Annotated in this window: 117 protein-coding genes, 4 tRNA genes and 3 pseudogenes (1 of these 124 cut by a window edge); 61 read left to right on the top strand and 63 right to left on the bottom strand. The window is 58.1% G+C overall.

Annotated features, from left to right (window positions below; all coding sequences use genetic code 11):
- Positions 1–752, bottom strand: the 5' portion of a protein-coding gene (locus CUR33_RS14060; RefSeq protein ID WP_289240049.1) for a choline sulfate utilization transcriptional regulator. The gene continues 166 nt to the left of window position 1, outside the view; only the first 752 of its 918 coding nucleotides appear in the window; it begins with the start codon at positions 750–752; its stop codon lies off the left edge, out of view.
- Between the two features lie 112 nt (positions 753–864).
- Here CUR33_RS14060 and betC point away from each other — a divergent pair, with 112 nt between their 5' ends.
- The 3 genes from betC to CUR33_RS14045 all read left to right on the top strand — a co-directional run bounded on the left by betC (position 865) and on the right by CUR33_RS14045 (position 4,998).
- Complete coding sequence (gene betC, locus CUR33_RS14055) at positions 865–2,373, top strand: choline-sulfatase (protein WP_289240048.1); 1,509 nt, start codon at positions 865–867, stop codon at positions 2,371–2,373.
- Between the two features lie 54 nt (positions 2,374–2,427).
- Complete coding sequence (choX, locus tag CUR33_RS14050; protein WP_289240047.1) at positions 2,428–3,351, top strand: choline ABC transporter substrate-binding protein; 924 nt, start codon at positions 2,428–2,430, stop codon at positions 3,349–3,351.
- An 81-nt stretch (positions 3,352–3,432) separates the two neighbouring features.
- A complete protein-coding gene (locus tag CUR33_RS14045) occupies positions 3,433–4,998 on the top strand; it encodes a SulP family inorganic anion transporter (RefSeq protein ID WP_289240046.1) in 1,566 nt (521 codons plus the stop codon).
- A gap of 103 nt (positions 4,999–5,101) precedes the next feature.
- On the opposite strand, the gene CUR33_RS14040 is transcribed toward CUR33_RS14045, so the two are convergent.
- Both CUR33_RS14040 and CUR33_RS14035 read right to left on the bottom strand, forming a co-directional pair.
- Positions 5,102–5,914: an OmpA family protein gene (locus tag CUR33_RS14040; RefSeq protein ID WP_170048703.1), complete on the bottom strand. Its 813-nt coding sequence runs from the start codon at positions 5,912–5,914 to the stop codon at positions 5,102–5,104.
- Positions 5,911–6,315 carry a DUF4398 domain-containing protein gene (locus CUR33_RS14035; protein WP_241693772.1) on the bottom strand — a complete coding sequence of 135 codons (405 nt, stop codon included), beginning with the start codon at positions 6,313–6,315 and terminating at the stop codon, positions 5,911–5,913. Before CUR33_RS14035 ends, CUR33_RS14040 begins: the two co-directional genes overlap by 4 nt.
- 497 nt (positions 6,316–6,812) lie before the next feature.
- Here CUR33_RS14035 and CUR33_RS14030 point away from each other — a divergent pair, with 497 nt between their 5' ends.
- A complete protein-coding gene (locus CUR33_RS14030; RefSeq protein ID WP_289240045.1) occupies positions 6,813–7,367 on the top strand; it encodes a hypothetical protein in 555 nt (184 codons plus the stop codon).
- Between the two features lie 10 nt (positions 7,368–7,377).
- Here CUR33_RS14030 and CUR33_RS14025 read toward each other — a convergent pair whose 3' ends face one another.
- The gene (locus CUR33_RS14025; RefSeq protein ID WP_289240044.1) at positions 7,378–8,106 is read right to left on the bottom strand and encodes a S1 family peptidase; all 729 of its coding nucleotides are present in this window, start codon (positions 8,104–8,106) and stop codon (positions 7,378–7,380) included.
- Between the two features lie 253 nt (positions 8,107–8,359).
- Between CUR33_RS14025 and CUR33_RS14020 the strand changes: the two genes are divergently transcribed.
- Positions 8,360–8,575, top strand: a complete 216-nt coding sequence (locus CUR33_RS14020) for a general stress protein CsbD (protein ID WP_090252854.1) — start codon at positions 8,360–8,362, stop codon at positions 8,573–8,575.
- Between the two features lie 33 nt (positions 8,576–8,608).
- On the opposite strand, the gene CUR33_RS14015 is transcribed toward CUR33_RS14020, so the two are convergent.
- Complete coding sequence (locus CUR33_RS14015; protein ID WP_289240043.1) at positions 8,609–9,181, bottom strand: COG3904 family protein; 573 nt, start codon at positions 9,179–9,181, stop codon at positions 8,609–8,611.
- A gap of 173 nt (positions 9,182–9,354) precedes the next feature.
- On the opposite strand from CUR33_RS14015, the gene CUR33_RS14010 reads away from it, so the two are divergent.
- Entirely contained in the window at positions 9,355–9,891 is a 537-nt protein-coding gene (locus CUR33_RS14010) for a DUF3087 domain-containing protein (protein WP_289240372.1), read from the top strand.
- A 287-nt stretch (positions 9,892–10,178) separates the two neighbouring features.
- Here the strand turns inward: CUR33_RS14010 and CUR33_RS14005 are convergent, their stop codons facing one another.
- Positions 10,179–11,873, bottom strand: coding sequence for a DNA cytosine methyltransferase (locus CUR33_RS14005; RefSeq protein WP_289240042.1), 1,695 nt, complete (start codon positions 11,871–11,873; stop codon positions 10,179–10,181).
- Between CUR33_RS14005 and CUR33_RS14000 the strand changes: the two genes are divergently transcribed.
- The 6 genes from CUR33_RS14000 (at position 11,872) to CUR33_RS13975 (ending at position 17,217) form a co-directional block, all read left to right on the top strand.
- Positions 11,872–12,339 (top strand): very short patch repair endonuclease, encoded by a 468-nt coding sequence (locus CUR33_RS14000; RefSeq protein WP_289240041.1) that lies wholly within the window; start codon positions 11,872–11,874, stop codon positions 12,337–12,339. The genes CUR33_RS14005 and CUR33_RS14000 overlap by 2 nt on opposite strands.
- Positions 12,340–12,559: 220 nt before the next feature.
- Positions 12,560–12,781, top strand: a complete 222-nt coding sequence (locus tag CUR33_RS13995) for a hypothetical protein (protein ID WP_289240040.1) — start codon at positions 12,560–12,562, stop codon at positions 12,779–12,781.
- A gap of 39 nt (positions 12,782–12,820) precedes the next feature.
- Positions 12,821–14,794 carry a hypothetical protein gene (locus tag CUR33_RS13990; RefSeq protein ID WP_289240039.1) on the top strand — a complete coding sequence of 658 codons (1,974 nt, stop codon included), beginning with the start codon at positions 12,821–12,823 and terminating at the stop codon, positions 14,792–14,794.
- Positions 14,791–15,570: a hypothetical protein gene (locus CUR33_RS13985; protein ID WP_289240038.1), complete on the top strand. Its 780-nt coding sequence runs from the start codon at positions 14,791–14,793 to the stop codon at positions 15,568–15,570. The genes CUR33_RS13990 and CUR33_RS13985 overlap by 4 nt, the downstream gene beginning before the upstream one ends.
- A gap of 1 nt (position 15,571) precedes the next feature.
- On the top strand, positions 15,572–16,300 hold the full coding sequence (locus tag CUR33_RS13980) for a hypothetical protein (RefSeq protein ID WP_289240037.1): 729 nt from the start codon (positions 15,572–15,574) through the stop codon (positions 16,298–16,300).
- 95 nt (positions 16,301–16,395) lie between these two features.
- Entirely contained in the window at positions 16,396–17,217 is an 822-nt protein-coding gene (locus CUR33_RS13975) for an HNH endonuclease (RefSeq protein WP_289240036.1), read from the top strand.
- A 72-nt stretch (positions 17,218–17,289) separates the two neighbouring features.
- On the opposite strand, the gene CUR33_RS13970 is transcribed toward CUR33_RS13975, so the two are convergent.
- Complete coding sequence (locus CUR33_RS13970) at positions 17,290–18,375, bottom strand: hypothetical protein (RefSeq protein ID WP_289240035.1); 1,086 nt, start codon at positions 18,373–18,375, stop codon at positions 17,290–17,292.
- Between the two features lie 89 nt (positions 18,376–18,464).
- Entirely contained in the window at positions 18,465–18,731 is a 267-nt protein-coding gene (locus CUR33_RS13965) for a DNA-binding protein (RefSeq protein ID WP_289240034.1), read from the bottom strand.
- 132 nt (positions 18,732–18,863) lie between these two features.
- Between CUR33_RS13965 and CUR33_RS13960 the strand changes: the two genes are divergently transcribed.
- The 15 genes from CUR33_RS13960 to CUR33_RS13890 all read left to right on the top strand — a co-directional run bounded on the left by CUR33_RS13960 (position 18,864) and on the right by CUR33_RS13890 (position 27,460).
- A complete protein-coding gene (locus CUR33_RS13960; protein ID WP_090252690.1) occupies positions 18,864–19,079 on the top strand; it encodes a DNA-binding protein in 216 nt (71 codons plus the stop codon).
- Complete coding sequence (locus CUR33_RS13955) at positions 19,076–19,297, top strand: hypothetical protein (protein WP_289240033.1); 222 nt, start codon at positions 19,076–19,078, stop codon at positions 19,295–19,297. The genes CUR33_RS13960 and CUR33_RS13955 overlap by 4 nt, the downstream gene beginning before the upstream one ends.
- Positions 19,294–19,443, top strand: a complete 150-nt coding sequence (locus tag CUR33_RS13950) for a hypothetical protein (RefSeq protein WP_289240032.1) — start codon at positions 19,294–19,296, stop codon at positions 19,441–19,443. Before CUR33_RS13955 ends, CUR33_RS13950 begins: the two co-directional genes overlap by 4 nt.
- Positions 19,440–19,598, top strand: coding sequence for an Arc family DNA-binding protein (locus CUR33_RS13945; RefSeq protein ID WP_289240031.1), 159 nt, complete (start codon positions 19,440–19,442; stop codon positions 19,596–19,598). The genes CUR33_RS13950 and CUR33_RS13945 overlap by 4 nt, the downstream gene beginning before the upstream one ends.
- Positions 19,599–19,637: 39 nt before the next feature.
- Entirely contained in the window at positions 19,638–19,973 is a 336-nt protein-coding gene (gene pflM, locus CUR33_RS13940) for a lysogeny maintenance protein PflM (RefSeq protein WP_289240030.1), read from the top strand.
- Between the two features lie 4 nt (positions 19,974–19,977).
- A complete protein-coding gene (locus CUR33_RS13935) occupies positions 19,978–20,625 on the top strand; it encodes a DNA cytosine methyltransferase (protein ID WP_289240029.1) in 648 nt (215 codons plus the stop codon).
- A complete protein-coding gene (locus CUR33_RS13930) occupies positions 20,622–20,888 on the top strand; it encodes a hypothetical protein (protein ID WP_289240028.1) in 267 nt (88 codons plus the stop codon). The genes CUR33_RS13935 and CUR33_RS13930 overlap by 4 nt, the downstream gene beginning before the upstream one ends.
- Positions 20,889–21,175: 287 nt before the next feature.
- Entirely contained in the window at positions 21,176–21,547 is a 372-nt protein-coding gene (locus CUR33_RS13925) for a hypothetical protein (RefSeq protein WP_289240027.1), read from the top strand.
- 106 nt (positions 21,548–21,653) lie between these two features.
- Positions 21,654–21,866 (top strand): hypothetical protein, encoded by a 213-nt coding sequence (locus CUR33_RS13920; RefSeq protein WP_090247767.1) that lies wholly within the window; start codon positions 21,654–21,656, stop codon positions 21,864–21,866.
- A 13-nt stretch (positions 21,867–21,879) separates the two neighbouring features.
- Positions 21,880–22,089, top strand: coding sequence for a major capsid protein (locus CUR33_RS13915; protein ID WP_090247769.1), 210 nt, complete (start codon positions 21,880–21,882; stop codon positions 22,087–22,089).
- A 132-nt stretch (positions 22,090–22,221) separates the two neighbouring features.
- The gene (locus tag CUR33_RS13910; RefSeq protein ID WP_289240026.1) at positions 22,222–23,478 is read left to right on the top strand and encodes a virulence factor TspB C-terminal domain-related protein; all 1,257 of its coding nucleotides are present in this window, start codon (positions 22,222–22,224) and stop codon (positions 23,476–23,478) included.
- Position 23,479: 1 nt separating this feature from the next.
- On the top strand, positions 23,480–23,809 hold the full coding sequence (locus CUR33_RS13905) for a DUF2523 domain-containing protein (protein ID WP_090247770.1): 330 nt from the start codon (positions 23,480–23,482) through the stop codon (positions 23,807–23,809).
- A gap of 12 nt (positions 23,810–23,821) precedes the next feature.
- The gene (locus CUR33_RS13900) at positions 23,822–25,009 is read left to right on the top strand and encodes a zonular occludens toxin domain-containing protein (RefSeq protein WP_289240025.1); all 1,188 of its coding nucleotides are present in this window, start codon (positions 23,822–23,824) and stop codon (positions 25,007–25,009) included.
- A gap of 142 nt (positions 25,010–25,151) precedes the next feature.
- The gene (locus CUR33_RS13895) at positions 25,152–26,429 is read left to right on the top strand and encodes a hypothetical protein (RefSeq protein WP_289240024.1); all 1,278 of its coding nucleotides are present in this window, start codon (positions 25,152–25,154) and stop codon (positions 26,427–26,429) included.
- Positions 26,429–27,460, top strand: a complete 1,032-nt coding sequence (locus CUR33_RS13890) for a phage integrase (RefSeq protein WP_289240023.1) — start codon at positions 26,429–26,431, stop codon at positions 27,458–27,460. Before CUR33_RS13895 ends, CUR33_RS13890 begins: the two co-directional genes overlap by 1 nt.
- 24 nt (positions 27,461–27,484) lie before the next feature.
- On the opposite strand, the gene CUR33_RS13885 is transcribed toward CUR33_RS13890, so the two are convergent.
- Positions 27,485–27,775, bottom strand: a complete 291-nt coding sequence (locus CUR33_RS13885) for a carboxypeptidase-like regulatory domain-containing protein (RefSeq protein WP_167354453.1) — start codon at positions 27,773–27,775, stop codon at positions 27,485–27,487.
- 192 nt (positions 27,776–27,967) lie between these two features.
- Between CUR33_RS13885 and CUR33_RS13880 the strand changes: the two genes are divergently transcribed.
- Both CUR33_RS13880 and CUR33_RS13875 read left to right on the top strand, forming a co-directional pair.
- Complete coding sequence (locus CUR33_RS13880) at positions 27,968–28,243, top strand: antitoxin of toxin-antitoxin stability system (RefSeq protein WP_289240022.1); 276 nt, start codon at positions 27,968–27,970, stop codon at positions 28,241–28,243.
- The gene (locus CUR33_RS13875; protein WP_289240021.1) at positions 28,243–28,527 is read left to right on the top strand and encodes a type II toxin-antitoxin system RelE/ParE family toxin; all 285 of its coding nucleotides are present in this window, start codon (positions 28,243–28,245) and stop codon (positions 28,525–28,527) included. The genes CUR33_RS13880 and CUR33_RS13875 overlap by 1 nt, the downstream gene beginning before the upstream one ends.
- A 99-nt stretch (positions 28,528–28,626) precedes the next feature.
- Here the strand turns inward: CUR33_RS13875 and CUR33_RS13870 are convergent.
- The 4 genes from CUR33_RS13870 to dapA form a co-directional block, all read right to left on the bottom strand.
- A tRNA-Ser gene (locus CUR33_RS13870) sits at positions 28,627–28,716 on the bottom strand.
- Positions 28,717–28,912: 196 nt separating this feature from the next.
- On the bottom strand, positions 28,913–29,782 hold the full coding sequence (locus CUR33_RS13865; protein WP_289240020.1) for a phosphoribosylaminoimidazolesuccinocarboxamide synthase: 870 nt from the start codon (positions 29,780–29,782) through the stop codon (positions 28,913–28,915).
- Positions 29,783–29,869: 87 nt separating this feature from the next.
- Positions 29,870–30,988 carry an outer membrane protein assembly factor BamC gene (bamC, locus tag CUR33_RS13860; RefSeq protein WP_289240019.1) on the bottom strand — a complete coding sequence of 373 codons (1,119 nt, stop codon included), beginning with the start codon at positions 30,986–30,988 and terminating at the stop codon, positions 29,870–29,872.
- 17 nt (positions 30,989–31,005) lie between these two features.
- Positions 31,006–31,884: a 4-hydroxy-tetrahydrodipicolinate synthase gene (gene dapA, locus CUR33_RS13855; protein ID WP_090252647.1), complete on the bottom strand. Its 879-nt coding sequence runs from the start codon at positions 31,882–31,884 to the stop codon at positions 31,006–31,008.
- Between the two features lie 226 nt (positions 31,885–32,110).
- Between dapA and CUR33_RS13850 the strand changes: the two genes are divergently transcribed.
- Both CUR33_RS13850 and CUR33_RS13845 read left to right on the top strand, forming a co-directional pair.
- Positions 32,111–32,668, top strand: a complete 558-nt coding sequence (locus tag CUR33_RS13850) for a glycine cleavage system protein R (RefSeq protein WP_090252644.1) — start codon at positions 32,111–32,113, stop codon at positions 32,666–32,668.
- Positions 32,669–32,679: 11 nt separating this feature from the next.
- On the top strand, positions 32,680–33,153 hold the full coding sequence (locus tag CUR33_RS13845) for a peroxiredoxin (RefSeq protein ID WP_289240018.1): 474 nt from the start codon (positions 32,680–32,682) through the stop codon (positions 33,151–33,153).
- A gap of 52 nt (positions 33,154–33,205) precedes the next feature.
- Here CUR33_RS13845 and CUR33_RS13840 read toward each other — a convergent pair whose 3' ends face one another.
- Positions 33,206–34,270 carry an AI-2E family transporter gene (locus CUR33_RS13840; RefSeq protein ID WP_090252639.1) on the bottom strand — a complete coding sequence of 355 codons (1,065 nt, stop codon included), beginning with the start codon at positions 34,268–34,270 and terminating at the stop codon, positions 33,206–33,208.
- A 66-nt stretch (positions 34,271–34,336) separates the two neighbouring features.
- On the bottom strand, positions 34,337–34,588 hold the full coding sequence (locus CUR33_RS13835; protein ID WP_090252637.1) for a sulfurtransferase TusA family protein: 252 nt from the start codon (positions 34,586–34,588) through the stop codon (positions 34,337–34,339).
- A 106-nt stretch (positions 34,589–34,694) separates the two neighbouring features.
- Between CUR33_RS13835 and CUR33_RS13830 the strand changes: the two genes are divergently transcribed.
- Positions 34,695–36,128, top strand: a complete 1,434-nt coding sequence (locus CUR33_RS13830) for a M48 family metalloprotease (RefSeq protein ID WP_160087514.1) — start codon at positions 34,695–34,697, stop codon at positions 36,126–36,128.
- A 63-nt stretch (positions 36,129–36,191) separates the two neighbouring features.
- Here CUR33_RS13830 and nadA read toward each other — a convergent pair whose 3' ends face one another.
- From nadA to aspS, 16 genes and pseudogenes are all read right to left on the bottom strand, one after another.
- Positions 36,192–37,250 carry a quinolinate synthase NadA gene (gene nadA, locus CUR33_RS13825; protein WP_160087516.1) on the bottom strand — a complete coding sequence of 353 codons (1,059 nt, stop codon included), beginning with the start codon at positions 37,248–37,250 and terminating at the stop codon, positions 36,192–36,194.
- Positions 37,251–37,416: 166 nt separating this feature from the next.
- A tRNA-Lys gene (locus CUR33_RS13820) sits at positions 37,417–37,492 on the bottom strand.
- A gap of 58 nt (positions 37,493–37,550) precedes the next feature.
- On the bottom strand, positions 37,551–38,225 hold the full coding sequence (queC, locus tag CUR33_RS13815; RefSeq protein ID WP_289240017.1) for a 7-cyano-7-deazaguanine synthase QueC: 675 nt from the start codon (positions 38,223–38,225) through the stop codon (positions 37,551–37,553).
- Position 38,226: 1 nt separating this feature from the next.
- A complete protein-coding gene (queE, locus tag CUR33_RS13810; RefSeq protein ID WP_289240016.1) occupies positions 38,227–38,874 on the bottom strand; it encodes a 7-carboxy-7-deazaguanine synthase QueE in 648 nt (215 codons plus the stop codon).
- Positions 38,875–39,134: 260 nt separating this feature from the next.
- Positions 39,135–39,956: a tol-pal system protein YbgF gene (gene ybgF, locus CUR33_RS13805; protein ID WP_289240015.1), complete on the bottom strand. Its 822-nt coding sequence runs from the start codon at positions 39,954–39,956 to the stop codon at positions 39,135–39,137.
- 6 nt (positions 39,957–39,962) lie between these two features.
- The gene (gene pal, locus CUR33_RS13800) at positions 39,963–40,460 is read right to left on the bottom strand and encodes a peptidoglycan-associated lipoprotein Pal (protein WP_090252626.1); all 498 of its coding nucleotides are present in this window, start codon (positions 40,458–40,460) and stop codon (positions 39,963–39,965) included.
- A 69-nt stretch (positions 40,461–40,529) separates the two neighbouring features.
- Positions 40,530–41,828 carry a Tol-Pal system beta propeller repeat protein TolB gene (gene tolB / locus CUR33_RS13795; protein ID WP_289240014.1) on the bottom strand — a complete coding sequence of 433 codons (1,299 nt, stop codon included), beginning with the start codon at positions 41,826–41,828 and terminating at the stop codon, positions 40,530–40,532.
- Positions 41,825–42,775, bottom strand: coding sequence for a cell envelope integrity protein TolA (gene tolA, locus CUR33_RS13790; protein WP_289240013.1), 951 nt, complete (start codon positions 42,773–42,775; stop codon positions 41,825–41,827). The genes tolB and tolA overlap by 4 nt, the downstream gene beginning before the upstream one ends.
- Entirely contained in the window at positions 42,775–43,227 is a 453-nt protein-coding gene (gene tolR, locus CUR33_RS13785) for a protein TolR (RefSeq protein WP_090252619.1), read from the bottom strand. The genes tolA and tolR overlap by 1 nt, the downstream gene beginning before the upstream one ends.
- Before the next feature lie 33 nt (positions 43,228–43,260).
- Positions 43,261–43,956: a protein TolQ gene (gene tolQ, locus CUR33_RS13780; RefSeq protein WP_090252616.1), complete on the bottom strand. Its 696-nt coding sequence runs from the start codon at positions 43,954–43,956 to the stop codon at positions 43,261–43,263.
- Positions 43,937–44,411: pseudogene (gene ybgC / locus CUR33_RS13775) on the bottom strand (tol-pal system-associated acyl-CoA thioesterase). Before ybgC ends, tolQ begins: the two are co-directional and overlap by 20 nt.
- Positions 44,412–44,463: 52 nt before the next feature.
- Positions 44,464–45,516: a Holliday junction branch migration DNA helicase RuvB gene (ruvB, locus tag CUR33_RS13770; protein WP_289240012.1), complete on the bottom strand. Its 1,053-nt coding sequence runs from the start codon at positions 45,514–45,516 to the stop codon at positions 44,464–44,466.
- Positions 45,516–46,121 (bottom strand): Holliday junction branch migration protein RuvA, encoded by a 606-nt coding sequence (gene ruvA, locus CUR33_RS13765; RefSeq protein ID WP_289240011.1) that lies wholly within the window; start codon positions 46,119–46,121, stop codon positions 45,516–45,518. Before ruvA ends, ruvB begins: the two co-directional genes overlap by 1 nt.
- 23 nt (positions 46,122–46,144) lie before the next feature.
- Positions 46,145–46,669 (bottom strand): crossover junction endodeoxyribonuclease RuvC, encoded by a 525-nt coding sequence (ruvC, locus tag CUR33_RS13760; protein WP_090252604.1) that lies wholly within the window; start codon positions 46,667–46,669, stop codon positions 46,145–46,147.
- Positions 46,670–46,911: 242 nt separating this feature from the next.
- Positions 46,912–47,661 (bottom strand): YebC/PmpR family DNA-binding transcriptional regulator, encoded by a 750-nt coding sequence (locus tag CUR33_RS13755; RefSeq protein ID WP_289240010.1) that lies wholly within the window; start codon positions 47,659–47,661, stop codon positions 46,912–46,914.
- Positions 47,662–47,764: 103 nt separating this feature from the next.
- Positions 47,765–49,540, bottom strand: coding sequence for an aspartate--tRNA ligase (aspS, locus tag CUR33_RS13750; RefSeq protein WP_289240009.1), 1,776 nt, complete (start codon positions 49,538–49,540; stop codon positions 47,765–47,767).
- A gap of 291 nt (positions 49,541–49,831) precedes the next feature.
- Between aspS and CUR33_RS13745 the strand changes: the two genes are divergently transcribed.
- The 5 genes and pseudogenes from CUR33_RS13745 to CUR33_RS20745 all read left to right on the top strand — a co-directional run bounded on the left by CUR33_RS13745 (position 49,832) and on the right by CUR33_RS20745 (position 53,508).
- Positions 49,832–50,950, top strand: coding sequence for an HD domain-containing phosphohydrolase (locus CUR33_RS13745; RefSeq protein ID WP_289240008.1), 1,119 nt, complete (start codon positions 49,832–49,834; stop codon positions 50,948–50,950).
- 148 nt (positions 50,951–51,098) lie between these two features.
- Positions 51,099–51,569 carry a Dps family protein gene (locus CUR33_RS13740; RefSeq protein ID WP_167144942.1) on the top strand — a complete coding sequence of 157 codons (471 nt, stop codon included), beginning with the start codon at positions 51,099–51,101 and terminating at the stop codon, positions 51,567–51,569.
- Between the two features lie 101 nt (positions 51,570–51,670).
- Positions 51,671–52,738 (top strand): GGDEF domain-containing protein, encoded by a 1,068-nt coding sequence (locus tag CUR33_RS13735; protein ID WP_289240007.1) that lies wholly within the window; start codon positions 51,671–51,673, stop codon positions 52,736–52,738.
- Between the two features lie 167 nt (positions 52,739–52,905).
- Positions 52,906–53,226, top strand: a pseudogene (locus CUR33_RS20750) (cold shock domain-containing protein membrane protein); the annotation flags it as partial.
- Positions 53,227–53,283: 57 nt separating this feature from the next.
- Complete coding sequence (locus tag CUR33_RS20745; protein ID WP_374725331.1) at positions 53,284–53,508, top strand: cold-shock protein; 225 nt, start codon at positions 53,284–53,286, stop codon at positions 53,506–53,508.
- 53 nt (positions 53,509–53,561) lie between these two features.
- On the opposite strand, the gene CUR33_RS13725 is transcribed toward CUR33_RS20745, so the two are convergent.
- Positions 53,562–53,768, bottom strand: a complete 207-nt coding sequence (locus tag CUR33_RS13725) for a SlyX family protein (protein ID WP_170050311.1) — start codon at positions 53,766–53,768, stop codon at positions 53,562–53,564.
- Positions 53,769–53,771: 3 nt separating this feature from the next.
- Positions 53,772–54,197, bottom strand: a complete 426-nt coding sequence (locus tag CUR33_RS13720; protein WP_289240005.1) for an HIT family protein — start codon at positions 54,195–54,197, stop codon at positions 53,772–53,774.
- Positions 54,198–54,939: 742 nt separating this feature from the next.
- On the opposite strand from CUR33_RS13720, the gene CUR33_RS13715 reads away from it, so the two are divergent.
- Positions 54,940–56,223 (top strand): OprD family porin, encoded by a 1,284-nt coding sequence (locus CUR33_RS13715; protein WP_289240004.1) that lies wholly within the window; start codon positions 54,940–54,942, stop codon positions 56,221–56,223.
- A 65-nt stretch (positions 56,224–56,288) separates the two neighbouring features.
- On the opposite strand, the gene CUR33_RS13710 is transcribed toward CUR33_RS13715, so the two are convergent.
- Entirely contained in the window at positions 56,289–56,696 is a 408-nt protein-coding gene (locus tag CUR33_RS13710) for a PaaI family thioesterase (protein ID WP_289240371.1), read from the bottom strand.
- A 116-nt stretch (positions 56,697–56,812) separates the two neighbouring features.
- Here CUR33_RS13710 and CUR33_RS13705 point away from each other — a divergent pair, with 116 nt between their 5' ends.
- The 3 genes from CUR33_RS13705 to CUR33_RS13695 are packed head-to-tail and all read left to right on the top strand — an operon-like array spanning position 56,813 to position 60,088.
- Positions 56,813–58,528, top strand: coding sequence for a proline--tRNA ligase (locus tag CUR33_RS13705; RefSeq protein WP_282876261.1), 1,716 nt, complete (start codon positions 56,813–56,815; stop codon positions 58,526–58,528).
- Positions 58,529–58,554: 26 nt separating this feature from the next.
- Positions 58,555–59,508 carry a hypothetical protein gene (locus tag CUR33_RS13700; protein ID WP_289240003.1) on the top strand — a complete coding sequence of 318 codons (954 nt, stop codon included), beginning with the start codon at positions 58,555–58,557 and terminating at the stop codon, positions 59,506–59,508.
- A 7-nt stretch (positions 59,509–59,515) separates the two neighbouring features.
- Positions 59,516–60,088, top strand: a complete 573-nt coding sequence (locus CUR33_RS13695; RefSeq protein ID WP_448703168.1) for a transglycosylase SLT domain-containing protein — start codon at positions 59,516–59,518, stop codon at positions 60,086–60,088.
- A 6-nt stretch (positions 60,089–60,094) separates the two neighbouring features.
- On the opposite strand, the gene CUR33_RS13690 is transcribed toward CUR33_RS13695, so the two are convergent.
- Positions 60,095–60,370 carry an acylphosphatase gene (locus CUR33_RS13690; protein ID WP_289240002.1) on the bottom strand — a complete coding sequence of 92 codons (276 nt, stop codon included), beginning with the start codon at positions 60,368–60,370 and terminating at the stop codon, positions 60,095–60,097.
- Positions 60,371–60,373: 3 nt separating this feature from the next.
- Entirely contained in the window at positions 60,374–60,853 is a 480-nt protein-coding gene (locus tag CUR33_RS13685; protein ID WP_289240001.1) for a TlpA disulfide reductase family protein, read from the bottom strand.
- A 30-nt stretch (positions 60,854–60,883) separates the two neighbouring features.
- On the opposite strand from CUR33_RS13685, the gene CUR33_RS13680 reads away from it, so the two are divergent.
- Together CUR33_RS13680 and CUR33_RS13675 are read left to right on the top strand one after the other, a co-directional pair.
- A complete protein-coding gene (locus CUR33_RS13680) occupies positions 60,884–62,293 on the top strand; it encodes a PilZ domain-containing protein (protein WP_289240000.1) in 1,410 nt (469 codons plus the stop codon).
- 138 nt (positions 62,294–62,431) lie between these two features.
- A complete protein-coding gene (locus CUR33_RS13675) occupies positions 62,432–62,824 on the top strand; it encodes a hypothetical protein (protein ID WP_289239999.1) in 393 nt (130 codons plus the stop codon).
- Between the two features lie 49 nt (positions 62,825–62,873).
- On the opposite strand, the gene CUR33_RS20740 is transcribed toward CUR33_RS13675, so the two are convergent.
- Positions 62,874–63,095 carry a hypothetical protein gene (locus CUR33_RS20740; protein WP_448703167.1) on the bottom strand — a complete coding sequence of 74 codons (222 nt, stop codon included), beginning with the start codon at positions 63,093–63,095 and terminating at the stop codon, positions 62,874–62,876.
- A gap of 167 nt (positions 63,096–63,262) precedes the next feature.
- Entirely contained in the window at positions 63,263–64,492 is a 1,230-nt protein-coding gene (locus tag CUR33_RS13665; RefSeq protein ID WP_090252557.1) for a virulence factor BrkB family protein, read from the bottom strand.
- Between the two features lie 107 nt (positions 64,493–64,599).
- On the opposite strand from CUR33_RS13665, the gene arsC reads away from it, so the two are divergent.
- From arsC to CUR33_RS13650, 3 genes are read left to right on the top strand one after another with little or no spacing between them, the layout of a single operon-like run.
- Positions 64,600–64,953: an arsenate reductase (glutaredoxin) gene (gene arsC / locus CUR33_RS13660; protein WP_289239998.1), complete on the top strand. Its 354-nt coding sequence runs from the start codon at positions 64,600–64,602 to the stop codon at positions 64,951–64,953.
- Positions 64,950–65,555 (top strand): NAD(P)H:quinone oxidoreductase, encoded by a 606-nt coding sequence (gene wrbA / locus CUR33_RS13655; RefSeq protein ID WP_289239997.1) that lies wholly within the window; start codon positions 64,950–64,952, stop codon positions 65,553–65,555. The genes arsC and wrbA overlap by 4 nt, the downstream gene beginning before the upstream one ends.
- On the top strand, positions 65,548–65,958 hold the full coding sequence (locus CUR33_RS13650) for a DUF2069 domain-containing protein (RefSeq protein ID WP_090252548.1): 411 nt from the start codon (positions 65,548–65,550) through the stop codon (positions 65,956–65,958). The genes wrbA and CUR33_RS13650 overlap by 8 nt, the downstream gene beginning before the upstream one ends.
- Before the next feature lie 52 nt (positions 65,959–66,010).
- On the opposite strand, the gene hda is transcribed toward CUR33_RS13650, so the two are convergent.
- The 3 genes from hda to CUR33_RS13635 all read right to left on the bottom strand — a co-directional run bounded on the left by hda (position 66,011) and on the right by CUR33_RS13635 (position 68,974).
- Positions 66,011–66,715 carry a DnaA regulatory inactivator Hda gene (gene hda / locus CUR33_RS13645; RefSeq protein WP_090252546.1) on the bottom strand — a complete coding sequence of 235 codons (705 nt, stop codon included), beginning with the start codon at positions 66,713–66,715 and terminating at the stop codon, positions 66,011–66,013.
- Positions 66,712–67,803: an AI-2E family transporter gene (locus tag CUR33_RS13640; protein ID WP_090252543.1), complete on the bottom strand. Its 1,092-nt coding sequence runs from the start codon at positions 67,801–67,803 to the stop codon at positions 66,712–66,714. Before CUR33_RS13640 ends, hda begins: the two co-directional genes overlap by 4 nt.
- A 121-nt stretch (positions 67,804–67,924) precedes the next feature.
- Positions 67,925–68,974 carry a DUF2066 domain-containing protein gene (locus CUR33_RS13635; RefSeq protein ID WP_289239996.1) on the bottom strand — a complete coding sequence of 350 codons (1,050 nt, stop codon included), beginning with the start codon at positions 68,972–68,974 and terminating at the stop codon, positions 67,925–67,927.
- Between the two features lie 311 nt (positions 68,975–69,285).
- Here CUR33_RS13635 and purM point away from each other — a divergent pair, with 311 nt between their 5' ends.
- Genes purM through CUR33_RS13620 form a run of 3 tightly spaced genes read left to right on the top strand, consistent with a single transcriptional unit; the run spans position 69,286 to position 71,724 of the window.
- Entirely contained in the window at positions 69,286–70,344 is a 1,059-nt protein-coding gene (gene purM, locus CUR33_RS13630; RefSeq protein ID WP_289239995.1) for a phosphoribosylformylglycinamidine cyclo-ligase, read from the top strand.
- Entirely contained in the window at positions 70,344–70,994 is a 651-nt protein-coding gene (purN, locus tag CUR33_RS13625; protein ID WP_289239994.1) for a phosphoribosylglycinamide formyltransferase, read from the top strand. Before purM ends, purN begins: the two co-directional genes overlap by 1 nt.
- A 13-nt stretch (positions 70,995–71,007) precedes the next feature.
- The gene (locus CUR33_RS13620) at positions 71,008–71,724 is read left to right on the top strand and encodes a DUF3108 domain-containing protein (protein WP_289239993.1); all 717 of its coding nucleotides are present in this window, start codon (positions 71,008–71,010) and stop codon (positions 71,722–71,724) included.
- 77 nt (positions 71,725–71,801) lie between these two features.
- Here the strand turns inward: CUR33_RS13620 and CUR33_RS13615 are convergent, their stop codons facing one another.
- The 13 genes from CUR33_RS13615 to CUR33_RS13555 all read right to left on the bottom strand — a co-directional run bounded on the left by CUR33_RS13615 (position 71,802) and on the right by CUR33_RS13555 (position 87,060).
- Positions 71,802–72,341, bottom strand: coding sequence for a DUF2058 domain-containing protein (locus tag CUR33_RS13615; protein ID WP_090252530.1), 540 nt, complete (start codon positions 72,339–72,341; stop codon positions 71,802–71,804).
- A gap of 70 nt (positions 72,342–72,411) precedes the next feature.
- Positions 72,412–73,242, bottom strand: a complete 831-nt coding sequence (gene mazG, locus CUR33_RS13610) for a nucleoside triphosphate pyrophosphohydrolase (protein ID WP_289239992.1) — start codon at positions 73,240–73,242, stop codon at positions 72,412–72,414.
- A 27-nt stretch (positions 73,243–73,269) separates the two neighbouring features.
- The gene (gene relA, locus CUR33_RS13605; RefSeq protein ID WP_160087591.1) at positions 73,270–75,513 is read right to left on the bottom strand and encodes a GTP diphosphokinase; all 2,244 of its coding nucleotides are present in this window, start codon (positions 75,511–75,513) and stop codon (positions 73,270–73,272) included.
- A 129-nt stretch (positions 75,514–75,642) separates the two neighbouring features.
- A complete protein-coding gene (gene rlmD, locus CUR33_RS13600; protein WP_289239991.1) occupies positions 75,643–76,995 on the bottom strand; it encodes a 23S rRNA (uracil(1939)-C(5))-methyltransferase RlmD in 1,353 nt (450 codons plus the stop codon).
- Positions 76,995–77,906, bottom strand: coding sequence for a cysteine synthase CysM (gene cysM / locus CUR33_RS13595; protein ID WP_289239990.1), 912 nt, complete (start codon positions 77,904–77,906; stop codon positions 76,995–76,997). The genes rlmD and cysM overlap by 1 nt, the downstream gene beginning before the upstream one ends.
- Before the next feature lie 94 nt (positions 77,907–78,000).
- Positions 78,001–78,339 carry a DUF3325 domain-containing protein gene (locus tag CUR33_RS13590; RefSeq protein WP_289239989.1) on the bottom strand — a complete coding sequence of 113 codons (339 nt, stop codon included), beginning with the start codon at positions 78,337–78,339 and terminating at the stop codon, positions 78,001–78,003.
- 1 nt (position 78,340) lies between these two features.
- Complete coding sequence (locus tag CUR33_RS13585) at positions 78,341–79,870, bottom strand: PepSY-associated TM helix domain-containing protein (RefSeq protein ID WP_289239988.1); 1,530 nt, start codon at positions 79,868–79,870, stop codon at positions 78,341–78,343.
- Positions 79,867–80,163: an iron transporter gene (locus CUR33_RS13580; RefSeq protein WP_289239987.1), complete on the bottom strand. Its 297-nt coding sequence runs from the start codon at positions 80,161–80,163 to the stop codon at positions 79,867–79,869. Before CUR33_RS13580 ends, CUR33_RS13585 begins: the two co-directional genes overlap by 4 nt.
- Positions 80,156–81,052 (bottom strand): alpha/beta hydrolase, encoded by an 897-nt coding sequence (locus tag CUR33_RS13575; RefSeq protein ID WP_289239986.1) that lies wholly within the window; start codon positions 81,050–81,052, stop codon positions 80,156–80,158. Before CUR33_RS13575 ends, CUR33_RS13580 begins: the two co-directional genes overlap by 8 nt.
- On the bottom strand, positions 81,049–82,539 hold the full coding sequence (locus CUR33_RS13570) for a class I SAM-dependent methyltransferase (protein ID WP_289239985.1): 1,491 nt from the start codon (positions 82,537–82,539) through the stop codon (positions 81,049–81,051). The genes CUR33_RS13575 and CUR33_RS13570 overlap by 4 nt, the downstream gene beginning before the upstream one ends.
- An 89-nt stretch (positions 82,540–82,628) precedes the next feature.
- A complete protein-coding gene (locus tag CUR33_RS13565) occupies positions 82,629–84,869 on the bottom strand; it encodes a TonB-dependent siderophore receptor (RefSeq protein WP_289239984.1) in 2,241 nt (746 codons plus the stop codon).
- Between the two features lie 136 nt (positions 84,870–85,005).
- On the bottom strand, positions 85,006–86,346 hold the full coding sequence (locus tag CUR33_RS13560) for a sensor histidine kinase (protein WP_289239983.1): 1,341 nt from the start codon (positions 86,344–86,346) through the stop codon (positions 85,006–85,008).
- 3 nt (positions 86,347–86,349) lie between these two features.
- Positions 86,350–87,060, bottom strand: a complete 711-nt coding sequence (locus CUR33_RS13555) for a response regulator transcription factor (RefSeq protein WP_289239982.1) — start codon at positions 87,058–87,060, stop codon at positions 86,350–86,352.
- A gap of 117 nt (positions 87,061–87,177) precedes the next feature.
- Here CUR33_RS13555 and CUR33_RS13550 point away from each other — a divergent pair, with 117 nt between their 5' ends.
- The 3 genes from CUR33_RS13550 to CUR33_RS13540 all read left to right on the top strand — a co-directional run bounded on the left by CUR33_RS13550 (position 87,178) and on the right by CUR33_RS13540 (position 90,833).
- Positions 87,178–89,928, top strand: coding sequence for an ATP-binding protein (locus CUR33_RS13550; RefSeq protein WP_289239981.1), 2,751 nt, complete (start codon positions 87,178–87,180; stop codon positions 89,926–89,928).
- A gap of 63 nt (positions 89,929–89,991) precedes the next feature.
- The gene (locus tag CUR33_RS13545) at positions 89,992–90,432 is read left to right on the top strand and encodes a hypothetical protein (RefSeq protein WP_160087615.1); all 441 of its coding nucleotides are present in this window, start codon (positions 89,992–89,994) and stop codon (positions 90,430–90,432) included.
- The gene (locus tag CUR33_RS13540; RefSeq protein WP_289239980.1) at positions 90,429–90,833 is read left to right on the top strand and encodes an META domain-containing protein; all 405 of its coding nucleotides are present in this window, start codon (positions 90,429–90,431) and stop codon (positions 90,831–90,833) included. Before CUR33_RS13545 ends, CUR33_RS13540 begins: the two co-directional genes overlap by 4 nt.
- 186 nt (positions 90,834–91,019) lie before the next feature.
- Here the strand turns inward: CUR33_RS13540 and CUR33_RS13535 are convergent, their stop codons facing one another.
- From CUR33_RS13535 to CUR33_RS13520, 4 genes are all read right to left on the bottom strand, one after another.
- Positions 91,020–91,781 carry an amino acid ABC transporter ATP-binding protein gene (locus CUR33_RS13535; RefSeq protein ID WP_160087619.1) on the bottom strand — a complete coding sequence of 254 codons (762 nt, stop codon included), beginning with the start codon at positions 91,779–91,781 and terminating at the stop codon, positions 91,020–91,022.
- Between the two features lie 9 nt (positions 91,782–91,790).
- Positions 91,791–92,888: an amino acid ABC transporter permease gene (locus CUR33_RS13530; protein ID WP_090252492.1), complete on the bottom strand. Its 1,098-nt coding sequence runs from the start codon at positions 92,886–92,888 to the stop codon at positions 91,791–91,793.
- A 9-nt stretch (positions 92,889–92,897) separates the two neighbouring features.
- Positions 92,898–94,082 carry an amino acid ABC transporter permease gene (locus CUR33_RS13525; protein WP_160087623.1) on the bottom strand — a complete coding sequence of 395 codons (1,185 nt, stop codon included), beginning with the start codon at positions 94,080–94,082 and terminating at the stop codon, positions 92,898–92,900.
- A 101-nt stretch (positions 94,083–94,183) separates the two neighbouring features.
- Positions 94,184–95,212 carry an amino acid ABC transporter substrate-binding protein gene (locus CUR33_RS13520; RefSeq protein ID WP_090252487.1) on the bottom strand — a complete coding sequence of 343 codons (1,029 nt, stop codon included), beginning with the start codon at positions 95,210–95,212 and terminating at the stop codon, positions 94,184–94,186.
- A gap of 478 nt (positions 95,213–95,690) precedes the next feature.
- Between CUR33_RS13520 and CUR33_RS13515 the strand changes: the two genes are divergently transcribed.
- The 5 genes from CUR33_RS13515 (at position 95,691) to rhlB (ending at position 102,238) form a co-directional block, all read left to right on the top strand.
- Positions 95,691–96,350: an alpha/beta hydrolase gene (locus tag CUR33_RS13515; protein WP_167144996.1), complete on the top strand. Its 660-nt coding sequence runs from the start codon at positions 95,691–95,693 to the stop codon at positions 96,348–96,350.
- A gap of 22 nt (positions 96,351–96,372) precedes the next feature.
- Complete coding sequence (locus CUR33_RS13510) at positions 96,373–98,274, top strand: acyl-CoA synthetase (RefSeq protein WP_289239979.1); 1,902 nt, start codon at positions 96,373–96,375, stop codon at positions 98,272–98,274.
- A gap of 194 nt (positions 98,275–98,468) precedes the next feature.
- The gene (locus CUR33_RS13505; protein WP_289239978.1) at positions 98,469–99,407 is read left to right on the top strand and encodes a GGDEF domain-containing protein; all 939 of its coding nucleotides are present in this window, start codon (positions 98,469–98,471) and stop codon (positions 99,405–99,407) included.
- 120 nt (positions 99,408–99,527) lie between these two features.
- Positions 99,528–100,691, top strand: coding sequence for a dipeptidase (locus CUR33_RS13500; RefSeq protein WP_289239977.1), 1,164 nt, complete (start codon positions 99,528–99,530; stop codon positions 100,689–100,691).
- 104 nt (positions 100,692–100,795) lie between these two features.
- Complete coding sequence (rhlB, locus tag CUR33_RS13495; protein ID WP_289239976.1) at positions 100,796–102,238, top strand: ATP-dependent RNA helicase RhlB; 1,443 nt, start codon at positions 100,796–100,798, stop codon at positions 102,236–102,238.
- Between the two features lie 69 nt (positions 102,239–102,307).
- On the opposite strand, the gene dinB is transcribed toward rhlB, so the two are convergent.
- Both dinB and CUR33_RS13485 read right to left on the bottom strand, forming a co-directional pair.
- A complete protein-coding gene (gene dinB / locus CUR33_RS13490) occupies positions 102,308–103,369 on the bottom strand; it encodes a DNA polymerase IV (protein ID WP_289239975.1) in 1,062 nt (353 codons plus the stop codon).
- Positions 103,370–103,391: 22 nt separating this feature from the next.
- Positions 103,392–103,607 carry a zinc ribbon domain-containing protein gene (locus CUR33_RS13485; protein ID WP_289239974.1) on the bottom strand — a complete coding sequence of 72 codons (216 nt, stop codon included), beginning with the start codon at positions 103,605–103,607 and terminating at the stop codon, positions 103,392–103,394.
- A gap of 206 nt (positions 103,608–103,813) precedes the next feature.
- Between CUR33_RS13485 and CUR33_RS13480 the strand changes: the two genes are divergently transcribed.
- The 4 genes from CUR33_RS13480 (at position 103,814) to rimO (ending at position 106,238) form a co-directional block, all read left to right on the top strand.
- Positions 103,814–103,890, top strand: a tRNA-Met gene (locus CUR33_RS13480).
- A 120-nt stretch (positions 103,891–104,010) separates the two neighbouring features.
- A tRNA-Met gene (locus CUR33_RS13475) sits at positions 104,011–104,087 on the top strand.
- 135 nt (positions 104,088–104,222) lie between these two features.
- Complete coding sequence (locus tag CUR33_RS13470) at positions 104,223–104,774, top strand: cytochrome b (protein ID WP_090252465.1); 552 nt, start codon at positions 104,223–104,225, stop codon at positions 104,772–104,774.
- Between the two features lie 141 nt (positions 104,775–104,915).
- Positions 104,916–106,238, top strand: coding sequence for a 30S ribosomal protein S12 methylthiotransferase RimO (gene rimO, locus CUR33_RS13465; protein WP_170050338.1), 1,323 nt, complete (start codon positions 104,916–104,918; stop codon positions 106,236–106,238).
- 75 nt (positions 106,239–106,313) lie between these two features.
- On the opposite strand, the gene CUR33_RS20735 is transcribed toward rimO, so the two are convergent.
- The 3 genes and pseudogenes from CUR33_RS20735 to CUR33_RS13455 all read right to left on the bottom strand — a co-directional run bounded on the left by CUR33_RS20735 (position 106,314) and on the right by CUR33_RS13455 (position 109,489).
- Positions 106,314–107,177: a methyl-accepting chemotaxis protein gene (locus CUR33_RS20735; protein ID WP_372239953.1), complete on the bottom strand. Its 864-nt coding sequence runs from the start codon at positions 107,175–107,177 to the stop codon at positions 106,314–106,316.
- A pseudogene (locus tag CUR33_RS20730) lies at positions 107,169–108,101 on the bottom strand (methyl-accepting chemotaxis protein); the annotation flags it as partial. The pseudogene CUR33_RS20730 and the gene CUR33_RS20735, both read right to left, overlap by 9 nt.
- Before the next feature lie 422 nt (positions 108,102–108,523).
- On the bottom strand, positions 108,524–109,489 hold the full coding sequence (locus CUR33_RS13455; protein WP_289239973.1) for an integron integrase: 966 nt from the start codon (positions 109,487–109,489) through the stop codon (positions 108,524–108,526).
- Between the last annotated feature and the right edge of the window lie 645 nt (positions 109,490–110,134).

The raw sequence follows: 110,134 nt of genomic DNA, 5'->3' as shown, positions 1-110,134 counted from the left end.
ACCAGATGCCGCCAGCCGATGGCCACGCCCTGCCCGGCGATGGCTGCCTGAATCAGCAGTGTGTAGTTATCGAAACGTAGGCTGCCGGGGCTTGGGGTTTGCTGCAGGCCGAAGGCGCGAAACAGCCCGGCCCAATCGAACCAGCGCGAGCGGTTTTCCGGGCGCAGGTGCAGCAGTGGCAGGCTGGCCAGTGCGGCAGCTGGTAAAGGCAATGTCTGCCCCTTGAGCAACTGCGGGCTGCACACCGGGAACACCTCTTCGCGAAACATCAGCTGCGCCTCAGCGTGCTTGAAGCGCCCGTCGCCGAAGTTGATCGCCACATCAATCTCCGCCGGCAACGTGCCCTGATCACGCTCGCTGGTAATCAGGCTGACATCCACCTCCGGGTGCAGCTGATGGAAGCGCTGCAAGCGCGGCATCAGCCAGTACGCGGCAAAAGCAAAGTCAGTCGCCACCTGCAGCACCTCATGCTGCTGTTGCGCAGTCACGGCCAGCAGCCCGGCATCCAGACTCTGCAGGCCATCCTGCACGTAACTCAGCAACAGCTCACCGGCATCGGTCAGGGTAATCCCCCGGTACACCCGGTCGAACAGCCGCGTGGCCAGCTGCTGCTCCAGTCGTTTGATCTGCTGACTGATGGCCGGTTGGCTGGTGCCCAGCTCGCTGGCGGCGGCGGTAAAGCTCAGCTGGCGGGCGGCGGACTCGAACACCCGCAGCACATCCAGCGACACCCCATCGATGCGTTCAAACATAAGCTCAGGTTATCCAATGCATCTGCTGACAGCAGGTTTACCCAGCTTTTGCTAAGCCGGATGATCAAGCCAGCACTGTCGCATAAATCTTTTATATGGAATACCGGCTGCCATGAAACGCCCGAACATCCTCTTTATCATGGCCGATCAGATGGCCGCGCCGATTCTGCCGCTGCACGATGTCGCCTCACCGATCCAGATGCCCAACCTGATGCACCTGGCCGCCGAGGCCGTGGTGTTCGACGCCGCCTACTGCAACAGCCCGCTGTGCGCGCCGTCGCGCTTTACCCTGGTCAGCGGCCAACTGCCCTCGAAGATCGGCGCTTACGACAACGCTGCCGACTTCCCCGCCGATGTACCGACCTACGCCCATTACCTGCGCCGCCTGGGCTATCGCACCGCGCTGTCGGGCAAGATGCATTTCTGCGGCCCGGACCAGTTGCATGGCTATGAAGAGCGCCTGACCAGCGACATCTACCCCGCCGACTACGGCTGGGCGGTGAACTGGGATGAGCCGGATGTGCGCGCCAGTTGGTACCACAACATGTCTTCCGTACTGCAGGCCGGGCCGTGTGTGCGCACCAACCAGCTGGACTTCGATGAAGAGGTGGTGTTCAAGGCCCAGCAGTATCTGTATGACCACGTGCGCAGCGACGGCGATCAGCCTTTCTGCCTGACCGTGTCGATGACCCACCCGCATGATCCCTACACCATCCCGACCGAGTTCTGGGACCTCTACCGCGACGAGGACATCCCACTGCCGCGCCAGCACATCGATCAGGCCGAGCAAGATCCGCACTCGCAACGCCTGATGAAAGTCATCGACCTGTGGGACAAGCCGCTACCTGAACAGAAGATCAAGGACGCGCGCCGCGCCTACTTCGGTGCCTGCAGCTATATCGACAGCAACATCGGCAAGCTGCTGAAAACCCTCAAGGACTGCAACCTGAGCGACAACACCATCATCGTGTTCTCCGGCGATCACGGCGACATGCTGGGTGAGCGCGGCCTCTGGTACAAAATGCACTGGTTTGAAATGGCCGCCCGGGTGCCGCTGCTGGTGCATGCGCCCAAGCAGTTTGCTGCGCGCCGAGTAAGCCAGAACGTCTCGACCATGGACCTACTGCCAACCCTGGTAGAACTCGCTGGTGGCACGCTGCAAGCCGACCTGCCGCTGGATGGCCGCTCGCTGCTGGCACACCTCGAAGGTCGCCAGGGGCATGATGAAGTCATCGGTGAATACATGGCCGAAGGCACCATCAGCCCGCTGATGATGATCCGCCAGGGCGAGTGGAAATTTATCTATTCGGAACACGACCCCCTGCTGCTATTCAACCTGCGCCACGACCCGCAAGAGCGCGAAAACCTGGCAGAGTCCGCCGAGCACCAAAGCCGGCTGGCTGACTTTATCAACCAGGCCCAGGCGCGCTGGGACATGCAGGCGATTCATCAGGCCACCCTGGCCAGCCAGCGTCGCCGGCGTTTTGTTGCCAGCGCCCTGACCCAGGGGCACCTGACCAGCTGGGACCATCAGCCAATGGTCGACGCCAGCCAACAGTACATGCGCAACCACATTGATCTCGACGACCTCGAACGTCGCGCCCGTTTCCCGCAACCCTGATTGCAAGCCACTGCCGCGTTGATCCAAAAACTAATAATTCAAGAGGACATTGCCATGCACACACTTCGCACAGCGCTTATCGGTAGCCTGTTACTGGCCGCCAGCAGCTATACCTTCGCCGAAGACGCCAGTTGCGCCACGGTGAAACTCGGTGATCCGGGTTGGAGTGATATTGCCGTGACCAATGGCATCGCCAGCTTTCTGCTCGACGGCCTGGGCTACAAGGCGCAGCCGCAGACCCTGGCCGTGCCGATCATTTTCGCCGGGCTGCAGAAAGGTCAGGTGGATGTGTTCCTCGGCAACTGGATGCCCGCGCAGCAGAGCAACTACGACAAGTTCGTCAGCAGCGGTGAAGTCGAGCAACTGGTGGAAAACCTCGGCGGCACCGAGTACACCCTGGCCGTGCCCACCTACGCCTATGAGGCTGGGGTGAAAACCTTTGCCGACCTCAACCAGCATGCCGACAAATTCAGCCGCAAGATCTATGGCATCGGTTCCGGCGCACCGGCCAACGAATCCATCCAGAAGATGATCGCCGCCGACGAATTCGGTCTCAAGGACTGGAGCCTGGTCGAATCCAGTGAACAGGCCATGTTGGTGCAGGTTGGCCGCGCAGTGAAGCGCGAGCAATTTGTGGTGTTCCTGGGCTGGACCCCGCACCCGATGAACGTGCAATACGACATGCGCTACCTCAAGGGCGGCGAGAAGTACTTCGGTGCCAGCGGCAGCGTCAACACCCTGGCCCGCAAAGGCTATGCCGCGCAGTGCCCGAATGTCGGCAAGCTGCTGAGCAACCTGAAATTCACCCAGGAAATGGAGAACGCCATCATGGATAAAGTGCTGAGTAAGCAAGCCAGCAACGATGAGGCAATCAAGGCGTGGCTCAAGGCCAATCCAGCGGTGGTTGCCGGTTGGCTTGAGGGCGTAACCAGCCGCACTGGCGGTGATGGTCTGGCGGCAGTTAACGCCAAGCTTTGAATCGGCCGGCTTGATTCCCTAAAGTAGACGAGCCGCTGCTGTGCAGCGGCCTTGTCCATCGCCTGCACAAGAAGCCCACGCATGCCACTGCTCCACCTTCAGACCCTGTTGCCCTTTCTGCGCTGGCTGCCGCTTTGCAGCAAACGTAGCCTCGGTAAAGACCTGCTGGTGGGGCTCAACGGCGCCATTCTCGCGCTGCCGCAATCCATCGCCTACGCTCTGATCGCCGGGCTACCGCCGCAATACGGGTTGTACGCGGCCATCGTGCCGGTGCTGATCGCCTGCCTGTGGGGCTCTTCCAGCTTTTTGATCTGCGGCCCCACCGCCGCGATCTCCATCGTGCTGTTCAGCAGTGTGAGCCCGATGGCGACACCGGGTAGCGACCACTTTATTGCCCTGATTCTGCTGCTGACCCTGTTAGCTGGTGTATGCCAATGGCTGCTCGGCTTGCTGCGCTTCGGCGCGCTGGTGAATTTCGTTTCGCACTCGGTGGTGCTCGGGTTCACCCTGGGCGCCGCCCTGGTGATCGGCATCGGCCAGTTGCCCAACCTGCTCGGCCTGACGGTTACCAGCCAGGCCACCGCGCTCACAAGTCTACTCAGCCTCGGCGAGCACCTGGCCGAGAGTGACTGGCGCACCCTGGTCGTAGCGCTGTTCACCTTGGCCATCAGCCTGTTGTGCAGGCGCTTGTGGCCGCGGGCGCCGGCTTTACTGATCGGGATTGTGGCCGCCAGCCTGCTGGTCATGGCCTGGCCGGGGCAGCTTAGCCACGTTGCACTGGTCAGCCGTTTTGCAGGCAGCCTGCCGCCCTTCGCGCTGCTGGAGTTCAACCTCACCCACATCCTGCAACTGCTGCCCGCGGCCGTGGCCTGCGGTTTGCTCGGGCTGGTCACCAGCCTGTCGATTGCCCGCTCCCTGGCAGATAAATCCCAGCAACTGTTCGATGCCAATCAGGAAGTCCGCGCCCAGGGCCTGTCGAATATCATCGGTCCCTGGTTCGGCGGTTCGCTGTCAGCCGGCTCCTTCACCCGCTCAGCGCTCAACCAGCAAGCCGGCGCCTGCTCGCCCATGGCCGGGGTGTTCGCTGCTCTGCTAGTGGCATTGTTCGCCCTGTATGGCAGTCGCCTGTTTGCCTATGTGCCGATTCCTGCCATGGCGGCGAGCATTCTGCTGATCTGCTGGGGACTGTTCGACCTGACTGCCGTCAAAGCCCTGAAGCGCGTGAGCCGCAGTGAGTTTCTGGTGATGCTGCTGACCGTGCTGGCGACCCTGGTGCTGGAGCTGCAAAGCGCCATCTACGCCGGCGTGCTGGCGTCACTGATTGTCTACCTCAAGCGCACTTCACAGCCGCGCGTGCGCCAGTGGCAGGACGGCGAGCAGGAATGGCTGTGTATCGAAGGTTCGATTTTCTTCGGTGCCTGTCATTACCTGCAGCAACGCCTGCAACGTAGCGGCGCAGCGTGGGTGATGATCGATGCGCGGCATATCAACTTTATCGACTACGCCGGCGTCACCATGCTGCACCAGGAAGCACGCCGCCTGCACAGCCAGCAGCGGCATCTGGTGTTGCACCACGCACGGCCACAAGTGATCGACGAAATTCGCAAGCTGGAAGGCCCGGAGCGCTGCCCGGTGCAGTTCGCCTAATCGCCCGAAAAAGCCGCCAGACAGAGGTGTAAGGCCGTGCAGGTCGGAAGGGCTCCGACCTGCACTTAGCTGACCTACAAAGGCTGCAGGTCAGAACATGGCATCAGCGTTGTGATGCCATGTCATGGCTGATGATGATTTCCACCCGGCGGTTCATCTGCCGACCTGAAGCCGACTCATTACCGGCAACTGGCATGCTCTCGCCCTTGCCCGAAGCACCCAGGCGGCTTGGGGAAACCCCCTGATTGGTCAGGTAATGCATCACCGAGTCGGCGCGACGTTGCGACAGGCTCAGGTTCATTTCTTCGCTGCCGACGTTATCGGTATGCCCTTCAATCAGTACTTGGCGCTCAGGATGCTGGCCGAGAAAAATCGCCAGCTTGCCGAGGTTATTGGCCGTACCCGCACGTAACTCCGAGCGCCCGGTAGCGAATAGCAGATCACCCAGGGTCATGACCAAACCACGTTCGGTTTGCTTGGCATTTAGCTCATCAATCTGTTGCTGCAACTGGCTGTTCTGCAGCTGCGCCTGATCGGCCTCGCGGGTGCGCGAATCCAGACGCGCGCCTTCACGCTGCTGGCTGAGGATTTTGCGCTGATCCTCGTAGAAGCGTGTCTGCGCCAGCGCCGTGGCAATTTCCACTTTGCGGTCAGCCATCACCACCAGATGCTGACCCAAGGCCTGTTCTGCGTCCTGATCCTTACGCGGCTGTTCGGCAACGATCACCGCATCTTCAGCGGCCTTGAGCGCGACAGGCGCGCGAGTATTCAGCTGTGGATCGGCTTGCAAGCGGGTGAGCTTGCCGCGCACATCGGCGGCGCCTTCCGGCATGCTCGGTTTAGCGGCGCAGCCGGCCAGTGCAAGGCTGATTGCGCTGACCAGCAGCAGGTGCTTCGCGTTATGAGCAAGGTTCATTGTTGAGCTCCCGTGTTGCGTTGCATTTCCTGTTTCAGGCTGTTGGTGCTTTTCTGCATTTCGTCATTGACTACCTTGGCTTTGGTCGCCTGTGACTTGGCCAGGGCCAGCTCGGCCTCTACCCGCGACTGGTCTGCCAGGCGCTCGGCGAGCAGCATCTCCTCACGCTGCACAGCCATATTGGCGGCGGTCAGTTTTTCCCGAGCGACACCCAGCTCCGGTGAGGCGTAATCGGCCACACGGGCCTGTTCGGCATTGCTGATCGCCGATTCGGCAGCTTGCAACGCCTGGCTTGGCGGCAGGGGCGGTGAAGCGCAGGCGCTGAGCATCAGCAGCCCGGCGCAAAGGCCGGCAAAACGCAACGCAGCCATGCCATCAACGATGGATGAAGTCCTGTTCATAGGAATGTCCTCAAAAACAATTACGGGTAAGCACGCCACAGCTTTCGCCGCACACGGGCCCAGGTGGGCTAAGCCACAGCGCTCGGTCAGCGCGGCAGACAGCATTCTCGGTCGCCAGATCAATGGCCTATGGCATGGCGCTCTGCGCCAGGCTCATGGCAATCAGTAGACTGCTCACGGCAAGGACGGCATAGGCAATGGCAAACGCCAGCAAGAGCGGGCGGTAGTGGATTTTCATGGCGCATCTCCGACGGTTAATGCACAGGCAACTGCAGGCTAAACGCCACCTTGAAACACGGCATTTACGCCACGGCTGCGGCTCGCCTGGAGCGACAATCGCAGCTCGGCGCAGTCCTGTCGGTACGCTGGCGCGCATAGACCGCACAATCGCGGGTGTCGCGATGCGCCCTGCGTACGCAGGCGCACAGACACGCCCATTTACGCGACTTAAGCTTCCGTTCGGTCGTCGACGACGGCTCACGATCAGGAGCAGCAAGATGGACCTCTATCGCCACCACGTTTCAGGCTTCTTTACCCAACGCAGCACTGCTGAACAGGCGCTTGCCCAGCTGATTCAGCGCGGCATGCACCACGAACAGCTGGAGATCGTTGCAGGCAATGCCGATGCCCCACCCGCTCCTGCACCGCAGGCGAAAAGCAACAAGGTGCTCAAGGACATGCTGGTCGACATCGCTATTGGTACCGGTATTGGTATCGGCATTGGTGCCTTGATCGCGGTGGCGTTGATCGTCAGTGAAGTCAGCCTGTTCCACGCCAGCCCGATCCTTGCGCCCTTCTCCCTGATGGGCATGGGGGGCTTTATCGGCGGTTTTCTCGGCAGTGTGATCGGCGCTTCATCCGGCGCTGGCCAGCATCACGGACGCCTTGCCAAGCTGGTGAGCAAGGCGATTACCCACGGTGATGTGGTGCTAGTGGCACAGACCCACAACGAGCAGGAGACCCGCATGGCACGCGAGGTGATCAGGGCCACATCCGGCCTGGTCAAGGACATCAACATGGCCGCTGCACCCGAGCTGCAGCAGCAACGTTGAGCCCAGGTCCTTACTGAGTCAGGGTCAGCAGAATATCGGCATACCAGGTGCAATTGAGCCCTAGGGCCTCGTCCACCTCTAGATCCCGGCTACCCAGATCAAGCCGCGCCGAATGCACGCCCAGCAGCACCCATGGCAACTCATCTGTCTCGCTGTCCGGTATGCGCATTACCACTGGCGCACCACTAGTGCCGCGGTGTGTGCGGGCATCGGTCAGAAAGTACCCCTGGCCCTGAAAACGCAGGCCGAATGACGACGCCACCACGGCATGCCGCACCACCGCGATATGGTGCAGGGTGTCGTGAAAACCCAGTGGGAAACCCACCACCAGCAAGGATGTGCCAACCTCGACCGGGGTTTGCGGCTGCAGCAGATGCTCCGGAGTAAAGGCGTGATAGACCATGCTCTCTGGCAGCGCCGCGCGCTCGATCTCCAGCACCGCCACATCCACATCACCGGCGCCATCGCAGCCCTGCCGCCAGAGGCTCTGGCCATCGCGATAGAGCAGCATGGAGAAGCCGGTGGTCTGCGCCACATTGTGCAAATCGGTGTGCACTTCGATCTCGACACGATCGGGAAAATGCTGGCTCGGCTCATCAATCATCACGTGCCGACTGGTTACCAAGAACAGACGCTCATCGCGGGCGAAGTAAAAGCCGCTGGCGTTGGTCAGCAACTGCTCCCCGGCAAAGGTACAGACGCGTGCAGCCGTCAGCAGCACAGGTTCGATCATCGACATTGCGGCATATCCTTGAATTGACGGCAGGCATGCCAGAACAGGCCCATGAGGCTCTAAACAGAGCAATTGCCACGCCACTTCACCTACGGCGCGGCAGTCAGGCTATCGGCGCAGCGCCATGGCGTCGGTACGCAAACCCGCATAAGCGCTGTAGCGCACCGACTGGCGACCTCAGCTTTGACAGGCTGGCATCAGCACAATTCCGCTCTGACCGCGCAACCGGCCCAGCGCGGTAACCTCAGGAGCACCACGCATGAGCAGACCCCTTGCCGAAATCATCCAGAAGAACTGGCGCAAACTGGCCGGCCTCGCCCTGATTGTCTGGGACGAGCTGACCCTGGATGAACTGATCAAATCCGAAGGCGATGCGCAGAAACTGACCAACCTGGTGCAGCAGCGCTATGACATGCCCCGCGAGGACGCCAGCAAGCAAGTCATGAGTTTCTTTGAAAGGCACCGCACCAGCTGATAGCGTGCGAACGCTGGCAAGCAAGCGCCCGCCTCACTTCAAGCGATAGCGTGCCAGCTCAGCTGGCGTCAGCACGCGCATGCGCCGCGGCTCGGTGCTGTTGATCGCAGTAAGCAGCTCCGTCGGAATCTGCATTTCTTTGAAGTAAGCTGCCTGAGTCGCCTTGCTCGGCCCAAAGGCAGATGCCGAATGCACCGAATCACTACTCGCATAATACGGCCGGTGAATCCCCACATAACCACGCACGGTTTTAGCGTGGCCCGCCGCCAGCAGGTACACGCAACTGCCCTGACACACTCCGGTGGAAGGCACTAGAGCATCGAAGCCGGTTTCACGCAGCAAACGCCCCATGCGCATGGCCTCGGACACGCTACCGCCGATGCTGTCGAGCATGACGATCTTCTTCGCGTACTTGCCCGGATTGGCTTTGATGCCCTTGAGCAGCGCCTCGTAATCGCCCGGCGCAATATCCTCGGAAACCTTGGCCAGCAAAACCCGCCCGAGCGTCTTGTGTTGCCCGGCCTGCACCTCAACCTTGGCCAACGCGGCGCCCGAACACAGCGCCGCCACGCAGATAATCACAGCCTGAAACACAGTACATCTCATAAACCCGGTAAATCCTTAAGCGATGCGGTCAACGGATGGGCGAAGATACCTGTTGCCGAGCAATCGCGCATAATTTGCAGCATTGAGAGCATGCCTCGACAACCCGGCCTGCCCACCCCAACCCGTAAGCAACGCCGCTACCACCTGCTCAAGTGAGAATTACCGTGGCCCCGATGTTCAAAATCCAGCACCGCACTCCTGAAATCTACCGTCAGCAAACCCGCCGCAGCACCCTGACGATCGCGGCGATCTTCGTCGCCCTGGCCATGCTGCTGTCGAGCAGCGCTGTGCTGCTATTCGGCACCCCAGGCGGCGACAACTTCCGCTGGAACCTTGGTGGGGTTATCGCCGCATTATCGCTGACCGTGGTCCTGGTGCGAGTGGTGCTGTGGCCACAGCCCTTTATGGCCGCTGCCGTATACGGCTGGCGCCTGAAACGCAGCCTGATGCGCGTGACCAACCTGATGCATCACGTCAAAGCCGGCGTCGCCGCCCGCGACCCAGCCGCCATGCAGCTACTGCGCTTCTACCACCTAGGCCTGACCCAAATGCACCAGTTGGATGGCAACTCCAGCGCCCTGAGTGAAGCGGTGGCGGAAATCAACCAACACCAGGAACGCATGGAAGAACTGGGTATGGATATTGACCAACTGCAACTCGATACGGACTGGCTTGAAGCTGTGAAAAAGATCCAGCCCCTGCCCCGCTAACCTGCAAGTAGGCGCTGGCCGATGGGGAACAGCATAAAAAGGACAGGCTTGGAGAATTTTTGGGACTGTATATCTTAAAATCTAAGCCCACAAAAAAGCCCGCTGGAATCTATCAAGACTTCAGCGGGCTTTGCGTACTTCAATATGGCGGGAAGATAGGGATTTGAACCCGTCTGTGAGCGTTTCAGTTCGTGCCAAACCCGCTCAATACGGGGCTTCCGCTTTCCTCGCCTGCTCAATTCGGCTCAATTCGTCGCAGTGTTTTCGACACTTTATCGACACCTAATTCAGGTACAAACCGCCTCTTCCTTCACTTCCGTCGTCTCACCATGCATCGAGTCGTAAGCCTCGACCTTGTCGAAGAGGATCCTGAAAACGACTTTCGCAATTTTAGAAGCCAGTAGCGGAGGCACTGCGTTGCCAACCTGATGGAACTGTTCTGTCCGGTTACCCTGGAAGAAGTAGTTGTCCGGGAAAGTCTGGATACGAGCAGCCTCACGAACAGACAAGCTGCGGCATTGCGAAGGGTCGTAATGAATGAAGTAGTGCCCATCCTTCGAGATATGACTGGTAATCGTAGTTGCAGGCTTATCCTCTGCCTGCACCCTGAAGCGATCACTGAACTTGCCTGTTTCCCAGTTCTTGTGGTCAGGGGCCAGTCCCTCAAGAGAAAAACCTTTGTGTCCTTTGGGCGAAGTTCCATGAATTTTTGCGTAGACCGCGGCAAACAGATACCTGCGTAAATCTGTCGGCATATGCCCACGCACCTCATGGTTCAGCCAGTAATCGAGCTTATCGTCCAAGTACCACTTATCCAGCTCTGCATCGCCAGTGGAACCATCATCTGTTGCCCTACTTACCCGCTTACCACCTGGATTATGAGGTGGGTTGAACTTGTTCAAGATATCCCAGAACTCGCCCCACATTTTTGTATTAACTAGGTCAATCTGGTCGCGAATAAACTCAGCCTGCTCTTTTACAACACGGGTCCAACTCTCCTGGCTATCAGCCATCTTTGTCAGGCTGCTCCGTAGTCGCGGCAGATTCTTCAATACCTGTCCAACGGTGACATCCTGATCGCAGGTATTCAGCATCACCTGTTTCTTCTCAGCAGGAAGGCTGTCTGTGGCAATGCCCAAAAGGATGACACGGTGTCTCGCCTGGGGAATACCGAACTTCTCAGCCCGTATGATGAATGTTCTCGGGTCGATCTTTTCGACCTCATCACCGGGACCAAAAGAGTCACCGGTCACCAGCGAGTAAATACGGTACTTCTTACCCGAGCCGCCCTCGTGAAGCGCCTCACCTGGATCTGACAAGTCTCTCAGGATGTTCGAGAAAATCAGCTCATTGTTGACCTTCGAAGAAATGATGCCCTTCACGTTCTCCATCACGAAGACTGTAGGCTGTCGTTCTCGAATGATTCGCAGGTATTCCTTGTAGAGAAAGTGCCGATGGTCCTCCTCAGCCTTGTAGTTCGCATTGGCCTGATTCCGCGCACGCCCAACAACTGAATAAGCCTGACACGGTGGACCACCGATCAGAACCCAAGGACGGCTCACATCCAGTCCTTCGTCTAGAGCTTCATCTAGGGTCTTGTTGCCCTCTTCACTTCCCAGCGTAATGCACTTGGCTTCCTCGGCGGCCTCTTCCCAAAGCTTCTTAGCCGCATCAGATGAGGGAGAAAAAGTATCTACCGCTGGGTTATTACAAAACGCGTGATACTCGCTAAGCAAATCCGGCTCATGCTTCTTTAGCAACCTATAAAAGGCACGCAGTCGCAAAGTCTGCCAAGCCTTAGGGTCTTTCTCGGCAGAAACCACAATTTCAAAATTTTTGCCTTCGCCAGATGAGCTGAAGCCCTCACCAAGACCACCAGGGCCAGCAAAGAGATCTACGATCTGAATTTGCTTTCGGAGTGTTCCTTTCGGATCACTGCACTCATCGCCTGTAAGTGTAAGGTTCATCTGGTCTTGATTCATGGACATAGTCAGCAAAGAAGTCAGGTCTCGCATGATGGCTGGCATCCGCGGCAGCAATACATCCCCGGAGATGAAAGTCCGGAGGCTGCTGCATCGGCATGGCTTCAGGTATCGCTTGCACCAGCGCGACCTTCCCGGAAGGCCCGACATAGTGCTTGCTCGCTACCACTTGTGCATATTCATCCAGGGATGCTTCTGGCACCGACACCCGGGCTGTCGTTACGCCACAAACCCACGTACGCGAGAAGACTTCTGGCAACGCAAATTTGCACAGAACGTCGCTCGCGACGCCCTCAACCGTAGCCAGTTGCTGGGGCAGAGCTGGCGGGTAATGGAGCTTTGGGAATGCGGGATTCGCGGGCCGGAGTCAGACCTTATGTGGATCCTGGAAGCGGTGCGCGATTGTAATCAAAAATATCGGTCTTGGCCTGACTTATCAGGCTGTCCGCGCGTTCCAGGCTTGTGAAATCGTTACGCCAGGCCTCTGTTTCTGGCCTTCTCACTGCTCATCGAATCCAAAACCGCTCGGCTATCGCCTCTCGCACTCTGCTCCTCAGTCTCTGACTTTGGTCGAATGATGGCCAGTTGCCCTAAAAAAAGCTTGACCAAACCAGCAAACAATTCTTATATATTTACGAAATGTTGAGAAAAAGCACTCATCAAAACGTAAATATTTGGAGAAATTAATGAGCGATAAACGCGAAAAATTCGTCAGGTTAGCCGAGCAACGTGTAAACCGAGCAATGAATGACATCCGTCTGATCGGAAACCTTTCCAACAGGAACGCCTACAGCTTTAACGATGAGGATGTGAAAAAGATCTTCAAGGCGCTACAGAAGGAGCTGGATCAGGCCAAATCACGCTTCAGCGATGCAGACAGTGGATCAACTGGCGACTTCAAGCTTTAAGCCTAACTGACTAAAACATTTGCCTTTGAGAGGTTCAGGATGAGCGTACAACCACAATGGAGCTTCCTGCCATTATCTAGAGGAGCTAAAGCGCGAGATCCTGTGCAGGATGAGTTCTTTCAAGAACAGTCCATTGGAGGGCTCGAACATGCTCTTATTCGCGAGACGATTCAGAACTCTCTCGACGCTCGGGCTGGTAAGGATCCGGTCAGAATTGTTTTTTCTTTAGGCAAACTACCTGCTGATCAGGCTCGTTTCTGGTTCCCTGAGGAGGTTCAAGCTCATTTTTCTGCTAAAGAAATTAGCCTAGCCCGCCTACCGGACTGGAACACGGAGACCTGCTCGTATCTGACTATCGAAGACTTCGGCACAAATGGTCTAGAAGGGAAAGTAAACACGACTGAGCCGAAAGCTGGCGGCAACTTCTATCACTTCTTCAGAGCAGAAGGCCTATCCAACAAAGGCGACGGCGCTCGCGGTAGTTGGGGTGTCGGTAAAATCGTTATTCCACGCACTAGCCGTGTCCGCTCGTTTTTTGCAGTCACCCTCAGAGCATCAGAGCCAGGGTTGCACTTAATGGGTCAGACCATCCTGCGCCATCACAGCATTGCCGAAACGCAATACACGCCTGATGGCTGGTTCAGCCTATATGAGGACGGGCTTCAGGTTCCGTTTACCAGTGACGAAGTCACCAAGAGGCTGAACTCCGATTTTCGGCTCAGTCGCGACAAAGAACCCGGCTTGGGCTTGGTTATTCCTTGGATGTACGAGGAGTACGTAACACTGGAGCGCTTAGCATCTGCAGTCGCTCGGGAATACTTCATCCCTATTCTCGCAGGTAATTTGATTGTCGAAATGAGAGATCACAGCAGCGATTTTTTCCAGCGGTTCGATGCCAAAAGCTTTGAAACTCTTAAGCTAGCAGTCTCTGATAATGACCAATTTCAAGACGCCATCCAGCTCGCTGGCAGCTTGCTAAAGCTTGGTCAAACATCACCTCTAATTGTCGATGTAGTCCACGAATCCGGTTCGACTGACCTTAACTATGATTGGTCGAGCTACAAAACCTCGATCCCCCCCCAAGACATAGAGTCAGCTCTCGACCATGGCCAGATCGTGCACTTCAAAGTCCCTATGGTGATCAAGCCTGCTAAAAGTGCCGCGCAAACTGGACACTTCGATGTTCTTATCAAGAGAAAACCAGGTCGTCACCTTCCTATATACGTCAGAGATGAACTGATAATCCCTAATTTGACTAGCCCCAAGAAGACACCTGACAGCGTTGCTCTCATTCACATCTCAGATAGTGCGATTGCAGGTGCTCTGCGCCGAGCTGAATGCCCCGCGCACACAGACTGGAAAAAAGACAGAGATAAGTTCCAGGAACAGAAATACAGCACAGCACATAGGCTCATTCCGTTTGTGCGAGAAAGCGCACTCAAGCTACTCGACAAGCTGATTACCGAGGAAGGCAAACCGGACCACAACTTGCTGGCAGCTATTCTTCCTCTCCCAGCTAACGACGCACCACCTCAAGCATCAAAGGATAAAGAACTCGTTGAACGCAAAAAAGATTCACACAAGACTTCAGACGTAGACATCCCGCCTATCCCGGCCCCCACGCCACGATGCTGGAAGTTGAAGCAATCAGCAGGTGAGATACACCTGACCGGTAACCCCGAAGGTTTCACCAATAGTGATGGCTACATTCTGAAACTTCGGGCGGCCTACGACCTGCGTGGTCGTAACCCTTTCAAGGCTCATTCCAGATTCGACTTCGACTTACACAAAGCTGCGACCAAAGGCGTTGATGATAAAAGTGATTTCAAAGTTGAAAAAAACGGTGCGGTCTCGGTTGTGAGCGGCACCGATGGCAGCTTGATGCTTCACGTTACTTCCCCGGAGTTTGAAATAACGTTCCTGCCTGCAGATCTGAACCGCGACCTGATAATGAAAGTTGGCTCTACCCCATTCGGAGAGTCCTCGGACGAAGATGAGGAGGTAGAAGAATGAGCCGTCGATTCAATTTTACTGGCCGCGCCAAAATCTTCAGAGAGGATGTGAAGATCATTCTTGAACCGCAGGGTAAAAAGCTGATCTGTAACGTCCAACTCAGGCTCGACGGCTACAATCTCAAACCTGATGCTGAAGTGGTTGTAGAGGCAGAGCGCGGTAGGGTCCTACGTATCCGCCATGCATGGGGGCATGCAGGGAAAGCATTCGCCAAAGATGGCGCAAGTTCCCAGTTCGATATTTCCTCGATGGGCGACCCCGAAGATGTCCGTTATCGAGTACTCGTTGTAGAACCGGGGTCTTGCCGTTTGCTGGCCACAGCTGAAGGCGTAGAAGCTCACAACACGCAGGACGGGCAAACACCACAGCGCTCTTTGCTCCCCATTGTCATGCGTGACCTGCACGGTGGTGTCTGGGAACTCGAGAATATGGGCGAGACTCCGACCCTGGTGCTCGACAGCGCGTTGGGTACCAAGCAAGAGATAAAGTCCAGTCCTATCCTGCTATCCCTTCTTCCTGGTGTGATCCGGTCCATCCTCATCTACCTTGCGCACGACCAACAAGGTACTGACGATGATGAGAGCGATCTAGGTGAAGGCAATACCTCAAACATGTGGTTGGTACAGGGCGAAAAATGGGCAGGCTGCCCTTGCCCAAACACGACTGAACATAGCGAGATAGATGACTGGGCTCAAAAAGCTGTTACAGGCTTCAGCAGGGAGAAAAAGCTGCGCGCTCACCTCGCAAATGCCATGAACATGACCCAGGAGGATTGAAATGGAAATGTTGCAGATGCGAGCACTCAACCAAGATGGCATCAATCAGATGCGTATCTGGTTAGAACAGGCCAGGCAGAATTCATCCACCCCGGTGCCAGAAGAGCTTTTGGGCAGTACGGCATTTACAAAAACATGCGGGGCTCCGGTCCCTGCATCGATTTTCGATCAAGAAGCCTTTGAAACAAAACTGAGTCTTGCAGAGGCGATCGACCAAGCAATTAGCGCCAGTGGACTGGACGAAGAGTCTCTGGAAAATAACCAAGGCTTCTGGAGCTGGCTAACACTCCAATTCGCCAAAAAATTCATCGGTAACAAGGGGGAAATCGGTGAGCACGCATTATGGGTATACGAGCCAGGTAACTGGAAAAAGGTATACCGACAGAAGATGGCCCCCCTGTGGCTTGCTTACCGCGCGCATCGCGATAACCCCGAACGTCTAAAGGCCGCGCTTGGTATCCCGGTAAACAAAACCGGCGAGGTCTTCGAACAGCTGATGGCTCGCAAATGGATTGTTCTCAGCCCTAGCATCATGGCACTTGCTACAAAGCTCTACTTTGATGATGAAAGAAAAAAATTGAGAACAGGGAGTGGGGGCAAAGGCGCGGGGGCATCTAGACGGCTCTCCACCGTCCTCGATCAACTTGGGCTTACCTACGACATTGAAGAACTGGACTGGGAAGCCTTGGCTAGCATGCTTCCTAATGACTTCAAAAGATTCATCATATGAATCTAGGCAGAGAAGCAGACCTGTTTAAAAAACAGGCTGCTTCTCTGCCTAGAGGCTGAAAATATACTCCAGCCAGAAACCTTCTTAGGAACCTCATGCAGCTAAGTAAACCGCAAGACTTGTTATCCATACCTCAAGGCAGCATTGTCACTAAAAGAAATCTTTTTGATCTCATCCAGTATTCAAAAATAAAGTCTTCCTCATACTGGGGCGGCGAAGAATTTTCCATTGGAAATACCCCTCAGCAAGGTATTAACTGGATCGGGCAACTACCTGCCGTACAGGCCGTAGTCATCAAGACCCGCCCAGGATCCTATAAGGATGATGGCTGGTCTGATGACGCGAGGTCTGCATATCACTACTCTTTCAAAGCCAGGAACTCAGTCATATCCTACAAAGAAAAAGCCAACGAAGTTTTAATAAAACAACCTCAACATTTATATCCAATTCTTCACTTCACCGAGTGCAAAGAAGGCTGGAAATTTGAGGGAACTTTCTTCGTTTCTGAAATCCATGAAGCGTTTGTTGTTCTCAGGCAAGGCAATCAACAGACTGCCCAGACCGTTTCAATTCAAGATGAAGAATACTACCAAGAAGGCGAAAGACGTTACGTTACGCATCTAATGGCAGAGAGAAGTAAAGATGCTGTAGCCGCTATAAAAAATAACAAATCATGGCTGTGCGAAATTTGTAACAGCGACTTCAATGAGGAATACGGAATCCCCTACATTGAAGCTCATCATAAAACACCTATTTCAAGCTTCTCTGCCGCGCACACTATCACAATAAATGACCTAGCACTCCTGTGCCCGAACTGCCATAAAGCCACACACATATACATGAAAATTAGCGAACTTGATTATAACGAAATCAAAGAAATAATTTCAGCCAAGGTTTACCACAATCGAAAAAATTAAAAATAATCTGGCACATTACCCAAGCCAGTTTCACCTTACATCCTTACTTTGGAACCTCACTTCACAACAAAACTATCTCTTAACACTAGAAATTTTCAACAAAGCATCTATCAGATTCTTCCTTTCAATATTATCTTGCCTTGCCTCCTCTAAAGACGCAGTTGTCTGCCCTTTCTCTAAAATAAAGTTCCTTTCTGAAGCTGCTAGAGCCCCAGCAGTAGCCCTAAACGAGTCCACATCTCGAGCTTCAACATTTACCATCAATACAGAAATATACTTTAGCTCTATGTTCGATATCTCATTCTGGAAATACTTAATTTCTACCTGAGCACCCTTGTATATTCTCAGAAAAAAATAAGCAAAGACTTCAACCAGTACTACAAAAGAAAATTTTGGAATAAAACCAGCTAGAGAATCAAAGTCAAAATTTACATCAGCAGCCAATTTAACAACCCAGCCCATATATATCAAACCAACGGCCGATATGATTATTCCAATAAATAAATTTACATTAGCACGCCTTCCTAACCCATAAATTTCTTTTTCCAACCTCATGATAAATGCCTTTACAACACCCTCAATTTTCTCCTCCAAAAATTTCTTTTCAGTTAACGCAATTAGTTTATCTCGATACCCTAGAAGAGCGTCGTTCTCAAGGCGCGCTGTGAGCTCTTCAATAAATTTTTCTCTTTCAGATTCTTTAAGTTCCCCCACTCCCAAAGCTTCACCCTTCTCCTTCTTTGAAGCTTCTTCTCTTTTTGCATCTTGAACTCTTGCTAGTTCTTCACGCCCATAGCTCTCTTTAATACTCATGGCCAGAACCTCTTCAAGCTCTGGATCCATTAATGTGCTTGGCTTTTCCACATCAAGATAAGAAAAGAAAGACTTAGCAGTAGCCACAACTACAACTAGACTCATCGCAATCACAACTAATAAATTACTATCTAAAATTTCCGAAAATTTTAAATACGGGATAACCACCAAATCTTTTGAAGAAAAAACAAATAGTGCAATCAGAAAAGACACTGACACTATTACCTTAATATACCTTGTTCTTGCTTCGCGCTCTTTTCTTTTAATTCTTTGATTTTGATAGTCAGTTAATATAGTAAATTGTCCCTTGGCATTTACCCCTCCAACCCTTTCCTTAACAGTCAATTTTCCGTTCCTAGTGTATTTAAGAGTAAAGATTCAAACCTTCATTTTTCGCGTATATAAACGACTTGCTACTTCCGTTGTAACCGCTATCACTCGCTTTGATTAGACAATTTCGAGTCGGCCTCTTCGTTTGCAGGCGAAATCTGCCCCCTTATAAGGTCTACCTCTCCCTTCCATAGCCATAGCTCGTATTCAGGAAATGCTTTCAGCAGCTCCTCCATGTCCTCAATTCTCGCCTTCACCTTCATTTCGGTGGCTACGGTTTGCCACCTGCGACGGTTCTTAATTGTCGTTGCCTGAGCAAGCCTTGCGGGGCCAATGTGGCGAACAAGAGTTCTAAGCCTTTCCTCAATCATTCCAAAAAGCTCTAAAAAGAAATGACAAATAATTTGATAGTCAAATATTTTGTCATTAGGCTTGCTATCGAAGACAAATAATTTGTCACCAGGGCATTTGGTCCTAATGACACGAATAGTGACGGAACGAGCATGGAACTGGAAGAGCTGGAACCTTCGAAGCTGATAGGCCCGCAACAGGACGTTGAAACCGTCGAATCTTGGGCGGATCGCAACGGCCTTACCTACGGCACCGCGCGTGCCTGGGCCATGAAAGGCGTAGTGCCTACTGTAAAGCTTGGCAAGCGCCGCATGGTGAATAGCACCCTGCTGCGCTCCTGGCTGCTGGAACAGGAGTGGACGGCATGAGCAACGGGCCTTGCGTCGTTCAAGTAGCCAGCTACCACGGCAAAACCCGTCAGAAGCGCTGGCACCGTTGCTTCCGTGGCGACTCTCGCCAGGAATGCCACTTCTTTATAGATATGGCTGTAGCTGACGTTGTTGCAGACGATCCGCTGACCTCCCTGCTCGCCCAGGAACAAGCCCGCGAGAACTTCCGCATTTATAAGCTGTGGGGTATGGCATGAGCGCTGACCTCTATAGCAGAGAAGCCTTCGCGGCTCTGGTTGGCGTTCCGGTGGAAGTTGTCGCTCGTTGGATCATGAGCGGCGGTGTCTCCAGCGTAAAAGTCGGCAAAACCCGGTTGGTGCGTTTCGCGGTGGTGAACCCATGAGCCGCACAGACGCGCAATTCAAGCTGCGCATGCCTGCTGCACTGCGCGCCCAGGTCGAGCAAGCCGCCAAAGAGGCGCGCCGCTCTCTGAATGCTGAAATCATCCTTCGTCTTGAGGCGAGCTTTGCCCAGGTAAAGCAGGGGGTTTCCCAGTGATCTACGCCAGCTCCGGTTACCCAGGCGAGGGCATGAGCTATGACGCCATTCAGCTACAGCAACCAGCAGCACGCCGAGAACTGCGACTGCTCTGTCTGCTGGTCAAAGGCCGAGATGGCCAAGCCCGATCCTTGCCCGTCCACACCCTGCGACCAATGCCGCCCCGCGTCTGCCCGACCCGTGCGCGCACTCAAGATGCGCCTCGTCGCTGGTGCCTGGACGCCCTTGCTTTCCCAGTGGGAAATCACCCCGGCCTTTACCTGCGAGAAACACACGCCAAGCGGCCGACCTCCAAAGTATTGGAGCGTTGTGGCCAGCATCGGCAAGCCCGTGCCTTTCGTGCCGCTGCACGAACCGTTTCAGCTTGTGGGGTAGCGCTATGAATCAGCCAACTGCCCTGATCGCCTGCGAATACTCCGGCCGTGTCCGTGATGCCCTGACCGCCATGGGCTTCTATGCCGTGAGCTGTGACCTTCTGCCTTCTGAAACCGAAGGCGAGCACATCCAGGGCGATGTTCTGGACGTGCTCGACTGGGGCTGGGATCTGCTGATTGCTCACCCACCTTGCACCGATCTGGCCACCTCCGGAGCTCGCTGGTTTCCGGCCAAGATCGCTGACGGTCGTCAGGCCCGTGCGCTGAACTTCGTCCGTGTATTGCTGAAAGCACCGATTCGCTTCAAGGCCCTGGAAAACCCTAAGTCGGTTATCTCCAGCCACATCCGCAAGCCTGATCAGATTGTTCAGCCCTGGATGTTCGGCCATGGCGAAACTAAGGAAACCCACTTCTGGCTTGAGAACCTGCCGCCTCTCACGCCTACTGATATTGTCGATGGCCGTTCCCCAGTCGTTCATCACATGGCTCCCGGCCCTGACCGCTGGAAGAACCGCTCCCGCACCTATCAGGGCATTGCCGATGCGATTGCCGATCAGTGGGGCCGTCACGTCATTGAGCAGCTGTCTTCACCATCGCCGCGCCATCGCCCCCATCAACCCCAGCAACTGAGCTTCGGAGGCCTGAGCGCATGAAAGTCTCATTTCGCGTCGGTCGCTATCTGTTGGCTCTGCTCTGGCATTGGTCGCTGCCATTCACGTTCGGCGCCGTATTCGCCTCCGTGCTAGCCATCCAGGGCGTACAGGAAGGTCTCGAGCTGCTCGACGAAGCCTTGGACGCTTCCATCAACCGAGTGGCTGACGCCTGCGCCATCCCGCGCGAACCACCCAACCGAGGATCGCCGCCTGTGTCCGGGGCTGGTTTACCAGTCGCGGGCGCAGGTGGCGAAACGGGATGACAAGGGCGAGGCCCTTGGTGTGGCAGTTTTTAATTAACAGAACTAATTAGGAGGAAATTTGAAAATGTCATTGCGTCACTATTAATTCCATTAAGAATCGTGACTATGACATTTAACTATCCATGATTTATCGCTGTATTTATCGCGTATAAATAACTCAAAGCAACCCCTTGCAGCCGCAGCATACAGGGCAGATGAAGAACTTTAACAGTTCCTCTGCTTGGGACTCTTCGGCCTGCAAAAAGGCAAACCGCGCAATAACGCGCAACTAAGCGAGGAAACAAAATATGGCACGTTCAACTATGGAAGTTGCATTTCTCGGCACTCAACGCTTCGACGGCGAAAACGGCCAGAAGTACATCAAAGTGTTTTATGGCGATGAGCCGGACGGTAAAACCGAGCACGGCCTGTCCATCATCGGCATGGCTGCTGAGGAAGATGCAGCCGAAGAAATCTTCGCTGCCGGCACCCGCTTCGAACCGCTGCAACTGGTGCGCATCACCTTTGACGTTGCCCGTGGTGGCCAGAACAAGGGCAAGAATCTCGCCCTGCACATCGAAGCCGTAGGCCCTAAGCCAACTGCCCGCGCTGCGGCTCCACAACCCCAAGGCCAACAAGCCAAACCAGCGGCCCAGGCTGCTGACCCGGCCAAGTCCTAAGCAGGCCGGCTCCCGTGGTGTGGATGTTCTGCAATCACTGCCGCAATACCTCGCCGGCTGCTAGCTGGCGTGTGATCTGCGCATGTCCGCACTGCCGGAGCCCCCTGTGAACTTTCTGGCCTGCGAGGGCGAATGGGTGGCCGGCCCAGGTGGTGAACCCATCTGCGCCGGTCAACTGCTCAACCTCACAAGCGAGGAAATGCAGGGCCTGTATGGCACTGCACTCAGTTGGGATCAGGTCAGCGAGCTGCAGGGCGAAACCATCGTGCTGTTTGCCCTGGTGTTCGGCTTCCTGGTTCTGAAAAAAGTCCTGAAATAGCGAGGTAACAACCATGAAAAACAAACTGCAAAACCTGAAACGCTCCCTCGGCGCTGCCGCTGCCCTGGGTGTCCTGGCCACTCAACAAGCCTATGCCGCTGTGCCGCCCGAGGCCACCGCCGCACTGGATACCGCTGGCACTGACGTTGGCACCATCGGTTGGGCTGTCTTCGGCGTACTGGTCGCCGCTGCTGCCTTCAAGTACATGCGCCGCGCTCTGTAATCGCTGCGCGCTTCACCCAAGTCCCGCTACGGCGGGACTTACTTTTCAGGGCCACTCAATGAACTACGAACTCTACGTCCTGCTGGTCACCGTGGTGGCGCTGTACCTCGTATTTTTCGGGCGGGTCTGACCATGAAATATCTGCTGCTCATTCTCTCCCTGCTACCGCTCTATGCCGTAGCCAATGAAAAGCCCTTCAAGATCCGTAACCACGACGGCTTTTATAAATCCGTGGAAGCCGCCTGTGCGGGCTTTGACTACTCAACGATTCAACAGCCCATCGTGCTGATCAACCCGACCTATGCGGGTAGTTACACCGCGCTGCAAAACACCAATTCATATCTGTGTAAGTACAACTTTTCCTATCACCCTTACAGCAACCCCGATCAACCCATTCGCCAAGGTGGCCCGTCCTCCGGCGCTGTTGTCGTGGATACCATGCCAGCCTGTGTAGCTGGCACCGAGTCCACATACACCTGGCCCCTCGGTCGGCGTGACTCGACTGCAGAGTTCAACATCGCGCCCGGTACTGCTATCTCCCCGCCGGCCTTTGCCTGCATTGATGGCTGCAAAGCTCAGCATCAATCGGTTTCTTCTTGCTTCAATGAAAGCGAAACCGACGGATCCATTACCTACTGCGACTACAACGCCAAGCTAACCGGCGAGACCTGCACCACATCCGAAAACCAGCCCCCCGAAGTTCCCCAGCCAACTGACCCTGGTGACGGCGGAACTGATCCCGGCGATGGCGGCACCGATCCGGGTGATGGTGGTACTGACCCAGGCGACGGCGGCACCGATCCGGGTGATGGTGGAACCCCAGGCGATGGCGGCACCACCCCCGGCGACGGTGGCACTAATCCAGGTGACGGCGGCACCAACCCTGGCAACGGTGGCACGAACCCAGGTAACGGTGGCACCAATCCAGGCAATGGCGGCACCAACCCAGGTGGCGGCGACAGTGACGGCGGTAGCGCCTCCGGTCTTGCCTGCGACCAGCCCTTGGCCTGCTCCGGCGATGCCATTCAATGCGCCATTCTCGACACGCAAAAGCGCGCCCGTTGCGATGCCCAAGCCGCTGGAAACTTCCCCGCACAAGAAGGCGACATCAGCGGCTTTATCAACGGCAAAGGCGACAGCGCCAAGCTCGACGAAGGCGACGGTGAAATTGATCTGTCCGGCCTGTTCAGCGGCCCGACCGATCCGCGCTTTCTGCCTGCAGCGTGCCCACCGGCCAAGACCTTCACCCTACAAACCCAAGGTGGCCGCACCTTCGAATTTTCCTATGAGCCGCTGTGCCAGTTCGCCACCGATCTTGGCTACCTGATCGTCATAGCCGCCTCGCTTTTCTACGCCATCTACGTTGGCCGCGCCTCAGGAGGTGAGTGATATGCCTGCATTTCTATGGGTTGCCCAGTTCCTTTGGCAGATCGCCAGCCCGCTGGTGATGACCGTTTTTCGCGCCATCGGCTTTGGCTTCGTCACCTACTTCGGCTTTAACGCGCTGATCAATGCCGCCCGCGATTACATGATCACGAACATGGGCAACTCGGGGATCGTCATTCAGCAAATCCTCGGGCTGGCCAAGATCGACATAGCGATAAACATCATGCTTTCCGCCGTGTTCACCCGCTTCATCATCGCGGGCATCAACAAGGCTCAGGATCGCAAACGCAATCAGGTCTGGCGCAAGCCGGGCGGCACTTCCATCGAAGCGTAAGGAGGCGCGCCCATGCTCTATATCCGCACCGGCAAACCCGGCCACGGCAAGACCCTCAACACCATCAAGGAAGTGGATCAGAAGGCCCACGCAGAAGGCCGCACCGTCTACTTCCACAACATCAACGGCCTGCAGCCAGAACAACTCAAAGCGTCCTGGTACAAGTTCGATGATCCCGAAAAATGGTTCGAACTGCCCAACGACTCAATCATTGTCGTGGACGAGGCCCAAGGCTGGTTCGGTGGTCGTGATCCTCGGGCGCGTCCGCCTGAACACATCACCCGCTTCGAAACCATGCGCCATAGCGGCCACGAAGTGCACTTGATCACCCAGGACCCGCGCTATCTGGATGTGCACCTTCGCCGCCTCTGCAATGGTCATATTCACTACTGGCGCGTCTTCAAATCACAGCAACTGCTGCGCTTTGAATCCGACTCTGTGATTGAAAAAGTCGAGGTCAAAAGCAGCTTCAAGGATGCCGAAAAAACCACGGTACGCCTCGATAAGAAGTTTTTCAGCGTCTACACCAGCAGCAATGCACAGCACCACTTTCAGACCAAGCTACCGACCAAGTTCATTCTTGCCGTGCTGGTGATCGCCGGTGCTGTCTTCATGGTCTACCGCGCCTACGAACGCTACGAATCCGGCAAGCAGACCGAACAAGCTGCCGCACACGCCCAGGCCGAAACCAGCACCCCGCCCGGCGTAGTCGATCAGGTGAAAAGCTCTGTCGGCTCACTCATAAACCCGGTCAACAACAAGCCCGGTACAAAGGCACTCAGCCTGGATGAATACCTAGCCGCCCGAGTGCCACGCATACCTGACGTGCCCAGCTCGGCCCCGATCTATGACGAACTGACCAAGCCGCAAAGCTACCCGCGGCTGTCCTGCGTCATGAGTTCGGATGAGGGGTATATCGACCGCAACGCAAAGCGCTACCGAGTCGTCAGAACTCAGGAAAAAGCCTTTATCTGCGAGTGCTTCACCCAGCAAGGCAGCTGGCACAAAACCACCTTTGCCTACTGCAAGAACACGGTAGAGCGCGGCGTATTTGATCCGGCCCGCCCTGACCCCGGCGCGCGCCCCGATCTGCAGCAGGCCAACAACCAACCCCAGCAACAGCCACAACAACCCGAGGAAGCCCCCAAGGGCGTCACCGTGACCCGTATTCCCTACGAGAAAGGCCGATTTCTATGGTGATCACTCAGCGCCTTCGCTTGGCGCATTTGAGCGCATGCGCGAGGTACGAGCGCCGCGCCAAATGCGCGCGCTGACGTCCCTGTAACACGTCAGATAAACAAGTTTGCACAGTGTCGATTCGTCACTATTTGGAGTAGTAAAAATGACCGTAAAAGATCAAATTCGGGTAGACCACCAGTTCAAAGAGTCGGCAACTGGTCGCGTCTTCTTCGACCAGAAAACGGCCAAGATCACCGATCTGACAAAAGTGCGCTTGCTGCGCTGTGGCGTCGATACGGTGCGCCAGTTGTATCGGGGCATGATCCGTCCGGAGATCATGGCGCTGTTTGAGAACCCAGGCACCTTGGTCGACTTCGCGGGTCAGCGCTGGCACTCCGGTCGTGTAGGCCGTGACTCGGGCTACCAGTACAAGCTGCAAAACGCTGACCTGGGCATCATCCTGTTGGTGAAAAACTTCAACGCCAAGCTGGACTGCATCGGTCCACACCTGAAAATCGAAGTGTCACCCCATGCAATCGACAGCCTATCGCCTGAGCGCCTGCAGGCTCGGTTAGATTTCTATGCGTCTGAGGTCATGACCCATGTTGAAATCAATCAGTGCGCCGTCCACCTTGCGTTAGACCTCCAGGGCTGGACACCTCCCACCGATCTGGTGGCTCGCATGCACTGCAAAGCACGTGTGCAGCGTGACATAACCGGCATCAACGAAATTAACTGGGCGACCAAATCCAGCACCTACGGACGTGGCGAAACGTCCATGTTTGGCTCGGCCAACGGTGTTCAGCTCTGTATCTACAACAAGACCGAACAGGCCAAGGCAACTGACAAGCTCGACTACTGGGAAAGCGTCTGGAAACGTCGTGACAGCTTTGACGAAAAAGACCCCGACAACTACAACCCAGACCAAGCCGTATGGCGTGTAGAACTGCGCTATCACCACTCCATCATCCAGCAATTCGCTAGCGGCTCGCTCGATGTGAGAACCGGTGAGGCCATCGACACCAGTTCGTTTGCAGCGTTTGCCGGGCATCTGGACGGCCTTTGGCGCTATGGCCTACGCCAATTCAAGTTGCTCGACCGCCCTGGTTACTTCTCCCCCATCTGGACACTCATTCGCGAGGATGTGCGCGTGGATTTACCTGTTGATTCCCTGCTTGAGGACACTGAATACAAGCGCTACTACAAGACCTCCCGTGGCTTCTCAGGCAAAAACGTCGAACTGTTCCTGGGCAACTTCGTCAGCCTGCTGGCGAGGGAACGGGTGGGCGCAAAAAAGGCGTTTGACCGGCTGCAAACTTGGGAATGCTGGCCGGTTATTCGTGATCACTACGCTGCCAAAGACATGAGTGAATACGACATCTACAAGCACATCAAAACCCTGCTGGAAGAACGCAACGTCAGGTGGGGGCGTGCCGTTTAATGGCTATCGAACAACAACCTGACGGACGCTGGAAGGTCGATGTAGAACCGATCAAGGGCAAACGCTTTCGTAAGACTTTCAAGACCAAAGCTGAGGCCCAACGCTTCGAGGCAACATGCCGTGCCAAAGTCATAGATGCCCCTGCTTGGTCTCCAAAACCTAAGGACAGACGCCGCCTGAGTGACCTGATCGACCGATGGGCAACACTGCATGCGCATACCCTTTCAGATGGTGAGGCTCGCCGCCGTTTGCTTGATACGCTCGCAAAAGACTTGGGCAATCCGATAGCTATCAAACTGACGGGGAATGAGTACGCCGAGTACAGAACCAACGCGCTCAAGGCTGGTGCCAACCCCAAGACCTTAAACAATCGCCTGGGCTACCTGCGCTCTGTATTCAACGTGTTGTTTCAGCTCAGCGACATTGATTATCCAAACCCGCTGGCGCGTGTCCGCCCTCTTCGCCTGCAGGAAAAGGAACTGGCCTACCTGACCGATCAGCAGATCGAAAAACTGTTTGCCACAATCCACAGCTATTGCCGGACGCCTCACGTCGCCATGATCGCGGCAATCTGTTTGGCTACTGGCGCTCGATGGGGAGAGGCTCAGGCACTGACACCTGAAAAGGTACGCAACCAGCTGGTTACGTTCGTGAACACCAAAGGCAAGCGCGTCCGCTCGATTCCGGTCGCACTGGAACTAGAACAGCAGATCCACCGGCACTTCAAACAGCACGGCCAGTTCAGCAACTGCCTCAACAGCTTTGATAAGGCTCTGGCTGAATCTCGCTTACCGGTTCCGGCTGGCCAGTCATCGCACGTCCTGCGGCATACCTTCGCCAGTCACTTCGTCATGAGCGGCGGCAACATCCTCACACTGCAGAAGATCCTGGGCCATACAACCTTGGCAATGACCATGCGTTACACGCATCTGGCACCTGATCATTTGCAGGATGCAATCAAATTAGGGCCTGTATCTGACTATACGAAGCTGCTTGGAGAAGGAGTTGCTATGCATGGTGTGCCAGCTTGAATAGCCAGCACATCCATCAGGCATTCACTGGCGAGGAACAAGCTCGATATCGTGAATCTGCTCTTTACCTACGCTTTTGGTGTAGATGTTGTAGCCGGGAGCATTCACAAAAATTACGTGGCTAGGGATGAACGGCCCTGTCAGGTTATAGGCACCCATGGCATTAGTCGTGGCGCTCACATTGTTAATGGTCACTGACGCCGACGAAATAGGGTTACCTGTTGGCTTGTCTCGCACTACACCACTGATATTCATACATCCGGCAAGCGTAGCGATAAGAGGAAGGGTCAGGAATAGGTGTTTCGGGGACTTCATACAAATCATCCTTGGTTTAAAAAGTGCTGATCATTAGCACTTTGCCATCACATGTCCACACTTAGAAAAGACTTTCGACTTCATACCTCAGCCATAACCGATGACCTGTGCTTTCCTATGCGGCGTGCATTGTTTAGCATGCATACAACGTATATACGTTGTAGATACGAACTGACTTAGAGGTATCGCACCATGGCCAAAGAAGCCGTTTTCAATTTGAAGTTGGAACCCGAGCTACGCGAAGGATTCATGGCAGCAGCGCAAGCCGCACACCTACCGGCCTCGCAAGTGATGCGTGACCTCATGCGCGATTTCATCCGCCAGCAGCAACAAGCCAAAGAGCGTGATGAATTCGTGCAACGTAAGGTTGCTGCAGCCAGGGTATCGGTCGAGGCTGGCCGTGGTCGATCGAATGATGATGTAGAAGCAGAATTCGCCGCTCGCCGTGCTAAGGCTCAAGGGAACTAATGAAGGTTACTTGGACACCCGAGGCTCTGCAGGATCGTCTGGATATCTGGGAATACATCGCCGCTGATAACCCCGCCGCTGCCGTGCACATGGATGAACTATTCAGCGCGGCTGCGTCCACCCTTGCTGACTTTCCGCAAAGAGGGCGACTGGGAACGGTTGTCGGCACCCGCGAGCTGATACCCCACGAGAACTACCGCCTGATCTATCAGACCGAGAGTGACGGTGTCTGGATTCTTGCCCTGGTGCACGTCGCCAGAATGTGGCCTCCGCTCCAAAGCTAACGCCCTACCCCAGCTTTCGACACTTCTTCGACACTTGCCCAGCCTGAAACGAAAAAGCCCCCGAAACTCTAGGAATTTCAGGGGCTTAGACGATCTATATGGCGGGAAGATAGGGATTTGAACCCTAGGTACCATCGCTGATACAACGGATTTCGAATCCGTCCCGTTCGGCCACTCCGGCATCTTCCCGTGGCGGCGCGCATGATAACAGGTGAAGTGCGTTTGGCGAACCCCAGTTTTGAAATTTTTCACATACTTTCAGATGCTTGCGATCAAAGGCTGTGAGCAACTGCGGACCCTGACTGAAGGGAGGCTAAACAGTCGCCCACAAAAAGGGGCGCCGTAGCGCCCCTCTGTGTCGCGCTTACGCGCGTATTGCTGCGGCTTAGACGGTGAGACGCGTCAGGGCTTCGCGGTATTTGTCGGCGGTTTTCTGCGCGACGTCCGCGGGCACTGCTGGGGCTGGTGGCTCTTTGTTCCAGCCGGTGGATTCCAGCCAGTCGCGTACGAACTGCTTGTCGAAGCTTGGCGGGTTCTTGCCTTCTGCATAGCTGTCCGCCGGCCAGAAGCGGCTGGAGTCTGGGGTCAGGGCTTCGTCCATCAGGGTCAGGGTGCCGTCTTCGTCAAGGCCGAATTCGAACTTGGTGTCGGCGATGATGATGCCGCGTGTGGCGGCGTATTCCACCGCTGCGCTGTACAGGGCAATCGAGGTATCGCGCACTTTGGCAGCCAGCTCTGCGCCGATGATCACTTCGCACTGTTCGAAACTGATGTTCTCGTCATGGTCGCCCACGGCGGCCTTGGTCGAGGGGGTGAAGATCGGTTGCGGCAGCTTGGCCGCTTCCTTAAGACCCGCAGGCAGTTGGATGCCGCAAACGGTGCCGCTCTTCTGGTATTCCTTCCAACCGGAGCCAACGATATAGCCGCGCACGATGGCTTCCACCGCGACTGGCTTGAGGCGCTTGGCGACTACTGCGCGGCCTTCCACCAGAGGCAGTTCGGCGGCGGGGACGATGTCTTCAACCTTGTCGCCGGTGAAGTGGTTGGGCACCAAATCCTTGAGCTTGTCGAACCAAAAGTTGGAGATGGCGGTGAGGATCTTGCCCTTTTCCGGGATTGGCTCGTTGAGGATTACGTCGAATGCCGAAAGGCGGTCGGTGGCGACCATCAGCATGCGTTTGTCGTCGATCTCGTAAAGATCACGGACTTTGCCCGAATAGATTTTCTTCAGGCTCAGGGTGGTGGCTGTGCTCATGTCGGAATTTCCGCCTTTGGTAAACAAAACAGGCGAAACCCGCCGGGTTTCGCCTATTGGTATTGCCGGTGCAGCAGTTACCTGCTGTCAGCCAAGGTTTTCCTGGATCAGGTCCAGCACCTTGCGCGCCACGTCGGCTGGGGCAATGGTGTTGAGATCTTTTTCCACGGTGACCTGCACGCTGTCGCCAACGGCGGTCAGGCGTACCTGATAGCGTTCGGCACGGGCGTCGATTTCTTCCTTGCTCGGCGCGCTGCCAAATACGCTACCGAAGAAGCCAGGTTTTTCGTCCGGCTTCTGCGCGCGCTCGGCGAGGTTGATGTAGTACACGCCCAGGCTGCGGTTGATGTCGTCGATGCGTACATCAGCCATTTCCAGGGAGCGGCCCACACCGGACCAGGCGCGATCGAAATCAGCACCCAGGCTCAGCACCGGGTTGCCGTTGCCGTCTTCGGACAGGCTAACGCGGTTCGGTGCATCGTAATCACGAGCAGCCAGCAGGGAGACCGAACCACCCTGCTCGGCGCTGCGCGCCAGGGTCACGAGCATTTCATCGAGCAGCGCAGCATCCAGGCTGGGGTTGCTGCTGCGGTTGGTGAAGGCGACATCGGCAGTGCTGCCAGCTGGACGCTCGGCGCTGACCACGAAGATTTCGCTGGTATTACGCTGCACACCTGGCTCTATACGCACCCGCACGCGGGTTTCGGCATCTGGATTCACGCCGGATACGCGACTGCTCAGACGACGCGCCATGGATTCAGACAGGGCATCAAAACGCTGCCAGGTGGTGCTGAACTCGCCCGTTTGCGGACGCTCTTCTGCAATCTGGAAGCCGTTGTCAGCAAAGAACTGACGCGCTACAGGCCAGACTTCAGCCGGTACGCGCTGCGCTACGACCCAACGCGACTCGCCGCTCTTTTGCAGGCTGAACTCGCTGGCATCCCCGGCCACAGCCAGGGCTTGCGGGCGCGGCACGATAAATTCGCCGGTATCGGTGGTGGTGGCTACCTGCTGCGGCACGGGCAACAGTGGGTCGATACGCTTGGCGTCGACGTTTGGCGGCATTTGCATCGTGGCTGTCTGACGGGCTTCGAGGTAGTCGCTGCCACGGTCACGGAAATAGCCGTTTTCGCCATAGATCCAGCCGCAACCGCTGGTACCAGCGATGATCAGGGCCAGGGCGGAGAGTCCGGTGAGTCGCTTCATGCGTAGTAATTCCTCAATTAAACCAATACGCCGGACTGGCGCAGGGCCTGACGCAGCGGTTCATGACAACGTGGGCTGAGCCAGGTCAGTGGCAGACGGATACCGTCTGGCATCAAACCCATTTCATGCAGAGCCCATTTCACCGGAATCGGGTTGGATTCGATAAACAGCGCCTTGTGCAGCGGCATCAAGCGGTCGTTGATGGCGCGGGCAATGGCAGCTTCACCGCGCATGGCTGCTGCGCACAGATCGCTCATCGCGCGCGGGGCGACGTTGGCGGTTACCGAGATATTGCCCTTGCCGCCCATCAGCATCAGCTCGACGGCGGTGGCGTCATCGCCGGAATAGACCAGGAAGTCCTTGCTCACGCGATCCAGAACTTCCTGGCCGCGCTGCAGGTCGCCGGTGGCTTCCTTGATACCGATGATGTTGTCGATCTTGGCCAGACGCTCAACGGTTTCCGGCAGCATGTCGCAGACCGTACGGCCTGGCACGTTGTAGAGGATCTGCGGGATGGCAACCGATTCGGCGATATGGCGGAAGTGCAGGTACAGGCCTTCCTGAGTCGGCTTGTTGTAATACGGGGTGACCAGCAGGCAGGCGTCGGCGCCTACATCTTTAGCGGCGCGGGTCAGTTCGACCGACTCTCGGGTGGAGTTGCCACCGGTACCGGCGATGACGGGAATACGTCCGGCTACCTGATCGACCACACGACGGATCACTTCTACGTGCTCACCCACGTCAAGCGTGGCGGACTCACCTGTGGTGCCGACCGCGACGATGGCGTTGGTGCCCTCTTGCAGGTGGAAATCCACCAGTTTGCTCAGGCCGTCCCAATCAAGACCACCTTGTGCATCCATGGGCGTAACCAGTGCCACCATACTGCCCGCAATCATGCAACCGCTCCTGCCGGAAAAAGAGAGCGGTAATGGTACTGGGGCCACCTGCCTTGCACAAGCGAAGTACCTCGGCAACGCGTATACAATCTTTCTCAGGCAAACGCGGCACATTCCACATCGCCAAGCCCTGCCGGCATTCCCCTGAGCGGTGCTTTTCGCTACCCTTCCGGCTTTGATCGGTGCTGTATAAACAGCTCGACCGCTTATTGTTTAGGAAGGCTGCATGTCCACCCCCCCAGTTCGCGAACAATTCCTGCTTATCAGCGCCCTCGGCCCCAACGCCATGGAGCTGACCAACGTGCTCTGCCGCACCAGTCACGAGAACCGTTGCGCCGTGGTCAGTACTCGCCTCAGCCGACATGGTGAGTACAGCGCACTGGTCTTGCAGATATCCGGCAGCTGGGATGCCCTGGCTCGCCTGGAGTCAAGCCTGCCGGCGCTGGCGAAGAAGCACAGCTTCTCGGTCAATGTGATTCGCAGCGCCGCCTCGGAAAGCCGCCCACAGGCGCTGCCTTATGTGGCGTATGTCAGCTCGGCCTACCGCCCAGACATCCTCAATGAGCTGTGCCAGTTCTTTCTCGACCATCACGTCGAGCTGGAAAACCTCACCTGCGACACCTACCAGGCGCCGCAGACAGGCGGCACCATGCTCAACGCCACGCTGACCGTGACCCTGCCTGCCGGCACGCAGATCAGCTGGTTGCGCGATCAGTTTCTCGACTTTGCCGATGCGTTGAACCTGGACGCACTGATTGAGCCTTGGCGCCCACAGAATCCATAAAGGAGCAGTTTATGGCCGTAGCACTCGACACCCCTGTTGCCGATTTCCAGGCAGAAGCCACCAGCGGCCAGACCATCCAGCTGTCCGCACTCAAGGGCCAGCAAGTGGTGATCTACTTCTACCCGAAGGACAGCACGCCGGGCTGCACCACCGAGGGCCAGGGTTTTCGCGACCAATACCCGGCGTTTCAGGCAGCTAACACGCTGATCTTCGGCGTATCGCGCGACAGCCTGAAGTCCCACGAGAACTTCAAGTGCAAGCAGGAATTCCCCTTTGAGCTGATCTCTGACAAAGATGAAGCCGTTTGCCAGCTGTTCGATGTGATCAAACTGAAGAAACTCTACGGTAAGGAATACCTGGGCGTGGACCGCAGCACCTTCCTGATCGATAAAGAGGGTGTATTGCGCCAGGAATGGCGTGGCGTGAAAGTACCCGGGCATGTCGATGCGGTACTGGCCGCGGCCCAGGCACTGAATAAAGCCTGAATCGCGCGCGCAAAAAAGCCGGTCAATTGACCGGCTTTTTATTGTCTGCGGATTAATCCGCCGTTATCTGCTCACTGCGTGGCCAGGCATCGATTACAGCTTTGAATAGCGTGGCCAACGGGATGGCGAAGAACACGCCCCAGAAGCCCCACATGCCGCCAAACAGCAGCACCGCGCAGATGATCGCCACCGGGTGCAGATTGACCGCTTCGGAGAACAGCAGCGGCACCAGGACGTTGCCGTCCAGCGCCTGAATGATCCCGTAGACCACCATCAGGTAAATGAACTGATCACCGAGCCCCCACTGGAACAGCCCGATCAGCGCCACCGGCACCGTGACCACCACAGCACCGATATACGGCACCACCACCGACAGGCCAACCAGCAAAGCCAGCAGCGCGGCGTAGTTAAGCCCCAAGTAGGCAAACGCGATGTAGGTGACCACGCCACAGATAATGATTTCGATCACTTTGCCGCGAATGTAGTTGGCAATCTGCTTGTTCATCTCCTCTGCCACTTGAGTGATCAACGCACGTTCACGCGGCAGATAACCACGAAACCACGCACTGATCAGCTCGCGATCCTTGAGGAAGAAGAACACCAGAATCGGCACCAGCACGAGGTAGATCATGATGCTGACCAGCATCGGCAAGCTTGATAAGGAAAATGACAGTGCCCACTGGCCAAACTTGCCAACCTCACCCCGCACGCCCTCAATTAACTGCAGCACCTGCACATCGGTAATCAACGTCGGGTAACGCTCCGGCAGCAGCAGAAACAGCGACTGCCACTCGCCAAGCATCCGCGGCAGTTCATTGAACAAGGTGCTCAACTGTTGCCAAAGCAGTGGCATCAATACCAACAGAAACAGACCCAGCATGCTTAAAAACAGGGTAAATACCAGCCACACTGCCACCACTTGCGGCAAGCGCAGGCGCTCAAAGGCATTCACCAACCCCTGCATCAGAAACGCCAGCACCAAGCCGGTCAGCACTGGAGCCAACATACCGCCTAGGTTCAGGATCGCGGCAAAGCCCAACACCAATAAAACCGCGAGAACCACCGCCTGCTCATCAGAAAAATAGCGATGCAACCAATCCTGAAACACCTTGAACATCGTGACTCCTTACTTGAGCAGCGCCTTCACAGGCATCCCTATGAACCGCACTTGTCGTCGCGGCTGTTAGGCCTTGCGCAGCCAATAGCGATACACACCACTATCGACCTCTTCACGCAACAGACTATGCCCGGCCAGGCTGGCGAAGGCACGGAAATCCCGCTGCGAGCCGGCATCAGTGGCCTCAACCTTGAGCACCGCGCCACTGGCCAGGCGGTTTAGCTCCAGCTTGGCTTTGAGTAAAGGTAGCGGGCAGTTGAGCCCGCAGGCGTCCAGTTGCGCGTCGAAGTCTTCGGCACGCCATTGCATATCAGTCATTGAGCCACTCCAGGAAGGCCGCAAGGATACCCAAGGGCGTACAACCCTGGCCAGCACCGCCGCCAGCCAGCTACAGTAGCGCCTTTGTTCGACACGAGCTTTGTGCATGAGCCTTCTGCGCCCTACCCTGTTGACGCTGGCCTGCCTGCTGGCAGCCCCCGCCACGGCCAGTGACCTGCCCTCCCTTGGCGATGCCAGTTCCGCCATCGTTTCCCCACAGCAAGAGCACCAGCTGGGCCGCGCCTGGCTGAGCCTGGTTCGCGGCCAGGTCAGCCAGCTCGACGATCCACAACTCAAGGACTTCGTCGAAACCAGCGTCTATCGCCTGAGCGAAACAAGCCAACTGCAGGATCGACGCCTCGAGTTCGTTCTGCTCAACAGCCCACAGATCAACGCTTTTGCCGCTCCCGGCGGGATTGTCGGGGTCAACGGCGGCCTGTTTCTGTATGCGCAGACCGAAGCTGAGTACGCCTCGGTTATGGCTCACGAACTGGCGCATTTGTCACAACGCCACTTCGCTCGAGGGCTAGAAGCACAGCAGCGCATGCAGATCCCGGTGATGGCCGGACTGCTCGCTGGTATCGTCGCAGCGGCGGCTGGCGCTGGCGACCTGGGCATCGCCGCCATCGCCTCGACCCAAGCAGCAGCGATGCAGGAACAACGACGCTTCTCTCGACAAAATGAGCAGGAAGCTGACCGCATCGGCCTGGTCAACCTGGAAAAAGCCGGCTTCGATCCGCGCGCCATGCCCAGCATGTTCGAGCGTCTGATGCGCCAGTACCGCTACGATCGCAAGCCGCCAGAGTTCCTCCTCACTCACCCGGTGTCGGAATCGCGCATCGCCGACACCCGCAACCGCGCCGAGCAGTACAACGCGTCAGGGATCACTGACAGCGTGCGCTACCAGCTGATGCGCGCACGCGTGCAGCTGATCTACGAAGAAACCCCAGGTGTCGCCGCCAAACGCTTTCGCAACATGCTCGACGAGAATCCGCAGCTGGAAGCCGCCCGCTATGGCTTGGCGATTGCGCTGATCAAGAGCGGACAGCACAAAGAAGCCCGCGAAGCGTTGCAACCCCTGCTCGCCAAATCCCCCAACGACGTCACCTACAACCTGGCGCACGTTGAACTGGATATGGCAGCCAATCGTCTAGGCGACGCACAAAGTCGGATCACGCGCTTGCTGACCCTTTATCCGAACAATTACCCCGTCAACCAGGCGCATATCGATCTGCTGATGAAGCAGGTGCGCACTCAGGAAGCCGAGCGCGCCCTCGACGACATGCTGAAAAGTCGCGGCAAAGATCCGGATGTCTGGTATCAGGTAGCCGAAGTGCGCGGCCTGAGCGGCAATACCATCGGCCTGCACCAAGCCCGTGGCGAATTCTTCGCCCTGGTCGGTGACTACAACCAGGCCCTTGAACAGCTCGACTTTGCCAAGCGCCGCGCCAGCAATAACTTCCAACTCGCCTCACGCATCGACGCCAGGCAGCGCGAGCTGATGGAAGAACAGCGCATCATCGAGCAGATGCTTCGCTAGCACTGCGCGCCCTAGAAACGAAAAAGCCAGGCAAATGATGCCTGGCTTTTTTATACAGCTCGCTTAAGCGTTGCCGCTCAGCTTGAGCCGCGCAGCCTGGGTAAAATCGAGCATACGCTTGAGCGGCTTGATCGCTTTGGGGATCAATGCCGGGTCGACGAATATCTCGTTACTACCCTCACGCAAGCACTCCAAGGTGCGCTGCAGAGTATTCATAGCCATCCACGGACAATGCGCGCAGCTACGGCAAGCAGCGCCGTTGCCGGCGGTGGGCGCAGCAACAAATTCCTTGTCCGGACACAGCTGCTGCATCTTGTAGAAGATGCCGGCGTCGGTGGCGACGATAAAGGTCTTGTTCGGTAGACGCTGCGCCGCGGCGATCAGCTGACTGGTAGAACCCACTGCATCGGCCAGATCGATCACCGCTGTCGGCGACTCGGGGTGCACCAGCACGGCGGCATCCGGATACAGCGCCTTCATATCTTCCAGCTGCTTGGCTTTGAACTCTTCGTGGACGATGCAGGCGCCGTCCCACAGCAGCATGTCGGCGCCGGTTTTGTTCTGGATATAACGCCCCAGGTGCTGGTCCGGTGCCCAGATGATGCTTTCGCCGTTATCCATCAGGTGCTCAACAATCTCCACTGCGCAACTGGAGGTCACCACCCAATCAGCCCGCGCCTTCACCGCCGCCGAGGTATTGGCATACACCACCACCGTGCGTTGTGGGTGCTGATCGCAGAACGCCGAAAACTCTTCCACCGGACAACCCAGATCAAGCGAGCAGGTCGCCTCAAGCGTCGGCATCAGCACGCGCTTTTCGGGATTAAGGATTTTTGCTGTTTCGCCCATGAATTTAACGCCGGCCACCAACACAGTCTGCGCCGGGTGCTGATTGCCAAAGCGGGCCATCTCCAGCGAGTCGGAAACGCAGCCGCCCGTTTCTTCGGCCAGCGCCTGCAGCACGGGGTCGCAGTAATAGTGTGCGACCAGTACGGCATTTTGCTTTTTCAGCTCTGCGGCGATTTCGCTGCGGTAAAAAGCCTCTTGCTCAGGCGTGAGCGGCTTGGGCTGCTTGGCATCGAGGTGGGCTTGTACCAGCAGGCGTTCGGAAATCTGAGTCATGTCATCAGGCTCTGAATATGCGTTCAGTGCAGCGAGTATACCGCCTGCATGGCACGGCGCAGACAGCTTACGGCCAGACACAGGTAGGAAATTACGGATAAAAAAAAACCTGAAAATTCTTTTATCAGAACTTTCAGGCTTCTTTAACCTTCCGAGGAAGGGAATATGGTGGGTCGTGTGGGATTCGAACCTACGACCAATTGGTTAAAAGCCAACTGCTCTACCAACTGAGCTAACGACCCGACGCGAGGCGCATGATACTGATTTAATTCAGGAATTCAACACTTCGCGGAAAATTTTTTAGAAATAACGAGTGGGATCAACCAACCCGGCGGCAGTAAAGCCCGCTGCACGCAGACGACAGCTGTCACATTTACCGCAGGCACGGCCCTCATCATCAGCCTGGTAGCAAGAGACAGTCAGCGCGTAATCAACGCCCTGCTGAACGCCAGCCTGAACGATCTCGGCCTTGCTCATGGCCTGCAGTGGAGCCTGAATGCGAAAGCCCTGCCCTTCTACACCGGCCTTGGTAGCCAGATTGGCCATACGCTCGAAAGCCTCAACAAACTCCGGACGGCAATCGGGGTAACCGGAATAATCCACCGCGTTTACACCGATAAAAATATCCCGAGCGCCCAACACCTCAGCCCAACCCAACGCAAGCGACAGGAAAACCGTATTGCGCGCTGGCACGTAAGTTACCGGAATGCCTTCGGTCGGGCTTTCCGGCACCTCGATACTGGAATCAGTCAGCGCCGAGCCACCCATGCCATTCAGGTTCAGGCCGATCACCTTGTGCTCAACTACCCCCAACTGCCGCGCCACCTGCTCGGCCGCCTGCAACTCGGAGCGATGCCGCTGGCCGTAATCAAAGCTCATGGTGTAACAGCTGTAGCCATCGGCTTTGGCCAACGCCACCACGGTGGCCGAATCCAGGCCGCCTGACAGCAGAATTACCGCTTTCTTATCGCTCATATCAATGTCCCGGCTCATCATTCCAGAGAATCTTGTGCAGCTGCATTTGCAGGCGAACCGGCAGGTTGTCGGCAATGATCCACTCAGCCAACGAACGCGCATCCAGCTCATGGTGACTCGGCGACATCAGCACTTCGCTAACGCGCTGACCCAGGCGGTACTGGATCAGCTTGCTCACCGCCCAGTCATAGTCCTCTCGGGAGCAGATCACAAACTTGACCTGATCATTCGGCGTCAGCAGGTCAATATTCTCATAGCGGTTACGCGCCACTTCCGCCGAGCCCGGGGTTTTCAGGTCGAGGACCTTGCTTACCCGCGGGTCGACAGCAGAAACATCCAAAGCGCCACTGGTCTCCAGTGACACCTCATAACCGGCATCACACAGACGCTTGAGCAAAGGAATGCAGTTGGGTTGCGCCAGCGGCTCACCACCAGTCACACAGATATAACGCGGCTTGTAGCCGGCCACCTGCAGGGCGATGGCGTCCAGCGACATGATCTCGCCACCACTGAAGGCATAGGCAGTGTCGCAGTATTGGCAACGCAGCGGACAGCCGGTCAGGCGAACGAACACCGTCGGCAAGCCGGCGGTGCGCGTCTCGCCCTGCAGCGAGTAGAAAATCTCGGTAATGCGCAGGGTATCTTGCATATCAGCCACGGGCGTAACAGCTAAACAGGCTGTCCGCCTCCGTTGCGGGAAAAGGGGCGCGGATTGTATACGAAATAGATTAAGGGTGAAATTTTTAACGTCGCGCGGCGACGGACAGAGACTGACCGCCAGGATGGCTGGCCATAAAAATCTGGGAGAACTTTAACGCTACTCAGCAATCACTCCGTGGGGAAAAGCAGTAATGGCTGCCAATAAAAAACCCGCGCTAAGCGCGGGTTTCTTGATCAAGCATTCAGCTCTTAAGGCAAGCGCTGCAAATCACGCTGCGCCAGCTGAGCTGCCGAGCTGCCTGGGTACTGCGCAATTACTTGCTGCAGAATGCCCTTGGCTTTGTCACTGTTGCCCAGACGCTGCTCGACATCAGCCAGTTTGAACAGCGAATCCGGCACTTTGGCGTGGCTCGGGTAAGTCTGACTGACCCGCGCAAAGGCCTGGCCAGCGCCCTGTAAATCACCCTTAGCCAGGTTTACCTCGCCCAGCCAATACTGCGCGTTGCCGGCGTACTGACTGTTGGGGTATTTGCGCAGGAAAGCGGCAAAAGCCTGACTGGCTTTGTCGAAGTCCTTGGCTTTGATCAAATCAAAGGCTGCTTCGTAGAACAGCTTTTCCTTTGCTGGATCGGCCGGCTCATTACTGGCCGGCGTTTGTGCCTGCCCCGCCGCTGGCGGAGTAGGTGTACCACCGGCATTAATTACACCGGCAGTTGAAGAATTCTGGCCGACTGCAGCACCTGCTGCACCACCACTCACACGTCGATCAAGATCCTGATAACGCTCCAGGCTTTCTTGTTTCAGACGCTGAATTTCATTCTGTTGCTCTTCCAGCGTACCGCGCAGCTGCGCTATCTCTTCCTGCATCTGCTGCAACTGGTTGAACAGCATGCCCTGCGCCGTGACAGGGGCAGCAGCCCCTGTCGCGACGGAGGTGCCGGACGTACCGTAACCAGCAGGCGGGTAACTGCTGCCGTAACCGGCATTGTTATCCACCACGGGAACCTCAGCCCACGCGGCAAGCGGCAGGCTGAGCGCCAAAACGGTTAAAGCACGACGGCACGTACGCATATCGAATTACTTACGCAGTTCGACGCGACGGTTTTGAGCCCAGGAGGACTCGTCGTTGCCAGTGGCGATTGCGCGCTCTTCACCGTAGGAAACCAGTTCCAGTTGAGCTGGCGAAACGCCCTGCAGTACCAGGTAACGCTGCACAGCTTTGGCGCGACGCTCGCCCAGAGCCATGTTGTATTCACGAGTACCGCGCTCGTCAGCGTGGCCTTCCAGAACTACGCGAGCGCCATTGCCTTGCAGGTCTTTGGCGTGCACGTCCAGAGCGCGCATGGCCTCTGGCTTCAGGTCGGAGCTGTCGTATTCGAAGTAGAAGGTGGTGATAGCGCGCAGAGCAGCTTCTTCGCTCAGGCTGCCATCAACAGCGCCAGTGTTGGCACCGTAACCAGCGTTTGGATCGGTAGCGCCTTCGCCAGCAGCGTCGCCGCCTTTCGAGGAGCAACCAACTGCAACGGCCAGAGCCAGGCTCAGGGCAGCAAACTTACCAAATTTCAGCATTTCCATCATGTAACTCCTAATGAACCCCAGTGTGTTAAGCAGTATTTCAGACAGCAAAAAAGGTGTAGCACCGCATCAGTTCAGGTAAGGGGACCAAGAAGGCTCTCGAACTTCGCCTTGAGCGGTAGGAAGAGGGAGCCTCACGCGACCATTGGTGGACGCTAATACCAAGACTCCCCGGCCCTGCTGGCGGGTGGCGTAGATTACCATGGTGCCGTTGGGCGCGACAGTAGGCGACTCATCCAGACTGGTATCGGACAGAATACGCAAATTGCCACGCTGCAGGTCTTGTGCCGCCACTTTGAATACGGTGTAGCCGTCCTGGCGATGGATCATCACCAGAGTCTTCTCATCCGCCGACAGCTTCGGGTTGGCGTTGTAGTTACCGATAAAGGTCACACGTTCTGCCGAACCGCCGTTGATATTGGTCTTGTAGATCTGTGGCTTGCCGGAGCGATCCGAGGTGAAGTAAAGGGTCTGACCGTCCTTACCCCAGAATGGTTCGGTATCAATCGATGGCTGATTGGTCACACGACGCAGCTGGCGAGAGCCCATATCCATCACATAGATTTCCGGATTGCCATCACGCGACAACACGAATGCCAGGCGATTGCCGTCCGGCGACCAGGCTGGCGCGCCATTCAGGCCTTCAAAACTGGTGATCTGCTCGCGGCGACCGGTATCGATGTGCTGGACGAAGATACGTGGGCGCTTCTGCTCGAACGAGACGTAAGCAATACGACGACCATCCGGAGCGAACGACGGCGAAAGAATCGGCTCGCGCGATTGCAACAGAGTCACTGCACGGGCGCCGTCATAGTCGGAACGCTGCAGGGTGTAACGGGTGTTGTTAACCGCAAAACGCTCGGCTGTTACATACAGCATACGCGTCGAGAATGCACCCTTAACGCCGGTGAGCTTCTCGAAGGACTGGTCGGCGATATGGTGCGCCATGTCACGCAGCTGATCGACACCGCCACCCACGCTGCCGGTCATGACCTGCTGCTGAGTGGTGACGTTGAACAAGGCGAACTGGATCTGCAGACGGCCAGCGTTCGGCACAATGTTGCCGACCAGTACGTACTGCGCACCCAACGCTTGCCAATCACGGTAGATCACTTCAGCCGCCTGAGTCGGCAGGCTGATCATGTTCTGCCGAGGAATCGGCTCGAATACCCCAGAATTGCGCAGGTCATTGCCGATGATTTCAGCCATATCCTCGGGCAACACACTGCCGCCCTGCCAGCCGAACGGCACTACGGCGATGGGGGTGGCACGGTCAGTACCACTGCTGATCACCAGCGGATCAGCGGCCTGAACAGTACCGACCAACAAGGTCAGACCGAACAGAACAATACGCATCAGGGTATTCACAGACCTAAATCCTCCGGTTTGAAGACAGCGCGACGCTGCCGGTATAGGCGATCAAAAGTGGCTCTGTCCAGTTGCTGCATTTCAGCAATACGGCCCACGTTACGCACCGCCTGTACAGCCGAGTTGTCAAATGGCGAGTCGCCACTGGAGCGCGTCACGCTTGCGTTAGTAATGGTGCCATCAGGCAGCATTTCGATCAGCACTTCTACACTCATGCCATTACGCGCAGATGGCGGACGCCGCCATTGCTGGCTGACCAGCATGACAATCAAATCATCCAGACTGCCAGCGACTTCATCGCCGACCGTGTCAGCGATTGCCTGCTGGCGCCCGACATCCTCAGACAGCAACTCGGCCAGTGCGGCAGCCTTCTTGTCTTCTACAGCTTTACGCTGCGCCGCTTCTGCCGCCTTTTTCTTGGCGTCATCCGCTTTTTTCTTCTTTGCAGCTTCAGCGGCAGCTTTCTTCTTCGTCTCTTCTGCTGCTTTTTTCTTGGCATCTTCAGCGGCTTTTTTCTTCGCCGCCTCATCCGCCGCTTTCTTCTTAGCTACATCAGCGAGCTTCTTCTGCTCAGCAGCCTTTTTGTCAGCCTCGGCTTTTTTGGCCTCTTGGGCTTTCTGAACCTCTTGCGCTTTCTTTTGTTCCGCAGCCTTGGCCGCTACTTTTTCCTGCTCAGCTTTTTTCTGTTCAAGCTGCTCAGTTTCGTACACAGGAGCGGTGGTTTTCTTGGTTTCGCCCGCGATCTTCTGATTGGTCTGAGTGGTGGCCTGGCTTTGTGATTGCAGCTTGTACAAGGTGGCTTGCACCACCGGCTTGGCAGGCGGCAGATCCGGGGCAAAGGCGAAACTGACGAACAACATGGCAAACATGATGACGTGCAGGCCCACAGCCCAGACAACCGGCCAAAACAGACTTTCCGAAGGCGAGCGTTCGCGCTGGTCGTGCATCAGGGGGCCTCAGTGATCAGCCCGACGTTACCCACGTCAGCCTGCTGCAAACCGCCCATGGCCGCCATGATGGTGCCGTAATCAACGGTTTTGTCGCCGCGCACAAACACCTGAACCTGCTTACCGGTGGCCCGGCTCTGGCTGATGATCGCCGTCACAGCCCGGGTCATCTCTTCCAATGTCAGCGCTTTGTCCTGAACGGTGTCGACATCGACTTCAGTGCCCATATTCCAGTAATAGGTCTTGTCGGCCTTGATCGAGATGGTCAACACCTGCGCGTTGTTATCTTGCGGCAGGGCTTCACTGCTGACTTTCGGCAGATCGACCTTGACCCCCTGGTTGAGCATGGGCGCGGTCACCATAAAGATCACCAGCAGTACCAACATCACATCGATGTAAGGCACCACGTTCATCTCGGCGACGGGCTTGCGTCTGTTGCGAATTCTGGCCATGGCTTAAAACCTTTCGTAAAGAGTGCCTAAGGCTTAGTCGTCGCTGGTGTGAACTTTGCGGTGCAGAATCGCCTGGAACTCATCGGCGAAGGTGTAGTAACGACCGATCAGCATTTCGCCACGGGCAGCAAAACGGTTGTAGGCGATAACCGCAGGAATCGCAGCGAACAGACCGATGGCAGTGGCGATCAGCGCCTCGGCAATACCAGGCGCCACAGTGGCCAGGGTTGCTTGCTGCACCTGAGCCAGGCCACGGAAGGAGTTCATGATGCCCCACACGGTACCGAACAGACCGATATAGGGACTGGTCGAGCCAACGGTGGCAAGGAACGGCAGGCTCTGCTCAAGCTTCTCTTCTTCACGCGAAATGGCCACACGCATGGCACGTGCCACCGCGTCCATCACTGCATCCGGATCGACACCGGCCTGCTGACGCAGACGCGAGAACTCTTTAAAACCAGCGCGAAAGATCTGCTCCAGACCTGAGTCCGGGTCCGGGTTGCTGCCCGCTTGGCGGTACAGCTTGGACAGGTCAATACCCGACCAGAAGCGCTCTTCGAAGTTATCCAGGGCGCGCTTGGCTGCCCGCAGCAGCGCGGTGCGCTGAAAGATCATGACCCAGGACATGACCGATGCGGCCACCAGTGTCAGCATTACCAGTTGCACCACCAGACTGGCGTTGCTGATCAGACTCCACATTGACATGTGGTCAACGGCGTTGGCTTCCACGCTTACTCTCCTGCTCTAGATGTACCCGCGCCGCCCTGCCCGGCAAAGGCCGTGTGCAGAGCTTGGGGAATAGCCCGGGGTTTCAAATTGTCGGCGCGCACACAGGCCACCATAAACTGCCCTTCACAAAGCAGCGCATCATCCGTTGCTCGCCTGACCTGTTGACGAAAACGCAGGCTGGCACGGTTCAATTCACTCACTTCAGCACTCACCAGCAACTCATCGTCGAGCTTGGCTGGTGCGTGGTAGCGCGCTTCAGCCGAGTGCACAACGAACAACAGGCCCTCCTCGGCCAACGTAGACTGGAGAAAGCCCAGATCACGCAGGCGCTCGGTGCGAGCCCGTTCCATAAATTTGAGGTAATTGACGTAGTAGACGATGCCGCCTGCATCAGTGTCTTCGAAATAAACCCGACAACGATGGGTGAACGGCGTAACTCCGTTTTGCGCGCGCATACTCTAGTGCCAGCTCCCGATCTTGCCAATCGTCTTCGACAAGTATTTTTTGTTAATCATCATCACGCTCGAACAAGTCAGCCGTGGGCAGTTCACCCATGCGCTTGGGTATGTTCAGGCCAAAGTGCAAGTAGGCATGCCGAGTCACCACCCGGCCGCGCGGGGTGCGCATGATGTAACCCTGCTGAATCAGATAGGGTTCGAGCACGTCCTCAATGGTGTGGCGTTCTTCACTGATAGCAGCCGCGAGGTTATCGATGCCCACCGGCCCGCCGTCAAACTTCTCGATCATGGTCAGCAGTAAACGTCGGTCCTGGTGATCAAAGCCACGCTCGTCAACATCCAGCAGATTCAGCGCCAGGTCGGCGATCTCACGGGTGATATCGCCTTGCGCACGCACCTCAGCGAAGTCGCGAACACGGCGTAGCAGACGGTTGGCAATCCGTGGTGTACCGCGGGCGCGTCGGGCAATCTCAAAGGCGCCGTGGGGCTCGATGGGCAAGCCGAGAATCCCAGCCGAACGCATGACAATAGTGGCAAGGTCTTCGGTGTTGTAGAACTCCAGACGCTGCACAATGCCAAAACGGTCGCGCAGTGGATTGGTCAGCATCCCAGCCCGAGTGGTCGCACCGACCAGGGTAAACGGCGGCAGATCAAGCTTGATCGAGCGCGCAGCCGGGCCTTCACCGATCATAATGTCGAGCTGAAAGTCCTCCATAGCCGGGTACAGCACTTCTTCGACAATCGGCGACAGGCGATGAATTTCATCGATAAACAGCACATCACCCGGCTCCAGGTTGGTCAGCAACGCCGCCAGATCACCCGGCCGCTCCAGCACCGGGCCCGAGGTGCTCTTGATCGAGACATTCATTTCCTGAGCGATGATATTGGCCAGAGTAGTCTTGCCCAGACCGGGCGGACCGAAGATCAGGGTGTGATCGAGCGCTTCGCTGCGCCCACGGGCCGCCAGGATAAATAACTCCATCTGCTCGCGTACACTCGGCTGGCCAATGTATTCGGCCAGTTTCAGCGGGCGAATGGCACGGTCAACTTGCTCATCACGGTCGCGTGGGGCAGCAGTAATCAGGCGATCAGCTTCTAGCACTAGACCATTCCCTTCAGGGCTCGACGAATCATATCTTCACTGCTCAAACCGTCTTCCTTAATAGCTGAGACGGCGCGACTGGCTTCCTGGGGTTTGTAGCCGAGCGAAATAAGTGCGCTGACTGCATCATTCTCCGCGCTTGTGACTGCACTACCGCCGCGAGGTTCCACCACCAGGTGCGACATGCCAGGCACGGCTTCCCAGGCTTTGAAGCGGTCTTTCAGCTCAACCAGCAGACGTTCGGCGGTTTTCTTGCCAACACCCGGGATTTTCACCAGCACCGACGTGTCTTGCGCTTGCACGCAACGCACCAACTCATCCACCTCCAGGCCGGACATCAGCGCCAACGCCAGCTTCGGGCCGACGCCGTTAAGGCGAATCAGCTCGCGAAACAACTCACGCTCGCGCTTCTCAAAAAAGCCATACAGCAGATGCGCATCCTCGCGAACCACCAGATGCGTGTGCAGAGTCAGCGGCTCGCCCACTGCGGGCAAACGGTACAGGGTGGTCATGGGCACTTCCAGCTCATAACCCAAACCATTTATGTCAATAATCACATGCGGCGACTGCTTTTCCGCCAAGGTGCCACGCAAACGTCCGATCACCGCAACTTTCCTTAAAAATGACGTTACAAACGAAGGCGACCAGCGCGCCGCTTGGCACCGACTAGGCCATGGGGAATCAGACTCTGCCGATGGTGGGCATGACACAAGGCAATCGCCAAAGCGTCAGAAGCATCGATCTGTGGCTTCTGCACCAGCTTGAGCAGGTGCATGACCATCATCTGCACCTGCTCCTTATCCGCACCACCGGTACCGGCAATGGCCTGTTTGACCTGAGTCGCGGTGTATTCGGCAATATCCAGCCCCGCCTCAATACCCGCAACGATGGCCACACCGCGCGCCTGACCGAGCTTGAGCGCTGAATCCGGGTTGCGCGCCATAAATACCTGTTCGATGCCCATGGTCACTGGCCCGTAGGTTTCGATCACCTCGCGTACACCGCGAAACACGACCTGCAGACGCTCTGGCATCGAACCATTGCCCGTGCGAATGCAGCCCGAGGCGACATATTCGCAGTTGCGCCCAGTATCACGCACCACACCGTAACCGGTGATACGCGAGCCGGGGTCGATGCCAAGGATCAAGGTCATGCCTTACCGCCCACTCAAGGCGCCTGCCAACTTGGCCGACACACTGTCTATTTATCCAGCTCGCGAGTATAGAGCCCGCCTGAGCCCGCGTCATCCGGCGCAGGTTATAAAAATGACCGCGCATCATTCATATCGGGTCACAGCGGCATGCCGCTTAGCAGCCTGGACAACCAGCCATAAAAAAACCGGAGTGCTCAGGCCAACAACCTGAACACCTCCGGCTCTGCTCTACCCGCAAACACTTAGCCAAGCTGCTCCATGATCTCGTCAGGAATCTCAGCGTTGTGATAGACCTCTTGCACATCATCAAGGTCTTCGAGCATGTCAATCAGCTTGATGACTTTCTGCGCAGTTTCCAGGTCGGTAATCGGCGCACTGATCGACGGGATCATGGCGATTTCCGCCTCAGCCGGCTTGAAGCCAGCCGCACTGAGCGCCTCGTTGACGCCATGGAAATCGGCAAAGCTGGTGGACACCAGCGCCGAGCCGTCTTCGGCCATTTCCACGTCATCGGCACCAGCCTCCAGCGCGGCTTCCATCAAGGCATCTTCGCTCACACCTGCAGCAAAGCTGATTTGCCCCTTGCGATCAAACATATAGGCCACCGAACCATCGGTACCCAGATTGCCACCACACTTAGTGAAGGCATGCCGCACTTCAGCCGCCGTACGATTACGGTTGTCAGTCATGGCCTCGACGATGATCGCTACGCCACCCAGTGCATAGCCTTCGTAACTCAGCTCGACCACGTTATCGGCTTCGTTATTACCGGCACCACGGGCAATGGCACGGTCGATTACATCGCGCGACATGTTGTTGGTCAGCGCCTTGTCCACCGCCAGACGCAGACGCGGGTTGTCCGCCGGGATCGGACCGCCATGTTTGGAAGCGACCGTTAGCTCACGAATCAGCTTGGTGAAGATCTTGCCGCGCTTCGCGTCCTGACGCCCTTTGCGGTGCTTGATGTTGGCCCACTTGGAATGACCAGCCATAACTCACTCCGGTTGTTTCATATTCGATTTCGAGGCGGGAGAGTTCGAGTCTCTCAGGCCGTAATAAAGAAGAAGCCTGGTAAACCAGGCTTCTTGTGACGCTTTATTCCGCTTTCGGCTGCTCGCGCAGGCGAATGTGCAGTTCACGCAGCGACTTGTTGTCGACCTCACCCGGCGCCTGAGTCATCACACAGGCCGCGCTCTGGGTTTTCGGGAAGGCAATCACTTCACGGATCGACTGGGCGCCGGTCATCAGCATCACCAGACGATCCAGGCCGAAAGCCAAACCACCATGGGGTGGTGCGCCGAACTTCAAGGCATCAAGGAGAAAGCCAAACTTCTCATGCTGTTCGTCTTCGCTGATGCCCAACACACGGAACACGGTCTGCTGCATGGACTTGTCGTGGATACGGATCGAACCGCCGCCCAACTCGGTACCGTTGAGCACCATGTCGTAAGCACGCGACAACGCGGCCGCCGGATTGGCTTCCAGCTCAGCCGGGCTGCACTTCGGCGCGGTGAACGGATGATGCATGGCGGTCAGGCTGCCGTCGTCATTCTCTTCGAACATCGGGAAGTCGACGACCCACAGCGGCGCCCACTCGCAGGTCAGCAGGTTGAGGTCATGACCCAGCTTGATGCGCAGCGCGCCCAGGGCCTCGCTGACGATCTTGGCCTTGTCGGCACCGAAGAACACGATGTCGCCATCCACGGCACCGACGCGATCAAGGATCACGTTGATGTTGTCCAGCGGGATGTTCTTGACGATTGGCGACTGCAGCCCTTCTGCACCATTGGCGCGCTCGTTGACCTTGATGTAAGCCAGGCCCTTGGCGCCGTAGATGCCGACAAACTTGGTGTACTCGTCGATCTTGCTGCGCGGCATGCTCGCCCCGCCCGGTACGCGCAGTGCGGTAACGCGGCACTTCGGATCGTTGGCCGGGCCGCTGAACACCTTGAAGTCGACTGCTTGCAGCTGGTCAGCCACGTCCACCAGTTCCAGCGGGTTACGAAGGTCTGGCTTGTCGGAACCAAAGCGGCGCATGGCTTCGGCCAGAGTCATGTGCGGCAGCTCGCCGAACTCGACGTTGAGCACTTCCTTGAACAGCTGGCGAATCATCTTCTCGGTGATGGCCATGATGTCGGCTTCATCGAGGAAACTGGTTTCGATGTCGATCTGGGTGAATTCTGGCTGACGGTCAGCACGCAGGTCTTCGTCGCGGAAGCACTTGGCGATCTGGTAGTAACGGTCAAAGCCGGCGACCATCAGCAGCTGCTTGAACAGCTGCGGCGACTGCGGCAGCGCGAAGAAGCTGCCGGCGTGGGTGCGGCTCGGCACTAGATAATCACGCGCGCCTTCTGGCGTGGCACGGGTGAGGATCGGCGTTTCCACGTCGAGGAAGCCGTTTTCATCCAGGTAACGACGGATGCTGCTGGTGATGCTCGAACGCAGTTTCAGCTTGGCCGCCATTTCCGGGCGACGCAGGTCGATAAAGCGGTAGCGCAGACGGGTTTCTTCGCCGACGTCGGTGTATTCATTGAGCGGGAACGGCGGGGTTTCCGCCTCGTTCAGCACTTCCAGCTCATAACCAAGCACTTCGATAGCGCCGGAGGCCATGTTGGCGTTACAGGCACCGGCCGGACGCAGACGCACCTTACCGGTGATCTTGACCACGTATTCGCTGCGCACCTTGTCGGCGGTGGCGAAGGTCGCCGCGCGATCCGGATCGAATACCACTTGGGCCAGACCTTCACGGTCACGAATGTCGAGGAAAATCACCCCGCCATGGTCACGACGGCGATGTACCCAACCGCAAAGGGTGACTTCCTGGCCGTCCAGGCTCTCGTTCAGTTGGCCGCAATAATGGCTGCGCATCATGGTGGTGGTCGCTTCTCTTGAGTCTTGAATTCGTTGGGCCGCAATGAATGCGACGCTCGTGGGCCGGTCAACCGGCTGGCGCAGGCGCCATTTTCCGCAATTGTGCTGCCTTTAAGGGGCGCGAAACGATCAGCGGCGCATACGCAGCCCGCTGCTCGCCCGACAAAAGCGGCAAAGCGCGGGATTATATATGGTTAAGCCGCCACTTGCAGCCGCCGCCCCACGCGCTTTTGTCAGCCCTTCCTATACTCAGGCATGCAGCTCTTTAACTGTCGATAAGTGGAGAGGCTTATGGCCACACCGAACCTGGCTGAAATACCCAGTGATTTGCTGGCTGACTTTCGCCTGGAATCCAGCGAACAATTCCAGCGTTGCGAGCAATTACTGATCGAGCTTGAGCACACCCCCGATGACCGCGAGCGCCTGCGTGAGCTATTTCGCCTGGTACACACCCTCAAGGGCAACCTGGGCTATATCGGCCTGGATTCGCTGATGAGTGTGCCGCAGGCTATGGAAGATGTGCTGTCGTGCCTGCGCGAAGGCCAGTTGCACTTCGACAGCCTACTCGGCGATATCCTGCTACTGACCCTCGACCACCTGAAAGAACAGATCCGCCATGCACTTGGGGGCCAAGCGCCACAGCTTGGTCCGGCTCAAAGCAAGGCACTCAGCCGCTCTCTCAGCGCACTGGCTATCGCGCCAACAAGCCAACAAATCGGCATCCGCAGCGCACTGCTGCAAGAGCTTGATCCCAGCTCCAAACCTCCTGAGGTTGTTGCTGCAGACAACCCAGCTGCCGCTGACCTACTTAGACGCTACGGCATCGAACCCGACGCTGACCTGCTGTTCTTTGTCGACCTGATGCAAGCCAGCGAACGCCGCTCACACTTCTGGCAAGGCCGCGGCCTGCGCCAGCTTGACCTGGCTTTGGCAATCAACCAAATGGGCGGCAACCCAGAACAACCTGAGCAACTGGCCGCAGCCATTTGCCTGCACGACTTGGGCATGGCTTTTCTGCCACTGGAGATGCTGCACAAGGAAGCCAACTTTAACCGCGAAGAGCGCCGGCAAATGCAATCCCATCCGAGGCTCGCCTACGACCTGCTCAAGCGGATGCCACGCTGGGATGCTGCGGCTGAAATAACGGTGCAGCATCAGGAGCACGCCGACGGCAGCGGTTACCCTAAAGGCCTGAAAGAGATCGAAACCAGCCCCGGCGCCCTGATAATCAATATAGTCGACACCTTTGAAGCCCGCACCCATGAACGCGCACACCAGACTCTGAATAAACGCCCACTCCTGCGCGCCATTTTGGAAATCAACAACCTCGCCGGGCGGCAGTTCAGCGCGCACTGGGTCGAGCTATTCAACCAGACCCTGCAACAGCACCCAGAACTGGCACATCGTTAACCCAAGAAAAATTGAACCCACACCCCTTAATAGCCTCCAATCATCACTCGCATTGATATAAACCACGATAAAGCTCGGCAAAACCCATGGTAGTCTCTGCCCATTGTGCGGGCAGCCAAACCCCGAGCCACCTGAGAGGAGAAATGGTATGGAAATCAATATTGGAATTGCCGAGCAGGACCGCGCAGCCATCGCCGAAGGCCTGTCGCGCTTACTCGCAGACACCTACACCCTGTACCTGAAAACCCACAATTTTCATTGGAACGTCACCGGCCCGATGTTCAACACCCTGCACTTGATGTTTGAGGGCCAGTACACCGAACTGTCGCTGGCCGTCGACCAGATTGCCGAACGTATTCGTGCCCTGGGTTTCCCAGCGCCCGGCACCTACGCTGCTTACGCCCGCCTCTCCTCGATCAAAGAAGAGGAAGGCGTACCAAACGCACAAGATATGATCAAGCAGCTCGTTCAGGGCCAGGAAGCTGTAGTGCGTACAGCCCGTGGCATCTTCCCACTGCTGGACAAAGTCAGCGACGAGCCCACTGCGGACCTGCTGACCCAGCGCATGCAGGTGCATGAAAAAACCGCCTGGATGCTGCGCAGCCTTCTAGCAGCTTAGTAAATCATGCAAAAGGCCCGCATCTGCGGGCCTTTTGCTAGGCGCTTACCCGGCAGCTGTTCTATGCTTTGGTCAATTGCAACTTGGCCACAGTGACGTGCATGAACAAACCCGCTAAAGCTCCCAGCATTCTGGAACTGTACCCCGAGGAAACCCGCGATGCTGCGGCGCTTCTGAAGAAGGCGGTACCGCTCATGATGCGCCATGACATCCCTCCCAACCCTGTGCATTACGCCCTCTGGTACACCTACAGCAAAGGCCTGGAACCCGAACTCAATCGTCGCCTGGAAAAAACCGTCGCCGACTTTGACAGTTTCCCGCCTGAAACCGCAGCCAAGCTGTTCCGCGACTACATCATAAATGGTGAGCTCGAAGAGGCGCGTGCCGGCCAACAACAGGTCATCGAGCTGGTCGACGACATCGAAGGCAATGTATCGCGCAGCATCATCGGCAGCCGCAATTATCAAATCAGTCTCGAGCACGGCCTAGCGGCCCTGCATGAGCCGGTCATTGATGACCTGCCCAATGTTTTGAATGAACTGCAGCAGAGCACGCAGTTAATGCAGGACCAGCAAGACAAATTCCTCTACCGCCTAAATGCCGCCCAGCAAGAGATCAAGAGCCTGCGCAGCCAGCTTGAGCGCGCGCACATCGCCGCGACACTGGACAGCCTGACTCAGGTTTTTAACCGCAACGCCTTTAGCAAACTGCTGGAGCAGACACTGAGTACCGAACACGACGGTGTCGCACTGGTGATGCTCGATATCGATTACTTCAAGCAGTTCAACGACCAATACGGTCACCCCCTGGGTGATCGCGTCCTTCAGCACGTTGGCCAGTTGTTGCGCGACCTACTTCCCGCTCGTGCCATAGCAGCACGTTACGGCGGCGAAGAATTCTGCATCATCCTTCGAGATTGTTTTGATAACACCACGGCCTATGCCTTTGCCGAGCAATTGCGCCTGAAGATCCAGTCTTTACGCATCAAAGTGCGCCGAACAGATGAAGTACTCGACAGCATTACCGCGTCTTTCGGCTTCGCCCTTGCCGAACGCGGTGACACATTGGAAACCTTGCTCACACGTGCCGATGACGCGCTTTATCAAGCCAAGCGTGATGGCCGCAACCAGATAAGCCCCATACCAAGTGAAACAGCGCTTAGTGCTTGATTGAGAACCCCACCTCTTTGCTGTTAAATACGTGCCGTGCTGCTGACCTGCATCCATAGGTCAGCACATAGGCTGGTACCACGCGCTTTTACTACTCCCCTTGCAATGCCCAATACGCGCAGCCAGCCATTTCTGCTGACTCTTTGAATTAAGCGAGCCCATTGAACATGTTGAAAATTGTCCACCTTCTGACGGGCGCCCTCGCCCTGCTGCTTTCTTTTGCTCCCCACTTTGGCGACACGCCCCAACCACTCCTGGAACAACCCAGCGCACTGTGCCTTGCTCTGTTTGGCTTGCTGAACCTGCTGCTTGCCCCACAACTGCCTATCTGGCATGCCGGTCTGCGCCACCAAGCGCAAAACCTGGTTTCCGCATTGCTGGTACTCGGCACGCTGCTGCAAGCCTTGATTCTGCTCGCACCGCTGCCAGTCATTGCCAACCAACCGGCCAGCCTGTTTAGCCTGCTTATTATCGCTGCCGCCGTAGCCGTTCACCTGGCGGCCAACTTGCGCCTTAAATCGCGCAACACCTCAAGCTCGCAAGATCTGGGCGATCGCGAAACAGGTACCGTTAAGTGGTTCAACACCTCGAAGGGTTTCGGCTTTATCTCGCGCGACACGGGCGACGACATTTTCGTGCACTTTCGTGCCATTCGCGGCGAAGGTCACCGCGTACTGGTCGAAGGCCAGCGAGTTGAGTTTGCCGTAATGCAACGTGACAAAGGCTTACAAGCCGAAGATGTCATCGCCGCACTGCCTGCACGGCGCTAAATGCCACAACGCAAAAGGCCCGCTCATTGCGGGCCTTTTGCGTTTATGGACAATCAATAATGGGGCGGCGGCGCCTCATCCTCAGTCATCCCGAACTGCGAACTCACTTCATCCTGACGCTTGATCAACGCAGCCACCTGCAGCTGCAAACGCTCCAAAAGCCGCTGTTGCGCCACCAGCGCATCATTGAGCGCCTGAATAGTGTCGTCCTGAAAGGCCAACCGGCTTTGCAAGTCGTTAATACGCTCGTCTATGTCCACCTGTCAGCTCTCAGCAAAACAAAAATTCCCGGTCAAAACCAGGCGTAAACGGGCTTTCAATACGGCCAATTGCTCAGGCGTGTATGGCTGCGCTGGATGCTTACCCCAAACAGGCGCCGGCCACGCGACATCCCCGCGACGCCGCACGATGACATGCATATGCAGCTGACTCACTACATTGCCCAAGGTCGCGACATTCATTTTATCCGCTGCGAAACAATCCTTGAGTACTTCGGCAAGGTCGTTGGTTTCCTGCCATAGCTGCAGCTGGTCAGCGCCATCCAGCTGGAACAACTCACTGACGTCTTCACGACGTGGCACCAGGATAAACCAGGGGTACTGCGCATCATTCATCAGCAGCAGGCTGCATAACGGGTAATCCCCGACCCAGACTGTATCTTGCTGCAAACGTGAATCCAGAACGAACATAACCATCCACCTATTAGAAAACCCACTGACTCAGTATTGAACGCATTCGAACCCAGCACACAGTGATACTTAGCCAGCGATCTTACTGCCGCCCAGGCAGTAAGTATGGGCCGAGCAGGATACGCCGAAGCTGAAAACGTGGCACCCGCGAACCAGGCCCACCTCAGCGCACCAATAGACAGCACACCCCAATACCACCCCAAACAAGTGCACCAAAACTGTTCCCTTCGGTAATCCTCACAGAACAGCCTCCTGCCGCACCACAAGCGCAAGACAGCAAGCAATTGAAAACAGAACAGAATCAGCCCAGAAAAACGCCTATCAGCCCCATAAAAAACAGATGGAACCGCTGAAAAACCTGACGTAAACCGACGCAACCCCCGAAAATCTTGATGTGAAAGATCGAATCGAAGATAAAAATTCAGATTTTATGGTTTTGTGCACGACTATTGCTAAGCAAACTGTGACGAATCGACCTGCACCGTTTGGCAGCCCATGCGACCAACATTCAGGCGAAAAAATCCGTCAGCTTTGACTGTGATCACGCCCAGTGCATCTACAAAAATGCGACATGACTCATAAGCTTTTGCGACACAGCCGTGAAGAAATCGTAATGAATAGATTGCAACTATCGCCAACATTGGCAGCGTGCTATAAGTTACCGCTGACACAAAAAGAAAGAGTCGTCCATATAACAACCAGCCGGACGGCGCAACTTTTCTAAACCAAAGGAGCAATCACGATGCAAGTGATGAAGTGGAGCGTAATCGCCCTCGCAGTAGCAGCGGGCACCACCCAAATGGCAGTGGCTTCCAGCCAGTCCGAATCCAAGGGCTTTATTGAAGACAGCAGCTTCAATATCTTCAACCGCGCTCTGTACCATAACCGTGACTACAAAAACGGCGCAGACACTACCACCGACAAAGCTTCAAGCGAGCGCAATGGTTACAGCGAAGAGTTCGGTCTGGGCATTCGCTTGATGTATGAGTCTGGCTTCACTCAAGGCACCGTCGGTGTGGGTGTAGACGCTCACTCTCTTAGCAGCATCAAGCTGGACACCGGCAAAGGCCGTGCAGGTATTGGCCAATTTTCTAAGAATGGCGCAGGCGAAGCTGAGGACACTCAGAGTGAAGTCGGTGGTGCAATCAAATTCCGTATCTCTGATACCGTGCTGAAATATGGTAATCAGATTGTCGCCAGCCCTGTTTTCTCTACCGACGATGCCCGCATTCTGCCTGAAGTAGCTACAGGTACTTTGGTAACCAGCAACGAAATCGAAGGCCTGGAACTGACCGCTGGTCGTTTCACAGCCATCAGCCGTCAAACAGCCACAGGCCGTGATGGTCGCGAACTGACTGAAGCCAATATTGTTGGTGCCAGCTACAGTTTCACTGAGAACTTCAGCGGTGCAATTCATGCTTCCGACGTCGAAGATCATCTCAAAAAGAAATACATCAACCTGAACTACAACCTGCCACTCGCAGAAGAACAGGCTCTGAACTTTGATTTCAACGCGTACAAAACTGACGACGACGGCCGCAAACTATCCGGTGAAATCGACAACAAGATTTGGAGCTTAGCAGCCGCTTACTCCCTCGGGGCTCACACCTTCACTGTCGCCCACCAGCGTTCGTCCGGCGACACTTCCTATAACTACGGCATTGACGGCGGCGGTACAATCTACCTCGCAAACTCCATTCAATACTCCGACTTTGATCGTAAAGATGAGCGCTCTTGGCAAGCTCGTTACGACATCGACATGGAGACCTATGGCGTGCCTGGCCTGAGCTTTATGGCTCGCTACGTAACCGGCGACAACATCGACTACGGCGTTGGCGTTGATGAAGGTGAAGAGAACGAATTCAACTTCGAAACCAAGTATGTAATCCAAGAAGGTGCAGCCAAAGACCTGTCGTTCCGTGTTCGTAGCGCTATTTACCGCGCTAACAACTCGCAGAATGCCAACTACGGCTCCGACAACAACGATTTCCGTCTGATCGTTGAATACCCACTGAGCGTTCTGTAATTCAGACCGTTTAGCAGGTAAAGAAAGCCCGACCTAGGTCGGGCTTTTTCTTATCTGCTGAAAACTTACAATGGCAACGCATAAGTCCCCGTTACATGCGCCACCAACTCTTCTTCATTCCCCTGCGAATACACAGATACTTCGCAAACAGCCTGTCTGCGACTCAATCTCAATATCCGTGCTTCGGCTAACAGATCAACTGGTTTGGGTTTAACCAGAAAGTTGATGTTCAAATTTGATGTCACCGCCATCTCTACCCGCCCGAGACTGCCCAGCACCACTGCATACATTGCCGCATCTGCCAGGGCCATGATGGTCGGTCCGGACAAGGTGCCACCTGGGCGAATCAGCTTGCTGTGAAATGGCACTCGGGCGAGCGCCCCATCGCCGTCCAGCCGATCGATACACAAGTTGATATCTTCCGCCATCGGCAATCCTGCTCGAATCAGCGCCTGAACCTGCTCTGCCGTCAATATCGACACACTCCCCTCCTTTATATAAGCGTACGCCTGCATCCTGTACGCATCTGTATAGGCACCGTACAATGCGGGCCATTCAAAATCTCTTGCAACCGACAGAACAGCCAAATATGCGTACCAGCCAGTTCCTGCTCTCGACTCTGAAAGAAACCCCATCCGATGCCGTGGTGATCAGCCATCAGCTGATGCTGCGTGCCGGCATGATCCGCAAGCTGGCTTCCGGTTTGTACACCTGGCTACCTATGGGCCTGCGTGTGCTGCGCAAGGTTGAGAAGGTCGTGCGCGAGGAAATGAATGCCGCTGGCGCGCTGGAAGTGCTGATGCCCGGCATTCAGCCTGCAGAGCTGTGGCAGGAGTCCGGCCGCTGGGAGCAGTACGGCCCAGAGCTGTTGCGCATGAAAGATCGTCACGGCCGCGATTTCTGCGCCGGCCCGACCCATGAAGAAGTGATCACCGATCTGGCTCGTAATGAGCTGAACAGCTATAAGCAGTTACCGATCAATCTGTATCAGATCCAGACCAAGTTCCGCGATGAAATCCGTCCGCGCTTCGGCTTGATGCGTGGTCGCGAATTCATCATGAAGGACGCCTACTCCTTCCACGTTGACCAGGCTTCGCTGCAGGAAACCTATGACCGCATGCACCAGGCCTACTGCAATGTATTTACCCGCCTGGGTCTGAACTTCCGCCCCGTGCAGGCTGATACCGGCTCGATCGGTGGTACTGGCTCCCACGAGTTCCACGTACTGGCCGACTCCGGCGAAGACGATATCGCCTTCAGCGACAGCTCCGACTACGCCGCCAACATCGAGAAGGCCGAAGCGGTTCCGCGCGAGAACAGTCGCGGCGCGGCAACTGAAAACATGCGCATGGTTGAAACACCGGACACCAAGACCATTGACGCACTGGTACAAGGCTTTGGCCTGGCCATCGAGAAAACCATCAAGACCCTGATGGTGCACGGCGCCAAGAAAGGCACCCTGGTTGCCTTGATCGTGCGCGGCGACCACGAACTCAATGAAATCAAGGCCGCCAACCTGGAGCTGGTTGCCAGCCCATTGGTTTTCGCCAACGAAACCGAAATTCGCGCAGCCATTGGCGCCGGCCCTGGCTCGCTAGGCCCGGTCAACCTGCCAATCCCGTGCATCATCGACCGCTCGGTTGCTCTGATGAGCGACTTCGCTTCTGGCGCCAATATCGACGACAAGCACTATTTCGGCGTGAACTGGGAGCGCGACCTGCCGCTGCCGGAAGTGGCCGACCTGCGTAACGTGCTGGCCGGCGACCCGAGTCCGGATGGCAAAGGCACCCTGGAAATCAAGCGCGGCATCGAAGTCGGGCATATCTTCCAGTTAGGCACCAAGTACAGCGAAGCGCTGAATTGCCAGGTGCTCGGCGAAAACGGCAAGCCGGTCACACTGACCATGGGCTGCTATGGCATCGGCGTTTCCCGCGTAGTGGCGGCCGCTATCGAGCAGAACAATGATGACCGCGGCATTCTCTGGAATGACGCCCTCGCGCCTTTCCATATCGCCCTGGTGCCGCTGCGTTACGAAACTGATGCCGTGCGCGAAGCCACCGACAAGCTGTATGCCGAGCTTACCGCTGCCGGTTTCGAAGTACTGCTCGATGACCGTGACAAAAAGACCAGCCCGGGCATCAAATTCGCGGATATGGAACTGATCGGCATCCCGCATCGCATCGTAGTAAGCGATCGCGGCCTGGCCGAAGGCAACCTGGAGTATAAGAGCCGCAAGGAAACTGAAGCCCAGGCGGTACCTGTCGCCGATATCCTGAGCTTTATCCAGGCCCGCATCAGCCACTGATCTCAGCCCCTTTAGCAAGAGTCGTCATGTTCAAGCGAAACACCCTCAGCCTCATCGCCACCCTTGTGGGTGGCTGTCTGCTACTCAGCGGTTGCGCCAACCAGTTGCCGCAACGTAGCGAGCATGAGGAGCGCGTCGAGCGCAAATTGCTCGATCACAGTCTGCAGATTGATGTCGGTGAACCACGTGTCTTGGAGCTGCCACAGCGCCGAGTACGCGTGCATGAGCAGAAAACCTTTGAGGTCACAGCGTTTGACGTGACACGTCGCTATGACCGCTACACCCCCTATCAGCCCTGGCGTGAGCTGTATGAAGTGCCATTGGGAGCACTGGCGGTCGTTGGCGGCATCGGTGCCAATGCACTCAATGTTGTATTGCTCGGCAGCCTGCCGGATACCGTCACCAAGGAGTGGATCAGCTACGGCTTTGCCGGGCTCAATCCGGCAATGAACGTTGAATCCAACGGTCGCTCGCAGCAGAGCCTCGCCAGCCTTGAAGAGCACCGTCAAGATGCACGCCTGGAGTATTCCAGCCTGCCATGGGCCGAGCGCCCTGTGCGCGTTAAAGCCGGCGAACAAATCCATGAACTGCTCACCGACCGTAACGGCATCCTGCGCCTGAACCTGCTCGACAGCCCGTTTGCCGAAGAGGACGTAACGCGTGTCAGCACTCTGCTGCTGACGGTTGAAGATGATCAGGGCTCAGCGCGTGCTGATGCCTCCCTGTTAGTCAGCCGCACCTTGCGCGGCAAGCTTCAAGAAGCTCACGAGCTGATTTACAACGATCTGGAAGGCGACGATGTGGCTCAGTGGGTACACCGGGTTAAACGTCTTTCCGAGCTGGGGCTTGAGGAAGAAGCCAGTGAACTGGAGCAGAGCCTGATCGAGCTGACGCGCAACGATCCGGAACTGCAGAAAATCTTCCTGCAGGCCCTAACCAAAGACGCCGGCCGCCTGGTTGCCGACCCTGGCAACGACTGACACATTCGTGCGGCAGCGCCTGATCTGCGCCGTACTAAGCCTGCTGCTCTGCGGTGCGGCGTATGCCGACGTGCGTCAGGCGCCTGAGCCGGAACTGCGCGCGCTGCTGCAACAGACCGTGGCCCAGGCGGACAGCTTTCAGGATCGTTTCGAGGCCGAAGTCTGGCTGCTGGATATGTCCACACGCCTGCGCCGCTATATTCCGGATGCTGAGGAGCGCCTGAGCCTGCTGCGGCTCGTGCATCGTGAAGCCAGCAAGGCGGGCTTACGTCCTGATTTAGTGATTGCACTGATTCATGCCGAAAGCCATTTCGACCGTTTCGCCATCTCATCCGTTGGCGCTCAAGGCATGATGCAAGTGATGCCTTTTTGGAAAGCCGAACTGGGCCGGCCGCAAGATAACCTCACTGACACGGCCACTAACCTGCGCTATGGCTGCACCATCCTCAGCTTCTATCTGCGCAAGGAAAACGGCGATCTGAACCGGGCGCTGGCACGCTACAACGGCAGCCTGGGCAAGCACACCTACTCCGCCAAGGTGGTCAGTTTCTGGCACGACTTCTGGTACGTCAAACCCTGAGCTTATTTAGCGGCGTACGATAAATCCGGCGATCCCCTGCAACGCATGATTTTGCAGTTCTAACTGGGTTACGTCGGCAGCCTCAGGCCCCTGCTCTAACCAGCTTGCCAGTTCAGCTACAGCAGCCTCATCGCCTTCAAACAGCACTTCGACCCGACCGTCAACCAAGTTACGCACCCAGCCGTCCAGATCCAGACGCTCAGCGTGCGTTGCAGTCGCGTGACGAAAACCGACACCCTGTACGCCACCGCTGACGTAACCATGCTTGCAAATGCGCGCCACGACTTAGCCCTCCGCCTTGAGTGCAGCCAAGCGAGCCGTTAAACCAGCCGCCGTCTGTTCACCCAGTAAGCGCTCACGCATGCGCCCCTGATCGTCAACGATGTACGTCACCGGCAACACCTCGGCACGCGGCAACTGATAGCGCTCGGCCGGGTCCTGCGCCAACACCGTAAACGTAATGCCCATATCTTGCGCGGCCTTACTGAGTTTCTCGCCCTGCAACGCGTCGAAATTCACCCCAAGCACCTGTACAGACTGTTCCTTGAGTTGTTTCTCCAAGGCATTGAGTTCAGGAATCTCGGTACGGCAGGGTGCACACCACTGCGCCCAGTAATTAATCACTAACCACTGGCCTTCCAGGCGCTCAACCGCTACCTTTCGTCCATATTGATCGACACCAATGTCTTCAGCGCAGCCGGCCAGAATCAGACCTATGCCTAGACCTGCAACAGCACGAATGATCGCCTGGAAATGCACTGCCATGCATTCGCTCCCTGATTCAATAAGGTTGATATGACGTTAGATGCCTTGCGCCTGGAAGTGCCAGACATCCTCGAAACCGAGGTCGCGCCATTGGCCGATCTCAACGAGCAACTGGCTCAGGCTCGCTTACAACCCGCAGAACTGGCCTTGCAACAGGCACTAAGCCTGCTCTTCAAGCTCAACCGAAGCGCCATGACCTTACTCGAAAGGCAGCGCGCACTGCAAAGCTTCAGCGACCAGTACCGGCATTACAGCAAGGCCTATCAAGGCGAGAATCCCCCCACGGCATTATTCGTACACCTGTGCAGTGAATTGGCCATCGGTTTCAAACGCCTGCTCCTACAAATCCTGCAAGGCCGCCAGCCCTCACGTCCGCACCTGGCTTGGTGCTTGTATATGGCCCAGCACTTTCTCGCACAGAGCCTGCTGCGCCACTACCAGTTGTATCAGGAGCCACCGCCCAGCCTATGGCGCGACAGCCACCTGCTGTACTGGATCGGCGAACATCAAAATTGCCTGGATGAGCCAGTGGCGGCAGCGTTTACACCGCAACCGGCAAACACCATGCGCGGCATCTACCAGCAGATGCTGCTGCTTGCACTGAGCAACCCGTTTCACCTTGCCGATGGCGAATGTGCGCTGCTGTTCGGCGCCCTATCGCCGCTGGCGGAACTCGCGCGCTTACTGCCCTGGGATGAGGACGATGAGATCGAAGGGCCGACCATCGACCTGACCGAGGCGCAGCCCTGCCTGAGCTATGCACAAACGCCAGAAGGCAGTGTCGACTATCTACGCCGCTTCGAACTGGGCGCCTTGTTAGTGGCGCTGCATGAGCCAGCGCCATTGCAAAGCAAAGCGGAACGCCAACTGCTCGAGCGTGTGCAACAGCATTGGCTCGGGCGCCAGCAACGTCGGCATACCCGTGCCGACCATAGCTCTGAATGCAGCCTGGCGGTCGGTTTACCGGCTATTCATGCGCAGCTACTGGAACAACGGCCTTTGCGCACCTGCGCACAAATGCTTGATGCCAGCGCGGGCGGCGCACGTTTGCTGTGCAATGCCGATCAGGCCGCGCAGCTGTCGGTTGGCCAACTGGTGTTGCTGATCACCGGCAGCGATACGCCCACCCTGGCCCTGGTGCGATGGCGCCATCTCAACAGCGAAGGTCTGCACCTGGGCCTGCGCTACCTTAAAGGCTTGCCGCGCTCGGTCTGGTTACGCCGCGCCCCCAGTGCCCAGACCCACCCCGGCGTCCTGCAGAGCACACCTGCACCAGGCAACGGCTGGCATCATGGGTTATGGCTGCCTAATGGACAGTTTGTTGAAGGGGAGAATGTCTGGCTGCAACTGGCCAGCGCGCACAACCAGGCGATCCTGCCATTGCCGCCCGCCAATCTGGTTACCGCATCAGTCACCCGCTACCCAATGCAGCTGGCATAGACACTGGTACCAACACGCTAAAAGTGCGAGAAAGGTCACGCCGAACGTCGGCAGAGCGCACAGTTTCATCGGATGGCCCGCGCTTATACTTGCTCGCACTTACGCTTGCTGCGATCCGTTATTAGCCTGGAACACACCATGACCCAAGCCCTCGATAAGTTGGTCGGCCCCGTGCCATCTGCCATCGTCAACCTCGCCCGCTTACAGGTCACTCCATACGAAGGGCGCGTCGCTGAGTTCAACGTAGCCGCCTGGCTGCACCTGCCAGGGCTGGCCAACCTGCCCGTATCCCTGTTGATCAGCTACCGCGATGGCAACACCCGCCGCGAAGTGATGGTCGACCATGGCAACGTCAACCAGCACAGCAAAATCCTGCTATCCAGCGTGGCTCGCCTGCCTGTGAAGCAGAAGGTTGAAGAGATGCAGGTGCGCCTGCGCTCTGCCGTACCAGCGACCAGCCTGGTGGTTGAGGAGTTGTTTGTACAAGCCGTCGAATTGCCCCAAACCGATAGCCGCCAAGCACTCGCCTGATAGCACTCAGCGATACACAAACCCCGCGCACCGACGCGGGGTTTTGCATTCAGCGCGAGAGCATTCCTGCCGGCCCGCAAGTGGCATCGGAATCTTTCTGGACTGGGGTTTCAGGTGAGCTCGAGACGATTGAAGGCTCAGGTGGGCTGGAATTGACCAACGACTGCGGCCAGCTGCTGAAGCGCAGGCCAGTAATGCGATTGAGGCGCTCAAGGGCCTCTTGCGGGTCACGCTGATACAAATGAATCACTTTGCCGTTAGTGGCTGTCATAACGCCTTCACACTCCGCCAATCCCTGCCCTGCTGGCAACCTGATCGCTATCTGCAGGACAGATAGCCAGAAGCGTGCCAGCTTCCCTTTAACCGCGTTTGGCGACCTTCATGGTCACCAGTGCCATCATGCGCCACCAGTTCAGCGCCGCAAACTGACGTTTTACGTCATGTTGCAGCGTCAGCCTCTACCTGCAACCACGTCGCCAGGTCCTCACCAAATAGCGCCGTTTGCTCTTCTTGCAACTTCATCAAGCCATTGCGCAGCGCTGGATACCAGGCTTCGTCAAGCTGTTCGGGTAGATTCTCAGCCCTAGGCAACGGCCAAGGACTGTGGCTGAGCAGTTGTTGCAGCGAATAATGGCCAAGATCGCGGCTCAATACCCAGGAACCGGAACCGGTCGGGGCAATCAGTTTCTGCTGCTCGAGAAACACCAAAATCTCTTCCCATTCATGTTCCGCCAACGACCAGCCCTGACGCTGCACGTCCAGCAAGCGCACTTTCAAACCCGACTGCTGACGCTCATAGAACACCCGCAAGACGCCAAGCGCCATCAACAAGCGTGGTATTGCGCGCTTGCGCCATTGCTGGGAAAACCCCAGGTTGCAGACCAGCTCAGCGCCAAACAGCACAATCAACCAGGACAGATAGATCCACAACAGAAACAGCGGCACCGTGGCAAAGGCCCCGTAGATCAGCTGATAACCGGGAAACAGGCGCACATACAGGCCGAATAGCATCTTCGCCACTTCGAACAACACCGCTGCAAATAAGCCCCCCAGCAACGCATGGCGAACTGGTACCTGTGCATTCGGCACCGTTGCATAGAGCAAGGTGAATGCGGCCACACTGAATACCAGCGGCATGAATTTCAGCAAGGCCTGCGCCCCAAGCAAAGCATCCGGACCCGAGATCAGCGACAGTGACGTGAAGTAGGTGCTGATGGCAAAGCCACCGCCCAGCAGCAGCGGGCCCAGGCTGAGGATCGCCCAGTACAGCAAAAAGCTCGACACCCCCCGGCGCGGCTGACGCACACGCCAGATGGTGTTGAAGGTTTTCTCGATCGTCACCAGCATCCAGAACGCCGTCGCAGCCAATACTGCTACACCAATCCAGGTCAACTGGCGCGCCTGGGTAGTGAAGTCACGCAGGTATTGCTGCAGGGTCTCGCCTGCTGAGGGCACAAAATTTCGGAAGATAAAGCTCTGAATCTGCTCGCCGGTATCCTGGAACGCCGGAATAGCCGAGAGCATGGAAAAGGTCACTGTCATCATCGGCACCACCGCAAACAGGGTGGTGTAGGTCAAGGCCGCCGCATTGCTGGTGCCTTGGTCGGCGATAAAGCGCTGCAACAGAAAACGCCAGAACTCCAACAGGTTGTTAACACGTTGCAGCATGCCCTCTCCTTAGCCATTTGCATCCCGACAACCTGACTCACAAGCGCAGGCGGGAATGCTGTTAGCGGTTAGAATAGCCGCCATCGAAGGTAATCGGCGACCCGAACATGACCGCTATGACGCTTTACCATAACCCGCGCTGCTCGAAATCACGCAGTGCATTGCAATTACTGGAAGACCGCGGGCTCAGCCCAACCATCTTGCGCTACCTGGAAACACCGCTGAGCGCCGATCAGCTGCAGGCACTGTTGGATAAGCTCGGCATCCGCGCACGGCAGCTACTGCGCACGGGTGAAGATGAATACAAGGCTCTCGGCCTGAGCGACCCGCAACTGACTGACACACAGCTGATCGCGGCCATGGCCAGCCAGCCCAAACTGATTGAACGCCCCATTCTGGTCGTTGGAGACAAAGCCGTCATCGGTCGCCCACCTGAAAATGTTCTGGAGATTCTGCCGTGAGCACACCCTACATCCTGGTGCTGTACTACAGCCGCCATGGCGCCACTGCTGAAATGGCCCGCCAGATTGCACGCGGCGTAGAAATGGGTGGCCTCGAAGCGCGTGTACGCACCGTGCCTGCTGTCTCCAGCGAATGCGAAGCAGTGGCCGCGGATATCCCGGCAGAAGGCGCCTTGTACGCCAGCCTGGATGACCTAAAGAACTGCGCCGGCCTGGCACTCGGCAGCCCGACCCGTTTCGGCAATATGGCCGCGCCGCTCAAGTACTTCCTCGATGGCACCAGCGGCCTGTGGCTGACCGGCGGCCTAGTCGGCAAGCCGGCCGGCGTGTTCACCTCCACCGCCAGCCTACACGGCGGCCAGGAAACCACCCTGCTGTCGATGCTGCTGCCCCTGCTGCACCACGGCATGCTGATCACCGGGCTGCCTTACAGCGAAGCTGCGCTGCTGGAAACCCGAGGCGGCGGTACGCCTTACGGTGCTAGCCACCATGCCGGTGCCGATGGCAAACGCACCCTCGATGAACATGAAACAGCCCTGTGCCGCGCACTCGGTCAACGCCTGGCGCAAACCGCTGCAAAACTGGAGAACACCCGTGGCTAAAACCGCAAAACCACTGCCGACCCTGGAGTGGCTAGAGCCGCGCCTTAGCATCAGCCGCATCGCCAGCCTGCTGAGCTTTTTTGGCCTGGGCGCATTACTGCTGGTGTGGAACCTATGGTTCGCCAATGTTCCAGGAAAACTTCTCTGGGTGATCCTTGGCGTACAGCTCGCCCCGCTGCTTTTACTCGCCCCTGGTCTGATCCTCGGCAACGCTCGCGCCCACGCCTGGGCGTGCTTTGTGGTGAATCTGTATTTTATTCAGGGCGTTCTTGCGGCCTTCGACCCGAGCAAAGCGCTGTACGGCTGGCTACTGACAGGGCTGAGCTTCAGCTTGTTCTGCGCAGCACTGATGTTTACCCGCTGGCGCTTTCAGTACGAGCGCAAGTTGGCAGGGGAAAACTAAGATAAACGCTGAGCCTGGCTGCACGCAGGCTCAGCGTTATATGGCGGGAGCTTTACCAGCCGAGGGTTTCTTTCAGGAAGGGAATGGTCAGCTTGCGCTGAGCCTGCAATGACGCCTGATCCAGGCGCTCAAGCAAATCGAACAAAGCGCTCATGCTGCGCTCACCACGAGTCAGGATAAAACGCCCGACTTCATCACTCAGGTGCAAACCGCGACGCGAAGCCCGCAGTTGCAGAGCACGCAGTTTGTCCTCATCGGAGAGTGACTGCAGCTGGAATACTAGTGCCAAAGTCAGGCGTGATTGCAGGTCCGCCAGCTGCACCGGCAATTCGCGCGGTGAAGTGCTGGCGCCCAGCAACAGACGCCGACCGCTGTCGCGTAGACGATTGAACAGGTGAAACAGCGCTTCTTCCCAGTCGCTGCGCCCGGCCACCGCATCCAGATCATCCAGACAGACCAGTTCGCACTGCTCCAGATTGTCCAGTAGCGCCGGGCCGTACTCGACCACCTCAGCCAGCGGCAGATACACCGCCGGCTCGCCGCGCTGCTCAAAGCGCAAACACGCCGCCTGCAACAAGTGACTACGCCCTACACCCTCGCCGCCCCACAGATAAATCAGGCTTTCCGTCCAGCCAGCATCCGCTTCACACAAACGCTCGACATAGCCCAACGCCGCAGCATTGGCTCCAGGGTAGTAATTGGCGAAAGTGGCATCATCACGTAGACGCACACCTAAAGGCAGTTGTATGGGTGTCATGCTGGGTTGGGCGGCTCGTCGGAACCGTTGGCTGGCTCACCGTAAAGATCGGAAAGTTTATAGAAATCATGCAGATGACGCACTAACACCATGATCACCGCTGCCACTGGCAAAGCCAGAAGGATGCCGGTAAAGCCGAACAGTTGGCCGCCGGCCATGATGGCGAAGATCACTGCGACCGGATGCAGGCCGATGCGGTCGCCCACCAGCATCGGTGTCAGCAGCATGCCTTCGAGCATTTGCCCGACGATAAAAACTGCAGCGATGGCCACCAGTGGGTAAGGGTCCATGCCGAACTGAAACAGGCCGGCCGTCAATGCCGCACCGATGCCGACCACCACGCCCAAATACGGCACGATGCTGGCAAGACCTGCCAGTACGCCGATCAGTAGCCCGAGTTCCAGGCCAATCACCATCAGCCCGGTGGCATACATTACACCTAGCGCCAGCATCACCAGTAACTGACCGCGCAGGAAAGCGCCGAGTACTTCGTGGCACTCACCGAACAGCTGCACAACCAGGCCTTCACGGCCGCGCGGCAGCAGGCTACGCAGCTTGGCGACCATCAGGTCCCAGTCGCGCATCAAGTAGAAGCTCACCACCGGAATCAGCACCAGGTTCGCCAGCCAAGCCAGCAGAGCCAGGCCTGAAGAGGTGGCCGTGGACAGCAGCATGCCGACGATATCGGTGGTTTTACCCAACTGCCCGGACAACGCGGTTTTCAGTTGATCAAAACGCCAGAAGCCTTCACTCAGGCCCAACTTGAGTTGAACCCATGGCAGGGCTTGATTCTGTGCCCAGTCAAGCATCTCCGGGATCAACTCGTACAAGCGCACCAGCTGCTTGCCCAGCATGGGCACCAATACCAGCAGCAAGATGGCCATGATCAGGGTGATAAGTGCAAAGACCACCACCACGCCCCAGGTCCTCGAGAGTTTCCATCGCTCCAGACGGTCGACCAGCGGGTCGCCCATATAGGCCAGCAGAACGCCGATCAGAAACGGCGAGAGAATCGGCGCCAGCAGGTACAACAGGCCGCACAGCAGCAGTGCCGCGACTATCCATATCCAACGGTGCGAATCGATCATGCCCAGCGCTCCATATGCCAACGTTTTATCCAGAAATACTAAACCCGAGGCCCGTTACATAAGAAAACCGCAGCTCGATAGCTGCGGTTTTCAAATCAGGGACCGGAGTAATTGCCGCAGTCTACCAGCGAAACCTCAGCACATTTTCAGGCGCCACCACTGCGGAAGCGGGCTCAGCCGCAGTAGCCGGCGGCGTAACCGACTGGCTGGCGTCAACCACTGGGGCTTCTGCTGGCACTTCCTGCAAGCGCGCCAGGCCCAGTTGCGCACGCAACTGCTCGGGATTGGCATTGACCGCAAAGGTCAGTGTATCGCCCTGCACCTTGCGCAGTTGCGCCGCGAACGGCTCAAGAATGCGCTGCAGCTCGGCGTAACGCGCCAGGTCAACGCCCTGCACTTCTACGGTCAGACCACTGGCCGCGCCGGCGGCGACAATAAAGCGTGGTGCCAGACGTTGGTTGACCGCCAACAGAATGGCATCGGCCAACGCGGCTTGATCGGCACCCTGCACAGTACCCTGCTCCCGCTCATCGCCCAGCCAAAGGCGCCACTCGGCCTGCCATGTTCCGTTTGCTTCGCGTGCCACAACTGCCAGCAAAGCATCGGTGGCGTAGCGTTCGGAGGCTTCACGCAGGGCAGCCGGATCATTCGCCGTAAGGTTTTCCGGCACCGCAACCAGTTGCTCGGCAAGGTCAGCCAACGGCAGACGCAGTGGTAGGCCACGGTGCTGCGCGGCTTGATTGAACGGCTCAGCAGCGGCCTGGCCATCACCGAGCAGGCGGCTGCCATCACTGGCATCGCTCAACCACCACAGCAGAATGCTCGGACGATTCGCGCCCCACAGCGCCAGGCCCGCCTGACGCAGGCTGCGGTCAGTGCTCAGCGGGTCAAAATCGACCAACAGTTTGTCGCCTTCATAGCCGTATTGACTGACGATCTGTTGCGGATCCTTGCGCAGCGCCGCCAGCGCCGGGTTATGAGTCGCATCGGCTTTGCCGGTCAGGCGCACCACGAGGGTATCCAGCGCGCGGCTCAGGGCAGCAGCACGTTCTTCCGGTTGCTGACTGCTGACCGCTTCGCGGACTTGGTACAGATCACTTACCGGCGCGGCAAACGCCGGCAGGCCGGACAGCGACAAACAGATTAGAAGCAGGCGAGCGGTCAAACGCATGGATGAATTCTCGACGGACGGAAAGTGGCGCGCAGGCCAGGTTTAACAACAGTTGTGACCAACCCACACCACATAAGGAAGGCCGCGGTGGCTCAAGAGTGCGAGTTTATGTGCTGTTAAGGCGCATTCCAAAGCCCTTTTCAACCGCAGATAGCCAACAACAGCCAGATTTCGAGCTTAAACAGCCGCCCCAACAGCCGCAACCTTAGCGGGTGGCCGCTGCCGGGTAAGCCTGATAAAATCGCGCGCCTTCGCAGACCGCCGCCATAAGCGGTGGTGCCAATCCGAATTTCCCCTAAAGGCCTGGATCTATGAGCAAGCAACCCTCCATCAGCTACAAGGACGCAGGTGTAGATATCGACGCAGGCGAAGCCCTGGTCGAACGCATCAAAGGCGTTGCCAAGCGCACCGCGCGTCCGGAAGTCATGGGTGGGCTGGGTGGCTTCGGCGCCCTGTGCGAGATCCCGGCGGGCTACAAGCAACCGGTGCTGGTTTCCGGTACTGACGGCGTCGGCACCAAGCTGCGCCTGGCGCTGAACCTGAACAAGCACGACAGCATCGGCCAGGACCTGGTCGCCATGTGCGTCAACGACCTGGTGGTGTGTGGCGCCGAGCCGCTGTTCTTCCTCGACTACTACGCCACCGGCAAGCTTAATGTCGATGTAGCAGCCACAGTAGTCACTGGCATTGGCGCCGGCTGCGAACTGGCGGGCTGCTCGCTGGTTGGCGGTGAAACCGCTGAAATGCCGGGCATGTACGAAGGTGAAGACTACGACCTGGCCGGCTTCTGCGTCGGTGTGGTGGAAAAAGCCGAAATCATCGACGGCTCGAAAGTCGCCACTGGTGACGCGCTGATCGCCCTGCTGTCCTCCGGCCCGCACTCCAACGGCTACTCGCTGATTCGCAAGATCATCGAAGTGTCGGGCACTGAAATCGAAACCACCCAGGTCGACGGCAAGCCGCTGACCGACCTGCTGATGGCGCCGACCCGCATTTACGTCAAACCGCTGCTCAAACTGATCAAGGACACTGGCGCAGTCAAAGCCATGGCCCACATCACAGGTGGTGGTCTGCTCGACAACATCCCGCGCGTGCTGCCAAAAGGCGCACAAGCCGTGGTCGACGTGGCCAGCTGGACTCGCCCAGCGGTCTTCGACTGGCTACAGGAAAAAGGCAATGTGGATGAGCACGAGATGCATCGCGTACTCAACTGCGGCGTCGGCATGGTTATCTGCGTGGCCCAGGATCAAGTCGACATCACCCTGCAAACCCTTACCGCTGCTGGCGAGCAGCCTTGGGTGATCGGCCAGATCGGTGAAGCCGCCGAAGGTGCTGCTCAGGTCGTGCTGAACAACCTGAAACAGCACTAATGTCGGCACAGTGTAATGTGGTGGTGCTGATCTCCGGCTCCGGCAGCAACCTGCAGGCGCTGATCGACAGCATCGCCCATGACGGCAATCCGGCACGTATCAGCGCGGTGATTTCCAACCGCGCCGATGCCTATGGCCTGGAGCGCGCAAAACAAGCCGGCATAGCCACCGCCGTGCTCGACCACAAGCAATTCGACGGCCGCGAAGCCTTCGACGCTGCGCTGGTCGAGGCGATTGATGCGTTTAATCCGCAACTTGTTGTACTGGCCGGGTTTATGCGCATCCTGACGCCCGGCTTCGTTCGTCACTACACCGGACGCCTGCTGAATATCCACCCTTCCTTGCTGCCGAAATACAAAGGTCTGCACACCCATCAGCGGGCGCTGGAAGCGGGTGACAGCGAACACGGCTGCAGCGTGCACTTCGTCAGCGAGGAACTCGATGGCGGACCACTGGTCGTACAGGCAGTGGTACCGGTACAGTCGGATGACTCGCCCAGCAGCCTCGCGCAGCGCGTACACGAGCAAGAACATGTGATTTACCCGCTGGCCGTGCGCTGGTTTGCCGAAGGCCGTTTGCAGCTGGCCGCGCAGGGGGCGATGTTGGACGAGCAACTGTTACCGAGCACTGGACAGCTAATTCGAACGTAATCAAGGAGACACCATGGGTCGCGCCTTACTGTTCGCACTGACACTTTTGAGCCTGCCGGCACTGGCCGTCGAGCTGAAACCCTTCTCCGCAAGCTACACCGCCGACTGGAAGCAACTGCCCGTCAGCGGCAGCGCCGAACGCAGCCTTGAAGCGCTGGATAACGGCGTATGGAAGCTGAACTTCGAAGCCTCCATGCTGGTCGCCAGCCTGACCGAACAAAGCACTCTGCGCGTGGATAAAGAAGTCTTCCTGCCGCAGACTTACCTGTATGAACGCAACGGTCTGGGCAAGGGCAAGAAGATCGAGCACGACTTCGACTGGAGCGCCAAACAGGTCATCGGCAGTGATCGCGACACCCCGGTGCGCCTGCCGCTGAACCGTGGCCTGCTGGACAAGTCGACCTACCAACTTGCCCTGCAATATGACGTGGCCGCCGGCACCAAGAGCATGAGCTACCAGGTGGTCGATGGCGACGAAGTGGAAACCTACGATTTCCGCGTGCTGGGTGAAGAAACTGTGCGTACCAAAGCTGGCCTGATCGACGCCATCAAGGTAGAACGCGTACGCGATCCGACACAAAGCAGCCGCAAGACCATCCTCTGGTTCGCCAAAGATTGGGAGTTCCTGCTGGTACGCCTGCATCAGGTCGAGAAAGACGGCAAGGAATACCAGATCATGCTCAAGGACGGCACCGTCGACGGCAAAGCCGTTGAAGGCCGCCAGGACTGAGTTAGTCCGATGAAAAAAGCCGAGCTAAGTGCTCGGCTTTTTTGTGGGCGGGTGTCCGTGGGTGAAACTAGGCGCCATTACCACATCAGATCATCTGGCACCTGATAGGCCGCGTACGGATCATCGGCATCCGGCGCTTCGGTTGGGGTATTGAGCAGCACCACGCGTTGAGGATCACGCTCCTGAATCTTCAGTGCGGCTTCACGCGGGATCACTTCATAGCCGCCGCCGTGGCGGACGATGGCCAGCGAGCCACTGCTGAGTTTGTTGCGCACCAAGGTGTTCACCGATAGACGTTTGACCTTCTTGTCGTCGACAAAGTTGTAGTAATCCTCGGTGGTCAGCTTGGGAAGACGCGAGACTTCAATCAGTTGCTTGATCTGCGCGGCTCGGGCCTTCTGCTCGATCTTTTCCTGCTGCTGACGGTTCAGTTCCTGGTCACGTGCGGCTTTCTCAGCCATGGCCTGCTGGGCGGCAAGCTTTTGCGATTCGTCCTTCTCGGCCTGACCTTTATGCACCAGGCGCTGTTGTTTCTGCTGCTGCTTGCCGGCCTGCTTGGCCTGCTTTTCATTGACCAGCCCGGCTTTGAGCAGCTGATCGCGTAGTGAGAGAGCCATAACCTACCTTTCCAACCATCAATTTAAAGCGGGCGTGCCCACCATCAGCGCGCAGACTGCACCCGCACAATCAGCAACTCGGGGTCAGCTTTTCCAGTTTTTTGGCTTCGCCCCAGAGCGCGTCCAATTCATCCAGGGCGCAATCTTCCATGTTGCGCCCCACTTCGCGCAATGCCTGCTCGATAAAACGAAAACGCCGCTCGAATTTGGCGTTGGCTGCACGCAGGGCAGTTTCCGGATCGACCTTCAGGTGCCGCGCCAGGTTGCTGACCACAAACAGCAGATCGCCGATCTCCTCGCTAATCGCCTCAGGGTCGTTCTCGCTCATGGCTTCGAGCACTTCATCCAATTCTTCGCGCACCTTGTCGACCACCGGCAAGGCCTCGGGCCAATCGAAACCGACCAGGGCAGCGCGCTTCTGCAGCTTGATTGCCCGGCTTAACGACGGCAGCGCCGCGGGCACATCGTCGAGCAGCGAGAGTTGCTCGGGAGCGGCGGCTTTATCGGCGCGTTCCTCGGCCTTGATCTCTTCCCAACGCTGCTTGACCGCGGCCTCTTCCAGCTTGGCCACGTCCACAGCGCCATACAGATCGCCATCGGGGAACACATGGGGATGACGGCGAATCAGCTTGGTGGTGATGCCATCGACCACTTGGGCAAACTCGAAGCGCCCTTCTTCGCGCGCCAGCTGGCTGTAATACACCACCTGAAACAGCAGGTCGCCCAGCTCACCCGGCAGATGATCGAAGTCACCGCGTTCGATGGCATCGGCCACCTCGTACGCCTCTTCGATCGTATGCGGCACAATCGTCGCGTAGTTCTGCTTGAGATCCCACGGGCAACCATGCTGCGGGTCACGCAGCCGGGCCATAAGGTGCAGCAGGTCGTCCAGTTGGTACATGGCAAATCCAGTTAGATCGTAATCGCCTCAGGAAACCCGATGGCGACGGGCTTCGATGATATTGGGCAGTTGACTGATACGCCCCAACAAGCGCCCAAGCGCATCGAGCCCCGGAATCTCCACGGTGATCGACATGGACGCGGTGTTGTCGTCCTTGTTCGAGCGGGTATTCACCGCCAGCACATTGAGCTTCTCGTTGAGTAGCACCTGGGTCACGTCACGCAGCAGGCCAGAACGGTCGTAGGCCTTGATGATGATTTCCACCGGGTAGGTCTGCACCGGCACCGGGCCCCAGTTGACCTGGATAATCCGCTCCGGCTCGCGCCCAGCCAGTTGCAGCACCGAGGCGCAGTCCTGACGGTGGATGCTCACGCCACGACCCTGGGTGATATAGCCGACAATCGGATCGCCCGGCAGCGGCTGGCAGCAACCGGCCATTTGCGTCAGCAGGTTGCCGACGCCCTGAATCTGGATATCGCCGCGTTTGCCCGGTTTGAAGCCCAGCGCCTTGCGTGGAATCAACTCCAACTGCTCGTTGACTCGATCCGGCTCGACCAGCTGCTGCGCCAGGTTAACCAGCTGCGCCAGGCGCAAGTCACCGGCACCGAGGGAGGCGAACAAGTCCTCGCTGGTCTTCATATTGGCCTTCTCGGCCAGTTTTTCGAAGTCCACATGCGGCAACGCCAGGCGCTGCAGCTCACGCTCCAACTGGACCTTACCGGCCGCGACATTCTGGTCGCGGTCCTGCAGTTTGAACCAGTGGACGATCTTCGCCCGCGCCCGCGAGGTGGTGACATAACCAAGGTTGGAGTTCAGCCAGTCGCGGCTTGGCGTGCCATGCTTGCTGGTGATGATCTCCACCTGCTCGCCGGTCTGCAGGCTGTAGTTGAGCGGCACGATGCGCCCGTTAATCTTCGCGCCACGGCAGTTGTGGCCGATCTCGGTGTGCACGCGGTAGGCAAAATCCAGCGGCGTGGCGCCCTTGGGCAGGTCGATGGCGTGACCGTCCGGAGTGAACACATAGACCCGGTCCGGCTCAATATCCACGCGCAGCTGTTCGGCCAGACCGCCGATATCGCCCAGCTCTTCGTGCCATTCGAGCACCTGACGCAGCCAGGAAATCTTCTCTTCGTAATGATTGGAGCTGGCTTTAACGTCGGTGCCTTTGTAACGCCAGTGCGCGCACACGCCCAGTTCGGCCTCCTCATGCATGGCCTGGGTGCGGATCTGCACTTCCAGCACCTTGCCTTCCGGGCCGAGCACGGCGGTGTGCAGCGAGCGGTAGCCGTTTTCCTTGGGGTTGGCGATGTAGTCGTCAAACTCCTTGGGAATGTGCCGCCACAGGGTGTGCACAATACCGAGGGCGGTGTAGCAATCGCGCACTTCCGGCACCAGCACGCGCACCGCGCGCACGTCGTAAATCTGGCTGAACTGCAGACCCTTGCGCTGCATTTTGCGCCAGATCGAATAGATGTGTTTGGCCCGCCCGCTGATGTCGGCTTTGACCCCGGTGGCCTCCAGCTCAACGCGCAACTGACCCATCACTTCATTGATGTAATGCTCACGGTCCAGCCGGCGCTCGTGTAGCAGTTTGGCGATCTGCTTGTACTGCTCAGGCTCCAGATAGCGGAACGACAGGTCTTCCAGTTCCCACTTGATGTGGCCGATGCCCAGGCGGTGAGCCAACGGGGCGTAGATGTCGAACACCTCGCGGGCCACGCGCTGACGTTTCTCATCATCGGCTTCTTTAACCGCGCGGATCGCGCAGGTGCGCTCAGCCAGCTTGATCAGCGCCACGCGCACGTCATCGACCATCGCCACGAGCATCTTGCGCAGGTTTTCCACCTGCGCCTGGGAGCCGAGCACCAGGGAATCACGCGGATTCAAGGATGCGCTGATTGCCGCCATGCGCAGCACGCCCTCGACCAGTTTGGCCACCACCGGGCCGAAACGCTGATGCACCAGCGCCAAGGGCACCTTGCCTTCGCGCACGCAGCGGTAGATTACGGCTGCGACCAGGGAGTCCTGATCGAGCTTGAGGTCGGCGAGAATTTCGGCGATTTCCAGACCGGAGCGAAAACTCGACGCGCCCTCGGTCCACAGATTCTTCGCGGCATTGGCCTGCTGCTCAGCCTCGCGGGCGAATTCGCAGGCCTCGCGCAGGGCTTCGCGATCCAGTGCCGGATCGACACTCAGCACATGCCCGAGCCAGGCTTCAAGGTTGATGCTGCCGTCATCGTTGATCGGCTGATGCGCTCTGACCTGAACCATCTTGCTTACCTTCCCTACGGTGCGCGGCATGCACACCGAACAGTCGCCGCCTTCTATGAGCCGGTCGGTTTAACCACTTAAGGCGCACTCCCTGCGCGCCCCTGCAGCGCCGGGATACGGCGCTTCTATCTACTGCCTGACAAACAGCGCCATCGCTTCGACGTGCGCGGTTTGCGGAAACATATCGAGGATACCGGCACGTTCCAGCCGATAGCCTTGCGCCAGTAACTCGGCGCTGTCACGGGCCAGGGTCGTCGGGTTGCACGACACATACAGCACCCGTTTGACGCCCAACGCCGTCATTTGCTTGACCACCTGCAACGCGCCATCCCGCGGCGGGTCCAACAGCACCGCGGCGAAACCGCCCTGCGCCCAGCTCGCATCGACCAGCGGGTTGGACAGGTCGGCCTGGAAAAAGTGCGCATTGCCCAGACCATTGCTCACGGCATTCTCGGCGGCGCGCTCGACCATGGTTTGCACGCCCTCCACCGCCACCAGTTCACCCACTCGCTGAGCCAATGGCAAGGCGAAATTGCCCAGACCGCAGAACAGATCCAGTACCCGCTCATCGGCCTGCGGCGCCAGCCAATCCAGCGCCTGCGCGACCATGGCGTCATTCACCGGCTGGTTGACCTGCACAAAGTCACCGGGCCGATACGCCAGGTCGAGAGCAAACGCATCCAAGCGATAACTCAGCTGCTGCGCTGGATCAAACGGCTGCGGCTCGTCCGTACCGTGTAACCAGAGCTGCGCATTCTGCGCCATGCAGAACGCCTGCAAACGGGCCAGGTCCGCTTCGCTCAATACAGCGGTATGCCTTATCAGCACAGCACTGGAGCTGCCGCTGAACAACTCGACATGACCAATGGCCTGAGGTTTATCCAACTCACGCAGCACCTGGGGTAACGCACGCAGGATCGGCTGCAAAGGTTGTACCAGCACCGGGCAATCGTTGATGGCGATGATGTCCTGGCTCGCCGCTGCGCGAAAACCCACATCCAGGCGCTTGGCCTTGTTGTCCCAGCGCACGGCGATCCGTGCGCGGCGGCGATAGCCCAGCTCAGGGCCGACCAATGGCGCAGCCCACTCTTGCGGCTCAAGATTGGCCAAGCGGCTGAGTTGCTCGGCGAGCATGCGCTGTTTCAGGGCAAGCTGATCGGCATGGGGCATATGTTGCAGGCTGCAGCCGCCACAGACCTTGGCATGCACGCAAGCCTCGCTACGCCGCTCAGCACTGGCGGTGAGAATGCGCTCAACCCGCGCCTCGACTACCTTGCCGTGGGCACCGAGCACTCGCGCTTCAATCTGCTCGCTGGCCAGTGCGCCGCTGACAAACCAGGTACGCCCTTCGCTGAAAGCGATACCCCGGCCGTCGTTGGCCAGGCGCTCGATGGTGAGCTTCTGCTTCTTGCCCACCGGCACCTGGGTTGCGCGGGAACCACCGCTGGGTTGAAAGCGCAGACCGCCGTCTTTCTTGGCCATCAGTTGCTTTTGCCATCAGTGCTCGGAGCGTCGTAAACGCCGCTGGACAGGTAACGGTCGCCACGGTCGCAGATGATCGCCACCATCACCGCGTTCTCGACTTCCTGGGACAGACGCAGCATCGCCGCCACCGAACCACCGGACGACACGCCGCAGAAGATGCCTTCTTCACGCGCCAGACGACGCATCACGTCTTCGGCTTCTTGCTGGCCCATATCGATAATGCGATCAACCCGCTCGGCCTGATAAATCTTCGGTAGATACTCTTGCGGCCAGCGGCGGATACCAGGAATCGCCGCGCCTTCCATCGGCTGCAGACCGACGATCTGCACCTCGGGCTTCTGCTCTTTCAGGAAACGCGAGACGCCCATGATGGTGCCGGTGGTGCCCATCGAACTGACGAAATGGGTGATCTGCCCGCCCGTCTGCTGCCAGATTTCCGGGCCGGTGCTGGTGTAGTGGGCAATCGGGTTGTCGCCGTTGGCGAACTGATCGAGCACCTTACCTTTACCGTCAGCCTGCATCTGCAGGGCCAGGTCGCGGGCTTCTTCCATACCGCCGACCAGAATCAGCTGCGCGCCGTAGGCAGTCATCGCCGCCTTGCGTTCGGCGGTGGAGTTGTCCGGCATGATCAGCACCATGCGGTAACCCTTGATCGCCGCGGCCATGGCCAGGGCGATGCCGGTATTGCCGCTGGTGGCCTCAATCAACACATCACCGGGCTGGATGTCGCCGCGCTGCTCGGCGCGAGTGATCATCGACAACGCCGGACGATCCTTTACCGAACCGGCCGGATTGTTACCTTCCAGCTTCAACAGCAAGGTGTTGCTGGTGTTGCCCGGCAGGCGCTGCAGGCGCACCAGTGGGGTGTTGCCGACGCAATCGGCGATGGTTGGGTAATGCGGGCTCATGGCGAACGAGATGATCCAGAAGCAAAGAAGGCCGCCATGATAACGGCAAACTGCGCTCGGCCATATCAGCGAACACCACTACACGGCAGCAAAATTACCCCACCAAGGCGTACAGCAACAGCCAGCACGGCAGCCCCAACACCGGACCGTACACCGCCAGGCGCGGTGCATAGGGCAACAGCAGGGCCAGGGCAAAGCCGCTCAGCGACAGCATGCCGAACCAGCCCACCGGGCCCATCGCCCAACCCCAGGCTTGCGCGCAACCCCACAGGCTGGCCACCAGCAGCAACCAGCCACTGCCACGCAGAACGCGGCGTTGCAGCAACGTCGGCGCCCTGCCCCAAACCTGTTTGTAGTGCCGTTCAAGGCCCTGACACAGCGCCAGCATGCTGCTGTAGGCCAGCAACAGACTGCCCAAGAATGCGGTCATCATCTCAATTCACCTGCGCCCGTACGTGCCGCACCCGCCGCTCGCTGTGTTGCACCTGTGGCTGACGCAAGCGCCAGACACTCCAGGCCAGCAGCAGGCCCAGCGCCACCACCGTCACCTCCAGCCACAGGCGCATGCTGTCGCCCCAGGCCTGGCCGTCACTGATTACACTGAGCAGCGGTAAGCCCAGGCACAGCACCGCAGCCAGGCTCAGCTGCTCACGCCAGGCCTGCAGGCGCGGGCGCAGCCAGGCGTGCAGCAAGCTCAGCAGCCAGATTGCAAAGAAGCCGCGTACTTCCCAACCGGCACGCTGGGCCAGCTCCTGCGGCAGCAGGCGGTTGAGCCAGAGCAAACCGATACAGGCCACAGCCAGGCCGCTGATCACAGCCACATTGAGGCTTTCCACCAGGCGATAGAGCTGTTGCCCCGAGCGGCTTTCACTGGCGTATTTACGCCGTCGCTTCACCGTAAACAGTACCAGCCCGGTGGCGATCATGGCGCTGCTGAGCACGCCGCAGACGAAGTACAACCAGCGCATCGGGTAACCGCCGAACTGCGCAAAGTGCAGGCCAAACATCACCCGTTGCGCCAGCACACTGGGGCGCAGCTCCGGCGGCCCGGCCAGCAGCTCACCGGTAACCCCATCGAAGACCATGTTGTGGCCTTTGGTCAGGGCAATACGGTTACCCAGCACCCGGCGCATTTCGATATGCGCATCACTGCGGCCGGGGTGCTCGATCACCACACCGCTCAGCGGCCCCATGCGCGCTTCGGCCTGGGCCAATAGCGGGGCCAGCGGCGTCAGCGGCGCTGGCTGAGTTGGCGCCTGACGCGGCTCCGCCATGACCTCGATGTGTTCGCGGTAGAACGCTTCAAAATCCCCTTTATAGAGGCTGTCCAGCGCTGCCGGCATATAGATCAGGGCAAAGATCGACAGGCCGGTATAGGTAATCATCAGATGAAACGGTAACAGCAACACTGCACTGGCATTGTGTGCATCCAGCCAGGAGCGCTGGCCCTTGTTCGGGCGGAAAGTGAAGAACTCCTTGAAGAACTTCTTGTGAATGATGATGCCGCTGATCAGCGCCACCAGCATCACCATCGCCGCCAACCCGACAATCCAGATACCCGGGTTGCGTGGCATGCTGAGGCTGTAGTGAAAACGAAAGAAAAATGTACCGCCGGCCGTGTCGCGCACCACCAAGGGCTCACCGGTGAGTGGGTCCAAGTACGTGCTGATGCCTGAGCGTCGGTCGCCCACCGTCACCCGCAAGGCAGGCATGCGCTCGCTGGGCAGGCTGATGTTCCAGGCGCTGGCATTGGCATGCTGGCGTTGCAGATAGGCCACGGCATGCTCGACAGCCTGAGCGTTGCTGACCGACGCCTGCTTGATCTCCGGCTGCATCCAGTGATCGATCTCCTGGTCGAACACCGCCAGGCTGCCGGTGAGAAAAATGGCGAACAAGAGCCAGCCGAACAGCAGGCCACCCCAGGTGTGCAGCCAGGCCATGGATTGAGTCAGGGTCTGTTTCATGCGAGGCGCTCCAGCAGGTGTGGCCAGAAGCCGATCAGCGCCAGCGGCGCAGCGGCCGGCACAACCACCCAGGCGCGCCAGACGCTGCGCGCGGCAAACGCCCAGAGAATCGCCATGGTGTAGACGGTGAATGACAGCAAGCTGGCGATCAGCAGCGCATCCACCCGGTCCAGCGGCAACAGCTGCGCCAGGGCGGCGGTCAATGCGTAGGTGAACACATAGCCACCCAGTAGCCCGGCCAACACCCGTGAACAGATCGGCCACGCCTGCGTTGTTTCTCCGGCCTTACTCATTGCTTCCCTCCTGCGCCAAGCCGGCCGCCATCCGCAGTGCCGGCCGCAGGGACGCGGCCAACATCGGCCCATGGCCCAAGCCGGCAAATTCCTGATATGTCACCTGCATGTCCGGCCAGCGCCCCAGGCGTTCGGCCATCTGCCGCGCGGCATCAACCGGAACCGCAGCCATGGCCTTGCGCCGCGGCTCCAGCACTGACAGATCGACTCCGGATCGGGCGTTGCCAGGCAGGCCTTCATCACTGCCGCGCACGATCAACAGCTGGGCAGTGGCCCCGGCAAAGCCGCGTTCGGTCTCCAGCACCAGCCCGGATTGCCACCACAGCGACGGGCTGGCTGCGATATAGCGGCTAAAGCTCGCGGGCTGAGTGAGCAGGGTGTTGAGCACGAACAGCCCGCCGAACGAATGCCCCCAGAGCGCCTGTTGCGCCGGATCAATCGGTTGCTGCGCGGCCACCTGCGGCTTGATGCGCTGCTCTAGCAACGCCAGAAAGGCCGCGGCACCGCCACCCTGCACGCCATTGAAGGCCTGCATCGGCTGACCATCGCGACGTGCCGGAGTGAAATCGAGGGTGCGCGCCGGCACATTGAAGGGCCGCTCACCGGCATGCCCGATAAACACCAGCAGCGGCGGCGTCCCCGCCTTCAGTTCGTCCAGCCATTGCGCCTTCAGCGCCGCCAGCGCGGCATGACCATCAAGCAGATAAAGCACTGGGAAACCGCTAGCCGGCGCTGCACGCGTCGGTACCAGCAGCTGCACTTGATAGCTGCGCTGGGCATCTGCCGACTGCACCTGAAACGGCTCAAGCCGATGGTAACCGGGATAGTCAGCTGCGCTCGTCACGTTCAGCCAGGACAGACAGAACAACCACAAACAGCAGCGCTTCATGGCACTACCCCCAGCACTTGCCAACAGGGCAAGGTGTGTTGCTCGAAGCGCTGCACGCGCTCGGCGGCCTGTTCCACCATTACGCCGTGGCGGCGTAGCAGGGCCTGAATGGTTTCACTCAGTAAAACGCCACGTAACTGCGGGTGCTCCAACAGCACGCGGGCGGCGGCCATTTCAAGCTTATCTGCCGGTACGCTCGCGCCCAGGCTAGGTGCCGCCAGGTGCGCGTAGCCCTCACCTTGCAAGGCCCCTTCGGCCAACAGACGGTTGAGTGCCTGGCAGCGGGTGACATCCACCGGCGCGTGCAGCAACGGATGGGCATAGCCCGCCCAGGTCAACAGCTGCAAGGCACCGCTGAGCTGGCCAACCTGCGCCACCAGGGCGGGGCGCCGCGCCAGCTCGGCAAAACTTTGCGGCCCCTCGCCAAGGGCCTGCAGCAGCGGCTGATACAACTCGGCAGCGCCCTGCAACGAACCGATTCGCGTTGAAAATTCCACCGGCCCCGGTGCCGGCGCAGCGGGCAACAGTGCCCAGCAGCTGTCCAACAAGGCGTGCTGATGCGCCATGGCCGACAGGGCCTGATCGCCGCGTTGGTACAGGTCACTGCGCTGGGCCTGGTTGCGTGCCAGGTCCTTGGCGGTTTCCCGCAGCAGCGGGTCAGTCAGGCCCTGAATCGCGGCCAGGCAGTTACCGGGCAACGACACTGCATCGATGTTTTCCAGTGGAATGGCGCTGCCGATCAGTTGACAGCCAAGGCTGGCAAACTCTGCCATGACGTCGGCCACCGGCAACGGCTGCCAGTGCTCACACAGCAGCTCATGGGCCAGATAGTCCAACCCCTGCTCGGCACTGCGCGCCAGCAGCCGGGCCATCTCAGGCTGCTCGACAAAATAGCCGGCGCCGCCTTGTTGCAAGGCCTGCAATGCATCCAGAGCTGCCCGCACGCGCTGCGGCGCTGAACCTTCGCTGTGTTGTGCGTGCTGCCAGATAAACCGCTGAGCCGCTGCCAACGGCGCCATGCCGGGCTGACACATATAACCCAGGCACAGCAGCCCATTGGCTTTGAGGCGCTGCTCGACAAAGCCACGGATGGCCGCGCGCTGTGCGGGCGCTACCCAGCTGTACACCCCATGGGCCACGATAAAGTCGTAACCCTCACCCGGTTGCGCGAGCAGCTCGGTGAAATCGGCTTGCACAAACTCGATGTTGCTCAACTGCGCAGCCGCGGCCAGTCGACGGCCATGGGCGATATGTTGGGGGTTGAAATCCACCGCCACGAACTGCCCCTCGGGATTGCTGGCGGCCAGCAACAGGCTATTCAGGCCTTGCCCACAACCCAGTTCGCAATAGCGAAACCCCGACAACAGGCTGCTTGCGCGTTGCCCGAGGGCCGTCTGCAGCGCCACCAGCCAACTCGGTGCCAACTGCGGCTGCACATGATGGGGATAGGGCAACTCGGCCAGATACCCCTGATTCCACACTTGCATTAAGCGTTTTCCTGCACTGAAAAGGCTCCGCCAGGACACGCCTGACGGAGCCGAAACCCGCCGTAGCGACGGGTAAGGAGCACGATGACCTAGAAGGATGCGGTGACCGAGGCGAAGTAGGCACGCCCGGCTTCGTTGTAGGTGTTGGCCCCGGCTTCGGTGGCGTTGCCTTCGCGGTAGATGCGCTTGTCGAACAGGTTGTTGATCCCCATGCGCACGCTGTACTGCTCATTGAAAGCATAGCCGGCGCTGACGCCCATCAGGCCGTAAGGATCGATGTCCTTCTGTGCCTGGCTGTCGATCGCCACGTTGCGCCGAGCGTTGTAGCTCGGGGACTCCTGGGTGCCGTAGTAGGTGCCGCTGACCTGCAGCGACAGCTTCTCGGTGGCAGCCCAGTCCAGACTGGTGTTGACGGTGTACTCGGGGATGATGCTCAGCGGCTCGCCGCTGTCCTTGTCCTTGGACTCGATCATGTAGGTGAAGTTGGTGTTCCACTCCAGCGTCGGGCTGAGGGTGACGAACAGGTTGCCTTCAACCCCTTCGACGACGGCTTTACCGGAGTTTTCCCAGTTCTGCACACGACGACCGTTCGCCAAGCGGAACTCCGCCGTGTTGCTGGAAACGATCTTGTTCTTGTAGTCATTGCGGAAGTAGGTCGCACTGGTGCGCCAGGTCCCCTTATCCAGAGCCAGACCGATTTCCTTGTTGATGCTGGTTTCCGGCTCCAGATCCGGATTACCGATCAGGTAGCAGCCGCCAGTGTTGTTTTCTGCCGCGTTACAGCCAAAACCCATGCTATAGAGCAGGTAGTTGGGGTTGGACTGATACAGGTTGGGGGTCTTGTAGGCCCGGGCGATACCGCCTTTAAGGGTCAGCTCATCGGTCAGTTCATGGGAGGCATTCAGGCTCGGACTCCAGTTGCCGCCAAACTCTTCATGGTCGTCATAGCGCAACCCAGGGGTAACGATGGTGCGATCACCCACTTCGATATTGTCCTCGGCAAACAGGGCAAAGCTGTGCGCGGTGGTCTTGGTCTGACTGCGGTCAAAACCAGGAACCGCCGGCACACCGCCGACACCCGGGTCCCAGGTTTGCGCGCGCATGGAGCCTGGGTCATTCAGACTTTCATAGAGGTATTCGCCGCCCAAGGTCAGCACCTGCGGCGCACCGACTTCCAGCGGCAAATTGACTTCGGCATTGGCGCGGGTGTTGCGCAGGCGCGACATGAACACTCCGGCACCTTCCGCCGGCGCACCCTCACCGCCCCCGGCTAGGCCTTCATTGAGGCGCTCGTTACGGGTGTAATCATAAGCCAGCGAGGCGGTGGAGCTGCCCCAGTCGTAGCTGCCGTTATGGGTTAGCGCGTAGCTGCTGCGCTGGATGATGTTGGTTTCCTTGCCATACAGCTGGTTCACGAACGCGCCACCACCGTTAAGCATGGTGTCGCCGGCGTAGATGTTGCCCTGACGGCTGTAGGTGGCTTCCAGATCCAGGCTGTGATCGGGGTTCAGCTGCCAGCTGAGCAGGCCACTGATGTCCTTGTTGCGCACGCCTTCACGACCCGCCACCAGAGTATCGGCACCCACCTGATGTTCACCGTTGATATCAGCATCATCGGCATTGGCCTTATTGGCACCGCCATACAGGCGGAAGGCCAGACTGTCGTTCAGCGCACCGCTGAGGTTGAAGTTGGCACGCTGACCGGCCCCTTCGGCGTCATCTTCCGGCTGGATCGCGTACAGGGTGACCGAACCACGCAACTCTTCAGTCGGCCGCTTGGTGATGATATTCACCACCCCGCCCATGGCACCCGAGCCATAGCGTGCGGCGGCCGGGCCGCGGAGGATTTCGATGCGTTCGACTTCCTCAGCCGGCACCCAGTTGGTTTCGCCACGGGTGTCACGGTCACCGGTCCAACCGTAACGCACGGCGTTACGCGAGCTGGAGGGACGGCCATCGATAAGAATCAGGGTGTTTTCCGGGCCCATGCCGCGCAGGTCGATCTGGCGATTGTTGCCACGGCTGCCACTGGTGCTGTTACCAGTCAGATTGACCCCCGGTTCGCGGCGGATCACATCGGAGAGGTCATTGGCCGGCGGACGCTTCTTGATGTCCTCGGCGGTAATAATCGATACGCCCGGCGCCTGCTTGAGCTCCTGCTTGGCGGTGACCACAGCATCCTTGAGCTTGATCGCATCGGTGGGTTCGGCGACTGCACTCAGGGCATCGAACTCGGCATCCACCACGTCGGCGGCAAACAGCGTGCAGGGGGAAAGACTGGCCGCAACGATGGCCAATGACAGATGACTGAGCTTGAATCGCGACTGCATGAACACCCTCTCCTGTGGCGAATGGTCCGCGTCCAGGCTCAAAGGCAGGCAGTCACAAGCTACGCCAGCCCGACCGGCACGCGGGAACGGCGCAGATGCTACTCATTCTTATTTGTGAGTAAAGTTCATTTACAATCTATACACTTTTCAGCCGGAAATTCAGGCGCAAACCTTCACCCGTGTTTTCGGCCCACATCGCCCCGCCCTGCATCTGCATGGCGCTGCGGGCAATCGCCAGGCCCAGGCCAAAACCATCACCGCCGGGGCGAGCCGCTGACAAACGAATAAACGGCAGGAACATCTGCTCCAGCTGCGTAGCCGCCACGCCACCACCCTGATCCTCCAGCCAGAACAGCCAATCGCCCTGCTCCAAGCGCCCATCCAGGCTGATCATTGCGCCAGGGGGGGAATGCCGAATGGCATTGCGCAAACCGTTTTCCAGCGCCTGCGCTAGGCCATTGAGGTGCCCGCGCACGCAGCAGTGCTCAGGTAACAGGCAACGCAGCTGGGCCTGCGGCCAGCCACTTTCAAAACAGGCATCATCGGCCAGCAATGCCCACAGCGAAGGCAGGCTGATCGGCTCCAACTCAGGCTGCGGACGTTCCGTACCCAGCCAGATTAACTCCAGGGTGTCATCCACCAGGCACTGCATGCCGTTGACCTCTCGCTCGAGGCGCTGACGCAGCTGTGCGGCATCCAGGCCACTCTCACAGGCCACCCGCAAACGGCTCAAGGGTGTACGCAGCTCATGGGAAAGATCGCGCAGTAGCTGACGCTGCAAGCTGAGCATGCCCTGCAGGCGCTCGGCCATATGGTCGAAGGCGCGGCCAAGCTCGCCCAGTTCATCCTGACGGGTACTGATCTGACTAGCCGTGCGCACACTCAGTTGCTCATCACGCAGGGCGTTGGCCTGCTCACGCAGGTGCTGCAACGGGGTAATCAGCAAGCGATACAGCAAGGCACAGAGCAGCAGCGCCAGCCCGCAGGGCAGCAGGCCGTGCACCAGCAACTGGGCGTGCCAGGTAAAACCCTGTGGCAGAAAACGCTCCGGCAACTCGATCACCAATTGGCCATCCTGTGGCTGCTGCGGAAACGGCAAGGCAATGACCGGCAGGCCACTGGCGCGCTTACTCATCGGCCAGTCGATATGGCGCATGGCCGTAAGCCGCTCGGTTTCTGCCAGGCTCAACGTCCGCGTGCCGAGGGCGCGCAAATCGCGACCAAGCACCGCCAGCCAGACTGACTCGCGCTGCTGCATCTGCATCTGCCAGCGCTCGATGCCTTCGGCACCAGCACTGCGCCAGACCTGCTCTGCCTCAGCGGCATAGCCAAGCAGTTGCTGCTGCGCCGCTTCACTGAGCAGATAGCCGCGAAACTCGATACGCCCGCCCCAGGACCAGCTAACCCAGATGATCAGCAGGCAGAAAGCCATGACCAGCAAAGCCAGCCGCCAGAACAACGAGTGACGTCCCGGCATGGCTCAAACGCCCTCGCGGGTAAACAGATAACCTTTGCCCCACACGGTTTCCAAGCGCCCGGCGCTGTAGCCAAGGGCCAGCAACTTGCGCCGGATATGGCTGATATGCATGTCCAGGCTGCGGTCGTGCCGTGAATAGGCGCGGCGCAGCACCTGCTGGTAGAGAAAGGCCTTGGTCATCAAGCCTTCCGGATGGCGCACAAACAGCTCAAGCAGGCGAAACTCAGTCTGGGTTAGATCAGCCCATTGCCCGCGCAGGCACACATCCGTGCGCGAATCGTCAAACTGCAACTGCGGATCCACCCCCGGCGCAGTAAATTCACGCCGCTCATACGCCACCCGACGCAGCACCGCCTCGATGCGCACTTTCAGTTCATCCATGCTGAAGGGCTTGGGTAGGTAGTCATCCGCGCCCTGGCTGAAACCGGCAATCCGGTCCTGTTCGCCACCCAATGCAGACATCAGAATGACCGGCACGCCGCGCTGCTCACGCAGGTTCTGCAATACCTGCAAGCCGCTGATGCCAGGCAGCAGGATGTCCATCAAGACCAAATCGAAGTCACCCTCGACTGCCAGTCGCAGCCCTTCACTGCCATCGCGACTGAGGGTGACGCCGTAACCGCTGTCCTGCAGATGCTGCTGCAAATGGCTGGCCAGTAGCGGGTCATCTTCAACCGCAAGAATCCGCGCGGCTGGACGGGTACAAGTGAGCACGAATAATCCACCAACTCAAATGAGAATAATTCTACCTACTAACCACGCCGCACTCACCTACAGATTCTCGCCGGCTGAATCGCTACACTGCCAAAACATCACCCAAGGAGGCAGCGCGTGTTAAAGGATTTAGGCATTAAAGGTCGTGTGCTAATGCTCACCCTGTTGCCCACCAGCCTATTGGCGCTGGTGTTGGGCGGCTATTTCACCTGGGTGCAATTGTCTGGCCTGCAGGGACAACTGCTGCAGCGCGGGCAGATGATCATCGAGCAGCTCGCGCCATTAGCCGCACCAGCGCTGCATGCCGGCGACAGCGAGGTGCTGCAGCGCATTGCCAACCAAGCACTCGATCAACCGGATGTGCGTGCCGTGAGTTTTCTCGCCGCCGAGCGCAACACCCTGGCTCATGCTGGGCCGAGCATGCTTAATCCCTCGCCGGCAGCTGGCGAGCCGCAACCCGCGCAGAACAGCAATCAGAACGCCACGCGCTTTCTGTTGCCGGTGTATCAGCAGCACCTGAGCATCACCGGCAAAACTACAGGGGAGCCTGACACCCGGCTGCTCGGCTGGGTCGAGCTGGAGCTGTCCCACCACAGCACCCTGCTCAGCGGCTACCGCAGCCTGCTGGCCAGCCTGCTGCTGATTGCCACCGGGCTGATGGTCACCGCCCTGCTCGCCGTGCGCATGAGCCGCACGATCAACGACCCGCTGCGGCAGATCAAACAGAGCGTCGCCCAGCTCAAAGACGGCCACCTGGAAACCCGCCTGCCGCCACTCGGCAGCCATGAGCTGGACGAACTGGCCTCGGGCATCAATCGCATGGCCGAGTCGCTGCAGAACGCCCAGGAAGAACTTCAACACAGCGTCGACCAGGCCACCGAAGACGTACGGCAGAACCTGGAGACCATCGAAATCCAGAACATCGAACTCGACCTGGCGCGCAAAGAGGCCCTGGAGGCCAGTCGAATCAAGTCCGAATTCCTCGCCAATATGAGCCACGAGATCCGCACCCCGCTCAACGGCATCCTCGGCTTCACCAACCTGCTGCAGAAAAGCGAACTGACGCCGCGCCAGCAGGATTACCTGGGCACCATCGAAAAATCCGCCGACAGCCTGCTGGCGATCATCAACGAGATTCTCGATTTCTCGAAGATCGAGGCCGGCAAGCTGGTACTGGAAAATATCCCGTTCAACCTACGCGATCTGCTGCAGGACACCCTGACCATCCTCGCCCCGGCCGCCCACGCCAAACAGCTGGAGCTGCTCAGCCTGGTCTACCGCGACACGCCGCTGTCGCTGATCGGCGACCCGCTGCGGCTCAAGCAGGTGCTAACCAACCTGGTGAGCAACGCGATCAAGTTCACTCGTGCGGGCACCATCGTGATTCGCGCCATGCTTGAAGATGAAAGCGCCGACCGCGCGCAGCTGCGCATCAGCGTGCAGGACACCGGCATTGGCCTATCTGATGACGACCTGCGCGAGCTGTTCCAGGCCTTCAGCCAAGCCGACAACTCGCTCAGCCGCCAGGCCGGCGGCACCGGGCTGGGCCTGGTGATTTCCAAGCGCCTGATCGAACAGATGGGCGGCGAAATCGGCGTCGACAGCACCCCCGAGGAAGGCTCGGAATTCTGGATCACCCTGAGCCTGCCCAAGGCCCGTGACGACGCCGAAGACCTGCCGCGGCCACCGCTGCTCGGCCGCCGCGCGGCCGCCCTGGAACACCACGACCTGGCACGCCAGGCGCTGCAACATCAACTGGAAGACTGCGGCCTGCAAGTCAGCGGCTTCGACAACCTCGACAGCCTGCTCAGCGCCGTGGCCGAGGCGCGACATAGTGCCCAGCCAATTGAACTGGCGGTACTCGGCGTGAGTACCCAGACCTTACCGCCGGAGCGCCTCGATCAACGCATCTGGGAGCTCGAACGCCTGGCCTGCAAAACCCTGCTGCTGTGCCCCACCACCGAACAGTCGCTCTATCACAGCCTGTTGCCGGATGCTTACAGCCAGCTGCAGGCCAAGCCGGCCTGTACGCGCAAGCTGCAGCGCGGCCTGGCTGAGCTGGTGAGCCCACGACAGAACCGTACAGAAAACAAGCAGAGCGCCCCGAGCCGCCCGCCGCTGATTCTCTGCGTTGACGACAACCCAGCCAACCTGCTGCTGGTGCAAACCCTGCTGGACGACATGGGCGCGCAAGTCAGCATCGCCAACAGCGGCTATGAGGCCGTGGAGAAAGCTGCCGAACAGCCATTCGACCTGATCTTTATGGATGTGCAGATGCCCGGCATGGACGGCCGCCAGGCCACCGAAGCCATTCGCCAACAGGAAAGCCAACGCAGCCGGAGTCCGGTGCCGATTGTTGCACTGACCGCCCACGCCCTCGCCAACGAGAAACGCGCCCTGCTGCAAAGCGGCCTGGACGACTACCTGACCAAGCCGATCAGCGAGCGTCAACTGGCCCAGGTGGTACTCAAATGGACCGGCCTGGCCCTGCGCAACCAGAGCAATGAGCACACCGGCATCAGCACCACGCATAACAACCTCAGCGTGTTGGATGCCGATGAAGGCCTGCGCCTGGCTGCCGGTAAGGCGGACCTTGCCGCCGATATGCTGAGCATGCTGCTCGCCGGCCTGCCCGGTGACCGCCAGGCCATTCGTCAGGCGCGCGACAGTGGCGAGCGCAACAGCCTGATCGAACGCGTACACCGCCTGCACGGCGCTACCCGTTACTGCGGCGTACCGCAGCTACGTGCCGCCTGCCAGCGCAGCGAAACCCTGCTGAAACAAAATGATCCGGCCGCCCAGCACGCCCTGGATGAGCTGGATGCCGCCATCGACCGGCTGGCCCGCGAAGCTGAAGTCAACGCCTGAAGCAGCAGGCCAACGCAGCCAATAGCGGCTGCGTGGTAGCATTTGCGCCTATTTGGAGGCTCCATGGCTGAACACGATTTTCGCTACAACCTGCTCAACCCCGAACATACCCTGATTGAATGCCGTGCTTTGGCACCTGGCCGTTACCAGGTCACCGGTAATGGCGGCTCGATCCAGAGCGGCGACACCTTGCTGGTGACCCTCAAAGGTAGCCGCGAATTATCGATGCGCCTGCAGGCCGACAAGGTTCGTCATTTGATCAACCCGCGTGGCCAGTGGGTGGCGGTGGCCACTGGCCCGGCCTTCAAGGAGTTGGCGATCTTCAATTGGCAGGCCAACTGCGACAGCTGCAATGCTCAGCTGGACTTCGAGTTCGCCGTCGACGCCGCCCTCGGCAAAAAGGCCCAGGCACCTGCCGCCGAAGCGCGCATCAAGGAACTGGGCTGGCAGTCGAAAAATGCCAAGCACCTGTGCCCGAAATGCATCAACAAGGAGGCGATATGAAACGCGTACTCACTATCAGCCTGCTGGCTGCCGGCCTCGTGGGCTGCGCCACATCCGCACCGCAGCTGGAAACCGAGCACAGCTACCAGGTGGAATGGATCGGCGAGCGTCCACTGATCGACCGCAGCCACCTGACCATCACCCTCGGCGACGACGGCCGCGCCTATGGCAACGCCGGCTGCAACCACTGGTTTGCCAGCTACACCCTGGAGGGAGACAAGCTGAGCTTCAGCGCCCCCGGCAGCACCCGCAAGATGTGCGCACCATCCTTGATGGAGCAGGAAGCGCGCTTTCTCGCTAGCCTGAGCACGGTAGAGCGCTGGGATTTCTCCGCCATCGAGCAGCTGCGACTGTGGCCCGCCGAAGGCAAGCCATTGCGCCTATGGCCTGAGAGCAAATAAGAGCCCGCCTCGGATCAGCTGCGCGCAGGCCAAGCTGGGTTGCAACGCAGTAACAGCTAAAGGCTGTTACTAACGTAGCCCCTTGTTTTGCTCTAGCTCGCGAGATCCTAAACAGACTCTATGCGCACAAACAATGCGCAACAAAAAAGGGAGCCCGAAGGCTCCCTTTTTTGTTGCAGCTGAAACTCAGTGAATGATCTGACTGAGGAACAGTTTGGTGCGTTCATTCTGCGGATTGGTGAAGAAGGCGTTGGGCTCGTTCTGTTCCACGATCTCGCCCTTGTCCATAAAGATCACCCGGTTCGCCACGGTGCGGGCAAAGCCCATTTCGTGGGTTACGCAGAGCATGGTCATACCGTCTTCGGCCAGGCCGATCATGGTATCCAACACTTCCTTGACCATTTCCGGATCGAGGGCCGAGGTCGGCTCGTCGAACAGCATGATCTTCGGCTTCATGCACAGCGCACGGGCAATCGCCACACGCTGTTGCTGGCCGCCAGAGAGCTGCCCTGGGTACTTGTGGGCCTGCTCCGGAATGCGCACGCGCTCAAGAAAGTGCATGGCAATCTCTTCCGCCTGACGCTTGGGCATCTTGCGCACCCACATCGGCGCCAGGGTGCAGTTCTGTAGCACGGTCAGGTGCGGGAACAGGTTGAAGTGCTGGAACACCATGCCGACTTCGCGGCGCACCGCTTCGATGTGCTTGAGGTCATGGGTCAGCTCGGTGCCATCAACCACGATGCGACCTTGCTGGTGTTCTTCCAGCCGATTGATGCAGCGGATGGTGGTCGATTTGCCCGAGCCCGAAGGCCCGCACAACACGATACGCTCGCCCGGCTGCACGCTCAGGTTGATGTCCTTGAGCACATGGAACTGGCCGTACCACTTGTTCACGCCCTGCAGCAGGATCATCGGTTCGGCGCTGGGTTGCTTGTTGGCTTCACTCATAACTCACTCCTAACGCTTGTGGCCGGTGTCCAGCTTGCGCTCCAGATGCTGGGAGTAGCGGGACATACCAAAACAGAAAATCCAGAAAATCAGCGCGGCGAACACATAGCCTTCAGTGGCCATGCCCAGCCAAGCCGGATCGGTGGTGGCTTGCTTGATGCTGTTGAGCAGGTCGAACAGGCCGATGATGATCACCAGGCTGGTGTCCTTGAACAGCGCAATAAAGGTGTTGACGATGCCGGGAATAACCAGCTTCAGGGCTTGCGGCAGAATCACCAGGCCCATCATCCGCCAGTAGCCCAGGCCCATGGCCGCAGCGGCCTCGTACTGGCCCTTGGGAATTGCCTGCAGACCACCGCGCACCACTTCGGCGATATAGGCCGACTGGAACAGGATCACCCCGATCAACGCACGCATCAGCTTGTCGAAGGAGAGGCCCTCAGGCAGGAACAGCGGCAGCATCACCGAAGACATAAACAGCACGGTGATCAACGGCACCCCACGCCAGAACTCGATAAAGGTCACGCAGATCACGCGGATCGCCGGCATGTCCGAACGCCGTCCCAGCGCCAGCAGAATGCCCAGCGGCAAAGCGCCGGCAATACCCACAGCGGCAATCACCAACGTGAGCATCAGACCGCCCCACTGACTGGTGGACACAGTCGATAGACCGAAGAAACCACCGTGCAGCAACCAGAAGGCCAGCAGCGGATACACCACCAGGAAAGCCAGGCCATACATGGCCTTGCGCGGCATTTGCGGCACGAACAGCGGTGCAGCACCGATGACCGCTAACCACAGGGTCAGGTCAACGCGCCAGCGCAGCTCACTCGGGTAGAAACCGTACATAAACTGGCCGAAACGCTGCTGCACAAACACCCAGCACGCGCCGCCACTGGTGCAGTCGGCACGGGTGGTACCGGTCCAGTCTGCATCAATAAACGCCCACTGAATCAGCGGTGGCAGCATCAGCCAGACCAAATAGGCTGCAAACAATGTCAGCAGGGTGTTGAACCAGCTGGAGAACAGGTTGGCGCGCAGCCAACCCACCACACCAACGCTCAGCGCGGGTGGCGGTAGATCAGGTTTGAACGTATGCGTTTGCATGGCTGCTCCTTACCGCTCGATCAGCGCAATGCGCTTGTTGTACCAGTTCATCAGCATGGAAATGCTGATACTGATTGCCAGGTACACACTCATGGTGATGGCGATCACCTCGATCGCTTGCCCGGTCTGATTAAGTACCGTGCCGGCGAACAGCGAGACCATGTCCGGATAACCGATACCGGCCGCCAGTGAGGAGTTTTTCGCCAAGTTGAGGTATTGGCTGGTCAACGGCGGAATGATCACCCGCAGCGCCTGCGGAATAATCACCAAGCGCAGGGTCTTGCCCGCTGGCAGGCCCAGAGAGCGAGCCGCTTCGGTCTGTCCGTGGTTGACGGCCATGATCCCGGAACGTACGTTCTCGGCGATAAAGGCAGCGGTGTAGATGGTCAACGCCAGGGTCAAGGCCATCAGCTCAGGGATGAGTACCCAGCCACCCCGGAAGTTGAAGCCCGTAAGCTCCGGCACACTCCACTGCAACGGGTTGCCACCGAGCAAAATCGCCAGACCTGGCAGGCCGATCAGCAGCGGTATTGCCCCCAGCGACACCGGAAACAGCTGGCCAGTGGCCTCAAAGCGCGCCTTCGACCAACGCGCCAGCAGCACCACACCAATAATTGCCACAATCACCGCACCGGCAAATAAGCCAAAGCTGTCGGTCGGGCTTGGGGCTGGCATATACAGGCCGCGGCTGTTGAGGAAGAACGCTTCACCAACGCCCATGCTCTGCCGCGGTCCTGGCAGGGAGAGCATGACAGCGAAGTACCAGAAGAAGATTTGCAGCAACGGCGGGATATTACGGAACGTCTCGATGTATACCGTGGCCAGCTTGCTGATCAACCAGTTCGGCGACAGACGTGCCACACCCAGCAAAAAACCCAACAGCGTCGCCAGAACAATACCAATCACCGACACCAACAATGTGTTGAGCAGGCCCACCACGAAAACACGCCCATAGGAGTTGCTTTCGTCGTAGTCGATCAGGTGCTGGGCAATACCGAAACCGGCGCTGTTATTGAGAAAGGAAAACCCGGACGTAATACCGCGTTTTTCCAGGTTGGTCTGGGTGTTGTCAAACAGAAACCAGCCGAGCGCCACAACGGCGATAACGGCAAGAATTTGAAATAGCCAAGCACGCGCCTTGGGGTCGGTCCAAACCGATCCACCGGGGCGCGGGACATTTGCAGTGGTTTGCATAGGAGCCCTCTTGGAACCCTCATGCCCGCATTAGCGGGCATGAGGTTCACATCAATCAGAACAATGCCAGCCACTCAGGACGAGTGACTGGCAGCGGACGGTCAGCGCACCGGCGGTGCGTACTGCAGACCACCTTTGTTCCACAGGGCATTGAGGCCACGTTCGATCTTCAGCTCGCTGCCGGTACCGACGTTGCGCTCGAAGCTTTCGCCGTAGTTGCCCACTTGCTTGACGATCTGTACAGCCCAGTCTTTCGGCAGTTTCAGATCTTTACCGAACTCACCTTCAGCGCCGAGCAGACGTGCTACGTCGGGGTTCTTGGTGGATTTGGCTTGCTCTTCGACGTTGGCCGAAGTCACACCCAGCTCTTCAGCGTTCACCATCGCGTAGAGCGACCAGCGCACGATGTCGAACCACTCTTCGTCACCCTGGCGTACGACCGGGCCCAGTGGCTCTTTCGAGATCACTTCCGGCAGTACCACGTAGGAATCCGGGTCAGCCAGCTTGATGCGCTGTGCGTACAGCTGCGACTGGTCGGAGGTCAGCACATCGCAACGGCCAGCTTCAACCGATTTGGCGCTCTCGTCGGAGGTGTCGTAAGTGATCGGGGTGTACTTCAGGCCATTGGCACGGAAGTAGTCGGAGAGGTTCAGCTCGGTGGTGGTACCTGCCTGGATGCAGACCGTTGCACCATCGAGTTCTTTAGCGCTGGAAACGCCAAGTTTCTTGTTAACCAGGAAGCCTTGACCGTCGTAGTAGTTAACGCCGGCAAAGTTCAGACCCAGGCCAGAATCACGCGAGCTGGTCCAGGTGGTGTTACGCGAGAGGATGTCGACTTCGCCGGACTGCAGCGCGGTGAAGCGCTCTTTAGCGGTAAGCGGGCTGTACTTGACCTTAGTCGCGTCACCAAATACCGCAGCAGCAACTGCGCGGCATACGTCAACGTCGAGACCCAGGTAGTTACCCTTCTCATCGGCGTAGGAGAAGCCAGGCAGACCATCGCTGATACCGCACTGTACGAAACCTTTCTTCTGGATCGCGTCCAGAGTAGCGCCTGCTTGAGCAAAACTGCTGACACCGAGAACAGCGGCGGTGGTCAGTACTGCCAATGTGGATTTCACCATCTTCATTAAAACCTCCAGTTGCTTTTGTTGTGTTTGGAGTCTCGGTTCTACCACCGTACCCTTATGGGGCTCGTTGACTGTGTCGGCAGCAACACACTCAACCGGGGATCAAACCTTAGCGCGAGTTTAGTTGCCGATTGCTCCAGCGGCCATAAACTCTCACCCGCCCATTATTTGAATGGGCTAGAGACAGATAGCAAGTGACTTGTCGCACAGCATGCAGCACCTGGCGAACCTGTGAAGCGCCGTTAACGGCATTTCAGTCTGCTCCGTGCCCGGTTTGGTGGCAGTGTTACCACGGCCCGGCCACGTCATCAGTCCCTAAGGTGTATAGCAAGGCCCGTACCAGCGCCGCGCTTTGAGCACCATACGGACAGGTCAAGAGCAAAACTTGCACCCTGGCGACAACTTCTTTCTAGAATCGCCACCCCCTAAATTTTCCCGCGCACTAAATCAGCGCGCATGCACCACAGCGGAGCCTCAAATGAGTGAACCCTTGATTCTTCAGCCCACACTTGCCGCCGATGCGTGCGTCATTTGGTTGCACGGCCTCGGGGCCGACCGCTACGACTTTATGCCGGTTGCTGAGATGCTGCAGAAGCGTTTGCACAGCACCCGCTTCGTGTTGCCGCAAGCGCCGACTCAGGCGGTAACCATCAACGGCGGCTACGCCATGCCCAGCTGGTACGACATCCTGGCCATGAGCCCGGCCCGCGCGATCAACCGCGAACAGCTGGAAGCCTCAGCGCAACAGGTGATCGCACTAATCGAAGCGCAGCGTGACAGCGGCATCGACCCGGCCCGCATCGTCCTCGCTGGCTTCTCTCAGGGCGGCGCGGTGGTGCTGCACACTGCCTTCCTACGCTGGCAGTTTGCGCTCGGTGGCGTAATTGCACTGTCAACCTACGCCCCTACATTCAGCGACGAGGTCGTCCTGGCAGATACAAAAAGACAACTGCCGGTCCTGTGTTTGCATGGCACATTCGACGACATCGTACTGCCGGCCATGGGCCGTGCAGCCCATGACTACCTGATTGCATCCGGCGTCAGCGTGCAATGGCGTGATTACCCGATGGGCCACGAAGTGGTGAATGAGGAAATCCGCGACATCGCCGACTGGCTGGAGCAACGGTTTACCAGTTGACTGCCTGCGAGCGAGACTACCTATGCCTGCCATACCTGCGATCAAGACCCTGCGTGATATCCAGCTGATCGAGCAAACACCGCTGGCCGAACGCGACCTGCCGGCCAGCACGTATGAGCTGATCTGCCGCAGTGCAGCGCAGCAAGCAGATGCACCGGCGCTCTCGTTCATCCTCCAGGGCACGGCAAACGAGGCGGCTTACCGCCTCAGTTACAGGCAGCTGCTGGGCAAGATCACCCAGACCGCCAACGCCTTCCACCGCCTGGGCTTACGTCCGGGCAAGGCGGTGTCGTTTCTGTTGCCTAACCTGCCGCACACCCACTTCACCATCTGGGGCGGCGAAGCGGCAGGGATCGTCAATGCGATCAACCCGCTGCTTGACCCGGAACATATCGCCGAGCTGATCCAGGCCTCGGACTCAGAGCTGCTGGTGACCCTGGCACCCTTCCCCGGCACCGACCTGTGGGCGAAGGTCGAAGGCCTGCGCGAGCAACTGCCTGCGCTCAAGGCGATTATCTGCGTGGACATGGCCAATCTGCTGCCGGAGCCGCAGCGCAGTGCGATCAAAGCGCAGCGTGGGCCGCTGCCAGACGGCGTACTGGACTTTGATGAGCTGATCGCGGCCTGCCCAGACGACCACCTGGAAAGCGGCCGCGTAATCGCGCCAGACGACATTGCCAGCTACTTCCACACCGGCGGCACCACTGGTACGCCGAAGCTCGCACCGCACAGCCATGGCAACGAAGTGGCCATGGCGTTCAGCATGAACTTGGTTACCCGCTTCGAGCCGGGCGATGTCACCCTTTGCGGCCTGCCGCTGTTTCACGTCAACGGAGTGATTGTTACAGGTCTGACTGCTTTTATCGGCGGCGCCGAAGTGCTGCTGGCTACGCCGCAGGGGTACCGCAACGCCAACCTGATCAGCAATTTCTGGACGATCATCGAACGCCATAACGTCAGCTTCTTTAGCGGCGTACCAACCATCTACGCCGGCCTGCTGCAAGTGCCGAGCGAAGGCCATGACCTCAGCTCACTGAAATACGCCCTGTGCGGCGCCGCACCGATGCCCGTTGAGCTGATTCGCCAGTTCGAAAGCAAAACTGGGCTGACCCTGATCGAAGGCTATGGCCTCACCGAAGGCACCTGCGGCAGCTGCGCCAACCCACCTGCTGGCGAGCGTCGCCCCGGCTCCATCGGCCTGCCAATGCCTTACTGCGAAGTGAGCATCAAGGTGCTCGACGAACTGGGCAACTATCTAAGGGAGGCCAACCGCAATGAAATTGGCAACCTGTGCATCCGTGGCGCCACGGTGTTCAAGGGTTACCTGCAGAGCAGCAAGAACACCGGCATCTGGGTCGACGGCGACTGGTTCAACACCGGCGACCTCGGCCGCGTGGATGCTGATGGTTACATCTGGCTCACCGGGCGCAGCAAGGATCTGATCATCCGTGGCGGCCACAATATTGACCCACAGATGATTGAAGAAGCGCTGCACAAACACCCCGCCGTGGCCATGGCTGCAGCGGTCGGTAAGCCTGACGAAAAGGCCGGCGAACTGCCGGTGGTCTACGTGCAACTCAAACCCGGCGCTGAGGTCAGCGAAGCCGAACTGTTGGCCCATGCAGCCGAACACATTCACGAACGCGCGGCGATCCCCAAGGATGCCTGGATCATAGACACCATACCGCTGACCGCGGTGGGTAAAACTTTCAAACCGGCGCTGCGCTTCGATGCGATTGCCCGCGTTTATCAGGCGGCCCTGGCAGAAATAGATGCCCGTCTGCGCGTGGAGGTATTGAGTGACGACAAACGCGGCCAGATTGCCCACATCTATATACCCGCCGACCAGGCCGCACTGGCAGATGCAGTGAGCCAACGACTGGCGGGTTTTGCCGTTGCGATAGAACTGCACCTCACCGAGTAAACAATCACTGGCGCAAGGAACACGCCAGAATTGTGATAAACCATTCAACTTCAATACCGCTGGTCGCCCGTGCGTCTGACAAGGATTGTCAGGCCACAGGCAGCGGAATATGTTCAGGCATGGTGTTCGCCCTTAATGCAGGGAGCGTTAGCGATGCCCACTATTCGTAGCCTACAGCCACACCTGCCGCCCCAATGAAAAACGCCAAATGGCAGGCTGATCTGCAGCAAATTCGCCACTTGCGACTGTTCAATAACGTCGCCGCCAGCGGCATCAATCAGCTGCTTAAAGAATTTCGCGCCTGCGACTTGGACGCCGGGGAAGTGTTGTTATCCCCCTTCAACCGCAACCAGTACCTGTACCTGCTGCTCAAGGGCCAACTCAAGGTCTACCTTGGCTCGCTTGATAGCCAGGCCGTGAGCACCCTCAAAGCCGGCGACTGTGCAGGCGAAATCAGCTTTATCGATAACGAACACCCCTCCGCCTATGTGGTGGCGACGGAGCCCTGCTGCGTGCTGCGCCTGCACCGCGAATCCTTGTACAACCTGTTCCAACAATCGCCAGCACTGATGCAGAACTTGCTCGAACTGCTCTGCGACCGTGTACGCAAAGGCAACCGACTCATCCTCGACAGCGAACAAACCGCCAATATTGATGCCCTGACCGGCGCCTATAACCGTCGCTGGCTGGAACATATCTTCGAACGCGAAAGCACCCGCAGCGCGTTCAATGGCAAACCACTGTGCATGCTGATGCTCGATGTCGATCACTTCAAAGCCTACAACGACCAGCATGGCCACCTCGCGGGCGACTACGCCCTGTGCCTGGTTGCGCACACCCTGCGCAACCAGCTGCGCCCTAAGGACAGCCTGACCCGCTACGGCGGTGAGGAATTCGTCATCCTGCTGCCGGAAATCGGTGCCGATGAAGCCCGCAGCATCGGTGAACGCCTGCGCCAGGCGCTGCGAGCCGTCAGCTCATTTCACTCCCCGATTGGCGTACTGCCGGGGGTGACCGTATCCATTGGCCTGGCGCAGATGCAACCCAAGGACAGCCTGCAAGGCGTGATCGCCCGCGCAGACAGCGCGCTGTATCAAGCCAAGCAGCAAGGCCGCGACTGCCTCTGCGGTTAGCCCTTTGCGATCTGCTGCGCGTTTACGCTCCCCAAACGGCCCGCTAGCCACCCATCACATTTCTGACCCACTCTTGCTAGAGTGCTGCGCATAACAACAACGCCCGGATGGCACCTTACTATGCGCAAAATTCTGATCACCCTGCTGATAATCCTGTTGATCGCTGCGGGCAGTGTGTTTGCCCTGCCCTCCTTGCTTGACCGCAAGATGAACAGCGTCGAATCCCCCGCGCCTTACCCCGCCAGTGAATCGGCCAATCAGCTGCATCAACAACTGTTTATCGCCGACCTGCATGACGACGTACTGCTGTGGGAGCGCGACCTGCTCAAGCGCTACGACTTTGGCCACTCCGACCTGCCGCGCATGCTCGAAGGCCGCGTTGGCCTGCAGGTGTTTTCCACCGTGACCAAGACGCCGCGCGGCATCAACTATGAGCGTAACAGCGGTGACACTGACAACATCACCCTGCTGGCCATGGCTCAGCGCTGGCCCAAGGCAACCTGGAGCAGCTTGCTGCAACGCGCGCTCTACCAGGCACGCAAGCTCGATGAGGCCAGCGCCAACAGCGACGGCCGCCTGGTACTGATCAAAACCCGCAGCGACCTCGCCAGTTTTGTCAGCGCCTGGCAAAAAGACCCGCAGCGTGTCGCAGGCATTCTCGCCACCGAAGGCCTGCAACCAATTGAAGGCAAGCTGGAAAACGTCGACACCCTCTATGACGCCGGCTTTCGTATTACCGGCCTGACCCACTTCTTCGACAATGAAGTAGGCGGCTCGGCACACGGCCTGGAAAAAGGCGGCCTGACCCCGCTGGGCCGGCAGGTGATCAAGCGCTTGGAAGAAAAAGCCATGCTGATCGACCTGGCTCACGCCTCGCGTCCGCTGATCGATGATGTACTGGCCATCGCCACCCGCCCGGTGCTGGTTTCCCACACCGGCGTTGAAGGTACGTGCAAAGGCACGCGCAACCTCAGCGACAAACATCTGAAAGCCATCGCTGCTACCGGCGGAGTAATCGGTATCGGCTACTGGGATGCTGCCGTCTGCGCCACCTCGGTAGAGGCCATCGTCAAAGCAATCCGCTATACCGCAGGCTTGATTGGCGTGCAGCACGTGGCGCTGGGTTCGGACTTCAACGGCACCATCCATGCGCCGTTTGACGTCACCGGCCTGCCGCAACTGACCGAAGGCCTGCTAAAGGCGGGCTTCAGCCACGCGGACATTGCCGCGATCATGGGCGGCAACGTACAGCGTTTGCTGCTTGCCAGCCTTCCCGAAAATTGAGTAAAAATCAGCCAATAGCCGCCATCCGGCGCGGCACTTCGCCGCGCCGGCTTCTTGCTTTACACTGGCGACCGTTCACTCCTTAACCAATTGATGAGATGACCGTGCTCAAAGCACTCAAGAAAATATTCGGCAAAGCCGAGGGCGAACAGCCCAGCCCAGCAACTCCGTCACCTGTAACGCCCAACGCACCGCGCGTCCAGCCTGACGCCAACGCTGACAAATCCAGCCGCAGCGCCTCACCGCGCCCCCCTGAAGCCGCTGAAAAACCGTTACAGAGCAAGGAAAAACCGGCGAAACCGCGCCGCGAACGCCCGGCCAAACCAGTCGACACCTGGAAACTGGAAGACTTCGCCGTAGCTCCGGCCGAGGGCAAGACCCGTTTTCATGACTTCAAGCTCTCCCCCGAGCTGATGCATGCCATCCATGATCTGGGCTTCCCGTACTGCACGCCGATCCAGGCGCAGGTGCTGGGTTACACCCTAAGCGGTCGTGACGCCATCGGCCGCGCCCAGACCGGTACGGGCAAAACCGCCGCCTTCCTGATCTCGATCATCACCCAGTTGCTGCAAACCCCTCCGCCGAAAGAGCGTTATATGGGCGAGCCGCGCGCGCTGATCATCGCGCCGACTCGCGAGCTGGTGGTGCAGATCGCCAAAGACGCCGCCGATCTGACCAAATACACCGGCCTCAATGTGATGAGCTTTGTCGGTGGCATGGACTTCGACAAACAGCTCAAGCTGCTGGAATCGCGCTTCTGCGACATTCTGGTGGCCACCCCGGGCCGTTTGCTCGACTTCAACCAGCGCGGCGAAGTGCACCTGGATATGGTCGAAGTGATGGTGCTCGACGAAGCCGACCGCATGCTCGACATGGGCTTTATCCCCCAGGTGCGCCAGATCATCCGCCAGACCCCGATGAAGGGCGAACGCCAGACTCTGCTGTTCTCCGCGACCTTCACCGAAGACGTGATGAACCTGGCCAAGCAATGGACCACAGAACCGGCGATCGTTGAGATCGAGCCGGAAAACGTCGCCAGCGATACCGTTGAGCAGCACGTTTATGCCGTGGCCGGCAGCGACAAATACAAGCTGCTGTACAACCTGATCACCCAGAACGACTGGATTCGCGTGATGGTCTTCGCCAACCGCAAGGATGAAGTGCGGCGTATCGAAGAACGCCTGACCCGCGACGGCATCAGTGCCGTACAGATGTCCGGTGACGTACCGCAGCACAAACGCATCCGCGCCCTGGAAGGCTTCCGCGAAGGCAAGATCCGCGTGATGGTCGCCACCGACGTGGCCGGCCGCGGCATCCACGTCGACGCAATCAGCCACGTGATCAACTTCACCCTGCCGGAAACCCCGGACGACTACGTGCACCGCATCGGTCGTACCGGCCGCGCCGGCAGCAGCGGCACCTCGATCAGCTTTGCCGGCGAAGACGACGCCTACGCCCTGCCTGCCATCGAGGCACTGCTGGGCCGCAAGATCGCCTGCGAAATGCCGCCCGACGAGCTACTCAAGCCAGTCCCGCGCAAGCATTGACCCCCCCAACTAAAAAGGCGAAGCCCCAGGCTTCGCCTTTTTTATGGGCACAGATCGGCCTATCAGTAGTCAGGGCGCAAATAACTCAAGCTGCTCCTGCTTACCGCGTAGGTCATGTAAGCGCACACCCACGCCGAGCAGGCGTACCGCTTTATTGCCCCGCGCAAAGGCCGTGCTCATCAACCGCGAATAACTCTCCAGATCCCGCCGCGCTCCGCCCTGCTCCAAGGTGGTTTGGCTGAAATCGTGAAACTTGATTTTGACGAAGGGTTTATCCGGCCGGTAACTCGCATCCAACCGCGCCATCCGCGTGGCCAACTGCTCCAGCAGCGCCGGCAACTGCTCAAGACAGGCGGCTAAATCCGGCAAATCCTTATCAAAGGTATTTTCCACGCTGACCGACTGACGCCGGCTGTCGTTATGCACAACTCGCTCATCAATCCCGCGCGCCAGGCCCCACAAGCGCTCGCCAAAACTGCCAAATTCCTTGACCAACGCCAGCTTGTTCCACTCGCGCAGGTCGCTGCAGGTACGAATGCCCAAGCGCCCAAGCTTGTCAGCCGTGACCTTGCCCACGCCATGCAGCTTGCTCACCGGTAAGGCGGCGACAAAGTCCTCAATCTGATCTGGGGCAATCACAAACAGGCCGTTAGGTTTCTTCCAGTCGCTGGCGATCTTGGCCAGAAACTTGTTCGGCGCCACACCCGCAGAAACGGTGATATGCAGTTCCTGGGAAACCCGCCTGCGAATATCCTGAGCGATGCGCGTGGCGCTGCCAGCAAAGTGCGGGCTGTCGGTAACATCCAGGTAGGCCTCATCCAGCGACAAGGGCTCGATCAACTCGGTGTAATCGCGAAAAATCGCCTGAATCTCCCGCGACACGGCCTTATAGGCATCCATACGCGGTTTAACGATGACCAAATCCGGGCATAATTTGAGCGCTTGCCCAGACGCCATCGCTGATCGCACGCCATAACTGCGCGCTTCGTAGTTGCAGGTTGCAATCACCCCGCGCCGATCTGCCGAGCCACCGACCGCCAGGGGCTTGCTCGCCAGGCTGGGCTCATCCCGCATCTCGATTGCGGCGTAAAAGCAATCACAGTCCACGTGGATGATCTTGCGGCTGTTCATCGCCAAGCCACCAGCCCTGCTGCTACTGCTCGGCTGAGCTAACAGGCGCTGCCGGTTTCGCCTCGCTCGCCGCATCCTCAGACTTACTCATATAAGACTGGATAATCAGGATGACGATCAGCATAAACGCAGCCAATGGCACCAGCTTGGTCTTCGCCACCACGGCAGCGCCGCAACCCGGACAGGTCTTGGCATCGGCTGGCACCTGAGCACCACAGGCTTTGCATTCAACGCTCATAACATTTCTCCAATTTATATGGGCAGGGACTCTAGCCCAACAGCCCGGTTGCGGGCTATGCCGAAAGCAAAGCTGTCCGCTCAATCAGGCTCTAGCACAGGGTTCTGCAGCGCAAGATCAATCAACGTACGGCTAAGCATCTGAATAAAAACAACTTCTGGCCACCTTTAGGTTGACAAGCGGCATTTAAACGCTAGAATTGGCGCCGCGGGATGGAGCAGTCTGGTAGCTCGTCGGGCTCATAACCCGAAGGTCGTCGGTTCAAATCCGGCTCCCGCAACCAGATACTCAAAAAGGCCACTCAATCGAGTGGCCTTTTTGCATTTAAGCCCAACCGATTTAAGTTATTGATTAAAAACCACTAATCAATTGACAAAGCATCGTTCCTGTATAGAATGGCCGGCGCGGGATGGAGCAGTCTGGTAGCTCGTCGGGCTCATAACCCGAAGGTCGTCGGTTCAAATCCGGCTCCCGCAACCAGATACTCAAAAAGGCCACTCAATCGAGTGGCCTTTTTGTTTGTGCGCGATTTAGCTGATCACGCTCAATGAGAGCTGGAAGTTGCCTGCCTACACTGAAGCCGATGATCACTGACAGCCTAGGAGGCAAAACACCATGCCCTGGAAAAATACGGAAGCGCGCTATGGCAGCCTGAATATAGCGCTGCACTGGCTGATGCTGATACTTATTGCCGGCGTCTACGCATGCATAGAACTCAAAGGGAACTTCCCCAAAGGCAGCGATACCCGTGAATTGCTCAAGCAATGGCACTTTATGCTGGGCCTCGCCGTCTTCACGCTCGTGTGGCTGCGCTTGCTGGCACGCTTGATTGCACCCACACCGGTCATCCAACCTACCCTGCCTACCTGGCAAGCCATCCCGGCAAAACTGATGCACCTAGCACTCTACGGCCTGATGATCGGCGCCCCACTGGCCGGCTGGTTGATCCTCAGCGCCGCCGGTAAACCCATCCCATTTTTTGGCCTGGAGTTGCCACCCTTGGTCAGCAAAAACCCGGATTTGGCTGGCACGATAAAGGAATGGCATGAACTGGCCGGTAGCGCCGGATACTGGTTGATTGGCCTGCATGCTGCGGCCGGGCTGTTCCACCACTTTGTTGTGCGTGACAACACCCTGACCCGCATCTTGCCAAGTAAGCAGCCCTGACGCCGCCAAGCATTCAGTCCTGATACACAGGTGACGCTCAGTGCTGGTCAATTGCCAGCGTCGCCGCTAGAATTGCGCACTTTTTGATCAGAGGCGCGACCAGCGCCCAGCATCCATCCGTACACGCCTGAGGTTAACGCCATGTCCACCCCCGCCACGCCGAAAGTCGGCTTTGTATCACTCGGTTGCCCCAAGGCGCTGGTGGACTCTGAGCGCATCCTGACTCAGCTGCGCATGGAAGGTTATGAAGTGGTGTCGACTTATCAGGACGCTGATGTGGTGGTGGTCAACACCTGCGGCTTTATCGACAGTGCTAAAGCCGAATCCCTGGAAGTGATCGGCGAAGCGATCAAAGAAAACGGCAAAGTGATCGTCACCGGCTGCATGGGCGTGGAAGAAGGCAGCATCCGCGACGTGCATCCCAGCGTGCTCTCGGTGACAGGCCCGCAGCAGTACGAGCAAGTGGTCAACGCCGTGCATGAAGTCGTGCCGCCGCGCCAGGACCACAACCCGCTGATCGACCTGGTGCCGCCGCAGGGCATCAAACTCACCCCGCGTCACTATGCCTACCTGAAGATTTCCGAAGGCTGTAACCACAGCTGCAGCTTCTGCATCATCCCGTCGATGCGCGGCAAACTGGTCAGCCGCCCGGTGGGTGAAGTACTCAGCGAAGCTGAGCGCCTGGTCAAAGCAGGCGTCAAAGAGCTGCTGGTGATTTCTCAAGACACCAGCGCCTATGGCGTGGACATGAAGTACAAGACCGACTTCTGGAACGGCCAGCCGGTGAAAACCCGCATGACCGAACTGTGCGAAGCACTCTCCAGCCTGGGCGTATGGGTGCGCCTGCACTACGTGTACCCCTACCCGCACGTCGACGAGCTGATCCCGCTGATGGCCGCCGGCAAGATCCTGCCGTACCTGGATATCCCCTTCCAGCACGCCAGCCCGAAAGTGCTCAAGCTGATGAAGCGCCCCGCCTTCGAAGACAAGACCCTGGCACGCATCAAAGCCTGGCGCGAGATCTGCCCGGAGCTGACCATCCGCTCGACCTTTATCGTCGGCTTCCCCGGCGAAACTGAAGAAGACTTCCAGTACCTGCTCGACTGGTTGACCGAAGCGCAGCTCGATCGCGTTGGTTGCTTCCAGTATTCCCCCGTAGAAGGCGCGCCAGCCAACCTGCTCGACAACCCGGTACCCGATGACATCAAACAGGATCGCTGGGACCGTTTCATGGCCCACCAGCAAGCCATCAGCACCGCCCGCCTGCAACTCAAGGTCGGCAAGGAGATGGATGTGCTGATCGATGAAGTCGACGACCAAGGCGCCGTTGCCCGCTGCTACGCTGATGCGCCGGAAATCGACGGCAGCGTGTTTATCGCCAGCACAGACGTCAATCCAGGCGACAAAGTTCGTGTGCGCATCGTCGATGCCGATGAATACGACATGTGGGCCGAGCTGATCTGACCCAACGGATAGTTGCCCGCCACACAAAAACGCCCCGCATTGCGGGGCGTTTTCGTTCAACTGTCAGCGCAGCAGCTAGACCCGGAAACGGCTCACCATCATCTGCAGCTGATTACCCAGACGCGCCAATTCAACGCTGGCACGAGCCGTTTCATCACTGGCAGAGGCCGTCTGCTCGGACACATCCCGCACGCTGATAATGCTGCGACTGATCTCTTCAGCCACCGCACTTTGCTGCTCAGCCGCCGCTGCAATCTGCTGATTCATCGACTGAATGTTCGACACTGTACGGGTAATGCTTTCCAGCGAATCACCCGCGCGCCGAGTCAACTCAACACTGCTGTCCGTCAGGGTACGGCTGCTCAACATGATGCTGGCCACCTGCTGCGTGCCATTCTGCAGCCCCGCAACCAAACCCTCGATCTCCTCAGTAGACTTCTGCGTGCGTTGAGCCAAACCACGCACCTCATCCGCGACCACCGCGAAACCTCGACCCGCCTCACCGGCACGCGCAGCCTCAATAGCCGCATTGAGTGCGAGCAGGTTCGTCTGCTCCGCCACAGCCTTGATGACATCCATCACACTGCCAATCTTCTGGCTTTCTTGCTGCAGAGCCGTCATGGCGCCAGTGGAGCGCCCCACTTCTTCAGCCAGACGCTCAATTTGGGCAATGGCCTGGGCTACCACTTTGTCGCCTTTACGCGCCTCACTGTCAGCGTCCGTCGCAGCGTAAGACGCCTGCTCGGCATTGCGCGCAACCTCCTGCACCGTAGCAGACATCTCGTGCATGGCAGTGGCCACTTGATCGGTTTCACTCTTCTGGTTATTGGCCCCAGCACTGGTCTGCGCGGTTACGGCAGACAGTTCCTCGGCAGCACTGCTGATCTGGCTCACGCCGTCACGAATTCCGCCAATCAACTCACGCAAGGTGCTGGCCATACGCTGTACGCCCTGCTGCAATACACCCAACTCATCCTGACGTACCACGGCAGCACTCGGTGTCAGATCACCACTGGCAATGCGCTCAACGTCCAACAGCGTCGCACGCAGTGGGCGAATGATCTGCCGTGTAATCAGCCATGCAGCAAGCAGCCCAAGCAGCAAAGCCAGCGCTGTAGCCGTCACCTGCAGGTAACGCGCCGCCGCACTTTCGACCGCCAGACGGTCGAGCTGGAAGCTGTAAAGCTCGTCGCTGATTTTGACAATCTCAGCGCCCTGCACGGTCATCTCCTGACGCGCGCGCGCAATGGCCTGCGTGGCATCACGCAGCGCCAACACCGCATCCCGGTACTGCGCCAAGCTACGCTCAACCTGCAATACAGCGGCTTGCTGTGACCCGACGAATGCACGACTCACATCAGCCAGCCCTGCCATGATCGCCTCAACCCCCTGAATCATCGCCGACTCATTTGCGGGGCTGGCATTGTTACGGAACACACTGACCAGGTGTTGCACCTGCAGCAACTCGGCCCTGCTGTCAGTAATCGCCTGATACTGAGCAAAGCGCTGCGGATCAAATTCGGGTAATTGCACGACAACCGCCATGATCTGGCGAACTTGCTCAACGGCCTCAGCCGCCCTCAGGGCCAATACCTCATTAGCTGCATTAGCTTCTTTATAGGCAGCCTTCATGGCATTCAAGGACACTTGGTACTCATCGTTGATCGCACCCTGTTTCTTGAGTAACGCCACATTGACCGGATTCTTGAACGAAGCCTGAAGCGCCTCTTGCTTGGCAATGTAAGTGCTTAAGGTCGACTGTAGGCGTTCAGCGGTGGGCAAATCACCGTTAGCGATCATGTACTGCAACCGCGCAATGCGCAGATTGGTGAGGCTGCTGTTGAGGTAGGTAATGTCGCTCATCCAGTTAGCGCGCTGAATCACACTGCCCAGCCCACTCCAGCCCGTCCAGGCCATCAACACTGTCATCGCCAGCACAACGCCAAAACCTATCAGCAACTTGCGGGTGACGCTGATATTGGCAAACCAGGTATTCATAAAACGGCCTCTCTCCAACGTACGTATCAAAAGCCAAATCAGCAGCTGGAGTTATTGTTGTGGCAGCGCGTCTGGACGGGATTGCCGAGGACTCGGCGAACTGTAGCTAGAAAGGAATCAGCAAGTATCACGCTGAAACCACACGCCAGGCATTACCCGGAGTGCACAGCATGACGACGAGACATACCAGTGCGTCACATTAATAGCGCCAAATTTATAACGCGCAGATTAAATCGAAGACAACACATGCAGACGCCGATGCTGCGGGGCTTTAGCTCGCTCGCCACTCAGGCCCTATCGAGCGGACTTAACACGGCTAGCCCGCCACGATTCAGCACATGGGTATAGATCATCGTCGTCTTCACATCGGAGTGACCTAGTAGCTCTTGAACGGTGCGAATGTCCTGACCGCTTTCCAACAAATGCGTGGCAAAGGAATGCCGCAACGTATGCGGCGTGGCCAGTTTCACAATATCCGTCAGTTTCAATGCAGCCTTGAATGCGCGCTGCACACGCTTTTCATCCAAATGGTGCCGGCGCACCTTGCCACTGCGCGGATCGACCGAAAGACCTGAGGCAGGGAATACATACTGCCAGCCCCACTCCCACGGACCATTCGGGTACTTACGCTCAAGCGCGAAAGGTAAATACACATCGCCACGGCCCACCTTCAATTCGGCGTTATGCTGCGCCCGAACCAGCGCCAAATGCTGTTTAAGCGGCTCCACCAAACGGCGTGGGAGTACCGTGACCCGATCTTTCATCCCCTTTCCATCGCGAACTAGAATCTCACCACGGGGAAAATCAACATCCTTGACCCGCAAGCGCATAACCTCCATCAGGCGCATACCAGAGCCATATAACAAATGCGTCACTAACCCGACCTCTCCGTCTAACCGCCCCAGCAACTGTTGAACTTCAGCCACACTGAGTACCACCGGCAGACGACTGGGCTTCTTTGCCCTCACCACTTCGCCCAACCAAGGCAAATCCAGCTTTAGCACCTGCTTATAAAGAAACAGCAACGCAGCAAGCGCCTGATTCTGTGTTGAAGCCGAAACACTCTTACGCAACGCCAAATCCGATAGAAAAGCCTCGACCTCAGCCGCCCCCATCTCTTGCGGGTGTCGATAACTGTGAAACCGAATAAAGCGCTTTACCCATTCGCAATAGACGTGTTCTGTACGAATCGAGTAGTGTTTCAGGCGAATCTGTTCACGAACCTGCTCAAGCAAACGTGGCTTCCCATCCATGGTGCATAACTCCCTTTTTAGCCAAATCCTGTCGGCACCCCTCAGCCTAGACGCCACCTCTAAGACAAACAAGAATGTTATCCACCACACCCCATAAAACGTTATTACACCAATTGGTGTCTATTTATAGTTAGACGTTCATGTTTTCAAAGCTTGTTTTTGTAATGCGTACACCCGTAACAACGCACGTTTGCTTTCGAGGTTTTCACAGTTTTAAATGTGCATTGCCAGAACGGACGCCCGTTATATTTGTGGCATTTTTAAATACCGCGCTCAGGTCGTTACATTGCAAACATTGGATTTATCGCGCTTCGTCCGTTGCGTAATTTTTGTTTACAAGGCCGCACGATTGCTTTCGGGGCTTTCTCGGGTTTAGTCTTGCGTTGCTGTGCTTACGCCGTTTGCCATCGAGGCACGTTGAAATCGTGGTTTATCCGTTGCATTGCAAACATTAAATTTATTGCGTTTCGCCAGGGTCATCGCGCAACGCGTTACAAGCAAGAAAGCGGTGCTTTAAATTATGCGTACATCCGAGCGTCTAACAAATGGTTCAAATCGCTCGCTGCGCTCGCTGGGACGGGCTAAAGCCCGCCCCTTAACCAAACGTTAGGTGCTAGGTGTAAATTTGAAAGCAATTTACTTTGT

Origin of the sequence: Pseudomonas sp. FEMGT703P, from assembly GCF_002786345.1 — a bacterium.
Lineage (GTDB): Bacteria > Pseudomonadota > Gammaproteobacteria > Pseudomonadales > Pseudomonadaceae > Aquipseudomonas > Aquipseudomonas peli.
The sequence above is the reverse complement of the archived record's forward strand: the minus strand, read 5'-3'. Positions and strand labels throughout refer to the sequence as shown.

What these genes read in the sequence shown, in the direction of transcription:
- betC (WP_289240048.1), top strand. Translation starts at nt 865, where the DNA reads ATGAAACGCCCGAACATCCTCTTTATCATGGCCGATCAGATGGCCGCG.
- choX (WP_289240047.1), top strand. Translation starts at nt 2,428, where the DNA reads ATGCACACACTTCGCACAGCGCTTATCGGTAGCCTGTTACTGGCCGCC.
- CUR33_RS14045 (WP_289240046.1), top strand. Translation starts at nt 3,433, where the DNA reads ATGCCACTGCTCCACCTTCAGACCCTGTTGCCCTTTCTGCGCTGGCTG.
- CUR33_RS14040 (WP_170048703.1), bottom strand. Translation starts at nt 5,914, where the DNA reads ATGAACCTTGCTCATAACGCGAAGCACCTGCTGCTGGTCAGCGCAATC.
- CUR33_RS14035 (WP_241693772.1), bottom strand. Translation starts at nt 6,315, where the DNA reads ATGAACAGGACTTCATCCATCGTTGATGGCATGGCTGCGTTGCGTTTT.
- CUR33_RS14030 (WP_289240045.1), top strand. Translation starts at nt 6,813, where the DNA reads ATGGACCTCTATCGCCACCACGTTTCAGGCTTCTTTACCCAACGCAGC.
- CUR33_RS14025 (WP_289240044.1), bottom strand. Translation starts at nt 8,106, where the DNA reads ATGTCGATGATCGAACCTGTGCTGCTGACGGCTGCACGCGTCTGTACC.
- CUR33_RS14020 (WP_090252854.1), top strand. Translation starts at nt 8,360, where the DNA reads ATGAGCAGACCCCTTGCCGAAATCATCCAGAAGAACTGGCGCAAACTG.
- CUR33_RS14015 (WP_289240043.1), bottom strand. Translation starts at nt 9,181, where the DNA reads ATGAGATGTACTGTGTTTCAGGCTGTGATTATCTGCGTGGCGGCGCTG.
- CUR33_RS14010 (WP_289240372.1), top strand. Translation starts at nt 9,355, where the DNA reads ATGTTCAAAATCCAGCACCGCACTCCTGAAATCTACCGTCAGCAAACC.
- CUR33_RS14000 (WP_289240041.1), top strand. Translation starts at nt 11,872, where the DNA reads ATGGACATAGTCAGCAAAGAAGTCAGGTCTCGCATGATGGCTGGCATC.
- CUR33_RS14005 (WP_289240042.1), bottom strand. Translation starts at nt 11,873, where the DNA reads ATGAATCAAGACCAGATGAACCTTACACTTACAGGCGATGAGTGCAGT.
- CUR33_RS13995 (WP_289240040.1), top strand. Translation starts at nt 12,560, where the DNA reads ATGAGCGATAAACGCGAAAAATTCGTCAGGTTAGCCGAGCAACGTGTA.
- CUR33_RS13990 (WP_289240039.1), top strand. Translation starts at nt 12,821, where the DNA reads ATGAGCGTACAACCACAATGGAGCTTCCTGCCATTATCTAGAGGAGCT.
- CUR33_RS13985 (WP_289240038.1), top strand. Translation starts at nt 14,791, where the DNA reads ATGAGCCGTCGATTCAATTTTACTGGCCGCGCCAAAATCTTCAGAGAG.
- CUR33_RS13980 (WP_289240037.1), top strand. Translation starts at nt 15,572, where the DNA reads ATGGAAATGTTGCAGATGCGAGCACTCAACCAAGATGGCATCAATCAG.
- CUR33_RS13975 (WP_289240036.1), top strand. Translation starts at nt 16,396, where the DNA reads ATGCAGCTAAGTAAACCGCAAGACTTGTTATCCATACCTCAAGGCAGC.
- CUR33_RS13965 (WP_289240034.1), bottom strand. Translation starts at nt 18,731, where the DNA reads ATGATTGAGGAAAGGCTTAGAACTCTTGTTCGCCACATTGGCCCCGCA.
- CUR33_RS13960 (WP_090252690.1), top strand. Translation starts at nt 18,864, where the DNA reads ATGGAACTGGAAGAGCTGGAACCTTCGAAGCTGATAGGCCCGCAACAG.
- CUR33_RS13955 (WP_289240033.1), top strand. Translation starts at nt 19,076, where the DNA reads ATGAGCAACGGGCCTTGCGTCGTTCAAGTAGCCAGCTACCACGGCAAA.
- CUR33_RS13950 (WP_289240032.1), top strand. Translation starts at nt 19,294, where the DNA reads ATGAGCGCTGACCTCTATAGCAGAGAAGCCTTCGCGGCTCTGGTTGGC.
- CUR33_RS13945 (WP_289240031.1), top strand. Translation starts at nt 19,440, where the DNA reads ATGAGCCGCACAGACGCGCAATTCAAGCTGCGCATGCCTGCTGCACTG.
- pflM (WP_289240030.1), top strand. Translation starts at nt 19,638, where the DNA reads ATGACGCCATTCAGCTACAGCAACCAGCAGCACGCCGAGAACTGCGAC.
- CUR33_RS13935 (WP_289240029.1), top strand. Translation starts at nt 19,978, where the DNA reads ATGAATCAGCCAACTGCCCTGATCGCCTGCGAATACTCCGGCCGTGTC.
- CUR33_RS13930 (WP_289240028.1), top strand. Translation starts at nt 20,622, where the DNA reads ATGAAAGTCTCATTTCGCGTCGGTCGCTATCTGTTGGCTCTGCTCTGG.
- CUR33_RS13925 (WP_289240027.1), top strand. Translation starts at nt 21,176, where the DNA reads ATGGCACGTTCAACTATGGAAGTTGCATTTCTCGGCACTCAACGCTTC.
- CUR33_RS13915 (WP_090247769.1), top strand. Translation starts at nt 21,880, where the DNA reads ATGAAAAACAAACTGCAAAACCTGAAACGCTCCCTCGGCGCTGCCGCT.
- CUR33_RS13910 (WP_289240026.1), top strand. Translation starts at nt 22,222, where the DNA reads ATGAAATATCTGCTGCTCATTCTCTCCCTGCTACCGCTCTATGCCGTA.
- CUR33_RS13905 (WP_090247770.1), top strand. Translation starts at nt 23,480, where the DNA reads ATGCCTGCATTTCTATGGGTTGCCCAGTTCCTTTGGCAGATCGCCAGC.
- CUR33_RS13900 (WP_289240025.1), top strand. Translation starts at nt 23,822, where the DNA reads ATGCTCTATATCCGCACCGGCAAACCCGGCCACGGCAAGACCCTCAAC.
- CUR33_RS13895 (WP_289240024.1), top strand. Translation starts at nt 25,152, where the DNA reads ATGACCGTAAAAGATCAAATTCGGGTAGACCACCAGTTCAAAGAGTCG.
- CUR33_RS13890 (WP_289240023.1), top strand. Translation starts at nt 26,429, where the DNA reads ATGGCTATCGAACAACAACCTGACGGACGCTGGAAGGTCGATGTAGAA.
- CUR33_RS13885 (WP_167354453.1), bottom strand. Translation starts at nt 27,775, where the DNA reads ATGAAGTCCCCGAAACACCTATTCCTGACCCTTCCTCTTATCGCTACG.
- CUR33_RS13880 (WP_289240022.1), top strand. Translation starts at nt 27,968, where the DNA reads ATGGCCAAAGAAGCCGTTTTCAATTTGAAGTTGGAACCCGAGCTACGC.
- CUR33_RS13875 (WP_289240021.1), top strand. Translation starts at nt 28,243, where the DNA reads ATGAAGGTTACTTGGACACCCGAGGCTCTGCAGGATCGTCTGGATATC.
- CUR33_RS13865 (WP_289240020.1), bottom strand. Translation starts at nt 29,782, where the DNA reads ATGAGCACAGCCACCACCCTGAGCCTGAAGAAAATCTATTCGGGCAAA.
- bamC (WP_289240019.1), bottom strand. Translation starts at nt 30,988, where the DNA reads ATGAAGCGACTCACCGGACTCTCCGCCCTGGCCCTGATCATCGCTGGT.
- dapA (WP_090252647.1), bottom strand. Translation starts at nt 31,884, where the DNA reads ATGATTGCGGGCAGTATGGTGGCACTGGTTACGCCCATGGATGCACAA.
- CUR33_RS13850 (WP_090252644.1), top strand. Translation starts at nt 32,111, where the DNA reads ATGTCCACCCCCCCAGTTCGCGAACAATTCCTGCTTATCAGCGCCCTC.
- CUR33_RS13845 (WP_289240018.1), top strand. Translation starts at nt 32,680, where the DNA reads ATGGCCGTAGCACTCGACACCCCTGTTGCCGATTTCCAGGCAGAAGCC.
- CUR33_RS13840 (WP_090252639.1), bottom strand. Translation starts at nt 34,270, where the DNA reads ATGTTCAAGGTGTTTCAGGATTGGTTGCATCGCTATTTTTCTGATGAG.
- CUR33_RS13835 (WP_090252637.1), bottom strand. Translation starts at nt 34,588, where the DNA reads ATGACTGATATGCAATGGCGTGCCGAAGACTTCGACGCGCAACTGGAC.
- CUR33_RS13830 (WP_160087514.1), top strand. Translation starts at nt 34,695, where the DNA reads ATGAGCCTTCTGCGCCCTACCCTGTTGACGCTGGCCTGCCTGCTGGCA.
- nadA (WP_160087516.1), bottom strand. Translation starts at nt 37,250, where the DNA reads ATGACTCAGATTTCCGAACGCCTGCTGGTACAAGCCCACCTCGATGCC.
- queC (WP_289240017.1), bottom strand. Translation starts at nt 38,225, where the DNA reads ATGAGCGATAAGAAAGCGGTAATTCTGCTGTCAGGCGGCCTGGATTCG.
- queE (WP_289240016.1), bottom strand. Translation starts at nt 38,874, where the DNA reads ATGCAAGATACCCTGCGCATTACCGAGATTTTCTACTCGCTGCAGGGC.
- ybgF (WP_289240015.1), bottom strand. Translation starts at nt 39,956, where the DNA reads ATGCGTACGTGCCGTCGTGCTTTAACCGTTTTGGCGCTCAGCCTGCCG.
- pal (WP_090252626.1), bottom strand. Translation starts at nt 40,460, where the DNA reads ATGGAAATGCTGAAATTTGGTAAGTTTGCTGCCCTGAGCCTGGCTCTG.
- tolA (WP_289240013.1), bottom strand. Translation starts at nt 42,775, where the DNA reads ATGCACGACCAGCGCGAACGCTCGCCTTCGGAAAGTCTGTTTTGGCCG.
- tolR (WP_090252619.1), bottom strand. Translation starts at nt 43,227, where the DNA reads ATGGCCAGAATTCGCAACAGACGCAAGCCCGTCGCCGAGATGAACGTG.
- ruvC (WP_090252604.1), bottom strand. Translation starts at nt 46,669, where the DNA reads ATGACCTTGATCCTTGGCATCGACCCCGGCTCGCGTATCACCGGTTAC.
- CUR33_RS13755 (WP_289240010.1), bottom strand. Translation starts at nt 47,661, where the DNA reads ATGGCTGGTCATTCCAAGTGGGCCAACATCAAGCACCGCAAAGGGCGT.
- aspS (WP_289240009.1), bottom strand. Translation starts at nt 49,540, where the DNA reads ATGATGCGCAGCCATTATTGCGGCCAACTGAACGAGAGCCTGGACGGC.
- CUR33_RS13745 (WP_289240008.1), top strand. Translation starts at nt 49,832, where the DNA reads ATGGCCACACCGAACCTGGCTGAAATACCCAGTGATTTGCTGGCTGAC.
- CUR33_RS13740 (WP_167144942.1), top strand. Translation starts at nt 51,099, where the DNA reads ATGGAAATCAATATTGGAATTGCCGAGCAGGACCGCGCAGCCATCGCC.
- CUR33_RS13735 (WP_289240007.1), top strand. Translation starts at nt 51,671, where the DNA reads ATGAACAAACCCGCTAAAGCTCCCAGCATTCTGGAACTGTACCCCGAG.
- CUR33_RS13720 (WP_289240005.1), bottom strand. Translation starts at nt 54,197, where the DNA reads ATGTTCGTTCTGGATTCACGTTTGCAGCAAGATACAGTCTGGGTCGGG.
- CUR33_RS13715 (WP_289240004.1), top strand. Translation starts at nt 54,940, where the DNA reads ATGCAAGTGATGAAGTGGAGCGTAATCGCCCTCGCAGTAGCAGCGGGC.
- CUR33_RS13705 (WP_282876261.1), top strand. Translation starts at nt 56,813, where the DNA reads ATGCGTACCAGCCAGTTCCTGCTCTCGACTCTGAAAGAAACCCCATCC.
- CUR33_RS13700 (WP_289240003.1), top strand. Translation starts at nt 58,555, where the DNA reads ATGTTCAAGCGAAACACCCTCAGCCTCATCGCCACCCTTGTGGGTGGC.
- CUR33_RS13685 (WP_289240001.1), bottom strand. Translation starts at nt 60,853, where the DNA reads ATGGCAGTGCATTTCCAGGCGATCATTCGTGCTGTTGCAGGTCTAGGC.
- CUR33_RS13680 (WP_289240000.1), top strand. Translation starts at nt 60,884, where the DNA reads ATGACGTTAGATGCCTTGCGCCTGGAAGTGCCAGACATCCTCGAAACC.
- CUR33_RS13675 (WP_289239999.1), top strand. Translation starts at nt 62,432, where the DNA reads ATGACCCAAGCCCTCGATAAGTTGGTCGGCCCCGTGCCATCTGCCATC.
- CUR33_RS20740 (WP_448703167.1), bottom strand. Translation starts at nt 63,095, where the DNA reads ATGACAGCCACTAACGGCAAAGTGATTCATTTGTATCAGCGTGACCCG.
- CUR33_RS13665 (WP_090252557.1), bottom strand. Translation starts at nt 64,492, where the DNA reads ATGCTGCAACGTGTTAACAACCTGTTGGAGTTCTGGCGTTTTCTGTTG.
- arsC (WP_289239998.1), top strand. Translation starts at nt 64,600, where the DNA reads ATGACCGCTATGACGCTTTACCATAACCCGCGCTGCTCGAAATCACGC.
- hda (WP_090252546.1), bottom strand. Translation starts at nt 66,715, where the DNA reads ATGACACCCATACAACTGCCTTTAGGTGTGCGTCTACGTGATGATGCC.
- CUR33_RS13640 (WP_090252543.1), bottom strand. Translation starts at nt 67,803, where the DNA reads ATGATCGATTCGCACCGTTGGATATGGATAGTCGCGGCACTGCTGCTG.
- CUR33_RS13635 (WP_289239996.1), bottom strand. Translation starts at nt 68,974, where the DNA reads ATGCGTTTGACCGCTCGCCTGCTTCTAATCTGTTTGTCGCTGTCCGGC.
- purM (WP_289239995.1), top strand. Translation starts at nt 69,286, where the DNA reads ATGAGCAAGCAACCCTCCATCAGCTACAAGGACGCAGGTGTAGATATC.
- purN (WP_289239994.1), top strand. Translation starts at nt 70,344, where the DNA reads ATGTCGGCACAGTGTAATGTGGTGGTGCTGATCTCCGGCTCCGGCAGC.
- CUR33_RS13620 (WP_289239993.1), top strand. Translation starts at nt 71,008, where the DNA reads ATGGGTCGCGCCTTACTGTTCGCACTGACACTTTTGAGCCTGCCGGCA.
- CUR33_RS13615 (WP_090252530.1), bottom strand. Translation starts at nt 72,341, where the DNA reads ATGGCTCTCTCACTACGCGATCAGCTGCTCAAAGCCGGGCTGGTCAAT.
- mazG (WP_289239992.1), bottom strand. Translation starts at nt 73,242, where the DNA reads ATGTACCAACTGGACGACCTGCTGCACCTTATGGCCCGGCTGCGTGAC.
- relA (WP_160087591.1), bottom strand. Translation starts at nt 75,513, where the DNA reads ATGGTTCAGGTCAGAGCGCATCAGCCGATCAACGATGACGGCAGCATC.
- rlmD (WP_289239991.1), bottom strand. Translation starts at nt 76,995, where the DNA reads ATGGCCAAGAAAGACGGCGGTCTGCGCTTTCAACCCAGCGGTGGTTCC.
- cysM (WP_289239990.1), bottom strand. Translation starts at nt 77,906, where the DNA reads ATGAGCCCGCATTACCCAACCATCGCCGATTGCGTCGGCAACACCCCA.
- CUR33_RS13590 (WP_289239989.1), bottom strand. Translation starts at nt 78,339, where the DNA reads ATGATGACCGCATTCTTGGGCAGTCTGTTGCTGGCCTACAGCAGCATG.
- CUR33_RS13585 (WP_289239988.1), bottom strand. Translation starts at nt 79,870, where the DNA reads ATGAAACAGACCCTGACTCAATCCATGGCCTGGCTGCACACCTGGGGT.
- CUR33_RS13580 (WP_289239987.1), bottom strand. Translation starts at nt 80,163, where the DNA reads ATGAGTAAGGCCGGAGAAACAACGCAGGCGTGGCCGATCTGTTCACGG.
- CUR33_RS13575 (WP_289239986.1), bottom strand. Translation starts at nt 81,052, where the DNA reads ATGAAGCGCTGCTGTTTGTGGTTGTTCTGTCTGTCCTGGCTGAACGTG.
- CUR33_RS13570 (WP_289239985.1), bottom strand. Translation starts at nt 82,539, where the DNA reads ATGCAAGTGTGGAATCAGGGGTATCTGGCCGAGTTGCCCTATCCCCAT.
- CUR33_RS13565 (WP_289239984.1), bottom strand. Translation starts at nt 84,869, where the DNA reads ATGCAGTCGCGATTCAAGCTCAGTCATCTGTCATTGGCCATCGTTGCG.
- CUR33_RS13560 (WP_289239983.1), bottom strand. Translation starts at nt 86,346, where the DNA reads ATGCCGGGACGTCACTCGTTGTTCTGGCGGCTGGCTTTGCTGGTCATG.
- CUR33_RS13545 (WP_160087615.1), top strand. Translation starts at nt 89,992, where the DNA reads ATGGCTGAACACGATTTTCGCTACAACCTGCTCAACCCCGAACATACC.
- CUR33_RS13540 (WP_289239980.1), top strand. Translation starts at nt 90,429, where the DNA reads ATGAAACGCGTACTCACTATCAGCCTGCTGGCTGCCGGCCTCGTGGGC.
- CUR33_RS13535 (WP_160087619.1), bottom strand. Translation starts at nt 91,781, where the DNA reads ATGAGTGAAGCCAACAAGCAACCCAGCGCCGAACCGATGATCCTGCTG.
- CUR33_RS13530 (WP_090252492.1), bottom strand. Translation starts at nt 92,888, where the DNA reads ATGCAAACGCATACGTTCAAACCTGATCTACCGCCACCCGCGCTGAGC.
- CUR33_RS13525 (WP_160087623.1), bottom strand. Translation starts at nt 94,082, where the DNA reads ATGCAAACCACTGCAAATGTCCCGCGCCCCGGTGGATCGGTTTGGACC.
- CUR33_RS13520 (WP_090252487.1), bottom strand. Translation starts at nt 95,212, where the DNA reads ATGAAGATGGTGAAATCCACATTGGCAGTACTGACCACCGCCGCTGTT.
- CUR33_RS13515 (WP_167144996.1), top strand. Translation starts at nt 95,691, where the DNA reads ATGAGTGAACCCTTGATTCTTCAGCCCACACTTGCCGCCGATGCGTGC.
- CUR33_RS13510 (WP_289239979.1), top strand. Translation starts at nt 96,373, where the DNA reads ATGCCTGCCATACCTGCGATCAAGACCCTGCGTGATATCCAGCTGATC.
- CUR33_RS13505 (WP_289239978.1), top strand. Translation starts at nt 98,469, where the DNA reads ATGAAAAACGCCAAATGGCAGGCTGATCTGCAGCAAATTCGCCACTTG.
- CUR33_RS13500 (WP_289239977.1), top strand. Translation starts at nt 99,528, where the DNA reads ATGCGCAAAATTCTGATCACCCTGCTGATAATCCTGTTGATCGCTGCG.
- dinB (WP_289239975.1), bottom strand. Translation starts at nt 103,369, where the DNA reads ATGAACAGCCGCAAGATCATCCACGTGGACTGTGATTGCTTTTACGCC.
- CUR33_RS13485 (WP_289239974.1), bottom strand. Translation starts at nt 103,607, where the DNA reads ATGAGCGTTGAATGCAAAGCCTGTGGTGCTCAGGTGCCAGCCGATGCC.
- CUR33_RS13470 (WP_090252465.1), top strand. Translation starts at nt 104,223, where the DNA reads ATGCCCTGGAAAAATACGGAAGCGCGCTATGGCAGCCTGAATATAGCG.
- rimO (WP_170050338.1), top strand. Translation starts at nt 104,916, where the DNA reads ATGTCCACCCCCGCCACGCCGAAAGTCGGCTTTGTATCACTCGGTTGC.
- CUR33_RS20735 (WP_372239953.1), bottom strand. Translation starts at nt 107,177, where the DNA reads ATGGCCAGCACCTTGCGTGAGTTGATTGGCGGAATTCGTGACGGCGTG.
- CUR33_RS13455 (WP_289239973.1), bottom strand. Translation starts at nt 109,489, where the DNA reads ATGGATGGGAAGCCACGTTTGCTTGAGCAGGTTCGTGAACAGATTCGC.